The 115,343-nt window shown below is 71.4% G+C and carries 93 protein-coding genes, 2 tRNA genes and 1 pseudogene (2 of these 96 running past the window's edge); 68 read left to right on the forward strand and 28 right to left on the reverse strand.

Annotated elements, in window-relative coordinates; all coding sequences use genetic code 11:
• The 3 genes from NQO67_RS27650 to NQO67_RS27660 all read left to right on the forward strand — a co-directional run.
• Nucleotides 1–2,178: the 3' portion of a DNA-directed RNA polymerase subunit beta' gene (locus NQO67_RS27650; RefSeq protein ID WP_255953007.1), read on the forward strand. It extends 1,743 nt beyond the left edge of the window; 2,178 of the gene's 3,921 nt are visible here — the last part of the coding sequence; its start codon lies beyond the left edge, outside the window; the stop codon is at nt 2,176–2,178.
• A gap of 200 nt (nt 2,179–2,378) precedes the next feature.
• On the forward strand, nt 2,379–3,659 hold the full coding sequence (locus NQO67_RS27655) for an outer membrane protein assembly factor BamB family protein (RefSeq protein ID WP_255953008.1): 1,281 nt from the start codon (nt 2,379–2,381) through the stop codon (nt 3,657–3,659).
• A 255-nt stretch (nt 3,660–3,914) separates the two neighbouring features.
• The gene (locus NQO67_RS27660; RefSeq protein WP_308295704.1) at nt 3,915–4,379 is read left to right on the forward strand and encodes a DUF1707 and DUF4190 domain-containing protein; all 465 of its coding nucleotides are present in this window, start codon (nt 3,915–3,917) and stop codon (nt 4,377–4,379) included.
• 25 nt (nt 4,380–4,404) lie between these two features.
• Here the strand turns inward: NQO67_RS27660 and NQO67_RS27665 are convergent, their stop codons facing one another.
• Entirely contained in the window at nt 4,405–4,827 is a 423-nt protein-coding gene (locus tag NQO67_RS27665) for a hypothetical protein (protein WP_255953010.1), read from the reverse strand.
• Nucleotides 4,828–4,849: 22 nt separating this feature from the next.
• Nucleotides 4,850–5,296, reverse strand: a complete 447-nt coding sequence (locus tag NQO67_RS27670) for a hypothetical protein (RefSeq protein WP_255953011.1) — start codon at nt 5,294–5,296, stop codon at nt 4,850–4,852.
• A gap of 321 nt (nt 5,297–5,617) precedes the next feature.
• On the opposite strand from NQO67_RS27670, the gene NQO67_RS27675 reads away from it, so the two are divergent.
• On the forward strand, nt 5,618–6,433 hold the full coding sequence (locus NQO67_RS27675; protein WP_255953012.1) for an inositol monophosphatase family protein: 816 nt from the start codon (nt 5,618–5,620) through the stop codon (nt 6,431–6,433).
• A 219-nt stretch (nt 6,434–6,652) separates the two neighbouring features.
• On the opposite strand, the gene NQO67_RS27680 is transcribed toward NQO67_RS27675, so the two are convergent.
• The 4 genes from NQO67_RS27680 to NQO67_RS27695 are packed head-to-tail and all read right to left on the reverse strand — an operon-like array spanning nt 6,653 to nt 9,034.
• Nucleotides 6,653–7,084 carry a DUF4276 family protein gene (locus tag NQO67_RS27680; RefSeq protein ID WP_255953013.1) on the reverse strand — a complete coding sequence of 144 codons (432 nt, stop codon included), beginning with the start codon at nt 7,082–7,084 and terminating at the stop codon, nt 6,653–6,655.
• 24 nt (nt 7,085–7,108) lie between these two features.
• Nucleotides 7,109–7,240 (reverse strand): hypothetical protein, encoded by a 132-nt coding sequence (locus tag NQO67_RS27685; protein ID WP_255953014.1) that lies wholly within the window; start codon nt 7,238–7,240, stop codon nt 7,109–7,111.
• A complete protein-coding gene (locus NQO67_RS44360; RefSeq protein ID WP_255953015.1) occupies nt 7,230–8,348 on the reverse strand; it encodes an AAA family ATPase in 1,119 nt (372 codons plus the stop codon). Before NQO67_RS44360 ends, NQO67_RS27685 begins: the two co-directional genes overlap by 11 nt.
• Nucleotides 8,349–8,392: 44 nt before the next feature.
• Nucleotides 8,393–9,034, reverse strand: a complete 642-nt coding sequence (locus tag NQO67_RS27695; protein ID WP_255953016.1) for an ATP-binding protein — start codon at nt 9,032–9,034, stop codon at nt 8,393–8,395.
• Nucleotides 9,035–9,216: 182 nt separating this feature from the next.
• Here NQO67_RS27695 and NQO67_RS27700 point away from each other — a divergent pair, with 182 nt between their 5' ends.
• From NQO67_RS27700 to NQO67_RS27710, 3 genes are read left to right on the forward strand one after another with little or no spacing between them, the layout of a single operon-like run.
• Complete coding sequence (locus NQO67_RS27700) at nt 9,217–10,089, forward strand: helix-turn-helix domain-containing protein (protein WP_255953017.1); 873 nt, start codon at nt 9,217–9,219, stop codon at nt 10,087–10,089.
• Entirely contained in the window at nt 10,086–10,289 is a 204-nt protein-coding gene (locus NQO67_RS27705; protein WP_255953018.1) for a DUF397 domain-containing protein, read from the forward strand. Before NQO67_RS27700 ends, NQO67_RS27705 begins: the two co-directional genes overlap by 4 nt.
• Before the next feature lie 32 nt (nt 10,290–10,321).
• Nucleotides 10,322–10,495, forward strand: coding sequence for a DUF397 domain-containing protein (locus NQO67_RS27710; protein ID WP_308295705.1), 174 nt, complete (start codon nt 10,322–10,324; stop codon nt 10,493–10,495).
• A 33-nt stretch (nt 10,496–10,528) separates the two neighbouring features.
• Here the strand turns inward: NQO67_RS27710 and NQO67_RS27715 are convergent, their stop codons facing one another.
• A complete protein-coding gene (locus NQO67_RS27715) occupies nt 10,529–11,023 on the reverse strand; it encodes a MarR family winged helix-turn-helix transcriptional regulator (protein ID WP_255953020.1) in 495 nt (164 codons plus the stop codon).
• Between the two features lie 162 nt (nt 11,024–11,185).
• Here NQO67_RS27715 and NQO67_RS27720 point away from each other — a divergent pair, with 162 nt between their 5' ends.
• From NQO67_RS27720 to NQO67_RS27755, 8 genes are all read left to right on the forward strand, one after another.
• Nucleotides 11,186–12,388 carry an FAD-dependent monooxygenase gene (locus tag NQO67_RS27720; RefSeq protein WP_255953021.1) on the forward strand — a complete coding sequence of 401 codons (1,203 nt, stop codon included), beginning with the start codon at nt 11,186–11,188 and terminating at the stop codon, nt 12,386–12,388.
• Between the two features lie 511 nt (nt 12,389–12,899).
• Nucleotides 12,900–13,271, forward strand: a complete 372-nt coding sequence (rpsL, locus tag NQO67_RS27725; protein WP_003948652.1) for a 30S ribosomal protein S12 — start codon at nt 12,900–12,902, stop codon at nt 13,269–13,271.
• A gap of 2 nt (nt 13,272–13,273) precedes the next feature.
• Complete coding sequence (gene rpsG / locus NQO67_RS27730; protein ID WP_007384059.1) at nt 13,274–13,744, forward strand: 30S ribosomal protein S7; 471 nt, start codon at nt 13,274–13,276, stop codon at nt 13,742–13,744.
• 39 nt (nt 13,745–13,783) lie between these two features.
• Nucleotides 13,784–15,904 (forward strand): elongation factor G, encoded by a 2,121-nt coding sequence (fusA, locus tag NQO67_RS27735; protein ID WP_255953022.1) that lies wholly within the window; start codon nt 13,784–13,786, stop codon nt 15,902–15,904.
• A gap of 163 nt (nt 15,905–16,067) precedes the next feature.
• Complete coding sequence (tuf, locus tag NQO67_RS27740) at nt 16,068–17,261, forward strand: elongation factor Tu (protein ID WP_255953023.1); 1,194 nt, start codon at nt 16,068–16,070, stop codon at nt 17,259–17,261.
• Nucleotides 17,262–17,487: 226 nt separating this feature from the next.
• The gene (locus NQO67_RS27745; protein WP_255953024.1) at nt 17,488–18,522 is read left to right on the forward strand and encodes a zinc-dependent alcohol dehydrogenase family protein; all 1,035 of its coding nucleotides are present in this window, start codon (nt 17,488–17,490) and stop codon (nt 18,520–18,522) included.
• A gap of 231 nt (nt 18,523–18,753) precedes the next feature.
• On the forward strand, nt 18,754–21,969 hold the full coding sequence (locus tag NQO67_RS27750; protein WP_255953025.1) for a glycosyl hydrolase 115 family protein: 3,216 nt from the start codon (nt 18,754–18,756) through the stop codon (nt 21,967–21,969).
• 343 nt (nt 21,970–22,312) lie between these two features.
• Nucleotides 22,313–23,410: an endo-1,4-beta-xylanase gene (locus NQO67_RS27755; protein WP_374119172.1), complete on the forward strand. Its 1,098-nt coding sequence runs from the start codon at nt 22,313–22,315 to the stop codon at nt 23,408–23,410.
• A gap of 122 nt (nt 23,411–23,532) precedes the next feature.
• On the opposite strand, the gene NQO67_RS27760 is transcribed toward NQO67_RS27755, so the two are convergent.
• Nucleotides 23,533–24,021 carry a GNAT family N-acetyltransferase gene (locus NQO67_RS27760; RefSeq protein ID WP_255953026.1) on the reverse strand — a complete coding sequence of 163 codons (489 nt, stop codon included), beginning with the start codon at nt 24,019–24,021 and terminating at the stop codon, nt 23,533–23,535.
• Between the two features lie 417 nt (nt 24,022–24,438).
• Here NQO67_RS27760 and NQO67_RS27765 point away from each other — a divergent pair, with 417 nt between their 5' ends.
• The gene (locus NQO67_RS27765; RefSeq protein WP_255953158.1) at nt 24,439–25,392 is read left to right on the forward strand and encodes a LysR family transcriptional regulator; all 954 of its coding nucleotides are present in this window, start codon (nt 24,439–24,441) and stop codon (nt 25,390–25,392) included.
• A 302-nt stretch (nt 25,393–25,694) separates the two neighbouring features.
• Here the strand turns inward: NQO67_RS27765 and NQO67_RS27770 are convergent, their stop codons facing one another.
• Nucleotides 25,695–26,522, reverse strand: a complete 828-nt coding sequence (locus NQO67_RS27770) for a hypothetical protein (RefSeq protein WP_255953027.1) — start codon at nt 26,520–26,522, stop codon at nt 25,695–25,697.
• A gap of 243 nt (nt 26,523–26,765) precedes the next feature.
• Here NQO67_RS27770 and NQO67_RS27775 point away from each other — a divergent pair, with 243 nt between their 5' ends.
• The 9 genes from NQO67_RS27775 to NQO67_RS27815 all read left to right on the forward strand — a co-directional run bounded on the left by NQO67_RS27775 (nt 26,766) and on the right by NQO67_RS27815 (nt 41,263).
• Nucleotides 26,766–28,154, forward strand: a complete 1,389-nt coding sequence (locus NQO67_RS27775) for a nitrate/nitrite transporter (RefSeq protein WP_255953028.1) — start codon at nt 26,766–26,768, stop codon at nt 28,152–28,154.
• Nucleotides 28,155–28,387: 233 nt separating this feature from the next.
• On the forward strand, nt 28,388–29,752 hold the full coding sequence (locus tag NQO67_RS27780) for a uroporphyrinogen-III synthase (protein ID WP_255953029.1): 1,365 nt from the start codon (nt 28,388–28,390) through the stop codon (nt 29,750–29,752).
• Between the two features lie 354 nt (nt 29,753–30,106).
• Nucleotides 30,107–30,850, forward strand: coding sequence for a CGNR zinc finger domain-containing protein (locus tag NQO67_RS27785; RefSeq protein WP_255953030.1), 744 nt, complete (start codon nt 30,107–30,109; stop codon nt 30,848–30,850).
• A 282-nt stretch (nt 30,851–31,132) separates the two neighbouring features.
• Nucleotides 31,133–31,636: a sigma-70 family RNA polymerase sigma factor gene (locus NQO67_RS27790; protein WP_255953159.1), complete on the forward strand. Its 504-nt coding sequence runs from the start codon at nt 31,133–31,135 to the stop codon at nt 31,634–31,636.
• Nucleotides 31,633–32,505 carry an anti-sigma factor family protein gene (locus NQO67_RS27795; protein WP_255953031.1) on the forward strand — a complete coding sequence of 291 codons (873 nt, stop codon included), beginning with the start codon at nt 31,633–31,635 and terminating at the stop codon, nt 32,503–32,505. The genes NQO67_RS27790 and NQO67_RS27795 overlap by 4 nt, the downstream gene beginning before the upstream one ends.
• A gap of 337 nt (nt 32,506–32,842) precedes the next feature.
• Entirely contained in the window at nt 32,843–35,437 is a 2,595-nt protein-coding gene (locus tag NQO67_RS27800) for a HelD family protein (RefSeq protein ID WP_255953160.1), read from the forward strand.
• Nucleotides 35,438–36,128: 691 nt separating this feature from the next.
• Nucleotides 36,129–37,595, forward strand: coding sequence for an NAD-dependent malic enzyme (locus tag NQO67_RS27805; protein WP_255953032.1), 1,467 nt, complete (start codon nt 36,129–36,131; stop codon nt 37,593–37,595).
• 430 nt (nt 37,596–38,025) lie between these two features.
• On the forward strand, nt 38,026–38,307 hold the full coding sequence (locus NQO67_RS27810) for an HU family DNA-binding protein (protein WP_189930775.1): 282 nt from the start codon (nt 38,026–38,028) through the stop codon (nt 38,305–38,307).
• A 244-nt stretch (nt 38,308–38,551) separates the two neighbouring features.
• Nucleotides 38,552–41,263 carry a tetratricopeptide repeat protein gene (locus NQO67_RS27815; protein WP_255953033.1) on the forward strand — a complete coding sequence of 904 codons (2,712 nt, stop codon included), beginning with the start codon at nt 38,552–38,554 and terminating at the stop codon, nt 41,261–41,263.
• 176 nt (nt 41,264–41,439) lie between these two features.
• Here the strand turns inward: NQO67_RS27815 and murA are convergent, their stop codons facing one another.
• A complete protein-coding gene (gene murA / locus NQO67_RS27820; RefSeq protein ID WP_255953034.1) occupies nt 41,440–42,768 on the reverse strand; it encodes a UDP-N-acetylglucosamine 1-carboxyvinyltransferase in 1,329 nt (442 codons plus the stop codon).
• 305 nt (nt 42,769–43,073) lie between these two features.
• Between murA and NQO67_RS27825 the strand changes: the two genes are divergently transcribed.
• From NQO67_RS27825 to NQO67_RS27865, 9 genes are all read left to right on the forward strand, one after another.
• A complete protein-coding gene (locus NQO67_RS27825) occupies nt 43,074–43,646 on the forward strand; it encodes a YqgE/AlgH family protein (protein WP_255953035.1) in 573 nt (190 codons plus the stop codon).
• 62 nt (nt 43,647–43,708) lie between these two features.
• Nucleotides 43,709–43,987: a DUF3039 domain-containing protein gene (locus tag NQO67_RS27830; protein WP_255953036.1), complete on the forward strand. Its 279-nt coding sequence runs from the start codon at nt 43,709–43,711 to the stop codon at nt 43,985–43,987.
• Nucleotides 43,988–44,435: 448 nt separating this feature from the next.
• Nucleotides 44,436–45,740, forward strand: a complete 1,305-nt coding sequence (locus tag NQO67_RS27835) for an extracellular solute-binding protein (RefSeq protein ID WP_255953037.1) — start codon at nt 44,436–44,438, stop codon at nt 45,738–45,740.
• Nucleotides 45,741–45,766: 26 nt separating this feature from the next.
• The gene (locus NQO67_RS27840; protein WP_255953161.1) at nt 45,767–46,681 is read left to right on the forward strand and encodes a carbohydrate ABC transporter permease; all 915 of its coding nucleotides are present in this window, start codon (nt 45,767–45,769) and stop codon (nt 46,679–46,681) included.
• Nucleotides 46,681–47,577, forward strand: a complete 897-nt coding sequence (locus tag NQO67_RS27845) for a carbohydrate ABC transporter permease (RefSeq protein WP_255953038.1) — start codon at nt 46,681–46,683, stop codon at nt 47,575–47,577. The genes NQO67_RS27840 and NQO67_RS27845 overlap by 1 nt, the downstream gene beginning before the upstream one ends.
• 30 nt (nt 47,578–47,607) lie before the next feature.
• Nucleotides 47,608–49,413 carry a beta-N-acetylhexosaminidase gene (locus NQO67_RS27850; protein WP_255953039.1) on the forward strand — a complete coding sequence of 602 codons (1,806 nt, stop codon included), beginning with the start codon at nt 47,608–47,610 and terminating at the stop codon, nt 49,411–49,413.
• A 293-nt stretch (nt 49,414–49,706) separates the two neighbouring features.
• Nucleotides 49,707–50,615: an FAD binding domain-containing protein gene (locus NQO67_RS27855; protein WP_255953040.1), complete on the forward strand. Its 909-nt coding sequence runs from the start codon at nt 49,707–49,709 to the stop codon at nt 50,613–50,615.
• A complete protein-coding gene (locus NQO67_RS27860; RefSeq protein ID WP_255953041.1) occupies nt 50,612–53,446 on the forward strand; it encodes a 2Fe-2S iron-sulfur cluster-binding protein in 2,835 nt (944 codons plus the stop codon). Before NQO67_RS27855 ends, NQO67_RS27860 begins: the two co-directional genes overlap by 4 nt.
• Nucleotides 53,443–55,755 carry a xanthine dehydrogenase family protein molybdopterin-binding subunit gene (locus tag NQO67_RS27865; RefSeq protein WP_255953042.1) on the forward strand — a complete coding sequence of 771 codons (2,313 nt, stop codon included), beginning with the start codon at nt 53,443–53,445 and terminating at the stop codon, nt 55,753–55,755. The genes NQO67_RS27860 and NQO67_RS27865 overlap by 4 nt, the downstream gene beginning before the upstream one ends.
• A 297-nt stretch (nt 55,756–56,052) precedes the next feature.
• Here NQO67_RS27865 and NQO67_RS27870 read toward each other — a convergent pair.
• Nucleotides 56,053–56,124: transfer RNA gene (locus NQO67_RS27870), tRNA-Cys, on the reverse strand.
• 122 nt (nt 56,125–56,246) lie between these two features.
• Complete coding sequence (locus tag NQO67_RS44365) at nt 56,247–57,701, reverse strand: serine/threonine-protein kinase (protein ID WP_308295706.1); 1,455 nt, start codon at nt 57,699–57,701, stop codon at nt 56,247–56,249.
• 162 nt (nt 57,702–57,863) lie between these two features.
• Here NQO67_RS44365 and NQO67_RS27880 point away from each other — a divergent pair, with 162 nt between their 5' ends.
• Together NQO67_RS27880 and NQO67_RS27885 are read left to right on the forward strand one after the other, a co-directional pair.
• Nucleotides 57,864–59,753, forward strand: coding sequence for an MFS transporter (locus NQO67_RS27880; protein WP_255953043.1), 1,890 nt, complete (start codon nt 57,864–57,866; stop codon nt 59,751–59,753).
• 263 nt (nt 59,754–60,016) lie between these two features.
• Complete coding sequence (locus NQO67_RS27885; protein WP_255953162.1) at nt 60,017–61,780, forward strand: DEAD/DEAH box helicase; 1,764 nt, start codon at nt 60,017–60,019, stop codon at nt 61,778–61,780.
• A gap of 126 nt (nt 61,781–61,906) precedes the next feature.
• On the opposite strand, the gene NQO67_RS27890 is transcribed toward NQO67_RS27885, so the two are convergent.
• Complete coding sequence (locus NQO67_RS27890; protein WP_255953044.1) at nt 61,907–62,572, reverse strand: hypothetical protein; 666 nt, start codon at nt 62,570–62,572, stop codon at nt 61,907–61,909.
• A 434-nt stretch (nt 62,573–63,006) separates the two neighbouring features.
• On the opposite strand from NQO67_RS27890, the gene NQO67_RS27895 reads away from it, so the two are divergent.
• Complete coding sequence (locus NQO67_RS27895; protein ID WP_255953045.1) at nt 63,007–63,648, forward strand: IclR family transcriptional regulator; 642 nt, start codon at nt 63,007–63,009, stop codon at nt 63,646–63,648.
• Nucleotides 63,649–63,775: 127 nt separating this feature from the next.
• Complete coding sequence (locus tag NQO67_RS27900; protein ID WP_255953163.1) at nt 63,776–64,570, forward strand: S16 family serine protease; 795 nt, start codon at nt 63,776–63,778, stop codon at nt 64,568–64,570.
• 26 nt (nt 64,571–64,596) lie between these two features.
• Here NQO67_RS27900 and NQO67_RS27905 read toward each other — a convergent pair whose 3' ends face one another.
• The gene (locus NQO67_RS27905) at nt 64,597–65,067 is read right to left on the reverse strand and encodes an Lrp/AsnC family transcriptional regulator (RefSeq protein ID WP_255953046.1); all 471 of its coding nucleotides are present in this window, start codon (nt 65,065–65,067) and stop codon (nt 64,597–64,599) included.
• Nucleotides 65,068–65,301: 234 nt separating this feature from the next.
• On the opposite strand from NQO67_RS27905, the gene hppD reads away from it, so the two are divergent.
• The gene (hppD, locus tag NQO67_RS27910) at nt 65,302–66,465 is read left to right on the forward strand and encodes a 4-hydroxyphenylpyruvate dioxygenase (RefSeq protein ID WP_255953047.1); all 1,164 of its coding nucleotides are present in this window, start codon (nt 65,302–65,304) and stop codon (nt 66,463–66,465) included.
• Between the two features lie 151 nt (nt 66,466–66,616).
• Complete coding sequence (locus NQO67_RS27915; RefSeq protein WP_255953048.1) at nt 66,617–67,987, forward strand: FAD-binding oxidoreductase; 1,371 nt, start codon at nt 66,617–66,619, stop codon at nt 67,985–67,987.
• An 80-nt stretch (nt 67,988–68,067) separates the two neighbouring features.
• Here the strand turns inward: NQO67_RS27915 and NQO67_RS27920 are convergent, their stop codons facing one another.
• Nucleotides 68,068–68,541: an SsgA family sporulation/cell division regulator gene (locus NQO67_RS27920; protein ID WP_255953049.1), complete on the reverse strand. Its 474-nt coding sequence runs from the start codon at nt 68,539–68,541 to the stop codon at nt 68,068–68,070.
• A 412-nt stretch (nt 68,542–68,953) separates the two neighbouring features.
• Here NQO67_RS27920 and NQO67_RS27925 point away from each other — a divergent pair, with 412 nt between their 5' ends.
• The gene (locus NQO67_RS27925; RefSeq protein ID WP_255953050.1) at nt 68,954–70,810 is read left to right on the forward strand and encodes an RDD family protein; all 1,857 of its coding nucleotides are present in this window, start codon (nt 68,954–68,956) and stop codon (nt 70,808–70,810) included.
• 140 nt (nt 70,811–70,950) lie between these two features.
• The gene (locus tag NQO67_RS27930; protein ID WP_255953052.1) at nt 70,951–71,823 is read left to right on the forward strand and encodes an RDD family protein; all 873 of its coding nucleotides are present in this window, start codon (nt 70,951–70,953) and stop codon (nt 71,821–71,823) included.
• Nucleotides 71,824–71,882: 59 nt separating this feature from the next.
• Here NQO67_RS27930 and NQO67_RS27935 read toward each other — a convergent pair whose 3' ends face one another.
• Entirely contained in the window at nt 71,883–72,230 is a 348-nt protein-coding gene (locus NQO67_RS27935; protein WP_255953053.1) for a hypothetical protein, read from the reverse strand.
• Between the two features lie 535 nt (nt 72,231–72,765).
• On the opposite strand from NQO67_RS27935, the gene NQO67_RS27940 reads away from it, so the two are divergent.
• Together NQO67_RS27940 and NQO67_RS27945 are read left to right on the forward strand one after the other, a co-directional pair.
• A complete protein-coding gene (locus NQO67_RS27940; RefSeq protein WP_255953054.1) occupies nt 72,766–75,177 on the forward strand; it encodes an immune inhibitor A domain-containing protein in 2,412 nt (803 codons plus the stop codon).
• A gap of 340 nt (nt 75,178–75,517) precedes the next feature.
• Nucleotides 75,518–75,763: pseudogene (locus tag NQO67_RS27945) on the forward strand (hypothetical protein); the annotation flags it as partial.
• Between the two features lie 434 nt (nt 75,764–76,197).
• Here the strand turns inward: NQO67_RS27945 and NQO67_RS27950 are convergent.
• Together NQO67_RS27950 and NQO67_RS27955 are read right to left on the reverse strand one after the other, a co-directional pair.
• Nucleotides 76,198–76,782: an isochorismatase family protein gene (locus NQO67_RS27950; RefSeq protein ID WP_255953055.1), complete on the reverse strand. Its 585-nt coding sequence runs from the start codon at nt 76,780–76,782 to the stop codon at nt 76,198–76,200.
• A gap of 176 nt (nt 76,783–76,958) precedes the next feature.
• Nucleotides 76,959–78,260: a nicotinate phosphoribosyltransferase gene (locus NQO67_RS27955; RefSeq protein WP_255953164.1), complete on the reverse strand. Its 1,302-nt coding sequence runs from the start codon at nt 78,258–78,260 to the stop codon at nt 76,959–76,961.
• A 327-nt stretch (nt 78,261–78,587) separates the two neighbouring features.
• Between NQO67_RS27955 and clpS the strand changes: the two genes are divergently transcribed.
• The 4 genes from clpS (at nt 78,588) to NQO67_RS27975 (ending at nt 82,122) form a co-directional block, all read left to right on the forward strand.
• On the forward strand, nt 78,588–78,896 hold the full coding sequence (gene clpS / locus NQO67_RS27960; RefSeq protein ID WP_255953056.1) for an ATP-dependent Clp protease adapter ClpS: 309 nt from the start codon (nt 78,588–78,590) through the stop codon (nt 78,894–78,896).
• 12 nt (nt 78,897–78,908) lie between these two features.
• Complete coding sequence (locus NQO67_RS27965; protein WP_255953057.1) at nt 78,909–79,514, forward strand: DUF2017 domain-containing protein; 606 nt, start codon at nt 78,909–78,911, stop codon at nt 79,512–79,514.
• A gap of 447 nt (nt 79,515–79,961) precedes the next feature.
• Complete coding sequence (locus NQO67_RS27970; RefSeq protein ID WP_255953058.1) at nt 79,962–81,497, forward strand: amino acid permease; 1,536 nt, start codon at nt 79,962–79,964, stop codon at nt 81,495–81,497.
• A 187-nt stretch (nt 81,498–81,684) separates the two neighbouring features.
• Complete coding sequence (locus NQO67_RS27975; protein WP_255953059.1) at nt 81,685–82,122, forward strand: M67 family metallopeptidase; 438 nt, start codon at nt 81,685–81,687, stop codon at nt 82,120–82,122.
• Between the two features lie 120 nt (nt 82,123–82,242).
• Here NQO67_RS27975 and NQO67_RS27980 read toward each other — a convergent pair whose 3' ends face one another.
• Complete coding sequence (locus NQO67_RS27980; RefSeq protein ID WP_255953060.1) at nt 82,243–83,226, reverse strand: PRC and DUF2382 domain-containing protein; 984 nt, start codon at nt 83,224–83,226, stop codon at nt 82,243–82,245.
• Nucleotides 83,227–83,628: 402 nt separating this feature from the next.
• Here NQO67_RS27980 and NQO67_RS44630 point away from each other — a divergent pair, with 402 nt between their 5' ends.
• The 3 genes from NQO67_RS44630 (at nt 83,629) to NQO67_RS27990 (ending at nt 85,165) form a co-directional block, all read left to right on the forward strand.
• Nucleotides 83,629–83,730 carry a putative leader peptide gene (locus NQO67_RS44630; RefSeq protein ID WP_374119173.1) on the forward strand — a complete coding sequence of 34 codons (102 nt, stop codon included), beginning with the start codon at nt 83,629–83,631 and terminating at the stop codon, nt 83,728–83,730.
• A 190-nt stretch (nt 83,731–83,920) separates the two neighbouring features.
• Nucleotides 83,921–84,208: a MoaD/ThiS family protein gene (locus tag NQO67_RS27985; RefSeq protein ID WP_255953061.1), complete on the forward strand. Its 288-nt coding sequence runs from the start codon at nt 83,921–83,923 to the stop codon at nt 84,206–84,208.
• A 6-nt stretch (nt 84,209–84,214) separates the two neighbouring features.
• Entirely contained in the window at nt 84,215–85,165 is a 951-nt protein-coding gene (locus NQO67_RS27990) for a PLP-dependent cysteine synthase family protein (protein ID WP_255953062.1), read from the forward strand.
• A gap of 449 nt (nt 85,166–85,614) precedes the next feature.
• Here NQO67_RS27990 and NQO67_RS27995 read toward each other — a convergent pair whose 3' ends face one another.
• Nucleotides 85,615–85,749, reverse strand: coding sequence for a hypothetical protein (locus NQO67_RS27995; protein ID WP_374119174.1), 135 nt, complete (start codon nt 85,747–85,749; stop codon nt 85,615–85,617).
• A 321-nt stretch (nt 85,750–86,070) separates the two neighbouring features.
• Here NQO67_RS27995 and NQO67_RS28000 point away from each other — a divergent pair, with 321 nt between their 5' ends.
• The 4 genes from NQO67_RS28000 to rdgB all read left to right on the forward strand — a co-directional run bounded on the left by NQO67_RS28000 (nt 86,071) and on the right by rdgB (nt 88,820).
• On the forward strand, nt 86,071–86,823 hold the full coding sequence (locus NQO67_RS28000) for an MBL fold metallo-hydrolase (protein ID WP_255953063.1): 753 nt from the start codon (nt 86,071–86,073) through the stop codon (nt 86,821–86,823).
• Between the two features lie 48 nt (nt 86,824–86,871).
• Nucleotides 86,872–87,612 carry a ribonuclease PH gene (gene rph / locus NQO67_RS28005; protein ID WP_255953064.1) on the forward strand — a complete coding sequence of 247 codons (741 nt, stop codon included), beginning with the start codon at nt 86,872–86,874 and terminating at the stop codon, nt 87,610–87,612.
• 157 nt (nt 87,613–87,769) lie between these two features.
• Nucleotides 87,770–88,168, forward strand: a complete 399-nt coding sequence (locus tag NQO67_RS28010) for a hypothetical protein (protein WP_255953065.1) — start codon at nt 87,770–87,772, stop codon at nt 88,166–88,168.
• Nucleotides 88,169–88,217: 49 nt separating this feature from the next.
• Nucleotides 88,218–88,820 carry an RdgB/HAM1 family non-canonical purine NTP pyrophosphatase gene (rdgB, locus tag NQO67_RS28015; protein ID WP_255953066.1) on the forward strand — a complete coding sequence of 201 codons (603 nt, stop codon included), beginning with the start codon at nt 88,218–88,220 and terminating at the stop codon, nt 88,818–88,820.
• A gap of 413 nt (nt 88,821–89,233) precedes the next feature.
• Here the strand turns inward: rdgB and NQO67_RS28020 are convergent.
• From NQO67_RS28020 to bcp, 3 genes are all read right to left on the reverse strand, one after another.
• Nucleotides 89,234–89,317: transfer RNA gene (locus tag NQO67_RS28020), tRNA-Leu, on the reverse strand.
• 118 nt (nt 89,318–89,435) lie between these two features.
• Nucleotides 89,436–90,938: an MFS transporter gene (locus NQO67_RS28025; protein WP_255953067.1), complete on the reverse strand. Its 1,503-nt coding sequence runs from the start codon at nt 90,936–90,938 to the stop codon at nt 89,436–89,438.
• 234 nt (nt 90,939–91,172) lie between these two features.
• The gene (gene bcp / locus NQO67_RS28030) at nt 91,173–91,640 is read right to left on the reverse strand and encodes a thioredoxin-dependent thiol peroxidase (protein ID WP_255953068.1); all 468 of its coding nucleotides are present in this window, start codon (nt 91,638–91,640) and stop codon (nt 91,173–91,175) included.
• A gap of 234 nt (nt 91,641–91,874) precedes the next feature.
• Between bcp and NQO67_RS28035 the strand changes: the two genes are divergently transcribed.
• Together NQO67_RS28035 and NQO67_RS28040 are read left to right on the forward strand one after the other, a co-directional pair.
• Entirely contained in the window at nt 91,875–92,255 is a 381-nt protein-coding gene (locus NQO67_RS28035; protein WP_255953069.1) for a DUF3618 domain-containing protein, read from the forward strand.
• 541 nt (nt 92,256–92,796) lie between these two features.
• Nucleotides 92,797–93,099: a GroES family chaperonin gene (locus tag NQO67_RS28040; RefSeq protein WP_255953165.1), complete on the forward strand. Its 303-nt coding sequence runs from the start codon at nt 92,797–92,799 to the stop codon at nt 93,097–93,099.
• Here NQO67_RS28040 and NQO67_RS28045 read toward each other — a convergent pair.
• Nucleotides 93,090–95,807, reverse strand: a complete 2,718-nt coding sequence (locus tag NQO67_RS28045) for a transglycosylase domain-containing protein (RefSeq protein WP_374119175.1) — start codon at nt 95,805–95,807, stop codon at nt 93,090–93,092. The two genes, NQO67_RS28040 and NQO67_RS28045, sit on opposite strands and share 10 nt — an antisense overlap.
• Nucleotides 95,808–96,071: 264 nt before the next feature.
• Between NQO67_RS28045 and NQO67_RS28050 the strand changes: the two genes are divergently transcribed.
• The 4 genes from NQO67_RS28050 (at nt 96,072) to NQO67_RS28065 (ending at nt 99,994) form a co-directional block, all read left to right on the forward strand.
• Nucleotides 96,072–96,881 carry an ABC transporter permease gene (locus NQO67_RS28050; protein WP_255953070.1) on the forward strand — a complete coding sequence of 270 codons (810 nt, stop codon included), beginning with the start codon at nt 96,072–96,074 and terminating at the stop codon, nt 96,879–96,881.
• Nucleotides 96,874–97,866 carry an ABC transporter permease gene (locus NQO67_RS28055; protein WP_255953071.1) on the forward strand — a complete coding sequence of 331 codons (993 nt, stop codon included), beginning with the start codon at nt 96,874–96,876 and terminating at the stop codon, nt 97,864–97,866. Before NQO67_RS28050 ends, NQO67_RS28055 begins: the two co-directional genes overlap by 8 nt.
• Before the next feature lie 158 nt (nt 97,867–98,024).
• Nucleotides 98,025–98,996: an ABC transporter ATP-binding protein gene (locus NQO67_RS28060; protein ID WP_255953167.1), complete on the forward strand. Its 972-nt coding sequence runs from the start codon at nt 98,025–98,027 to the stop codon at nt 98,994–98,996.
• A gap of 29 nt (nt 98,997–99,025) precedes the next feature.
• Nucleotides 99,026–99,994, forward strand: a complete 969-nt coding sequence (locus NQO67_RS28065; protein WP_255953072.1) for a DUF1707 domain-containing protein — start codon at nt 99,026–99,028, stop codon at nt 99,992–99,994.
• 166 nt (nt 99,995–100,160) lie between these two features.
• Here the strand turns inward: NQO67_RS28065 and NQO67_RS28070 are convergent, their stop codons facing one another.
• Entirely contained in the window at nt 100,161–101,516 is a 1,356-nt protein-coding gene (locus tag NQO67_RS28070; protein ID WP_255953073.1) for an SGNH/GDSL hydrolase family protein, read from the reverse strand.
• Between the two features lie 889 nt (nt 101,517–102,405).
• Here NQO67_RS28070 and NQO67_RS28075 point away from each other — a divergent pair.
• Together NQO67_RS28075 and NQO67_RS28080 are read left to right on the forward strand one after the other, a co-directional pair.
• Nucleotides 102,406–103,620 carry a DUF445 domain-containing protein gene (locus NQO67_RS28075; RefSeq protein ID WP_374119176.1) on the forward strand — a complete coding sequence of 405 codons (1,215 nt, stop codon included), beginning with the start codon at nt 102,406–102,408 and terminating at the stop codon, nt 103,618–103,620.
• Between the two features lie 216 nt (nt 103,621–103,836).
• Nucleotides 103,837–105,366 (forward strand): MFS transporter, encoded by a 1,530-nt coding sequence (locus tag NQO67_RS28080; protein WP_255953075.1) that lies wholly within the window; start codon nt 103,837–103,839, stop codon nt 105,364–105,366.
• Here the strand turns inward: NQO67_RS28080 and NQO67_RS28085 are convergent.
• On the reverse strand, nt 105,308–106,534 hold the full coding sequence (locus NQO67_RS28085) for an MFS transporter (protein WP_305126341.1): 1,227 nt from the start codon (nt 106,532–106,534) through the stop codon (nt 105,308–105,310). The two genes, NQO67_RS28080 and NQO67_RS28085, sit on opposite strands and share 59 nt — an antisense overlap.
• 326 nt (nt 106,535–106,860) lie before the next feature.
• Between NQO67_RS28085 and NQO67_RS28090 the strand changes: the two genes are divergently transcribed.
• Nucleotides 106,861–107,994, forward strand: coding sequence for a GlxA family transcriptional regulator (locus NQO67_RS28090; RefSeq protein ID WP_255953076.1), 1,134 nt, complete (start codon nt 106,861–106,863; stop codon nt 107,992–107,994).
• A gap of 119 nt (nt 107,995–108,113) precedes the next feature.
• Complete coding sequence (locus tag NQO67_RS28095; protein ID WP_255953077.1) at nt 108,114–109,067, forward strand: endonuclease/exonuclease/phosphatase family protein; 954 nt, start codon at nt 108,114–108,116, stop codon at nt 109,065–109,067.
• Nucleotides 109,068–109,101: 34 nt separating this feature from the next.
• On the opposite strand, the gene NQO67_RS28100 is transcribed toward NQO67_RS28095, so the two are convergent.
• Both NQO67_RS28100 and NQO67_RS28105 read right to left on the reverse strand, forming a co-directional pair.
• Entirely contained in the window at nt 109,102–109,734 is a 633-nt protein-coding gene (locus NQO67_RS28100; RefSeq protein WP_255953169.1) for an AAA family ATPase, read from the reverse strand.
• 14 nt (nt 109,735–109,748) lie between these two features.
• Nucleotides 109,749–110,099 carry a hypothetical protein gene (locus NQO67_RS28105; protein ID WP_255953078.1) on the reverse strand — a complete coding sequence of 117 codons (351 nt, stop codon included), beginning with the start codon at nt 110,097–110,099 and terminating at the stop codon, nt 109,749–109,751.
• A 288-nt stretch (nt 110,100–110,387) separates the two neighbouring features.
• Here NQO67_RS28105 and NQO67_RS28110 point away from each other — a divergent pair, with 288 nt between their 5' ends.
• The 3 genes from NQO67_RS28110 to NQO67_RS28120 all read left to right on the forward strand — a co-directional run.
• Entirely contained in the window at nt 110,388–112,472 is a 2,085-nt protein-coding gene (locus tag NQO67_RS28110; RefSeq protein WP_255953079.1) for a HelD family protein, read from the forward strand.
• A 281-nt stretch (nt 112,473–112,753) separates the two neighbouring features.
• Entirely contained in the window at nt 112,754–113,437 is a 684-nt protein-coding gene (locus tag NQO67_RS28115; RefSeq protein ID WP_255953080.1) for a hypothetical protein, read from the forward strand.
• Nucleotides 113,437–115,343, forward strand: partial view of a putative T7SS-secreted protein gene (locus NQO67_RS28120; protein WP_255953081.1) — the start only. The gene runs 3,106 nt beyond the window's last position; only the first 1,907 of its 5,013 coding nucleotides appear in the window; the start codon lies at nt 113,437–113,439; its stop codon lies off the right edge, out of view. The genes NQO67_RS28115 and NQO67_RS28120 overlap by 1 nt, the downstream gene beginning before the upstream one ends.

A 115,343-nucleotide genomic window follows, 5' to 3' on the forward strand; every position in this document is an offset into this window, starting at 1 on the left:
GTCCTCGGTCTGTTCTTCCTCACCACCGACGGCGAGGCCCGCGAGGTCAAGGGCGAGGAGCGGTCCTTCGCCTCCGTCGCCGAGGCGATCATGGCCTTCGACGCGGGCGACCTGTCGCTCCAGTCGAAGGTGGACATCCGCTTCCCGGTGGGCACCATCCCGCCGCGCGGCTGGACCCCGCAGGCGCCCGAGGACACCTCGTTCGAGGGCGACGCCGGCATCGGCGAGTGGCAGCCGGGCGACCCGTTCCGGCTGCGGACCACCCTGGGCCGTGCGCTCTTCAACGAGCTGCTGCCCGAGGACTACCCGTTCGTCGACTACGAGGTCGGCAAGAAGCAGCTCTCCGAGATCGTCAACGACCTCGCCGAGCGCTACCCGAAGGTCATCGTGGCGGCGACGCTCGACAACCTGAAGGCGGCCGGCTTCTTCTGGGCCACCCGTTCCGGCGTCACCGTGGCCATCTCCGACGTCGTCGTCCCCGAGGCGAAGAGGGAGATCGTCCGCGGCTACGAGGCGCAGGACGAGAAGGTCCAGAAGCAGTACGAGCGCGGTCTGATCACCAAGGACGAGCGTTCGCAGGAGCTCATCGCGCTGTGGACCAAGGCGACCAACGAGGTCGCCGAGGCGATGAACGAGAACTTCCCGAAGACCAACCCGATCTTCATGATGGTGAACTCGGGCGCCCGAGGGAACATGATGCAGATGCGTCAGATCGCCGGTATGCGTGGTCTGGTGTCCAACGCCAAGAACGAGACGATTCCGCGTCCCATCAAGGCGTCGTTCCGCGAGGGCCTGTCCGTGCTGGAGTACTTCATCTCCACGCACGGTGCCCGTAAGGGTCTCGCCGACACCGCCCTGCGTACCGCCGACTCCGGCTACCTCACCCGTCGTCTGGTCGACGTCTCCCAGGACGTCATCATTCGCGAGGAGGACTGCGGCACCGACCGCGGCCTGCGGCTGGCCATCGCCGAGGTGGGCGCCGACGGCGTCCTGCGCAAGGCGGAGAACGTCGAGACCAGCGTGTACGCGCGCGCGCTCGCCGAGGACATCGTCGCCGACGGCAAGGTGCTGGCCCCGGCCAACACCGACCTGGGCGACGTGCTCATCGACGAGCTGGTCCGGCACGGCGTCTCGGAGGTCAAGACCCGTTCGGTCCTGACCTGTGAGTCCGCCGTCGGCACCTGCGCCATGTGCTACGGCCGCTCGCTGGCCACCGGCAAGCTGGTCGACATCGGTGAGGCGGTCGGCATCATCGCCGCGCAGTCCATCGGTGAGCCCGGCACCCAGCTGACGATGCGTACCTTCCACACCGGTGGTGTGGCAGGTGAGGACATCACGCAGGGTCTGCCGCGTGTCGTCGAGCTCTTCGAGGCCCGTACCCCGAAGGGTGTCGCCCCGATCTCCGAGGCCTCCGGCCGCGTCCGGATCGAGGAGACCGAGAAGACCAAGAAGATCATCGTCACCCCGGACGACGGCAGCGACGAGACGGCTTTCCCGATCTCGAAGCGTGCCCGCATGCTGGTGGGCGAGGGCGATCACGTCGAGGTGGGCCAGAAGCTCACCGTGGGTGCCACCAACCCGCACGACGTGCTGCGCATCCTCGGCCAGCGCGCGGTCCAGGTGCACCTGGTCGGCGAGGTCCAGAAGGTCTACAACTCGCAGGGTGTGTCGATCCACGACAAGCACATCGAGATCATCATCCGGCAGATGCTGCGCCGTGTGACGATCATCGAGTCCGGCGACGCGGAGCTGCTGCCGGGTGAGCTCGTGGAGCGCTCGAAGTTCGAGACCGAGAACCGCCGTGTGGTCCAGGAGGGCGGTCACCCGGCCTCCGGTCGTCCGCAGCTGATGGGTATCACCAAGGCCTCGCTGGCCACCGAGTCGTGGCTGTCGGCGGCGTCCTTCCAGGAGACGACGAGGGTCCTCACCGACGCGGCGATCAACGCCAAGTCGGACTCCCTCATCGGCCTCAAGGAGAACGTCATCATCGGTAAGCTCATCCCGGCCGGTACGGGCCTGTCCCGCTACCGCAACATCCGGGTCGAGCCGACCGAGGAGGCCAAGGCCGCGATGTACTCGGCCGTCGGCTACGACGACATCGACTACAGCCCGTTCGGCACGGGCTCCGGTCAGGCGGTGCCGCTGGAGGACTACGACTACGGGCCTTACAACCAGTAGGCGTGGTGTGTGGTTCGCGGTGAGTCCGCAGGCGTAAAGAGGGCGGTCACCCCCGTGGGGGTGGCCGCCCTCTGGGCGTGCGTGCCTGTCGCGCCCATCCAACGTTCGTTGACAAACGAACTGTTTGCTTGGGCTCGCTCTCTGGGAGGGGCGGGCCGTCGGGGGGCATGGTGGCACAGGAGAAAGAACCTACGAGACTGGTGAACCTGGCGGACGCGGCGGGCCGCGTCCGGGCGCTGGGCCTGCTCGTCGTACTCACCAGCGTCGTGTGCGCCCTGTTGCTGGTGTTCGAGCCTGGTGACCGGCATCAGCCACAGGACGTGATCACCGGAGCTCAGGGCCCCTTCCCGGCGGCGTTCGCCGACCGGCCCCCGAGCAGGCCGGACCATGTCATCGACCGGAAGTTGGATGGCGGAGCCTCACTGCCGTCCGATTCGGGTGTGGCGCACGGCCTGGCCGTGGAGCGGACGGACGCCGGTGTGCAGGCGGTGAACCTGCGTACGGGAAAGGTGTACTGGCGCTACGGGCGCGGGGGCGATGAGCAGGTCCTGCAACTCGCGGTGACGGAGCGCACCGTGGTGATCGGATACTGGAGCCACGGGGCGGAGCTGGTCGGCGTCGACCTGCGTCAGGGCAGGCCGCTGTGGCGCGCGAACGTCTGGAACAAGCATGGTGCCCAGCTGATGAGGCTCGAAGACGGCCAGGTCGTCGTCCCGGTGTCCGCGGGCACGCTGGGCGCTTTCGGCGAGCGTGACGGCCGGAGACTGTGGACGGTGAAGGTGCCGGGTTCCTGTCCCGATCTGCACGTCACCACCGTGTACGTCCTGCCGCGGCATCTCAGCGCTGTCCATCTGGAGTGCGGCACGGGGAACGACGAGGAGAGCGGTCTGGTGCTCGGAATCGACAACCAGACCGGCGACGTGCTCTGGCACCAGGAAACCGAGGGCCCGGGATCGCTGGTCAGAGCGGGTGCACATGAGCTGATCGCCCCCGACCCGGACAGCCCGGCGACCGTCCGCGTGCTCGACGTCAACCGCCAAGGCATCTCCACGCGCGCCACCTTCTCCCCGGACAGCTGGGAGCCGGTCGCCTCGGGAAGCGGCATCGCGGTGTCAGCCACCGACTCCCGGAGCCAGGACGACGACCACGACCACGATGATCTCCTGCGCGCCTACGACGCGCGGAACGGACACCTCGCCTGGCGCCTGTCGGCTCCGCACGGCCAGGTGTACGGGCTGCCGGCGGTCGCCGACGGCCGGATGTACGTCGTACGCCAGCCGAGCTCCGCGGACGTCGACGACCGGGTCCAGGCCGACCTGCTTGTGCTGGACGCGAAAACCGGACACCTGCTCCACACCACGCACTTGCGGCTGCCGGCCGGGACCCGGCCGGACGGCGGTGATCTCACGGTCGACAGCGTCGCCGACGGCGCTGTCATCATCAGCCGGCAGCATCGTGAGCTGCTGATCGCCACGGACTGATGCTCCCGACCGGCGACATCGCTGACAGCGGGAACGTCCGGAGGGCGGCTAACCGGTTGGGGTGGCCGCCCTTCGGCGTGTGCGCGGGGTGCGTGCGCCGTCTGTTCCCGGCTGATTTCCTATGGAACCGGTGCCTTCCCTGTGACGTGAAGGATGATGGAAGGGCCAGCCGAGTGGGGGGAGGCGCCCATGCGGTATCCACCGCCGTCACCGTGGCAGCCGGGGCAGTCGTGGCAGGTACCCGGAAACCCGTCCATGCTCGCCTCGCAGGCCGAGCGCGAGCGCGCCGTGGACGTGCTCCGGGCGGCTTTCGGCGAGGGCCGGCTCCAGCAGCGCGAATTCGAGCAACGGGTCGCGCGGGCGTACGCGGCCCGCACCATCGGCGAGCTGTCCGTCCTGGTCGCCGACGTTCCGCAAGGCCCGGCACCGATGCCACCCACGCCCGTGGCCATGCCCCCCGCCGTGCCCCAGCCGTACCTGCCGGTGCTGTCCCGTCCGGTCAACGGCAAGGCGGTCGCGTCCCTCGTGCTGGGCCTGATGACCATGGTGACGTTCGGCGTCACCGGCCTGCCCGCGGTGATCACGGGCCATATGGCCCTGAGCGAACTCCGCAGCAGCGGGGAGAGCGGTGACGCGCAGGCCGTGATCGGGTTGATCATGGGGTGGCTGTCGATCGCGGCGTGGATGGTGTTCTTCGTCTTCCTGGTGATAGCGGTGTGAGCCCCGGGTACCCAGCACCGCCGGGTCACCCGGCCGGGCTGCTCAGGGCGGTCCGTCGGGTGCGCCGAGCCGTGACCATGCTGAGGACCCCGGCGACGAAGGCGAGTGCGAGGCCGGCGGCCATGATGAGGTTCCCGGCGACCGTACCGGCGTTGTGGGAGGTCAGGTTGGGCGTCAGCTGGCCGGCCAGGGTGCCGACGCCGACGATCCAGAACGCGATGAGCACCCCGAAGACGGCGTGCCACCACCAGCGGGCGGTGCACAGCACCAGCAGACCTGACGCGACGATGAACAGGATGCCGGGCGGGAAGGCGACGCCGAAGCTGGATTGGGCATCGGAGAATTTGGACGGCTCGGCCACCCACTGGACGACCAGACCGACGACGCCGACGAGCAGACCGGCGAACGAGACGAGGGTGCTACGGCTCAGCCGACGCAGACGGAGCATGACAGTTTCCTTCGTGGTGGGGTCAACGGGATGCACGGCGGACGAGGCCGGTCGAGGCCACCGCGAAGAGGGCGGCGGCGACGAGGCTGAGCATCTGTAGCCAGCCGGCGGTGAAGTCCAGTGCGGCTTCCGGCCGGATCAGCCGGGACGTGAACTCGGGCGTGGCGAGTCCTCCGACGAGGAGGAAGACGCTCATGGCGACGACGAGCAGCGGCACGAACCGCCACCGGACCAGCGCCACCATCGCGGCGAACGCGAGGGCGATGAAAGGGCCGGGCCCGTCATAGCCGGGCGCCTCGTCACCGATGGCGGCCAGCACCAGGGCGACGCAGGTGGCGACCAGGAGCGTCCGGTGCCGGCCGTGGGCACGGCCGATCGCGGTCCGGGCCGCGGGGTCGCGCCGCGGTGGGTTCCCGGTAACTGCCAACCGCCGGTCGCCGGGGTCGCCGGGCGGCGTCTGCGCTGTCACGAGACGGCCTCCTTTGCTGTGGTGGTGTCGGTCGTCGGTCGCCTCGCGGATCGACGTCGTCCGCGACGGCGGACGCAGCACCATCCTCCGAGCGGTCACGGCCGGCGTCGTCGTATCGCGGGAGGCCTCCCGCGTACCCTCCGGGGCGTACCGGGAGGGCTCGTAGGGCTACGACAGGCGGACGTGGGGCGCCTGTCCGGTCCGGTCCGTATGGCCGGCGGCGCGGCCGGAGGCCTTCAGCCCGGCGCACACCCCGTCGCACACCGTCTTCCGGATTTCGTGGGCGCGGTCCCGCGCACCCCAGCGGTTATCCTGCGCCGCGTGATCGACTCACCCGGAATCCTCGACGACGTCGGCGTTGCGACAGCCGCGGTTCGCGCCGGCGCGGACGTGGTGCGCGAGCTGTACGGCCAGCGGCTCGACCGCATCGACAAGGGCGGCGGGGACTTCGCGACCACCGCCGACGTGGCGGCCGAGAAGGCGATCCTGGGCGTCCTGCGCACCGCCCGGCCCGATGACGCGGTGCTCGGTGAGGAGGGCGGCCAGCAGGGCGCTGCGCGGGCCGCACGCCAGTGGCTGGTCGACCCGTTGTGCGGCACGCTGAACTACGCGGTGGGCAACCTCCTGGTCGCCGTCAACGTGGCGCTGCGCGGTGGTGCGGCGGCGGTGGCCGACCCGTTCAGCGGCGAGGTCTTCTGCACGGACGGCGAGGCCGCCTGGGCCCGGCAGGACGACGTGGACACCCGCCTGGCGCCCACGCCCGCCACCCACCTCGTGGACGTCAACCTGGACCCGCCGTTCCCCAGCGCCCCCGGGTTCCGGGCGGTGGACCTGCTGGCCCATCCCGATTTCATGGCCCGGTTCCGGCCCCGGGTCGTCTCCACGTCGCTGGCGCTGGCGTGGGTCGCCGCCGGCAAGCGGGCCGCGTACGTCACCGACGGCGGTGACCTGTCCGGGAGCGTGCACTTCGCATCCGGTATCGCCTTGTGCCGGGCGGCGGGGTGCGTGGTGAGCGGGGTCGACGGGGCGCCGGTCGGGCAAGGGGGCCGGGGGCTCGTCGTGGCTGCGGACGGGGAGACCCATGGGGTGCTGATGGCGATGATCGGTGGCCGGGGGGCGGGGCCTAGTGACCGGTGACGACGACGTAGATCAGGCAGGCGGCCACGGCCAGGACGAGCACGCCGGTCCCGAGCAGCTTGAGCATCAAGATCGTCCGGAAGGGCTCGTCACGCCTGTCCATGCCTCCATCGTCGCTCGCCGGGCCGGTTTTCGGAGGCGTTGCGCTGCCCGAATCGTGGCCGGTGCACGGGCAGTGATTCGGCCGCGTTCATCTGTTGCGGAGGGATCCGGGCAACATCAGAGGAAGTGCAGGCGCTCCATGGCTGTGCGGAGTTCCGTGAGCCAGCGTCGGTAGGCGGAGACCTTCGCGAGCATGTCGAGTCCTGCCGTCTGGCCCAGCCGGTCGAAGAGCCTCTCGACGTCCTGCCGGCCCCCGAGGACCGCCTTCAGCAGGGCCTTCGGATCTGTGACCTTCTCCACGTCGTGGGGCACTTCCCACGTGGTGTCGTTGGCAGGTGACGCCGCACGCAGCGCGGTCGTGTCCGCGAGCATCCAGGCTTCCGTCTCACGTACGGGGACGAGTCCGACGATGCGCGGGGCATCATTGGCCAACTGTTCCCGTAAGGCGTCGACCTTGCCGCGCTCGTTGTGGTCATGGTGGATCAGGACCACGTCGAAGTAGTGGAGCAGCTCGGCCACCTCGCGCTGCACCCGGTCCCGGGGCGCCACGGTGAAGCAGTCACCGGTGACGACTCACGAGTAGTCGAAGCCGACGGAGGTCTCCTGCGCCAGCTCGGTGATCTGCCGGTCGATGAGTGGCCCGAGGAACCACTGATCGCTCGCCCCCTCAGTGAGGAGAGCGAGAGTGAAATACCTACGCCCCACGACTGAACCGCCCCACCGGGTCAAGGTACTTACGCACTTCGAGCGGTGTGACGAACGTCCCCCGCTCTCCCTCGTCGGCGACCTTTCTGACTCGCGTCAGCCGACGGGGCGGCTGCCCGTCGTCGAACCGGGTCACCGTGTCCAGGAAGACGACCGACTCCGGGGCCATGTCCAAGGCGGCGGCGAGTGTCACCGGCGAATGCGAGGTGATGAGCGTCTGACGGCCGTTGCCCGAGGTGAGCGTCGCGCGATCACTGGTCCTGCCGCGCAGCCTTTGCAGTAGCTGCGGGATGCGACTCGGATGGAGGTGGTTCTCCGGCTCCTCAAGCATCAGCACCCCCTCGTGGTCGGGATCATGCGCCGCGGCGAGCAGCGCCAGGACGCGCAGGGTGCCTGCGGACGCCGTGTTCGTGGTCATGCGGTGCTCATGCTTGTGCTGGAGCCAGACGTCCCACTGGGCCCATTCGGTGTTGGCCTCCACTGTGACGTCCACCAGGTCGGGGAGCAGCGCCGCGACATCGGCCTGGAAGTCACGCCAGCCCTCGGGGCTTCGTGCGATACGGCCCAGAACGGCTCCCAGGTTTTTGCCGTCTTCAGCGAGGGGGGCGGTGTCATAGGTGGAGGAGACGACACGCATGGCGCGGGGGGTGGGTTCCAGGATTCGCCAGTCCTTGGTGGCGGTGACCAGGTGTTCGGCGACGTCGACGGTGTGGAGCGGCATATCCCGCATGGCCTGGTTGGGAACGTCGCTGACTAGGACACTGACGCAGAGGGGATCAGGCGGATCCGCGTACCGGATTTCGGCCTCCACCCTGGGAAGGCAGTAACCCTCAGGACCGTTCACGAGCACGTGGGCCGCGATCCGCATAGCCTCGACAGGACGATTGTCCGGACCACGCCGGAACAGCTCCTTCGGGCCGCCCCGGCGGGCGTGATCGACTAGGGCCTGCCCCGTCGGCTCCCGGATCAGCTGGCCGAGAAGATCCACGGCTTCGAGCAGATTGGACTTGCCGGACGCGTTGGCCCCTACCAGGACGGCAAACGGGGGCAGGTGGAGGGAGAAGCCCTCGAAGGACTTGTACCCGTCGATCTCGATCCGGGTGATCACCGCGGCTCCTCCTCTCCGTACGTGTTCATGCGCACCGCGCCAGACTAGCCACGTCCGCCCCCGTCCCGTACGGTCAGCGGCTCGGCCGCGTCCACCCGTTGCCGGGGGCCGGAGTCGAGTTCCAGCACGATGGCAATTCCGCCGGATGTGGATTGGTCGGCACGGACGCCGAGGACGGTGTGCCATCGTCCGTGCAGCCTGACCTGCTGTCCGGGCTGGATGATCACCGCGGCGATCCGCCGCTCGGCGGGGACGGCCACGATGTCCGGGGCCTTCAGTTCGGCCCACACCGTCTTGCCGATGCCGTAGGGGCGGTCGCGCACGCCCCAGCGGTGCGCCAGGGCCTCGACGAGCAGCAGCCCGCGCCCGCCGGTTTCGTCCTCGCCCGGGTTCCGGACCTCGGGCCGGCCGGCTCCGGCGTCGCTCACCTCCAGCCGCAGTAACCCGTCTGCTTCTGACCGCGCGATCAGGATGCCCACCTGCCGGTCGCGTGGGGCGGGCACGCGCAGGGCGTTGGTGACCAGCTCGGAGAGGACCAGTTCGGCGGTTTCGGTGACGTCTTGGTCGATACCCCAGTCGCTGAGCACCGCGCAGAGCAGCGCCCGTGCTCTTGGAACGGTGCTGGCGCGGCGAGGTAGGCGGCACGTGACCTTGCGAACGGCTGCATTCTCGGTCTGCTCGTTCAAGGCGACCCCTGGAGTTTGTGGCTGGCTCAGGCTGCCCTGGGCGTGGTGCGGATGGAGCGCGCAGCACGTCCGGTTTGTGTAGCGTAGGGCTCGTGCAAAATTACTTGGAGTCCTAGCGACCTCTTTCACTCATTCGAGTGGGTGGGCATCCGTGTGGCCCTGTGGCTGATAGGGAGTTGTTCATGCCTTCTGTGAAACCGTCCACCGTGTTGGGCAGGCAACTCGGCGATGAACTCAAGAGACTTCGTGAAGCCGCTGGTGTGTCCATGGCCGAGGCCGCCGAGGTGCTGGAGTGCACGCGAGCAAAGATCAGCCGCATGGAGAACGGGCACGTACCTGTCCGTGCGCCAGACCTGAGTGCCCTTATGAGCTCCTACAGAATCGAAGACCGGGAAACGCGTGAGCGGCTCAGCGCCCTGGCGCGGAAGGCCAACCGGCGTCGACGCGATGGTTGGTGGCATCAGTACGGCAGTGTGCTTGGTGACGCCTACCGGGATCAGATCGAGATGGAGGCCATCTGCGATCGCGTGCGGACGTACGAAGCGCAGCTGATTCCTGGGCTCTTGCAAACCCCTGAGTATGGTCGCGCGGTGACGGTAGCCTCACGCGCTTGGCAGACACCGGAGGAGATTGAGCAGTTCGTCGAGGTGCGGCTCTCCCGCCAAAAGCGCCTTACTGATGAGTCTCCGCTCGAACTCTGGGTGGTCCTCGCGGAGGGTGTCCTGCGTCAGCAGGTCGGAGGTGCATCGGTGATGCGCGACCAGCTTGAGCATGTGTTGACGATGGCGGATTTGCCCAACGTCACCGTCCAGATCATGCCGTTCTCACGTGGCGCGCACGCGGGTATGTTCGGCCCATACGTGCTGATGAGTTTTCCGCAGGCGTCCTCGCTCGACCTCGTGCTGACCGAGATTCCGTCGGGCAATATGTGGGTGGAGAGGGAACCTGAAGTCGCCTATTATCGCGCTCTCTTTGACGACGCACGCAAATCCGCGTTGCCGCCCACAGAGTCACTCGCGCTGATCCAGCGCACTGTAGAGGGGTACCGTTCATGAGTCGTGATCACCGTATATCGGCTGTTCTTGGGGAATCGGCATGGCGGGCGAGCAGCTACAGCGGAGGCCAGGGGAACTGCCTCGAAGTCGCCGACAGCATCCCTGGCGTAGTCCCTGTCCGCGATAGCAAGCGTCCTGCCAGCCCGGTCCTGGCCTTTGGTCCTGCGGCGTGGTCGGCGTTCGTCGACCACCTGCGTTGAGCGGTTCTCAGGAAGCGAGGGCGACCGCATCGGTGTCAGACGCGGAGTGGCGCAGCGGTACGTACAGCGGCGCCCAAGGCGACTGCCTTGAAGTCGCTGACGGCGTCCCGCACGTCGTCCCCGTCCGCGACAGCAAGCGCCCCACCGCCCCCGTGATCCACTTCACCCGCCCGGCCTGGGCCGCCTTCGTTCGCCACCTGCGCTGACGTAGTCCCCCGTGGAGGGGCGCCGCCTGAGCCTCAAGGCGGCGTCCCGTCGTCCTCGAACGACGTCAGCCAGACCGTGAGGTCATCGACAAAGCGCCGCATCAGCCGGCCGAAGTCGTCGCGGTCCTGCTCCGGCCAGTGGGCGATGGCCTGGTTGAACCAGCCCAGCAGCGTGGTCGTGTAGCGGTCGGCAGCCGCCGCGCCCGTCTCCGTCGGCTCGATGAGACTGGCGCGGCGGTCGTGCGGGTCGGCGACGCGGCGCACCAGGCCGCGGCGCTCCAGCTCCTGCACCTGCCGGGTGACGTGCGGGCCCACGACCTGCATGCGTTCCGCGATCTCTCCGATGCGCAGGGGGTGGTCCGCCAGGTGCACGGACACCAGGACGGACATCGCCGGCCGGTCCAGGGACAGGCCGGCGCTGTCCATGGCCCGTTCCGCCAGGCTTCCCCGGCTGAAGGCGTTGCTCAGCTGCGCGATGTGCGGCAGGACGCCCATGACGTCCGTGTCGGGCGGCGTGTCGTCTGGCATGTAGTTGCTTACCTAACTTAGGTATCTATATGCTCGTGTCCGGCGTTCCGGGGCCCGGGGTGGCCCTGGTCGCAAAAAGGATAACTAAAGTACGTATCTATTGCGTGTGTGCGTGCCTACCGCGTATTGCGTACCGCGCGCTGCCGCGCGAAGGGGGCCATCATGACCCACACCCGTTCCGCCTCACCCACCGTCCTCGTCTCCGGCGCCAGCATCGCAGGCCCGGCGCTGGCCTACTGGCTCGACCACCACGGTTTCGACGTCACCGTCGTGGAGAAGGCCTCCCGCATCCGCGGCGGGGGATACGCCATCGACATCCGCGGAACCGCCCTGGGCGTCGTCGAGCGCATGGGGGTCCTCCCGGAGCTGCGCCGGGCTCACGTCGACACGCGTCAGCTCTCGTTCCTCGACGCCGACGGCTCGACGATCGCCGCGACCCGACCCGAATACGTGCTCGGGGACGAGGGGCACGACATCGAGGTGCGCCGCGGCGACCTGGCCGACAGCCTGTACCGGCTCACCCGCGACTCGGTGGAGTATGTGTTCGGCGACTCCATTGCCGGGCTCGACGACCGCGGCGACCACGTGGACGTCACCTTCCAGGGGGGCGGGCGCCGACGGTTCGATCTCGTCGTCGGCGCCGACGGGCTGCACTCGAACACGCGGGGCCTGGTCTTCGGGCCCGAGGAGCAGTACCACCGCTACCTCGGCCGCGCCTTCGCCGGCTTCACGTTGCCCAATGACTTCGGTCTTGAGCGCGAGGCCGTCATCTGGAACGTGCCGGGCCGCGGTGCGGCGATCTACGCGTACGGGGCACGCGAGACGGTGCACGGGTTCCTCGTCTTCAAGATGGACGAGCCGCCCTTCGGTGCCTTTCGCGACCCCGAGGCGCAGCGCGACCTGGTCGCCGCCACGTTCCCCGACCGGCAGTGGGAGGTCCCCCGGCTGGTCGCCGCCATGCGTGAAGCGGACGATCTGTTCTTCGACATCGTCAGCCAGATACACATGCCCACCTGGTCGAAGGGGCGCGTCGCACTCGTGGGCGACGCGGCGTACGCGCCCTCCTTCCTCTCCGGGCAGGGCTCGAGCGTCGCCCTCGTCGGCGCCTACGTGCTGGCCGGCGAGCTGGCCACCCGTGCCGATCACGCCGCGGCGTTCGCGGCCTACGAGGACGTCATGCGCGAGTTCGTCACCGTCAACCAGGCCATCGCCACCACCGGCAGCACCGTCGTCACCCCGCACACCCAGGAAGAGGTGGACGCCCGGAACCAAGCGCTCCGCAGCAGGACCGACCTGCCCACGAACGGACAGGGGCGCGCCGCTTACAACGCGCTGCGGTTGCCCGAGTACGGGCGCGTGCGCTGAAACTCACGGGGCGGACCCGAAGGGCGCGTTTCGCGCGTGGATCGACAGGGGGTCGCTGGCCGGCTCCGGCTCGACCTCCGTCGAATTCACGCCGCGCCCGGGCCGTACGCCGTACGGAGCAGTGCCGGCGCGGCTCCGACGTACGCCCTGACGGGCGGCGGGCCGGCGGTGGGTCGTGGCGCGTCGCGGCTCGGAGAGGGGAATGAACCGGTGAACCCCGGCGTTACCACTGCGGTCGGCGGGTCCGGGTGCCGGCCCCCGACGTGCCCCCATCAGCGCAGCGTATTCGTTTTGACCCAGCTCGACGACCTGGGTACGCTCAGACCTTGTGCCTGGGGTGTGCCCTGGCCCTCGCGCGTGCCTTCAAACCGCGTGGGGAGCCTGATTCGGCCGCCGCAATCTGTGCCCTTCCCGCCTTGCTGGGGAAGTATGCAGCATTCGACACACCCGACCGCGTGGGTCGGCGAAGTTCCAGGTTAGCTTTACTCGGCACACAGAAACCGGAGAAGTAGTGCCTACGATCCAGCAGCTGGTCCGCAAGGGCCGGCAGGACAAGGTCGAGAAGAACAAGACGCCCGCACTGGAGGGTTCCCCCCAGCGTCGCGGCGTCTGCACGCGTGTGTTCACGACCACCCCGAAGAAGCCGAACTCGGCCCTGCGTAAGGTCGCGCGTGTGCGTCTGACCAGCGGGATCGAGGTCACGGCCTACATTCCAGGTGAGGGGCACAACCTGCAGGAGCACTCCATCGTGCTCGTGCGCGGCGGCCGTGTGAAGGACCTGCCGGGTGTTCGCTACAAGATCATCCGAGGTTCGCTTGACACCCAGGGTGTGAAGAACCGCAAGCAGGCTCGCAGCCGCTACGGCGCCAAGAAGGAGAAGTAAGAATGCCTCGTAAGGGCCCCGCCCCGAAGCGCCCGGTCATCATCGACCCGGTCTACGGCTCTCCTCTGGTGACCTCCCTCATCAACAAGGTGCTGCTGAACGGCAAGCGCTCCACCGCAGAGCGCATCGTCTACGGCGCCATGGAAGGGCTGCGCGAGAAGACCAGCAACGACCCGGTCATCACTCTCAAGCGCGCCCTGGAGAACATCAAGCCGACCCTCGAGGTCAAGTCCCGCCGAGTCGGTGGCGCGACCTACCAGGTCCCGGTCGAGGTCAAGCCGGGCCGCGCCAACACGCTGGCGCTGCGCTGGCTGGTCGGCTACTCGCGCGCTCGCCGTGAGAAGACCATGACCGAGCGCCTGCTGAACGAGCTGCTCGACGCCTCCAACGGCCTCGGTGCAGCCGTGAAGAAGCGCGAGGACACGCACAAGATGGCCGAGTCCAACAAGGCCTTCGCGCACTACCGCTGGTAGTCGCAGACCCCATCGAGAACCGAGAGAAGACTGAGCCTTATGGCCACCACTTCGCTTGACCTGGCCAAGGTCCGCAACATTGGGATCATGGCCCACATCGACGCGGGCAAGACGACGACCACCGAGCGGATTCTGTACTACACCGGCGTTTCCTACAAGATCGGCGAAGTCCACGATGGCGCTGCCACCATGGACTGGATGGAGCAGGAGCAGGAGCGTGGCATCACGATCACGTCTGCTGCCACCACCTGTCACTGGCCGCTCGAAGACGTCGACAACACCATCAACATCATCGACACCCCGGGCCACGTCGACTTCACGGTCGAGGTGGAGCGCTCGCTGCGCGTCCTCGACGGTGCGGTGACGGTGTTCGACGGCGTCGCCGGTGTCGAACCGCAGTCCGAGACCGTGTGGCGTCAGGCGGACCGCTACGGCGTGCCGCGTATCTGCTTCGTCAACAAGCTGGACCGCACCGGTGCCGAGTTCCACCGTTGCGTCGACATGATCAGCGACCGCCTCGGTGCGGTGCCCCTGGTCATGCAGCTGCCGATCGGCGCCGAGGCCGACTTCAAGGGTGTCGTGGACCTGGTCCGCATGAAGGCGCTCGTGTGGTCCGCCGAGACCGCGCTCGGTGAGGCGTACGACATCGTCGACATCCCGGACACGCACCAGGAGGCCGCCGAGGAGTACCGCGGCAAGCTCCTGGAGTCCGTCGCCGAGAACGACGAAGAGATGATGGAGCTGTACCTGGAGGGCCAGGAGCCCACCGAGGAGCAGCTGTACGCGGCGATCCGCCGCGTCACCATCGAGTCGGGCAAGAGCGACGGCATCACGGTCACGCCCGTGTTCTGCGGCACCGCGTTCAAGAACAAGGGTGTCCAGCCGCTGCTCGACGCCGTGGTGCGCTACCTTCCCTCGCCGCTCGACATCGAGGCCATCGAGGGCCACGCGGTGAACGACCCCGAGGCGATCGTCCGCCGCAAGCCGTCCGATGACGAGCCGCTCTCCGCGCTCGCCTTCAAGATCGCGAGCGACCCGCACCTCGGCAAGCTCACCTTCGTCCGGGTCTACTCCGGCCGGCTCACCACCGGCTCCCAGGTGCAGAACCCGATCAAGGGCAAGAAGGAGCGCATCGGCAAGATCTACCGCATGCACGCGAACAAGCGTGAGGAGATCGAGTCGGTGGGCGCCGGCGACATCGTCGCCGTCATGGGCCTGAAGCAGACCACCACCGGTGAGACGCTCTCCGACCCGGCGAACCAGGTCATCCTGGAGTCGATGGACTTCCCGGCGCCGGTGATCGAGGTCGCCATCGAGCCCAAGTCCAAGAGCGACCAGGAGAAGCTGGGCATCGCGATCCAGCGCCTGGCCGAGGAGGACCCGTCCTTCCGCGTCAAGACCGACGAGGAGACCGGGCAGACGATCATCGCCGGCATGGGCGAGCTGCACCTCGACGTGCTGGTCGACCGCATGAAGCGCGAGTTCCGCGTCGAGGCGAACGTCGGCAAGCCGCAGGTCGCCTACCGCGAGACGCTGCGCCGGACGGTCGAGAAGCTGGACTACACGCACAAGAAGCAGACCGGTGGTTCCGGTCAGTTCGCGAAGGTCCAGATCTCCCTCGAACCGCTCGACGGCGACGGCTACGAGTTCGAGAACAAGGTCACCGGTGGCCGTATCCCGCGGGAGTACATCCCGTCCGTGGACGCGGGCTGCCAGGAGGCCATGGAGTTCGGCGTGCTCGCCGGCTACCCCCTGACGGGCGTCCGGGTGATCCTCCTCGACGGTGGCTACCACGAGGTCGACTCCTCCGAGATGGCCTTCAAGATCGCCGGTTCGATGGCCTTCAAGGAGGCCGCCCGCAAGGCCTCCCCGGCCCTGCTCGAGCCGATGATGAAGGTCGAGGTGACCACCCCCGAGGACTACATGGGTGACGTCATCGGCGACATCAACTCCAGGCGTGGTCAGATCCAGTCCATGGAGGACCGTGCCGGTGCCAAGCTCGTCACGGGCCTGGTCCCGCTGTCGGAGATGTTCGGCTACGTCGGCGACCTCCGCAGCAAGACGTCGGGGCGCGCAAGCTACTCGATGCAGTTCGACTCCTACGCCGAGGTTCCGCGGAACGTCGCCGAGGAGATCATCGCGAAGGCCAAGGGCGAGTAAGCAGGCCGAGACGGCCCTCTACACGTTTTAGGCTTGACTCCGGAGGTCCCGGGGCATTCCTCCGCAATAGTGGCGGAATGTCCCATGGCCCCGGGCTTTCCAGCAAAGATCACCTGGCGCCGATGAAGTAAGGCGTACAGAACCACTCCACAGGAGGACCCCAGTGGCGAAGGCGAAGTTCGAGCGGACTAAGCCGCACGTCAACATCGGCACCATCGGTCACATCGACCACGGTAAGACCACTCTTACCGCTGCGATCACCAAGGTGCTGCACGACGCGTTCCCGGACATCAACGAGGCCTCGGCCTTCGACCAGATCGACAAGGCTCCTGAAGAGCGCCAGCGCGGTATCACCATCTCCATCGCGCACGTCGAGTACCAGACCGAAGCGCGTCACTACGCCCACGTCGACTGCCCCGGTCACGCGGACTACATCAAGAACATGATCACCGGTGCCGCCCAGATGGACGGCGCGATCCTGGTGGTCGCCGCGACCGACGGCCCGATGCCGCAGACCAAGGAGCACGTGCTCCTGGCCCGCCAGGTCGGCGTGCCGTACATCGTCGTCGCCCTGAACAAGGCCGACATGGTCGACGACGAGGAGATCCTGGAGCTCGTCGAGCTCGAGGTCCGTGAGCTCCTCTCCGAGTACGAGTTCCCCGGCGACGACGTACCCGTCGTCAAGGTCTCCGCTCTGAAGGCCCTGGAGGGCGACAAGGAGTGGGGCGAGTCCGTCCTCAACCTGATGAAGGCTGTGGACGAGTCCATCCCGGAGCCGGAGCGCGACGTCGACAAGCCGTTCCTGATGCCGATCGAGGACGTCTTCACGATCACCGGTCGTGGCACCGTCGTCACCGGTCGTATCGAGCGTGGCATCCTCAAGGTCAACGAGACCGTGGACATCATCGGCATCAAGCCGGAGAAGACCACCACCACGGTCACCGGCATCGAGATGTTCCGCAAGCTGCTCGACGAGGGCCAGGCCGGTGAGAACGTCGGTCTGCTGCTCCGCGGCATCAAGCGCGAGGACGTCGAGCGCGGCCAGGTCATCATCAAGCCGAACTCGGTCACCCCGCACACGGAGTTCGAGGCGCAGGCGTACATCCTGTCGAAGGACGAGGGCGGTCGCCACACCCCGTTCTTCAACAACTACCGCCCGCAGTTCTACTTCCGTACCACGGACGTGACCGGTGTGGTGAGCCTCCCCGAGGGCACCGAGATGGTCATGCCGGGCGACAACACCGAAATGACCGTCGAGCTGATCCAGCCCGTCGCCATGGAGGAGGGCCTGAAGTTCGCCATCCGTGAGGGTGGCCGGACGGTGGGCGCCGGCCAGGTCACGAAGATCGTCAAGTAAGCACCGCTTACCTGAAGGTCATCTGACCACGGCTCGTTCCGAGAGCTGAAGGGCCCGTACGACTTCGGTCGTACGGGCCCTTTGTCGTGCGCCGGGTCGTGAGCCGGGGCGTGCGTCCCGCCGTCCGTCGGTGCCGTGGACCTGTTTCAGACGGTGGGGGATGGAACCCGCGCAGGGGGGATGTGCACGACCGCCAGACCATCGGATCCACTCTGGAAGATGTCTCATGCGAGCGACCCTGATATACGGAGCCGGCGACGTACGCGTGGAAGACGTGCCCGACCCGAAGATCCTTGAGCCCACGGACGCCCTGGTGCGCGTGGTGCGCTCCTGTGTCTGCGGCAGCGACCTGTGGCCGTACGGCGCCAGGCCCACCACCGAGCACGGTGACCGGATCGGGCACGAGTTCCTCGGCGTGGTCGAGGAGACCGGCTCGGACGTCTCCGACCTCAAGCGGGGCGACGTCGTGGTAGCCCCGTTCGTCTGGTCGGACAACACCTGCGACTTCTGCCGGGAGGGCCTGCACACCTCGTGCCGGCACGGCGGCATGTGGGGCGCCGAGGACGTCGACGGTGGTCAGGGCGAGGCGGTGCGGGTGCCGCTGGCCGAGGGCACGCTGGTGAAGCTGCCCGTCGGCGAGGACTCCGACCTGCTGCCGAGCCTGCTCACGCTGTCCGACGTGTTCCCCACGGGCTATCACGCCGCGGTCAAGGGCGGCGTCGGGCCGGGCACCGACGTCACGGTGATCGGGGACGGTGCCGTCGGCGTGTCGGCGGTGCTCTCCGCCCGACGGCTCGGGGCGGAGCGGATCGTCCTGATGGGCCGGCACCGGGACCGCACCGACCTCGGCCGGGACTTCGGTGCCACCGACGTGGTCGCCGAACGGGGTGCGGAGGGTGTCGCGAAGGTCCATGAGCTGACCGGCGGCGACGGCACGCACGTGGTGCTGGAATGCGTCGGCCTGCTGCCCGCCGTGGAAACCGCGATCGCCGTGGTCCGCGACGGCGGCACGATCAGCCGGGTCGGCGCCCCGCAGTACGAGCAGGTGCCCATGGGCTTCCCGGAGTTCTTCCGGAACCTCACCCTCACCGGTGGCGTCGCGCCGGCCCGCGCGTACATCGAGGAACTGCTGCCCGACGTCCTGGAGGGGAAGATCGAACCGGGTCGGGTCTTCGACCGGACCATCGGTCTGGAGGAGGTACCGGACGGCTACCGCGCGATGGCGGACCGGGAGGCGCTGAAGGTCATGATCCGCCCGTGAGGCGGCGGTTCGTGCGTGCGGCCACGGTCCGTTGGGGCCCTGAGGGCACGCCAGGGCCCGGGGCGAACCGTCCCGGAGGTCGGGCACGCAGGTGACGGACCCCGCGGCAGTCTGTCCCTGATCGAAATATTTTCGTTCTGAACCACCCATTGTTTCGGCGAATTTTCCGAACCAAGATATGCCACGACCGAGAGGTGACTCGCGGTCACGCACGTGAACGAAGGAGTGGTCATGGACAGGCATCTCGACCGGCGGCCCAGCCGAAGAACGGTCATCGGGGCGGGCGCAGCGGGCGCCCTGGCCCTGGGGGCCCTCGGCACGGTCCCCGGCCTGTCCGGCACCGCGCACTCCGCCCCGTACGACGGCGCGGGCGCGGGCGCGCAGCGGCCCACGGACTTCGGCTCGTACGTGTCGTTCACCCCGCGCCCCGGCGCCTTCACCCTCGCGCACGGCCGGACCACCACCCCGCTCGTCGTGAGCGACGCCGACCACGCGGGCGTGCGCCGTGCGGTGGGCGATCTACGGGACGACATCGAGCGTGTGACGGGCGCCCGACCGGTCGTCGAGCGGACGGCGAAGGGCGTCGAGGCTCCGAAAGGTTCCGCGGCGCGCGCCCGGCAGATCACGATCATCGGCACCCTCGGACAGAGCCCCCTCGTGGACGGGCTAGTGGCAGCCGGGAAGCTGGACGTCAGCGGCATCCAGGGCCGGTGGGAGACCTCGCTCCAGACCGTTGTCGAGTCCCCGATGGACGGCGTGGACCAGGCCTTCGTGATCGTGGGCAGCGACCAGCGCGGCACCATCTTCGGCATCTACGACGTCAGCCTCGGCATCGGCGTCTCCCCCTGGTACTGGTGGGACGACGTCAAGCCGGTCAGGCGCACCGCGCTCTACATCCTGCCGGGCCGGCACACCCAGGGCACCCCGGCCGTGCAGTACCGCGGCTTCTTCATCAACGACGAGGCGCCGGCGCTGGCCACCTGGGCACCCGGCTACTTCGGCCCGGGCAAGGCCGAAGGGCACGCGGACGGCTTCAACGCCGCCTTCTACGCCAAGGTCTTCGAGCTGATGCTGCGCCTGAAGGCGAACTACCTGTGGCCGGCCGTCTGGGGCCGGGCCTTCGCCGAGGACGACCCGGAGAACCACGCACGCGCCACCGAGTACGGCATCGTCATGGGCACCTCGCACGAGGCACCCATGATGCGCGGCATCGAGGAGTGGAACCGCCACGCGGTGGCCGCGGTACGCGACAAGGACGGCACCGTCGTCACCCCCGGCCACGACCCGTACGGCGGCACCGGCGAGTGGTCCTTCCGCAACAACGCCGACGCGCTCAAGCAGTACTGGCGCGACGGCATCCAGCGGATGGTCGACCAGGGCTTCGAAGGCGTCGTGACGCTCGGCATGCGCGGCAACGGCGACACCAGCCTGCCCGACGGCGACGGCATCGACCTGATGAAGGAGATCATCGCCACCCAGCGGCAGATCCTCGCCGACGTCACCGGCAAGGACCCCGCGACCATCCCCCAGGTGTGGACCCTCTACAAGGAGGTGCAGCGCTACTGGGACCGCGGCCTGCGCGCCCCGGACGACGTCACCGTCGTGCTCACCGACGACAACTGGGCCAACATCCGCAAGCACCCCGACCCCGCGGAGCCCGCCCGCTCCGGTGGCTACGGCCTGTACTACCACTTCGACTACGTCGGCGCCGGCCGCAACTACAAGTGGGTGGACACCGCGTCGCTGCCGAACGTCTGGGACGAGCTGCGCCAGGCCGTCGCCTACGGCAACCAGGGCCTGTGGGTCGTCAACGTCGGCGACCTCAAGGGCAACGAGCTGCCCACCCAGTTCTTCCTCGACTACGCCTGGAGCCCCGAACGCTGGGACGTGACGGAGCTGCCCGCCTGGGAACAGCGCTACGCGCGGCAGAACTTCGGTGAGGCACAGGCCCCGGCCATCGCCGCCGTGCTCGCCGAGTACGGCCGGCTCCAGGCGCGCCGCAAGCCCGAGCTGCTCAACCGCAAGATCACCCTGGACCCGGCCAAGGACCCCGCCACGGACCAGTCGGCGATCAGCAACGACGACCAGGCCACCCCGTTCTCGCTCACCTCGCACCGCGAGCTGGAGCGGGTCACCGAGGAGTGGCGGCACCTGGCGAAGAAGGCCGACGACATCGCCCGCCACCTGCCGCGCGACGCCCAGGACGCCTGGTACGAACTGGTCGGCTACGAGGTCCAGGCCACCGCCAACCTGTATGCGCTGCGCGAGGCGGAGTTCACCAACCTGCACTATGCCGGGCAGGGCCGGGCCGCCACCAACGACCTGGCCGCCCGGGCCGAGGCCGGCCTGCAACGCGACTTCGACCTGGCCGAACGCTTCAACACCAGGATCGCGGGCGGCAAGTGGCGCGGCTTCCAGACCCAGCCGCACATCGACTACGGCGACGTGGCCCGCTACGGCCCGGACGCGTCCTGGCAGCAGCCGCAGATCGACAACAAGGCCATTCCGGACGTGCTGTTCCCGGCGGTCAAGAAGATCGACCTGCCCGCCACGGCCGATCTCGGCGTCGCGATCGACGGCTCACCCGACTGGTGGCCGGATGCCGAGGGCCGACCGGTCCTGCCGGTCTTCAGCCCCTACCAGACACGCGCCGACCAGTACATCGAGGTCTTCAACCGGGGCAGCCGCCCGTTCGCCTACCGCATCGAGCCGTCCGTGCCGTGGATCACGGTGTCGCCCGCCCACGGCACCGTCGAGCAGCAGGTCAGGGCGATCGTCACGGTCGACTGGGCGAAGGCGCCGCAGGGCAGGACCGAGGCCGACCTCGTCGTGCACGGCCCGGACGGCGCGATCGTCACCGTCACCGCGGTCGCCGACCGGCCGAAGGCGAGCGGGCTGCGCGGCTTCGTCGAGGCCGGCGGCTACATCGCCATCGACGCCGAGCACGCCACCCGCACGGTCGGGGCGCACGGCATCATCTGGCAGCGCATCGACGGGATCGGCCGCACCGGCGCCGCCGGGCTCACCCCCGTCCCCGTCACCGCGCCGCAGCAGACCCCCGGCGGCTCCGCACCGCACCTGGAGTACGAGGTCAGCGTGCTGACCCCCGGCGAGCTCACCGTGTGGGCGTACCTGTCGCCACGCAACCCGACCCTCGGCCGTGCGGGCCTGCGGTACGCGGTCTCCTTCGACGACGACGCCCCGCAGACCGTCGACATCATCACCGCCACCGGCTCCGACGACGGCGTGATGAACCGGGGATGGGCCCGCAACACCTCGGACAACGTCAACCTGACCGCCACCCGGCACACCGTCGCCACGGCGGGCGTGCACCGGCTGACGTTCTGGATGGTCGATCCGACGGTGGTGCTGCAACGCCTCGTCGTCGACACCGGCGGCCTCGAGCCGACGTATCTCGGGCCCCTGGAAAGCCACCGGGTGCACTGAGAGAACAGGTCAGCGTCCGGACGGCCGCAGCCCGCCCCCGTCCCGGCCGACGGACGCCGCCCGGGGACCGGGCACTGCACTGCCCGGTCCCCGGGCCCCCGGACCGGGCCGGCGGAATCTCGCCCCTGACCGCCGGTCCGACCGCGGCGGCCGGTACCGACCCAGCCCCAATGGGCCGGTGCCGGCCGCAGCGGACCCCCCGCCACGGCCACGGTCGCCCAGCGCGTCCGCGGCCGGCCCGGCCGGGCACGCCCGGCCCCAGCAAGCCCCGCCCCCCACGACCCACCGGGACGTCCCCCCGACCTCCCGGTGCCCGGATCACTGACCCACCGAAAGGCCAGACATGAAACTTGGGCGCAGGGCCACCACCACACTCGCGCTGCTCGGCACGACCGTCCTGATGACGGCCGTGCAGACGGTGTCCGCGCAGGCGCATGACGCCTCGCTGCGGGACCTGGCGAAGCAGCGCGGCATCCGCATCGGCACCGCCGTGAACGTCGACGCGCTCGCCGACGACAGCCAGTACGCGTCGGTGGTGGGCGACCAGTTCAACTCGGTGACCGCCGAGAACGTCATGAAGTGGGAGACCGTCGAGCCCTCGCCGGGCACCTTCGACTTCGCCCCCGCCGACACCCTCGTCCGCTACGCCGCCCGGCACCACCAGGAGGTGCGCGGCCACACCCTGCTCTGGCACAACCAGCTCCCCGGCTGGCTCACCGACGGCGTGGCCGACGGCTCGATCACGGCCGACGACCTCCGCGACATCCTGCACCGGCACATCACGGCCGAGGTCAGCCACTTCAAGGGCAAGATCTACCAGTGGGACGTGGTCAACGAGGTACTGAACGAGGACGGCACCCTGCGCGACTCGATCTGGTCCCAGAAACTGGGCGATTCGTTCATCGCGGACGCCTTCCGCTGGGCGCACCAGGCCGACCCGCACGCCAAGCTCTTCCTGAACGACTACAACATCGAAAGCAAGGGCGCGAAGTCCGACGCCTACTACGACCTGGTGAAGCGGCTGCGCGCGCAGGGCGTGCCGATCGACGGCGTCGGCTTCCAGGGCCACCTGGACATCCAGTACGACTTCCCGTCCGACCTCGCCGACAACATGGCGCGCTTCGACGCCCTCGGCCTGGCGACCTCCGTCACCGAGGCCGACGTCCGCATCCCGCTGCCCGCCGACGAAGCCGACCTGACGCGCCAGGCGTCCGACTACTCCGGCATGCTCGCGGCCTGCCTGGCCACCGAGCACTGCACGTCGTTCACCGTCTGGGGCTTCACCGACGCCTACTCCTGGGTGCCCGGCACCTTCGAGGGCGAGGGCGCGGCGAACCTCTACGACGAGAGCTACCAGCCCAAGCCCGCGTACACCGCCGTCGCCGACACGCTGGCCAAGCAGCGCCCGGGTCACGGGCACCACGGTGGGCACCGGCACTGACCCGGGCGGGGGCGCGAGCCCCCGAACCCGTTCGGCAGCGCCGGCGGGCACTCGCCCCTGACCGCCGACCCGCCGCCGGCCGGCACCGGTCCCACGTCCTCAAGGACCGGTGCCGGCCGCTTCTACAGCACGCGGAACGAGATCCAGACGTCCGGCGGCAGCTCCGGCCGCCCCGGCACCGGGCGGCGCTCCTCGGTCCAGGCGTCCCCGGCCAGCTCGGTCGCCACCCGCCGCCAGAAGCGCACCGCGCCCTCGTTGCGGTCCTGGAAGGCCACGTCCCAGGCACCCGGATGGCGGACCAGGACCTGCTGGACCGCCCGCAGCCCGTACCCGGCCCGGCGTGCCCCGCGCACGACGAAGAAGCCGTTCAGCACGCTGACCGGGGCGGTCAGCGCCCGTAGGAAGGTGAACCCGGCCGGGTGGGGGCCCAGCATCAGCAGATACCCGGCCCAGTCGGGATCGTCGCTGAGCACGGACTCCAACCATTCGCTGCGGTAGGTGCCGTCCGGGTTCGGCAACTTGTCGTGGAACTCGGCCATGTCATGCCGGAACATCAGCCAGAGCCGCTCCAACACGGGGCGGTCGGCCGGCGTGATGCGGCGGATGGTCATGTTTCCCGGCCCGGACGTGGGTCCGGGCGCGGGCGTGGGTGCTGGTTGGGGCGCTGGCTTGGGCGCTGGCTTGGGCACGGGGTCTCCGTAAGCGGTTCAGATGGCGGACGATCAGGCACCGGGCGGGCGTCTGCGGCACCCGTCCCGGACACCCGTCCCGGACATCAAAAAAGCCTCCCGGGGCGGAAGGATCCCGCCGGGAGGCTTGACTCCGGTAAACATATCAGGTCGCCCGCACGGTGGACCGGCCGGTACCCCGTGCCGCCACGGCCGCCGCGTACCGTGGTCGTCGTGCGCGCAGACCCCGCCCCACCCGTCGAACCCGGATCCGAGGCCACCGCTGCCGGCCCCGGCCCGGAGCAGGCACGCGCCGGGGAGCAGGATCGCGGGGCGCAGCAGCGCGGCCCGGACACCCGGCTGCTGGGCGCCTTCGTCGCGGTCGCCGAGGAACTCCACTTCACCCGGGCCGCCGCCCGGCTCTACGTCGCCCAGCAGGCGCTCAGCCGGGACGTGCGGCGCCTGGAGCGCGAGCTGGGCGTGGAGCTGTTCCTGCGGACCACCCGGCAGGTGACGCTGACGCCCGACGGCGAGCGGCTGCTGCCGTATGCGCGGCGGGTGCTCCAGGCACAGGACGAACTGCTCGCCGCGTGTGCGCCGGCCGCCCGCCCGCTGCTCGTCGACCTCAACAGCCCCGGACTCATCGGCCACCGCATCCTGGACGAGGCACGCGCACGCATCCCCGACCGCGAGCTGATGGCGCGCTACGAGAGCGGCCTGACGGGCGCCGCCGCGAAGCTGCTCGACGGGCGCCTCGACGCCTCGTTCGGACGGTACGCGGGCCTGGACGCCGACCTGCGTGCCCGGTTGGCGCAGCAGCCGGTGCGCTTCGAACCGATGGCGATCCTGCTGCCCGCCGACCACCCGCTGGCCGAGCTGGAGCACGTGCCGCTCGGTGCGCTGGCGGGCGAGCGGGTGTACGCGGGCGCGGGCAACCCCGGTACCCGCGAGTGGACCGATCTCGCGCAGCGGCTCTTCGCTGGTCGCGGCGTCGCGGTCGCACCGCCGGTGCCGCTCGCCATCGGCGTCGACGAGTTCCGTCGTGTCATGGCGAAGAACCGGATGCCGGTACTGGCCGTCCGGGACTTCCCGGCCATCCCCGACACGATCCTCCGCCCGCTCGTCGACCCCGTACCCCTCTCCCCCCTGTCCCTCGTGTGGCGCCACGGCCTGAAACATCCGGCCCTCGACGCACTGCGCGCCGCGGCGACGGCGCTCGCGAACGCGGAGGGGTGGCTTTTCCTTCCGCAGGGGGCGTGGCTTCCGCCGGAGGACCGGCTTGCGATGGGGTGCGGATCGTCGGACGCACGGTGACAAGTTTGGGCACGAAGTGCCCACCTATAAGGGGCGCGGGGAACTGCGCGAGCAACCCACCACCGGCCGGTGGTCCGGACGGGACAGAAACAGCCCCTTTGGGGCGGTGGCGATCCGACGGTCTCGTCGGGGCTTGTCGCGCAGTTCCCCGCGCCCCTTATCCGTGGGCACTTCGTGCCCAGATGTGCAGGGGGAGGGGGCGGCCCGCCGCCCCCGTCGTGGTCGCCGTCGACCGCGACGGGCGCCGGCGCCGGCAGGCGCCACCGGTACCCAGGGGCACCGGCGCTGCCCCTAGGAACCGCTCACGCGCACTTGCCGGACAGCCAGTTCTTGTAGTCCGGCGTCCAGCTCGTAGCCACCCGCTTGGGGCCCTTGTCCAGGCTGGCCTGCCAACTCGCGGCGTTGCCGGACCACGAGGGCGGCGGCTCCTCCCACGGCACGGTGTCCGGCCAGTCGGGGGCGCCCCCGAGGACGTTGGGGAAGGTGCCGGCGGCCACCCGGGCCTTGAGGGCGGCCGCGATGTCCGCGTCATGGGAGTAGACGGTGATCGGCTGGCTCTGGTAGCGCTCGGTGACCGGGTCGGTGATCTCGCTCCAGGCCTTGGCCCGCACCGCGGCCGAGCCGTCGATCAGGAACTTGTGGGTCTCCTTCTTGATCTCCAGTTCGGCGTAGGCGCCCTTGGACTTGACGTGGTCCAGCCACTGCCGCAGCGAGTACACGCCCTCACCCTTGTAGGGGCCCCACTGGAGGGTGCGGCCGAGGAGCTTGTCGGTGCCGCCGTCCCAGTAGATGTCCGTGATGTTCTTGCTGGTGCCGCTGAGGCCGTGGGTGGTGGTGTTGTGCCACATCACGGCCTTGCCGCTGACACTGCCGTCGCTGCCCACCGCGACCTTGGTCAGCTGGACGTCCGCCTCGAAGCCGCCGGAGCCCTGGGCGACCAGGCTGTCGATGGCCTTGTAGTTGTTCGGCGCCCGCAACTGGTCGCGGTCCCACGGGTTCGCGCCGGTCGGATAACCGCCGTGACTGACGATGACGGGACACGCGGGGAGCGCCGCCGCGTCACCGGCGGGAACCGTCACCAGCGCGCCGGCCGCCAGGGCTCCGGCGGCCAGGTATCTGCCGAATTTCATGGGTGTCAGCCCTTCTGGACGGGAGAAAAGCCGTGGCGCGCGGAACGCTACGCGCGTCAAGTCGCGGAGGGAAGGGCGGAGTTCGTGGCGGTGTCCCGGGTGGCCGGGGGCCGTCCTCACCCACCGTGCGGCCCGCACGTGAGAGCAACGTTCCGCGCCGGTCACCGCGCGCCACAGGGCCGAAATCCGCCGTCCCTACCGTCGGTACCCACCACCCGAAGATCGTGGAGGCGGAGGCGGGAGATGAGTTCGACGAAAACCCACATCACAGGCCGTTGGATCGACGTGTGGGATCCGGAGGACGACGGGTTCTGGAAGGCGTCCGGGGAGCGGATCGCACGGCGCAACCTGTGGTTCTCCGTGCTCTGCGAGCACATCGGCTTCTCCGTGTGGAGCATGTGGTCGGTCCTGGTGCTCTTCATGGGCCCCGAGTACGGCATCGATCCGGCCGGGAAGTTCTTCCTGGCGTCCATGGCGACGCTGGTCGGCGCCGTCGTACGGGTGCCGTACGCGTTCGCCGTGGCACGGTTCGGCGGGCGGAACTGGACGGTGTTCTCGGCGTCCCTGCTGCTGGTTCCGGCGATCGTCGCGTTCTGGGCGATGCGGCCCGGCACGCCGTACGGGGTGTTCCTGCTGTGCGCGATGCTCTCCGGCGTCGGCGGCGGGAACTTCGCCTCGTCGATGACGAACATCAACTCCTTCTTCCCGCTGCGCAAGAAGGGCTGGGCGCTGGGCCTGAACGCGGGCGGCGGCAACGTGGGCGTGGCCGTGGTCCAGCTCGCCGGGCTCGCCGTGATCGGCGCGGCGGGCGGGCCGCGGGTGCTGATCGGGGTCTACCTGCCCGCCATCGTGCTCGCCACCGGCTGCGCCGTGCTGTTCATGGACAACCTCACCACGGTGCAGGACGACACGGGCGCGGCGAAGGAGGCGGCACGCGACCGGCACACCTGGATCATGTCGCTGCTGTACATCGGCACCTTCGGCTCGTTCATCGGATACAGCTTCGCCTTCGGCCTGGTGCTCCAGACGCAGTTCGGGCGCACCCCGTTGCAGGCCGCCTCGATCACCTTCCTCGGGCCGCTGCTCGGCTCCCTGATCCGGCCGGTCGGCGGCCGGCTCGCCGACCGGTACGGCGGGGCCCGCATCACGCTGTGGAACTTCGTCGCGATGGCCGCCGCCACCGGTGTCGTGGCGCTGGCGTCCGTGACGGCGTCGCTGGCGCTGTTCACCGTGGCGTTCCTCGTGCTGTTCGTGCTGTCGGGGCTCGGCAACGGCTCCACGTACAAGATGATCCCCGGCATCTTCCAGGCGAAGGCCCAGGCCCGCGGCCTGACCGGGCAGGAGGCGGCGGCCTACGGGCGGCGGCTGTCGGGGGCGGCCATGGGGTTGATCGGTGCGGTCGGCGCGCTCGGCGGTCTCGGCATCAACCTCACCTTCCGGCAGTCCTTCCAGACCGCGGGCACCGGCACCGCCGCGTTCTTCGGCTTCCTCGCCTACTACGCCGTCTGCTACGTCACGACCTGGGCCGTGTACCTGCGCCGGCCGGCCGCTGCCGGCGCCGGTGCGGCGCACCCGGCTGAGCAGGGCGATCCTGCCGGGCAGGAGCCACGGCTGGACTACGCGGAGGTGTGAGACACCGCGTCGTACGCACACCCCTGCGACGGGTGACGTAACACGGCGGACATCATGGTGATCCGAGCCTGTCACGGCACATTGGCAGGCTCGGCCTCCACAACGGCTGGGGGCACTCCCCACTGCCCTGGACAGACGTGGGAGGGGCCCCCTCCCACGCCCCCGGACAGATGGGGGAGGGCAGGGTGGGGACGAGCTTGCAGCCGACGAGACCACGGGACGCGGGACGAGCCATGAAAGACCTGAAGCGGACCGGCCGACCGGGGGAGAGCGAAGAGAGCGAGGAGGGCGCACCGGACACATCGGCGGGCACGTCGGCGGACACATCGGCCGGCACGTCGGCCAGCACGTCGGCGGGCACGGCCCGCACGCCGGAGCAGTCGTCGGCGGACATGCCGCGCACGCCCGAGCAGTCGCCCGCGGGCGCGCCGGCGGAGGCGTCGACGAACGGCACCGCCGGAGCGACGGGAGCGCACGCGCCGCTCGCCGGGTTCACCGTCGGCGTGACCGCGGCACGCCGCGCGGAAGAACTCGGGGCGCTGCTGGAACGGCGCGGCGCCGCCGTGCTGCACGCCCCCGCACTGCGCATCGTGCCGCTCGCCGATGACAGCGAACTGCTCGCCGCGACCGAGGAACTGCTCGACCGCCCGCCCGACGTGGTGGTCGCCACCACGGCGATCGGCTTCCGCGGCTGGATCGAGGCCGCCGACGGCTGGGGCCTGGGCGAGGCCCTGCTCGCCCGGCTGCGCGGTGTGGAACTGCTGGCCCGCGGGCCCAAGGTCAAGGGCGCGGTGCGGGCCGCCGGCCTGACGGAGGAGTGGTCACCCTCGTCGGAGTCGATGGCCGAGCTGCTCGACCGGCTGCTGACCCAGGGCGTCGACGGGCGGCGCGTCGCCGTCCAACTGCACGGCGAACCGCTGCCCGGCTTCGTCGAGTCACTGCGTGCCGGGGGAGCCGATGTCATCGGGGTACCGGTGTACCGGTGGATGCCGCCGGCCGACCTCGGGCCTGTCGACCGGCTGCTGGACGCGACGCTGGCCCGCGGTGTCGACGCGTTGACGTTCACCAGCGCGCCCGCCGCGACCTCGCTGCTGCGCCGCGCCGAGGAGCGCCGCCAACTGCCCGAACTGCTCGCCGCCCTCCAGCACGAGGTGCTGGCCGTCTGCGTCGGCCCGGTCACCGCGACCCCGTTGCAGGAACACGGCGTCGAGACCGTGCAGCCGGAGCGCTTCCGGCTCGGCCCGCTCGTCCAGCTGCTCTGCCAGGAGCTGCCGGCCCGCGCCAAGACGCTGCCGCTCGCCGGCCACCGGGTCGAGATCCGCGGCCACGCGGTCCTCGTCGACGACGTGCTGCGGCCCGTGCCGCCCGCGGGCATGGCCCTGTTGCGGGCCCTGGCGCGCCGCCCCGGCTGGGTGGTGGCACGCGCCGACCTGCTGCGTGCGTTGCCCGGCGCGGGGCGCGACGAGCATGCCGTGGAAACCGCCATGGCGCGGCTTCGCACCGCCCTCGGTGCGCCCAAGCTCATCCAGACGGTGGTCAAACGGGGGTATCGGCTGGCGCTGGACACGGCCACGGACGACAAGTACGCGGACGCGTAGCGGCTGCGCGCCGGTCCGGCGCCCTTCACCTGCCGGTGAGGGAGGCGACAGGGGGTGCCCCCTGGGGGCGGTGACGGCCTGACCCGTCTCGTCGTGGCTGGTCGCGCAGTTCCCCGCGCCCCTGAAAAGGGCGCGGGGCTGTGTCGATATGCGCCTCCGCCGCGTGGGCGCGACCAGCCCCCACCGGGCAGGTGATCCGGACACAAACAGCAGCAACCCCTTCGGGGCGGCGGCGCGGCGGGCGGCCAACAAACAACGCGTCAGGGCCGCCCGGCGGGTTCCGAGGAGGGGGTCGGGCGGGCACTGTAGAGGGAGGGCAGACACACCGAGCACCCACAAGGCGGTGACAGGCTCATGTCCACGGGCGCCCTTGGTACCACCTCGGCCTCCCACGACCTCCGATTCGACTCCGGACGCATCTGTCTGGATCTGTTGGCCACTTCGCACCCCGAGGAGCGGCTGGATTCGGTGGTGCGGCTGCGCGCCTGGTGCAGAGGGGAGGGGCTGGTCCCGCCACCGGCCGGCGTCGCGGCCTCGGGGGACCCGGGCCGGCCTGGCGTGAGCTCCGGTTCGGGACAGGGCGGTGCACGCGCGAACGGTCGTGGCGCGCGGCAGGCGCGACCGGGAGGGGGCGCGCGGGGTCCGGTCGGGTCCCGTCCGGTGCCGCTCGTGCTGCCCGCCGCCACCACCCTCTGGGTCGTCGCCTTCCGAGCGCTGCGGGGGAACATCGGGCAGCTGGTACGCGGTGAGCTGGACGGCCGGCCGGCGACGGCGGCCCTGGAGTACGTCAACGCGCTGGCCCGCCAGGCGCCGCCGGCGCTCTGCGCGGTGCGCGCCGGTGACGGCACCCTGGTCCGCGCCCTGCAAGCCGACCCCGGCTGCGCCGAACTGCTCGCCCTGCTCGCCCGGGACACCGTCGACCTGCTCACCGACCCGGAGGAACGCGGGCGGCTGCGCCGTTGCGAGGGCGACAACTGCCCGTTGATCTACATCGACACCTCACGCGGTCGCAGACGCCGCTGGTGCTCCAGCGGAGCCTGCGGCAACCGCGAACGGGTGGCCCGCCACCGCCGCCGCGCGGCCCTCGCCAGGGCCTAGGCGTATTGGAACCCGTTCGTTCGGATCACCCGCCAGAATTTCTGCTCGGCGAAGTGAACGCCCACGCCCGGCGCTGCGTACCCCCCGTCGTACCGGAGACGACCCCGGGGCGGAAGGACGCCGGTGGTGGGCGTGCGCAAGAATGCGGCCGTGGCCGATGAACGCCCGTCCAGTCCGCCGGTCCCGCCGCAGGTGGGCCCGGCGGGAGCCGGCCTGCCGACCGTCCCCGCCCAGTCTCCGGGCCGCCCATCCCCCACCCGACCGCCGGAGCAGGAGTCAGAGCTGGACGAGGAGCTGGTGCGTGCCCTGTACGAGGAGCACGCGGGACCCCTGTTCGCCTTTGTGCTGAGACTGGTCGCCGGAGACCGCCAGCGCGCCGAGGACGTCGTGCAGGAAACGCTGATCCGCGCGTGGAAGAACGCGGATCAGCTGCACCGTGCGACCGGTTCCGTACGGCCCTGGCTGGTGACCGTCGCCCGGCGCATCGTCATCGACGGGCACCGTCGCAGCCAGGCCCGGCCGCAGGAGGTCGACTCGGCGCCGCTGGAGGCAGTCGCGGCTCCCGACGAGATCGACAAGGCGCTGTGGCTGATGACGCTCTCCGACGCGCTCGACGCGCTCACCCCTGCGCACCGTGACGTCCTCGTCGAGACCTTCTTCAAAGGGCGTACGGTCAACGAGGCGGCGGAAAAGCTCGGCATCCCCAGCGGAACGGCCCGGTCACGGGTGTTCTATGCGCTGCGGTCGATGAAGCTCGTGCTGGAGGAACGGGGGGTGACGTCATGACGACGTATGGACCGGATGAACCGGGCGTCGCCCACTCCCTGGACGCTCCCACGGACGACAGCATCCACGAGGCGGTCGGCGCCTACGCCATCGGCGTGCTGGAGCCCGCCGACGCGACCGCGTTCGAAGAGCACCTGGCGGGCTGCGAGCGGTGCGCCGACCAGCTGGAGGAGCTGGTCGGGATGGGGCCGCTGCTGGCCGCCATGGCCGATCTGCCGGTGGCGGAGGATACGCCGGCCAACGCGCCGGCGGACGCCGCATCCGACGCCCCCCGTTCCCGTGACCATGTCGCCGAGCTTGTCGCCCGGCCCGCGCCCCGGCTCGCCGAGCGCCTGATGGTGGACCTGGCCGCGCACCGCAGACGGCGGCGCAGGCGTGCGCGCTACGTGCTGGCAGCGGTGGCGGCGCTGATCATCGCTGGCCCGCTGACCACTCTGGCCGTCGAGGGCGGCGCCGGCACGTCGACCCCGGCCACGGCCGACAGCGTCGCCTTGCAGCACATGCCGCACAAGGTGAGCGCCACCAACGCGGAGACGAAGGTCAGCGCGACCATCGGCTTCGAGCACGAGACATGGGGCACCGACACCGTGCTGGAGCTGACGCACGTGCGGGGCCCGCTGAAGTGCGAGCTGATCGCCGTGGGCACGGACGGCTCCCGCGAGACCATGTCCAGCTGGTCCGTGTCCCAGTGGGGCTACGGCATCCCGGACAGCACCTGGCCCGGCTCCAAGGACCCGCTCTACGTGCACGGGTCCACCGCCCTGGACGGCAAGCACCTGGACCATTTCGAGGTGCGGACGTTCGACGGCAAGGAGCTGGTGTCGGTGGACGCACAGCGGGCCGGCGCGCATCGGTCGGACGCGCAGTGAGGCCGTGCCGGGTCCGTGACCCAGGTCGGTGACCGCGTGCCGGCCACGGCCGGACGCGCCGCGCGTGGCGGCCCGTGCGCGCCGCTTGGGGGATGTTCCGGAGGTCGGTGCGCATATGCGCGCACCATCGCGTACGGTGGACGGCTGCCCAAGCACGTAGAAGGGGGTCTCGGTGGCCGCGCAGGAAGCCGTCGATCCAAACGCTCCGGTCGGTCCGTCCGGTCCGCCCGGTACGTCCCGCCCGTCCGTCGTGGCCGGGGCGTCCCACGCGTCCCCCGCCGCCGCGCCCACCGCCGCCGCCGGGTCCGGTGACGCGGCCGGTACCGGTGCGACGGCCGTGGCGACGGACTCCGTGCGGGACCGCGAGATCGCCGCCGAGCAGCGGCACCTGGACCGTGTCTACCACCGCCTCGAGGAGAAGATCCACGAGGCGGAGTTCCTGATGCGGGACGCCGCACAGCGCGGCCACGTCGGCACGCCCGGCGCGCTCGCCGAGCGCGATGCGCAGGTCTTCCGCGCCGGCGTCCACCTGAACCGGCTCAACAACGAGTTCGAGGACTTCCTGTTCGGCCGCATCGACCTGCTGGCCGGCAAGGACGGCAGCAAGGGCGCGGACGGCGCCTACACCGCCGTCGAACCGGCCGACGGCGCGGTGCGCACCGAGACCGGCGCCGACGGAACCGAACGCGCCCACGCGGACATCGCCGAAACACTCCACATCGGCCGCATCGGCGTGCTCGACGCCGACTACGCGCCGCTCGTCATCGACTGGCGTGCGCCCGCCGCCGCGCCCTTCTACCGCTCCACGCCGGTCGACCCCGGCCGGGTGGTGCGCCGCCGTGTCATCCGCTCCAAGGGCCGCCGGGTGCTCGGTGTGGAGGACGACCTCATGCGGCCGGAGCTGACCGCGCACGACGCGGACGGCCACGAGCTGCCGGTGGTCGGCGACGGTGCGCTGATGGCCGCGCTCGGACGGGCACGCGGGCACACCATGCACGACATCGTCGCCTCGATCCAGGCCGAGCAGGACCGGGTGATCCGGGCGCCCGCCGCGTCCATCACCCATGTCGAGGGCGGCCCCGGCACCGGCAAGACCGCGGTGGCCCTGCACCGCGCCGCGTACCTCCTCTACCAGGACCGCCGTCGCTACTCCGGCGGCATCCTGATCGTCTCCCCGACGCCGCTGCTGGTCGCCTACACCGAAGGCGTGCTGCCGTCCCTCGGCGAGGAGGGCCAGGTCGCCATCCGCGCGGTCGGCTCGCTCCACGAGGGCGTCGAGGCCACGCTCTACGACACCCCGGCGGTGGCCCGCGTCAAGGGCTCGGCCCGCATGGTGAAGGTGCTGCGCAAGGCGGCACGCGGCGCCCTGGACCTCCCCCCGGCCGGGAGCCCCCGGGCCGCCCTCACGACCGCGTCCGCCGCCCGGCAGCCGGTCACCGTCGGCGGGCACGCCCCCGAAGGCGACGAGCAGCCGTCACAGCCGCGTATCCCCAGCCGCCTCCGCGTGGTCGCCTTCGGCCGCCGCCTGGAGCTCGAAGCGGACGAGCTGGCCCGGATCCGCCGCACCGCCCTGAACGGCACCGCCCCGGTCAACCTGCTGCGCCCGCGCGCCCGCCGGCTCCTGCTGGACGCGCTGTGGGCGAAGTCCGGCGCCGCCGGGCGGCACGACGACCCGGAGCTCGCCGCCGAGCTGCGCTCCTCCTTCGACGAGGACATCTCCTTCGAGGACGATTTCCTCGCCTTCCTGGACGCCTGGTGGCCCGAGCTGACCCCGGCCGCCGTGCTCGCCGCGATGGCCGACGAGAAGCGCCTCGGCCGCTGGTCCCGGCGCGTGCTGAACCCGGGCGAGGTCCGCAGGGTCGCCCGCTCCCTGACCCGCGAGGGACACACCGTCCACGACGTGGCCCTGCTGGACGAGCTCCAGGCGGTGCTCGGCACCCCGGCACGCCCCGCCAGGCAACGCGAGGCCGACCCGCTCGACCAGCTCACCGGCCTGGACGAGTTGATGCCGACCGGCTGGTCGAACGGCGAGAGCAGCCGCGAGCGCGCCGAGCGCCTCGCACGCGAACGCACCGAGTACGCCCACGTCATCGTCGACGAGGCGCAGGACGTCACCCCGATGCAGTGGCGCATGATCGGCCGCCGCGGCCGGCACGCGACCTGGACCGTGGTCGGCGACCCGGCCCAGTCGTCCTGGTCCGACCCGGAGGAGGCGGCCCAGGCACGTGACGAGGCCCTGGGGAGCCGTCCGCGTCGCTCGTTCACCCTCACCGTCAACTACCGCAACCCGGCCGAGATCGCCGAGCTGGCGGCGAAGGTGCTGGCCCGGGCCATGCCGGGCGCCACGGCGCCGTCCGCGGTACGCACGACGGGCGTGCACCCGCGGTTCGCGGTGGCCGGGCGGACGGTGCCGGACGCCGCCGTGACCGAAGTCACCGTGACGGACGCTCCGGTGGCCGACGCTCCGGTGGCCGGTGCGACGGCGCGGGGTGCGGCCGAGGGCAGGGCCGCACGCGGTGACCGCCGGCTCGCGGCCACCGTGCGGGCCGAGGCGGCGCGGCTGCTCGACGAGGTGGACGGCACGGTCGGCGTGGTGGTCGCCATGCACCGCCGAGAGCAGGCGGCCCGCTGGCTGGCCGGCCTCGGTGACCGCGTGGTCCCGCTGGGCAGCCTGGAGGCCAAGGGCCTCGAGTACGACGCGGCGATCGTGGTCTCGCCCGCGGAGCTCGCCGGCGAGGGGCCCTGGGACGTCGCGGCTGCCCGCAAGTCCCCGGCCGCCGGCGACGGGAGCCGTGCGGGCCTGCGGGGGCTCTACGTGGCGCTGACCCGCGCGACGCAGCGGCTCACGGTGATCGCCACGGACCGCGACGAACCGGACGCGGACGGCGTGCCGGAACTGCTCAGGGCCCGACCGGAGCCGCTCGGGGACTGAACCGGAGCTGCTCGGGGGCCGAAGCGGAGCCGCTCGGCCGACGTTGATCAGGACATGTTCGCGACATGCCCCTCTATGGCGTTCGTATGGTGTTTCCCGCGCGGGAAGTGCCGTACCCCGATCGTTTGTTACCGTGGACGTGGCACCGGCCCGATCCAAGCCCCCGGGCCCAACCATCGTCGCTACGAGCGACCACTTGCCGCGAGGCGAGCATGGCGGGTCGGTGTCGCCAAACGTTCGAGCGGTGCGGCGGATGCCGCGTCCGCACGGAGAAGAGGCCCGCGCCAGTGGCTGGCGCGGGCCTCTTCTGCCCCTCGCGGGTCTGTACGGGCCCTTCGGACGGTGCCCAGTCTCTGCGCGAACAAGCCTTCCAGGTGATCAAGCGCCGGGTGGCGTCTTGGTCCTTCTCTGTTTCCACACGGCGTTTCACCGGATACCTTGCGGTGCACACCCGGTTTCCGCCGGAGACTCTGCTTCTCGCCCGCCAGCCTCTCGTATGGTGGAAGTCACATTCCGATGAAGCGCAACTCTACGGGAACACCATGTGCACCCTCCAGGGGCGGGTATCTCAAACCCACCGGAAGGTGCGACTATCGGATGACGCTCCCCGTGACGGCAGGCCTCCGTCGTCCAGAGTCCCCCCTCACGGGCCGCGTGCACGCTAGACAAGGGAAAGCAGAGGAAGTCGGTCATGGCAACGGCGCCCAGCGTCTCGTATTCGATGACGGTCCGGCTGGAAGTACCCGCAAGCGGAACGGCGGTCTCCCAGCTCACCACGGCGGTGGAGTCCTCAGGGGGCTCGGTCACCGGCCTGGACGTCACGGCATCCGGCCATGAGAAGCTGCGCATCGACGTCACCATCGCCGCCAGCTCCACCGCGCACGCCGACGAGATCGTCGGCAAGCTGCGCACCATCGAGGGCGTCGTCCTGGGCAAGGTCTCGGACCGTACGTTCCTCATGCACCTCGGTGGCAAGATCGAGATGGCGTCCAAGCACCCGATCCGCAACCGCGACGACCTCTCCATGGTCTACACCCCGGGCGTGGCGCGGGTCTGCATGGCGATCGCCGAGAACCCCGAGGACGCCCGCCGTCTCACCATCAAACGCAACTCGGTCGCCGTGGTCACGGACGGCTCCGCCGTGCTCGGGCTCGGCAACATCGGCCCCAAGGCCGCGCTGCCCGTGATGGAGGGCAAGGCCGCCCTGTTCAAGCGGTTCGCCGGCATCGACGCCTGGCCGATCTGCCTGGACACCCAGGACAGCGACGAGATCGTCGCCATCGTCAAGGCCATCGCCCCCGGCTTCGCCGGGATCAACCTGGAGGACATCTCCGCGCCGCGCTGCTTCGAGATCGAGGCACGGCTGCGCGAGGCCCTGGACGTGCCCGTCTTCCACGACGACCAGCACGGCACGGCCATCGTGGTGCTCGCGGCGCTCACCAACGCGCTCCGCGTGGTCGGTAAGAACGTCGGGGACGTCCGGGTGGTCATGTCGGGCGCCGGCGCCGCCGGTACGGCGATCCTGAAGCTGCTGCTCGCCGCGGGCGTCAAGCACGCCGTCGTCGCCGACATCCACGGCGTGGTGCACGCCGGCCGTGACGACCTCAACGGCGGAGCCGAGAGCGGCGAGCAGGCCGCTGCGCTGCGCTGGATCGCCGACAACACCAACCCCGAGGGCATCACCGGCACCCTGGGGGACGCGGTGCGCGGCGCCGACGTGTTCATCGGGGTCTCCGCGCCGAACGTGCTGGGCGCCGACGACGTGGCCGCCATGGCCGACGGCGCGATCGTCTTCGCGCTGGCCAACCCGGACCCGGAGGTCGACCCGGCCATCGCCCGCCAGACCGCGGCGGTCGTCGCCACCGGCCGCTCCGACTTCCCCAACCAGATCAACAACGTACTGGTGTTCCCGGGCGTGTTCCGCGGCCTGCTCGACGCCCAGTCGCGTACCGTCAACACGGAGATGATGCTGGCCGCGGCCACCGCGCTCGCCGACGTCGTCCGCGAGGACGAGCTGAACCCGAACTACATCATCCCCAGCGTTTTCAACGACAAGGTGGCGGGCGCCGTAGCCGGCGCCGTGAGCAGCGCCGCCAAGGCAGCCGGGGTGACCGCCACGGCATCGTCTTCGGCCGCCACGGGTGGCGACGCCGCGTGACCGACCGGCCACCGCCGGGAGGGCAACGTTCGTGACCGATGTCACCCACGGCGCGTCGTGGAACACCTGACCGGGTGCGCCCTTTAGGGTGGCGAAAGCGAGGCACCGCGCCTGCGGTTCTGCCCTCGATGCCGGGAGTCCTCCCAGGTCCTCGGGGGTGCGGAAAGGCCGTCCGGCGGGTACCACCGCCGGGAGTCGACGGAGCGTCACCGTTTACGTGCAGTGGCGCTTTTCGTGTGACTCCCAGGGGTGCCGGATTGGCGTTCCCGCCGCAGGTGGGGGCAGGATGCCTTTCTGGGCGCGAGGGTCTGGCTACGGACCCGGGTCCGGGGACCGACCGAGGAACCTGGCAGCATCGGCTTCGCTGTGCCCAACATGCGGCTTGGCCGCGTGGCACGCCTCAAGGCAAGAAGAACACGGGAGTACAAACATGAACCGCAGTGAGCTGGTGGCCGCGCTGGCCGACCGCGCCGAGGTGACCCGCAAGGACGCCGACGCCGTGCTGGCCGCGTTCGCCGAGACCGTCGGCGAGATCGTCTCCAAGGGAGACGAGAAGGTCACCATCCCTGGCTTCCTCACGTTCGAGCGGACCCACCGCGCCGCCCGGACCGCCCGCAACCCGCAGACCGGCGAGCCGATCGAGATCCCCGCCGGATTCAGCGTCAAGGTCTCTGCCGGGTCCAAGCTCAAGGAAGCGGCCAAGGGCAAGTAACGCCCACACCGCAGCCAAGGGCCGAGCCCGCGGCAGGTGAGCACATACTCAAGCCGATGGGGCGGCCACTCTCACACCGAGGGTGGCCGCCCCATTCGTGTACCCCGTACGCGTCACGCGCGGTTCACGCCTGCGGACTTCAGGGCGCGGCACCCGGAACCTAGGATGGCGCCGGCGACGTCGTCATTGCCGCACGCGTTCGAACTGCCGCACGTGCTTGCCGTCGGCCGTGGTGGGAGCAGGGATGCCCGGTACCTTCAACCAGCACAGCGGCCCGGTGCACGGGTCGCTCATCCAGGCGGACCGGATCGACGCGGTCCACCACCTCGACGTCCATATCGCCGCCGCCGGCTCGGGCGACGGCCCCGGGGTCTGGTCCGTCGAACCTCCCTGGGGCCGCTCGGAGCACCCCGTACGCGGCCGGGACGAGCTGCTCGGGGCACTGGCCGAACTGGTCACCGGGCCGTCGGGCCGGGTCGTGGTGGTGCACGGCGCCGGCGGCTACGGCAAGAGCGCGGTGGCCCTGCACACCGCCCGCGGTGCGGCCGACCGGGGCGTGACGGTGTGGTGGGTGTCCGCCGCCGACGAGACCGCCCTCGTCGGCGGGCTACGGGAGGTCGCCCTCCAGGCCGGGGCTGCGCCCGCACTGACGGCGATGGCATGGGCCGGACACGCGTCGGCGCCCGACCTGCTCTGGCGGACCCTGCGCCGGCTGCCGGAGCGCTGGCTGCTGGTCATCGACAACGCCGACCGGCCGGAGCTGCTGACCGCCGCAACGAGGTCGGCCGGTGCCGGGACGGGCTGGTTACGCCCGCCGATGACGGACCACGGCACGGTCCTGGTCACCAGCAGGGACGGCAGCCGCGAGTCCTGGGGCCGGCACTGCCGGCTGGAACGGGTGGGCGCGCTGTCCGTCGACGACGGCACGCAGGTGCTCAGGGACCTCACCGGGGACGGCGCCGGGACCGTGCAGGAGGCCGCTGCACTGGCCGCTCGACTCGGCGGGCTGCCCCTCGCCCTGCAAGCCGCCGGAAGCTATCTGGCGGCCACGGCGACGGGTCCGCGGCTGCCCGGCCTGGCGGCGCCCACCAGCTTCGTGCAGTACCTGGCCCACGTCGACGAAGGGCTCGGCGACGCGCTCGACGCCGAACCGCCCGGCCGCTCGTCGGCGCGCTCGGACCGGGAACTGCTGACCCGGACCTGGGAACTCTCCCTGGACCTCCTCGACGCCCGGGGCCTCGCAGCGGCCCGCCCGCTGCTCGGGCTGCTGGCGGGCCTGGGCCCCGCGCCGGTGGTGGACGACATGCTCCACACCCCGACGCTCCGACGGTTTCCCCCGCTGGCCGACCTGACCCCGGAAACCCTCCTGGCCGCCGTGCACGGGCTGTTGGACCTCGGCCTGCTCGACCGGGTCACCGGCCCGGGCGGCGACGGCGTCGAGCTGCACCCCGTGGTCCGCGAGGTCATCGCAGCGGGCGCCCGGCCGGGCGGTCGGGAAGTCGCCGGTCATGTGCTGCTCGCCCTGCTGGAGGAGGCCTCCGCCGACTTCGACCCGGAGAAACCGGAGACCTGGCGGCGTTACCAGGCGCTGCTGCCGCACTGCACGGCCGTCGTCCCGGACGATCCCACCGAACTCCCTCGCCGAGCCGAACCGTCCGAACCGTCCGAACCGCCCGAACCGGCTGAACCGGCTGAATCATCCGAACTGTCCGGGCCCACGATCCTGTCCGCAGGGCTGACGCCCCTGTGGCAGGCCACCGCGCTGGTCGGCCGCGTCGCCCGCTACTCCCTGGCGACCGGGCAGTACCGCCAGGCCGTACCGCTGTTCCGCACCGCGGTGCGCGCGTGCCGTGCGCTGTTCGGCGAACACCACGCGGACACCTTCAAGGCGCATGAATTCCTTGCGGAGGCCCTGCTGGAGCAGGGCGCCCGGGACGAGGCACTACGTGAGTTCCGGGCCCTGTACGAGACCGTGTGCGGCTCCTTCGGGGACCTCCATTTGCGTGCCCTGACGGCCCGGTACAACATCGCCCAGTTGACGTGGGACCGGGCTGACTTCACCGCGGTGATCGACGGGCAGCGCGCGGCGTGCCGGCGATGGCTGTCCTTGGGCCTCCCCGCCCACACGCCGGAGGTGTTGGACGCGCGGCTGATGCTGGCCAGGGCGCTGGGCGACAGCGGTGCGCTGCGGGAGGCGGAGGAGGAGTACCGCGCGCAATTGGCCCTGTGGACGCGGCTCGGCGGGCCGCACCATCCCCGCACCCTGGTCACCCGTGCCAACCTGGCCGGGGTGTTGCTGGACAAGGGCGACATGCGCGCAGCGGAGGCCGAGTTCCGCGCCGTCTACCGCATCCGCAGGGAAAAGCTCGGCGAGCGCCATCTGGCGACCAGGAACACCCGGGCCTCGTTGAGCACGGTGTACTACGCCATGGACGACTTCACCGCGGCGCTGGCCGAGGCCGACGCCGTGCTCGACCAGGAGCGGGAGGTGCTGGGCGCCGAGCATCCGCGCACCCTGCGCACGCGTGCCAGGCGTGCCCTGATCCTGGCGAAGGCCGGCGACCGGGAAACCGCCGAGCGGGAGTTCCAGGAGGTGCTCGGGCCGCTGACCAGGGCGCTGGGCGAGCATCATCGGGACGTGCTGATCGTCCGCGACTACCGGGCAGCGGCCCTGGTCACCTGGGGCGACCTGGCGGCGGCAGAGACCGAGTACCGGGTCCTGATCCGCCGGTTCGGGGCGGGCGCCGGTATGAACGCGGCGGACATCCTGCCGCCCCGCCGGGGTCTCGCCGACGTCCTGCACAGGAAGGGCGACCTGGCCGGCGCCCGCAACGAGTACCGGTCCCTGCTCCTCGGCCAGCGCAGACTCCTGGGCGAGGAGCGGTGGGAGACCCGGAGGACGCGGGAGCGACTCGACCAGCTCGACGAACCCGTCCGGGATCCCCGGGACCGCTAGGTCCTCGGGGATGACCCCCGGACCCCCAGCCGGGCGCCGGGCGTCAGCGGGTCGCCCGCCTCAGCGAGGCAGCTCCGCCTTCGCGCCCAGCTCCGCCAGCTTCTCCATGCTGTGTTGTCCCGGGGGATGACCCCCGGACCCCCAGCCGGGCGCCGGGCGTCAGCGGGCCGCCCGCCTCAACGAGGCAGCTCCGCCTTCGCCCCCAGCTCCGCCAATTTCTCCATGAAGTTCTCGTAGCCGCGGTTGATGAGGCCGATGCCGTGGACACGGGAGGTGCCCTGGGCGGCGAGTGCGGCGATCAGGTAGGAGAAGCCGCCGCGCAGGTCGGGGATGACCAGGTCGGAGCCCTGCAACTTGGTGGGTCCCGAGACCACCGCCGAGTGCAGGAAGTTGCGCTGGCCGAAGCGGCAGTCGGAGCCGCCCAGGCACTCGCGGTACAGCTGGATGTGGGCGCCCATCTGGTTCAGCGCCGACGTGAAGCCCAGACGTGACTCGTACACCGTCTCGTGGATGATCGACAGGCCGGTGGCCTGCGTCAGCGCGACGACGAGCGGCTGCTGCCAGTCGGTCTGGAAACCGGGGTGCACATCGGTCTCGAGCGCGATCGACTTCAGCGTGCCGCCGGGGTGCCAGAAGCGGATCCCCTCGTCGTCGATGTTGAAGGCGCCGCCGACCTTCCGGTAGGTGTTGAGGAAGGTCATCATCGACCGCTGCTGGGCCCCGCGGACATAGATGTTGCCCTCCGTGGCCAGCGCCGCCGAGGCCCAGGAGGCGGCCTCCAGGCGGTCCGGGAGCGCGCGGTGGTCGTAGCCTTCGAGACGGTCCACACCGGTGATGCGGATCGTCCGGTCGGTGTCCATCGCGATGATCGCGCCCATCTTCTGAAGGACGCAGATCAGGTCCTCGATCTCCGGCTCCACCGCCGCGTTGGAGAGTTCCGTCACACCCTCGGCGAGCACCGCGGTCAGCAGCACCTGCTCGGTGGTGCCGACCGACGGGTACGGCAGCCGGATCTTGGTGCCGCGCAGCCGCTGCGGGGCCTCCAGGTACTGCCCGTCGGCCCGCTTGTCGATCCGCGCGCCGAACTGTCGCAGCACGTCGAAGTGGAAGTCGATCGGCCGGCCGCCGATGTCGCAGCCGCCGAGCCCCGGGATGAACGCATGCCCGAGGCGGTGCAGCAGCGGGCCGCAGAACAGGATCGGGATGCGGGACGAGCCGGCGTGCGCGTCGATGTCGGCGACGTTGGCGCTCTCCACGTGCGTCGGGTCCAGCACCAGCTCACCCGGCTCCTCGCCGGGGCCCACCGTCACCCCGTGCAGTTCGAGCAGGCCGCGGACGACGCGGACGTCACGGATGTCCGGGACGTTGCGCAGCCGGCTGGGGCCGCTGCCGAGCAGCGCGGCGACCATGGCCTTGGGCACGAGGTTCTTCGCGCCGCGGACACGGATCTCGCCTTCCAGCGGGGTGCCGCCGTGGACGAGCAGGACATCATCGGTGACGGTCATGAATCTCGCGTTCCGAGGAGAGGGGCAGGACCGGACAGACAGCAAGACTAATGGCCGTACCCGCCGGTGGCGTAAGACCGCTGGTGCGCCGCCCGGCGGCGCGCCCGCAGTGGCCCATGTGCCGGTCGGGGCGGCCGCCGGCGCCACGAAACGCGTCCGTGCGGGCACGTGGAGTCATCGTCGCTCGTTACGATGGAACGATCCGGCGGTGCGGGGAGCGGCCTGTCGGCCGGGCGCGGTTCGCATTCGGCCGGTTGCCCACGTGGGGTGCCCGGATCGGGGGAAGATGCGGGATCATGGCTGCCATGACCGAGGTGTCCTCGCTCACAGGGCGGCTGCTCGTGGCCACCCCCGCCCTGGCGGACCCGAACTTCGACCGCGCAGTCGTGCTGCTTCTCGACCACGACGAGGAGGGCTCCTTGGGTGTGGTCCTCAACCGCCCCACCCCGGTGGATGTCGGCGACATCCTGGAGGGCTGGGGTGATCTGACCGGCGAACCCGGCGTCGTCTTCCAAGGCGGCCCCGTCTCGCTCGACTCGGCGCTGGGGGTGGCGGTCATCCCGGGCGACGCGTCGGGCGACGCCCTGCCGCTTGGCTGGCGGCGGGTGCACGGGGCCATCGGCCTCGTCGACCTGGAGGCGCCGCCGGAGCTGCTGGCCTCGGCGCTCGGCTCGCTGCGGATCTTCGCCGGCTACGCCGGCTGGGGTCCGGGGCAACTGGAGGACGAGCTGGCGGAAGGCGCCTGGTACGTGGTCGAGTCGGAGCCGGGTGACGTGTCGTCGCCGTCGCCCGAGCGGCTCTGGCGCGAGGTGCTGCGCCGCCAGCGCAGCGAGCTGGCGATGGTGGCCACCTATCCGGATGACCCGTCTCTCAACTGATCCCTTGATCCCCGCCCGTCGCGCACGTGGTCAACGCAGAACTCTTCAGTACCCTGGGGGCCATGAGCACTCTTGAGCCCGAGCGCGGGGCAGGTACGGGAACCCTCGTAGAGCCGACGCCGCAGACGTCGCACGGCGACGGCGACCACGAGCGCTTCGCCCACTACGTCCAGAAGGACAAGATCATGGCGAGCGCACTCGACGGCACGCCCGTCGTGGCGCTCTGCGGCAAGGTGTGGGTACCCGGCCGCGACCCGAAGAAGTACCCGGTATGCCCCATGTGCAAGGAGATCTACGAGTCCATGGGCGCGAGCGGCGACAAGGACAAGGACAAGAAGTAGTCCTCTCCCGTCCGGACTGACTCGCGTCGGTCCCGCGCCGGACTCACGCCGGACTCACGTCTCGAATCTCGCGTCGGGCTCTCGGCGGATCATCCCGTACCGCCGGATCGCCGGATCGTGTCGTACCGTGTGAGCTGGGCCCCAGAGGTGCGTTGTCGCGCGCTTCTGGGGCCTTTGTGCTGCCCGGGGAGGGCTCTCGGGGAGGGATCTGGAGGGTCTGAAGAGGGCCTGATTGGAATAGACCAGGGTCACAAGGTGGTAGAGACCTTTGAGTGGGCCTTGTGGGCATGTACACGTCCTTCTAGCCTCCTGACTGTTGTGTGATACGGAACGGCCGTTGCATATGTTGCAACGGTCGTGTGGCCGCGGCGGCGGCAGGCCCGGCGTGGCACCCCGTGCACGTCCCCGCCGTACAGCGAAGACACCGTCAGACACGGAGGTCCGCCCGATGAAGCTCGCCGCCCGCCTGTCCGTCCCCCTCGCGGCACTCGTCCTCGCCTCGTTGACCGTCACCGGGTGCGCCCCCGGAACCTCCGGGGGCGGCGCCGCTGAGGACGACAAGAGCGGCACCCTGCGCGTCTGGCTGTTCCGGGAGGTCGACAACGCCCCCAAGGAGCAGGTCGTGGACCGCACCGTGGCCGCCTTCGAAAAGGCCCACGCGGGCACCGACGTCCACGTCGAGTACATCCCCGTGGACACCCGCGCGGAACGGATCAAGGCGGCGTTCAACGACCCGAAGAGCGCCCCCGACGTCATCGAGTACGGCAACACGGACACCGCCGGCTACGTGCACGACGGCGGACTCCTCGACGTCGGCAAGGAGTTCGCGGCCTGGGCCGACGCCAAGGACACCGACCCGGCGGCCAAGGCGTCCGTCACCGTCGGCGGGAAGGTCTACGGGGCGCCGTACTACGTCGGCGTACGGGCGCTGTACTACCGCACCGACGTCTTCAAGGAGCTCCACCTCAAGCCTCCGGCGACGCAGGCCGAGTTGGCCGCCGACGCCAGGACGATCCACCGCAAGCGGCCCGAGCTGTACGGGATCGCGGTCGGCGGCGCGTACACCTACGGGGCGATGCCGTTCATCTGGTCGGCGGGTGCCGAGCTCGCCGAGCCCGAGGGCGACGGCTACACCGCCACCATCAACAGCGTCGACGCGCTCAAAGGCATCACCGCCTACACCTCGCTGTTCGGCGACAACAACTGCCCGGCCGCCAAGTGCGCGGCCTGGGGCGGCAACGACACGGTGACGGCCTTCGCCGCAGGCAAGGCCGCGATGGCCATCGGCGGCGACTTCAACCACCAGGCCGTCGAGGACGGCAAGGTCAAGGGCAAGTACGCGGTGGTGCCGCTGCCGGGCCTGAAGAAGGGCACCATCGCACCGGCGTTCGCGGGCGGCAACAACATCGGTGTCCTCAAGAGCACCGCGCACCGCACCCGCGCCGTACAACTCATGGAGGCGCTCGCCTCCAAGCACACCCAGGCCGCGCTCTTCGACAGCATGGGATTCCTGCCGACGTACACCGACGTGCGTGCCACGGCGGCGAAGAAGGAGCCGTTCGTGGCGCCCTTCATCGCCACCCTCAACGCGGGCGCCAAGTTCGTGCCCGCCTCGCCCGGCTGGGGGCAGATCGACTCGTCGCTGGTGCTGCCGACCATGTTCCAGCAGGTCATCAGCGGCCGTAAGGACGTGGCAGCGGCGGCCGGCGAGGCCGCGAAGAAGATGAACGACGCGTTCGCCGAGGCCTCGTGACCACGCCTGACGGCATACGGGAGCGGGTGAGCGGCACCTGGGGGCGGCGGAGCAGTCCCCGGGTGCGGCAGGGCGGATGGACGCCCTGGCTGTATCTCGCGCCCGCGCTGGTGGTGCTCGCCGGACTGCTCGTCTACCCCGTCTACGAACTCGGCCTGATCTCGTTCCTCCAGTACACCCAGGCCCAGGTCAGCGGCGGGCAGCCGGTCACGTTCCAGGGCCTCGGGAACTACACGAAGCTGTTCGAAGATGGCCAGTTCTGGCAGGTGCTGGGGGCCACGGTGGTGTTCGCCGCGGCCTGCGTCGTCTCGACGCTGCTGGTCGGCTGCGCGCTCGCGGTGCTCCTCACCCGGGTGCGGGCGGTGCCGCGCACGGCGCTGATGCTGGCCTCGCTGGGCGCCTGGGCGACCCCCGCTATCACCGGGTCCACGGTGTGGGTCTTCCTTTTCGACCCCGATTTCGGGCCGGTGAACAAGGTGCTCGGACTGGGCGACTTCTCCTGGACCTACGGGCGGTACAGCGCTTTTGCGCTGGTGCTGCTGGAAGTCGTCTGGTGTTCCTTTCCCTTTGTGATGGTGACCGTGTACGCCGGCATCAGGGCGGTCGATACGGAGATCCTCCAGGCCGCCGCGCTCGACGGCGCCTCGCAGTGGCGCATCTGGCGCTCCGTGCTCGCCCCGCTGCTGCGGCCGATTCTCGTGGTGGTCACCATTCAGTCGGTCATCTGGGACTTCAAGGTGTTCACCCAGATCTATGTGATGACGCACGGCGGCGGAATAGCGGGACAGAATCTCGTTCTGAACGTGTACGCCTATCAAAAGGCCTTCGCCTCGTCCCAGTACGGCCTCGGATCGGCGATCGGCGTCGTCATGCTGCTGATCCTGCTCGTGATCACCCTCGGATATCTGCGGTTGCTGCGGCGGCAGGGGGAGGAGCTGTGATGCGCGGCCGGACGCAGTCGCCGGGGCCCGGACGTGTCGGGCGGTCCGGATCGTTCGCGCGGTCCCGGTGGTTCGCGCGGCCCGGACGGCTGGCGGCCGAGGCGGTGACCCTGCTGATCGCCGTCGTGGTGGCCTTCCCGCTCTACTGGATGGTGCTGTCCGCGCTCAAGCCGGTGAACGAGATCGCGTCGACCCGGCCACGGCCCTGGACGCTCGCCCCGTCGCTGGACTCCTTCCACCGTGTCTTCGGCCAGCAGGACTTCGGCCGGTATTTCCTCAACAGCTGTGCGGTGGCCGGCAGCGTGGTGGTGCTGTCGGCGGTGATCGCCTTTCTGGCGGCCACCGCAGTGGCACGTTTCCGGTTCCGTTTCCGTACCACCCTGCTGGTGATGTTCCTCGTCGCCCAGATGGTGCCGGTGGAGGCCCTGACGATTCCGCTTTTCTTCCTCATGCGGGACGCCGGTCTGCTGAACACGCTGGGCTCGCTGATCCTGCCGCACCTGGCCTTCTCGCTGCCCTTCGCGATATGGCTGCTGCGGGGATTCGTCAAGGCCGTTCCCGAGGCGTTGGAGGAGGCCGCCTACCTCGACGGGGCGAGCCGGGCGCGCTTTGTGTGGCGGATCCTCTTTCCGCTGGTGCTGCCGGGTCTCGTGGCGACGAGCGTGTTCTCGTTCATCTCCGCCTGGAACGACTTCCTGTTCGCCAAGTCCTTCATCATCAGCGACACCACGCAGTCGACCCTGCCGATGGCGCTGCTGGTGTTCTTCCGGCCGGACGACAACGACTGGGGCGGCATCATGGCCGCCTCCACGGTGATGACCGTTCCGGTCCTGGTCTTCTTCGTCCTCGTGCAGCGGCGGCTCGTAAGCGGCCTCGGGGGCGCGGTGAAAGATTGAATCCGGCCGAGTGTGAACCGAGGAGCATGCATGACCTTCGACGACCTGATCCCGGCTCCCCGGCGGGCCCTGCCGGCACCCTCGAGCGGCCGTCTGGCACTCGGCGCCCAGGCGGTGCTGACGGCGGCCCCCGGCACCGAGGACACCGCCCGCTGGCTGCGCGGCACCGTCGGTGCCGCCACCGGGCTGCCGCTGCCCGACGGCACCTCCGGCGGCGGCACCGCGCCCGGCGTCACCCGTGACCAAGGAGCCGTCGTACTCGGCCTCGACCCGGGACTCGGGCGCGAGGCGTACCGCCTCGTGGTGGACGGCGCCGGGGTCCGCATCGACGGCGGCGACCCGGCGGGCGTCTTCTGGGGCGCCCAGACCCTGCGCCAACTCCTCGGGCCCGAGGCGTTCCGGAGGGCACCCGTCGATGCCGGGCGCACGTGGTCGGTGCCCCTGGGCGTCGTCGAGGACGAGCCGCGGTTCGCCTGGCGCGGCATGCTGCTCGACGTGGCCCGCCACTTCCTGCCCAAGGACGCGGTGCTGCGCTACATCGACCTGCTCGCCGCCCACAAGCTGAACGTCCTGCACTTCCACCTCACCGACGACCAGGGCTGGCGCATCGAGATCAAACGCCACCCGAAGCTGACCGAAAACGGCTCCTGGCGTTCCCGTACGAAATTCGGCCACCGGGCCTCCCCGTTGTGGGACGAGCGCCCGCACGGCGGCTACTACACGCACGACGACATCCGCGAGATCGTCGCCTACGCCGCCCAGCGGTACGTCACGGTGGTCCCCGAGATCGACCTGCCCGGCCATGCGCAGGCCGCCATCGCCGCCTACCCGCACCTCGGGAACGCCGACGTCGTCGACACGGCCGCGCTGACGGTCTGGGACACCTGGGGCATCAACCCGAACGTGCTGGCCCCCACCGAGGCCACCCTGCGCTTCTACGAGGGCGTCCTCGAGGAGGTCCTGGAACTCTTCCCGACCGACCCGGCGGGCTTCCGCTCGCCCATCTCCCGGTTCGTGCACATCGGCGGCGACGAGTGCCCCAAGGACCAGTGGCGGCGCTCGCCCGGCGCGCAGGCCCGCATGCGGGAGCTGGGCCTCGCCGACGAGGACGCGGTGCAGTTCTGGTTCATCCGGCACTTCGACCGCTGGCTGGCCGACCGCGGCCGCCGCCTGATCGGCTGGGACGAGATCCTCCCGGGAACCGGCGACCCCCGTACGGGCAGCGCCCCGGAAGCCGGCACGGAGCGGACGGGCACGGAGCGGACGGGCACGGAGCCGACGGGAACGGAGCCGGCCGGCATAGGGCTCACGCCCGGTGCCGCCGTGTCCTCGTGGCGCGGCTACGCCGGCGGAATCGCCGCCGCCCGGGCCGGCCACGACGTCGTCATGTGCCCCGAACAGCACTTCTACCTGGACCACCGGCAGGCCGACGGCGACGACGAACCCATGCCCATCGGCTACGTGCGCACCCTCGAGGACGTCTACCGTTGCGAGCCGGTGCCGCCGCAGCTCACTCCCGAAGAGGCACGGCACGTCCTGGGCGCGCAGGTCAACGTGTGGACCGAGGTCATGGAGAGCCAGGCACGCGTCGACTACCAGGCCTTCCCGCGACTGACCGCCTTCGCCGAGGTCGCGTGGAGCCCACTGCCCGCCCCCGAGAAGCGCGACATGGCCGACTTCGAACGGCGCATGGAAGCGCACTACCGGCGCCTTGATGCGCTGGGCGTCGCCTACCGACCCCCCACGGGTCCGCTCCCCTGGCAGCGCCGGCCCGTCCCCGAAGGGATGACGGGCAGCCTCGGACGCCCGATCGAGGGGGCGCCCCCGAACGTGTGAGGTGTCCTCAGGAAGCCGCCGCACCACCGCCACCCCTGAGACCGTGGCGGTGTGGCACGCAACCGAAAAGTCACCACACATCCGTCGCAGTCCGGTATTACGCCCTGAGCGCCGAGGAGGTGGGAAAACGGTCCATCTCGCCACTTAGCGGAGGAACGCCTCCTAGCGGACCCATGCATCGGCGACCCGGGAACATGTGCCAGAGTTTGGCTCGTCCGGCCTGTCGGCACGTACCGTACGGCGTGCACCCCCAGCAGGCAGAGCAGGCGGGACAGCGGGAAGGGGCAGCCGGTTTGACCACGCACGCACCGCAGGCGGCGCAGACAGCATCGACACCGACGGTGAGTCTGCCTGTCACGCTGGACGAGGCCGTGGCGGCGCTCGCCGCCGTGCCCGCCGCCGTGCCCGTCGCAGGCGGTACGGACCTCATGGCGGCGGTCAACGCGGGCCTGTTGCGGCCCGCAGCGCTCGTCGGCCTCGGCAGGATCAGCGAGATCCGCGGCTGGCAGTACCTGGACGGGGACGCCCTGCTGGGCGCCGGCCTCACGCACGCCCGCATCGGCCGTCCCGACTTCGCCGCGCTGATCCCCGCACTGGCCGCCGCCGCGCGCGCCGCCGGACCGCCCCAGATCCGCAACGCCGGCACGCTCGGCGGGAACATCGTCACCTCCGCGCCGACCGGCGACACCCTGCCGGTGCTCGCCGCACTCGAAGCCACCCTGATCATCGCCGGCCCCGAAGGCGGGCGGCGCGAGATCCCCGTCTCCCATCTGCTCGCCGGCATGGACCTGCTGCGCGGGGGCGAGCTCATCGGCCATGTACGCGTCCCCCTGCTGCACGCCCCCCAGGTCTTCCTCAAGGCGACAGGGCGAACCGGCCCCGGCCGCGCGATCGCCTCGGTGGCGCTGGTGCTCGACCCCGCACGGCGCGCCGTGCGCTGTGCCGTCGGCGCCGTCGCCCCGATGCCGCTGCGGCCCCTGGAGGCCGAACAGTGGATCGCCTCGCTCATCGACTGGGACAACGGCCGTACGGTGGTGCCCGAGGCACTGCACGCCTTCGGTGAATACGTCGCCGCGGCCTGCATCCCCGACCCGGCACCCGCCGAGGACGGCACGCCCCAGCAACTGCCGCCCGGCGTACTGCACCGGCGGCGCACCGTCGCCGCGCTGGCCCGACGAGCACTGGGGAGGGCGCTGTCATGACCGACGACCAGCACCGCGGCGCACCGGGCACTCCGGGCGCCTGGGAGCCCATCGCACCCGGCGAGTACGAGGACGCCACCGGCTTCGTCGAGCTCCCCGACGAGCTCACGGGCGGCTACCCGGACGCCGAGTCCCCGCTCGCCGCGCCCGGGCACGGGTACGTACCGCCGCCCATCACCGTCAACCCGGCCGCCGGCGACTCCGCCGACCCGGCCGGCACCGGCGTGTGGGGGATGTCCGGCGGGCCGGGCGTACCGGCCGGCGGCCACCCCGGCGCCGAGCACGCCGACCCGACCCGGCAGGGCGCCGTGCACTGGCCCGACCCGAACGGGCACCCGTCGCACGACACCTCCCCGAACCCCGGGGACCCCGGCGCCGGCCCGTCCTTCCAGGACCCCTACGGCTACGACCCGGGCATGACGCAGACCCCTGGCCCGGCCGGCGCCCACGGCACCGGCTCCGAGGGCACCGGGGGACCTTGGCACTTCGACGACGCACCCGGGGACCCCGGGGTGGCGCCCGCCGGCCACGGCGACGGCACCGGAGCGGATCCGGAGGGCGGCGCTGCCGACACCCAAGGGGGCTGGTCCATCCCCCTCGCGCAGGGCGACCTGCCCGACGAGACCGGAGAGTTCACCACCTCGGTACTGGCCGCGCAGTGGGGCGGCGTGCCGCCCGCGACCCTGCCCGGCGGCGCGACGGCGCCCTGGGCGACCGGCTCCCAGGCGGGGCCCTGGGACCCCGCCCAGCCGTCCCACGACGAACCGACCCCGCAGGAGCCCACCCAGGCCCACCGCATGCAGCAGGGCGTACGCGTGCAGCGCGCGGGCCGGCCCGGGCCGGATTACCCGGCGGAGTACCGGGACGAATCCGGCGAGCAGGCCGCGTACCACGACGAGTCCGGGCAGCACCCCGTGCACTCCTACCCCGAGCAGGCCGCGGGCCCGCACCAGGCGGCGCCGGGGCAGGTCGAGGAGGAGCAGTTCTCGGAAGAACGGTTCCAGGGGTCCGCCTTCCAGGAACAGCACGGCCAGGACCAGGCCTTCCATGACCAGCCCTTCCGGGAAGGGCCGTTCCCGGAGCCGTCGTTCCAGGACCAGCCGTTCCCCCCGGAGCACGCTGCGTACCCGCCGGAGCAGTTCTCGGAGCAGGAGGGCCTGCCCGACGAGGGTGCGCCGGGGGCGGCCCCGGATGCGTCCCAGGGGCAGTTCGCGGACGACGGCGGCCAGGCGCCGTTCGGCGAGCAGCCGGGCGCCCAGGACGGCGACGACGAGGACATCTACCTGGGCCCGCCGCCCGCCGCACCGCACGCCGACACCGGATCACCCGGTGACGCCGGACCGCACGCCGCGCAGGCCGCGGCCGGAAACGCCCCGTTCGAGGCCGCGCCGCCCCGAGCGCCGCGCAAGCGCCGCCCGACCCGCCGCCCGCTCCAGGACACCCGCGTCCAGGAGCCGCTTCCCGAAGAGTTGCCCAAGGGCCACGTACCGGAGACGGCAGGCCGGAGGCGGCCGGCGCGTGACGGCCGGCAGCCGTCCCCGGCGAACCAGCAGGACCGGCCCGCCCAGGAAGGACCGGGCACCGACACGGACGCCCCCGAGGCGACCCCGCAGCCGGGCGCTCCGCACGCTTCCCAGGAAGCCGCTGCCGGCGGCGGCCTCGCCGACGGCGACGGCCGGCCGCTGTCCGCAGGGCCCGACGAGACCTTCCCGGAGCCGTCCGAGGCGGCGCCCGACGAGCCCGGCTCCGTCCCGCCCCTCGAGGACGTCGACCCCGGCTCCGGCGCACCCCAGGACGCTTCCGGCGACGCCGTCGCCGAAGCCACCGCCCCCGACGAACTCGCTCAGGCGCACTCCGAGGAGCCCGCCGGGTTCCCGGAACAGCGCTCGGAACAGCGCCTGGAGGCCGCTGCCGGGGCCCAGGACGACCCGGCCGGGCAGGAGGCGGCGCAGTACGCCCCGGACGGGCTCGACGGCGGCCGGGGCGACGAGGAGAGCACCGGGCCGCACCGCGGGCAGGACGACCGGCCCGACGGTGCGCACGACGACGGGCAGGGCGAGCGGCCCGGCGGCGGCCAGGTCACCGGGAGCGACGCCGACGACCTGGGCGAGGAGGTCGTGTTCGTCGGTGACGAACACCCCCTCGGCTCCTACGTCCTGCGGGTCAACGGCACCGACCGGCCCGTCACGGACGCCTGGGTCGGAGAGTCGCTGCTCTACGTGCTGCGCGAGCGGCTCGGCCTGGCGGGCGCCAAGGACGGCTGCTCGCAGGGCGAGTGCGGCGCCTGCAACGTCCAGGTGGACGGCCGCCTGGTGGCGTCCTGCCTGGTTCCCGCGGCCATCACCGCGGGCAGCGACGTCCGTACGGTGGAGGGCCTGGCCGCGGACGGGCAGCCGTCCGACGTGCAGCGCGCACTCGCCGAATGCGGCGCCGTGCAGTGCGGCTTCTGCGTCCCCGGCATGGCGATGACCGTGCACCACCTCCTTGACGGCAACCCCGACCCCACCGACCTGGAGACCCGCCATGCGCTCGCCGGCAACCTGTGCCGCTGCTCCGGGTACCGTGGCGTCCTGGACGCCGTCCGCAGGGTCGTCGGCGAGCGACGGGCCACCGACTCGGACGGGGCGGACCCGGAGGACGACGAGGACACCGACACCTCCGGGGCCCGGATTCCCCACCAGGCGAGCCCCGGCGCGGGCGGCGTGAGTTCCTCCGTGGCGTACGCGGCGCGCACCACCCAGGCTCCCTACCGGGACGCCGCTCCCTACGCGGCTCCCTATGACCAGGTTTCGTACGAGGACGACGGATACGACGACGGAGGCCGGGCGTGAGCAACGAAGGCGGCGCCACCGCGACCCCCACACCGCCGCCCGCACGCCCCGAGCCGATACCGCACGGCCTCGGCGCCTCCCTGCCGCCTTCGGACGCGCAGGCCAAGACCGAGGGCACCTTCCCGTACGCGGCCGACCTGTGGGCGGAAGGGCTGCTCTGGGCGGCCCTGCTGCGCTCACCGCACCCGCACGCCCGGATCGTGTCCATCGACACCTCGCAGGCGCGCACGATGCCCGGCGTACGCGCCGTCGTCACCCATGAGGACGTGCCGGGAGCGTCCTCCTACGGGCGTGGTCCCGCGGACCGCCCCGTGTTCGCCTCCGAAGTCGTGCGCCACCACGGCGAACCCATCGCAGCGGTCGCCGCCGACCACCCGGACACCGCCCGGATGGCGGCGGCGGCGATCATCGTCGAGTACGAGCTGCTCGACCCGGTGACCGACCCCGAGCAGGCCTTCGAGGCCGAGCCGCTGCACCCGGACGGCAACCTCATCCGCCACATCCCGCTCCAGCACGGCGACGCCGAAGCCGCCGGCGAGATCGTCGTGGAGGGCCTGTACCGCATCGGCCGCCAGGACCCCGCACCGATCGGCGCCGAGGCCGGTCTCGCGGTGCCGCGCCCCGACGGCGGCGTGGAGCTGTACGTGGCCTCCACCGACCCGCACGGCGACCGCGACCGTGCCGCCGCCTGCTACGGCCTCGACACCGAGCAGGTCAAGGTCGTCGTCACCGGCGTGCCCGGCGCCACCGCCGACCGCGAGGACCCCGGGTTCCAGCTCCCCCTCGGCCTGCTGGCCCTCAAGACGGACCGCCCGGTCAAGCTCACCGCCACCCGCGAGGAGTCCTTCCTCGGCCATGCCCACCGCCACCCGACCCTGCTGCGTTACCGCCACCACGCGGACGCCGAGGGCCGCCTGGTGAAGATCGAGGCGCAGATCCTGCTGGACGCCGGCGCCTACGCCGACACCTCCTCCGAAGCGCTCGCCGCCGCCGTCTCCTTCGCCTGCGGCCCGTACGTCGTCCCGAACGCGTTCATCGAAGGCTGGGCGGTCCGCACGAACAACCCGCCGTCCGGCCATGTACGCGGCGAGGGCGCCATGCAGGTGTGCGCCGCGTACGAGGCCCAGATGGACAAGCTCGCCCGGAAACTGGGCATGGACCCGACCGAGCTGCGCTTGCGCAACGTGATGGCCACCGGTGACCTGCTGCCCACCGGCCAGACGGTCACCTGCCCCGCACCGGTGGCCGACCTGCTCACCGCCGTGCGCGAGGAGCCCCTGCCGCCGCTCCCCAGGGACACGCCCGAAGACGAGTGGCTGCTGCCGGGCGGCCCCGAGGGCGCCGGCGATCCCGGCGCCGTACGGCGCGGCGTCGGCTACGGCCTGGGGATGGTGCACATGCTCGGCGCCGAGGGCGCCGACGAGGTCTCCACGGCCACCGTGAAGGTCCAGGACGGCGTCGCCACGGTCATCTGCGCCGCCGTCGAGACCGGTCAGGGCTTCGCCACCCTCGCCCGCCAGATCGTCCAGGAGACCCTCGGCGTCGACGAGGTGCACGTGGCCCCCGTCGACACCGACCAGCCTCCGGCGGGTCCCAGTTGCCGCGGCCGGCACACCTGGGTGTCGGGTGGCGCCGTGGAGCGCGCGGCGAAGATGGTCCGCACCCAGCTCCTGCAACCCCTGGCCCACAAGTTCGGCATGTCGACCGAGCTGCTCCAGATCGCCGACGGCAAGATCACCTCATATGACGGTGTGCTCTCCACCACCGTCGCCGAGGCGCTGGACGGCCGTGAGCTGTGGGCCACCGCCCAGTGCCGCCCGCACCCCACCGAACCCCTGGACTCCGCCGGCCAGGGAGACGCCTTCGTGGGCCTCGCGTTCTGCGCCATCCGCGCGGTCGTCGACGTCGACATAGAGCTCGGCGCCGTACGCGTCGTGGAACTCGCGGTCGCCCAGGACGTCGGCCGGGTGCTCAACCCGGCACGGCTACGGGCCCGCATCGAGGCGGGCGTCACCCAGGGCATCGGCGCGGCCCTCACCGAGAACCTGCGCACCCCGCGCGGCTTCGTGCGCCGCCCCGACCTGACCGGCTACGCCCTGCCGACCGCGCTCGACGCGCCCGCCATCCGCATCGTCAGGCTCATCGAGGAACGCGACGTGGTCGCCCCGTTCGGCGCCAAGGCGGCCAGCGCGGTCCCGGTCGTCACGGCCCCGGCAGCAGTCGCCGCCGCGGTACGAGCGGCCACCGGACGCCCGGTCAACCGGCTCCCCATCCGCCCCCAGGCGGCGGTGGTGCAGACGGGCGGGTGAGGCGGGCGCCGCTGTCGTTCGCCGCACCGACGGGCGCCCGTGGTCGAACGCCCGGGGTTGAGCGCCCGTGGTTGAACGCCCGTGGTTGAAAAGAGAAAGCGCAGATTTGCTGAATCGGGGAAATCCTTCGGACGGGACCGTCACGAACTCCGGGAACTCCTACTTCCCGGTTGCGTTCGTTGCCCCGGTTGACACCGGGAAGCTCTCCGACCGACACGGAAACCGGGAGTCACAGCCGAAAGGGCGACACCCTTCAGGGGTGCCGCCCTTTTTCGTTTCGCCCGGTAAAGGCGTAAGAGGCCGCGGCGGGGATCGAACCCGCGTAACTCGCTTTGCAGACGAGTCCCTAAGCCACTCGGGCACACGGCCAACGTGCTTTCGTTCATCGAGAGTACGGGGGCTCTCACCCGCCCTCAAGACCGCGGAAGTGGCTGCAACATGACTGCCATACTCCGTTCATGGGCGCTACGGCAGCAGTGGCCGTGGGGTCCTCAGTCGTCGTCGTAGCCCCGGTGGGTGAGGCTGGCGGCCACGCCTGCGATCTTGACGTCGACGATCACCTTCCCCCGCGTCCAGCGGGTCGACTTGTTGTCGGGTGCGCCGAATGTCTCCAGTGCGGCCACCGGGAGGCGTTCGCGGTCCTCGACCTCGGGATAGAAGACGACCAGGTAGAGGCGGCCACGGGAGTTGAAGCCGTACTGGGTGTCCATGGTGAGGCCGCAGAAGGGCTCGGGGCCGCGGCCGGTGACCCACCACTCGCCGTTCTGTTGTGCGGCGTCCGGGAACCGCGCCTGGAAGTCGGCGGTGGTCGCGCCCCACGGGAGGCCGTTCCAGCCCTGCTCGACGGACTGGGGGCGGGTGCTCGGGACGGATGGGGCCGGGGGCTTGCGGCGGCGCGTGGGGATCAGCCAGGCGAGGCCGCGGCGGCGTTGGGGAGCGGGGGGAGACCCGCCGGCCGCACCGGTGCGGTCGGTCTCAGGCTCCGTGGCCGTCGGGGACTCCCTGGTGTCCACGGTCGTGTCCACGGTCTCCGTCGGCTCCGCCGGCTGCGTCGACTCCATGAGGGTCCGGCCCTCCCATTCACCGACGAATCCCGACCCGTCCTCGCCCCCGTCCCGTCCGACGTCCGTGAACGCGGCGAAGTCGTCCACGAGCGTGTTCATGGTCGGACGGGCCGACGGGTCCTTGGCCAGGCAGGCGGTGACCAGGCGGCACAACTCGGTGTCGACGTGGGAGAGGGACGACAGGTCGGGGTCCTGCTCGACGATGCGGTACAGCACGGCGGCCGGCTGGCCGGTACCGAACGGGGCGGCGCCGGTCGCGGCGAAGGCCAGTACGGAGCCGAGCGCGAACACATCGCTGGCGGGGGTGATGTCGGTGCCGCCGCGTGCCTGCTCGGGCGACATGAACGCCGGGGTCCCGGCGACGAACCCGGACACCGTCAGCGTGGTGGCCTCCAGGGCACGGACGATGCCGAAGTCGATGATCCGCGGTCCGTCGGAGGCCATGATGACGTTGCTCGGCTTCAGGTCGCGATGTACCAGGCCGCAGGCGTGGATGGCGGCCAGGCCCTCGGCCAGTCCGGCCGCCAGCACGCGGAGTGCGGCGGGGGGCAGCGGGCCGTGCTCGGCGACCGAGGTCTGTAACGAGGGGCCCGGAACGTAGGCGCTGACCAGCCAGGGGCGATCGGCGAGCGGGTCGGCGTCCACGACCTGGGCGGTGAAGAAGCCGCCCACCCGCCGGGCCGCCTCCACCTCCCGGGCGAACCTGTCACGGAACGCCCGGTCGGCCCCGTACTCCGCGTGGACCAGCTTCACCGCCACCGGCCGGCCGCCCGCGGAACGGCCGAGGAAGACCTGACCCATGCCGCCAGCACCGAGCCGGCCGAGCAGCCGGTAGCGGCCCACCCGATCCGGGTCCCCTGGTCGCAGTGGCTCCGTCGCCATACCCTCATGCCCCCGTTCAGTATGTGTGTCGTTGTCTGTCGTCGTCTGTCGTCGTCTGGATCGTTGTCCGTCGTTGCGGCGAGGACGTAGGACCGAAGTCCCAACCGGTCTGGCCCCTGGGACAGGGGCCATCCGGCTGGACGCCCCTTACGCTGGGCCTTTATGAGCCTCCCCGAACCAGCCGGCGCCGACGCCAGCACCGTAGACGTCTCCCGCGCCGTCGAGGGTTCCGGGGAGCATCCCGGTGGGACCGCCGCACGTCCTCGTTCCGGTGGCCCGGACGCATCCGATGCCCCCGCCGCGGGGGACGCGGACCCGGCGATAGGCGTCCTGAGCAGCCCCTACCTCGCCCTCAGCCTCGGGGTCGTCTCCGTCATCCTGGTGATCGCCTTCGAGGCGACCGCCGTGGGGACCGCGATGCCGGTCGCGGCGCGTGAGCTGCACGGCGTGTCGCTGTATGCGTTCGCGTTCTCCGGGTTCTTCACCACCAGCCTGTTCGGCATGGTCTACGCGGGCCAGTGGGCCGATCGACGGGGTCCGCTGGTGCCGCTGGGGGTAGGGATCGGGGGGTTCGCCGCCGGTCTCGTGGTGGCCGGGACGGCGGGCACGATGTGGGTGTTCGTGGCGGGCAGGGCGGTGCAAGGGCTCGGCGCCGGGCTGGTCATCGTCTCGCTGTACGTGGTGGTGGGGCGCGCATATCCGGAACGGCTGCGTCCAGCGATCATGGCGGGGTTCGCGGCGGGGTGGGTGGTGCCGTCCATCGTGGGCCCGCTGATCGCCGGAACGGTGACCGAACAGCTGGGCTGGCGCTGGGTCTTCCTCGGCATACCCGTCCTGGTGGTGCTTCCGCTGGCGCTTGCGCTGCCGCAGATCAGGCGGCGTGCCGCCGGGCCGGCAGAGGCGGCGGAAGAGGAGAACCGGCAGGAAGCGGCACAGGAAGACCGGCCGGAAGCGGAAGACAGGCCGGCCGGCAAGGGGGTGCCCGACGAGAGGCCGGTGGACGAGAGGCCGGCCGACGAAGGGCGACGGGCCGTCGAGGGGCGACGGGCCGTCGAGAGGCCGGTGGACGAGAGGCCGGCCGACGAAGGGCGACAGGCTGACGAGGGGCGAGAGGCCGTCGAGGGGCGAGAGGCCGTCGAGGGGCGGCGGGCCGACAAGGGGTGGCAGGCCGGTGAAGGGCGGTCGGCGGGCCGGGCGCGGCGGGCCGGAAAGAGCGGTGACCGTCGTCGCATCCGTCTCGCGCTCGCCGTCTCGCTGGGCGCCGGCACGGTGCAGTACGCCGCCCAGGACCTGAGTTGGCGTTCCGTGCCGCCGCTGGTCGTCGGTGCGGCGCTGCTGGTGCCTGCCGTGCTCGGGCTGCTGCCGCGCGGCACCTACCGGGCGGCGCGCGGGCTGCCCAGCGTCGTCCTGCTGCGGGGGCTCGCCGCCGGGTCGTTCACCGCCGCGGAGTCCTTCGTGCCGTTGATGCTGGTCACCCAGCGCGGGCTGTCGCCGACGCTGGCCGGTCTCTCGCTGGCCGTGGGCGGGGCGACCTGGTATCTGGGCAGCTTCCTCCAGTCCAGGCCCCGTACCGAACCGCACCGGGAACGGCTCATGACGGCGGGCATGATCCTCGTCGCCCTCGCCATCGTGGTGGTGCCGGGGGTGCTGCTGGACGCCGTGCCGGTGTGGATCGTGGCCGTCGCCTGGGCCTTCGGCTGCTTCGGGATGGGCCTGGTCATCTCGTCCACGAGCGTGTTGCTGCTCAGGCTGTCGCCGCGGCGGGAGGCGGGGGCGAACTCGGCGGCGTTGCAGATCTCCGACGGCCTGTCCAACACGCTGCTGCTGGCCGCGGGCGGCGCCGCGTTCGCCGCGCTCGGCGGTGGCTCGGTGGCGGGCACCGGCGGCGCGGGGGACGGTGGAGGCGCCGACACCGCGGCCGACCAGGCCGGGGCGGCTGCCACGGCCGCCGCGACCAGCTCCCACCCGGCCGCCTTCCTCGCCGTCTTCCTGCCGATGGCAGCGGTCGCGGTGGTGGGGGCGTGGGTGGCCACCCGGCTGCGGGGTCGATGAACGCGCGGCCATCGGAGCCCGGATGGCCAGTGCCCCGGACAGTGACGTGCGTCTCGTCCCACCCAAGCGATGCGTCGTCCACCGAGTGGCCGACGGCCCGCCCGATAAAGTGACCGGGTCGCCCCAGTGGCGTACCTGGCCGTGGCCGTGTCGAGCGATCCGAACCGGAGACCGTGAGTATCAGTACCTCCTCCCCGTCCTCCCCTGCGTCCCCTTCGGGGCACTCCCCGTCCGCTTCGGGGCAGTCCTCGCATTCGCACCACCTGTCGCCCGCCTTTCCCGGTCGTGCTCCCTGGGGCACCGCCGGCAAGCTGCGGGCCTGGCAGCAGGGTGCGATGGACCGGTACATCCAGACGCAGCCGCGTGACTACCTGGCGGTGGCGACGCCGGGCGCCGGCAAGACGACGTTCGCGCTGACGCTCGCCTCCTGGCTGCTGCACCACCACGTGGTCCAGCAGGTGACGGTCGTCGCGCCGACCGAGCACCTGAAGAAGCAGTGGGCCGAGGCCGCCGCCCGGATCGGGATCAAGCTGGACCCGGAGTACAGCGCCGGGCCGCTCGCGCGGGACTACCACGGGGTGGCCGTGACGTACGCCGGCGTCGGAGTGCGGCCGATGCTGCACCGCAACCGCGTCGAGCAGCGCAAGACCCTCGTGATCCTGGACGAGATCCACCACGCCGGTGACTCCAAGTCGTGGGGCGAGGCCTGCCTGGAGGCGTTCGAACCCGCCACCCGGCGGCTCGCGCTCACCGGTACGCCGTTCCGCTCCGACACCAACCCGATCCCGTTCGTCGCGTACGAGGAGGGCCAGGACGGCATCCGGCGGTCCGCGGCCGACTACACCTACGGGTACGGCAGCGCGCTGCACGACGGCGTCGTGCGGCCGGTGATCTTCCTCAGCTACAGCGGCAACATGCGCTGGCGCACCAAGGCGGGCGACGAGATCGCCGCACGGCTCGGCGAGCCGATGACCAAGGACGCCGTCTCGCAGGCCTGGCGCACCGCACTCGACCCGGCCGGCGACTGGATGCCGAACGTGCTGTCGGCGGCCGACCGCCGGCTGACCGAGGTGCGCAAGGGGATCCCGGACGCGGGCGGCCTCGTCATCGCCTCCGACCAGGACTCGGCACGTGCGTACGCGAAGCTGCTGCGCGAGGTGACCGGGCAGAAGGCGACCGTCGTGCTCTCCGACGACTCCGGGGCGTCCCACCGGATCGACGAGTTCAGCGAGGGCGACGACCGGTGGATGGTGGCCGTGCGGATGGTGTCGGAAGGCGTCGACGTGCCGCGGCTCGCGGTCGGGGTGTACGCCACGACGATCTCCACGCCGCTGTTCTTCGCCCAGGCGGTGGGCCGTTTCGTGCGGTCGCGGCGGCGCGGCGAGACCGCGTCCGTGTTCCTGCCGACCATCCCCGACCTGCTGGGGTTCGCCAACGAGATGGAGGTCGAGCGGGACCACGTCCTGGACAAGCCCAAGAAGGAGGGCGCCGACGAGGACCCGTACGTCGAGTCCGAGAAGGAGCTCGCCGAGGCCAACAGGGAGCAGGACGAGCCCGACGGCGAGCAGGACATGCTGCCCTTCGAGGCGCTGGAGTCCGACGCGGTCTTCGACCGGGTGCTGTACGACGGTGCCGAGTTCGGCATGCAGGCGCACCCCGGGAGCGACGAGGAGCAGGACTACCTGGGCATTCCGGGACTGCTGGAGCCGGACCAGGTGCAGATGCTGCTCCAGAAGCGGCAGGCCCGGCAGATCGCGCACAGCCGCAAGCGGCCCGCCGAGGAGGCCGATCTGCTCGAACTGCCCGCCGAGCGGCGCCCCGTGGTCAGCCACAAGGAGCTGATGGAGCTCAGGAAAGAGCTGAACACGCTGGTCAGCGCCTACGTTCACCAGAGCGGCAAGCCGCATGGCGTGATCCACACGGAGCTGCGCCGGGTGTGCGGTGGCCCGCCGAGCGCGGAGGCGACGCCGGGCCAGATCCGGCAGCGGATGGCCAAGGTGCGGGAGTGGGCCACGCGGATGAAGTGAGGGCCTCGGCGCCCCCGCGTCCGGCCGGCGCCGTCGCGTCCGTCCGGGTTCGTCGCCCGCGGGCCCGCCGCCGTGGCGCCGTTACCGCTCGTGCTGCCCCTGCCGTCCCTACCGCCCTTGCCGTCCCTACCGCCCCGCCTCCAGCGCCGCCAGGTCCTCGCGGTAGGACTCCGCTATGTCCTCGGGCATATGGGGGATCAGCCAGCGCAGGAAACGCGCGCCGTACGCGTCCTCGGCCGCCTCCGTGACGGGGTCGGGCGACTCGGGTGCGGTGAGGCCGAAGGTCCGCTCCAGCCAGGCCAGATAGGCCTCATGGCCACCGCAGTGCTCCTCCACCTGGTCGGCGTCGAGATACCACTCGCTGTCCAGCGCCAGCAGCCGGAAGAGGTCCCGCAGGCCGCAGGCGACCACGTCGAGGTCGCCCTCGTCGCCCCACCGCACGACGGGCAGCGTCGCCAGGTCGGCGCGGTCGTCGCACCGCCACAGCGTGTAGAACGAGCCGGAGCCGGTGGCCTGGGCGAACGGGATGAGGTCGGAGAGGAACCGGAGCCGCTCCGGATCCCGGTCGCGCAGCTTCGAAAGGCCCAGCCATTCCACGAGACCGGCGTCCTGCCAGTCGTACGCGTAGAACTCGAACCCCTCCGAGAACCCGGCGCCCTGGAGGCCGTCGTCGAACTCCTTGAGCAAGTTCAACTCCGGGATGGGGGAGTAGGCGTCGGCGCCGGGGCCGGTGCCGTCCGCGTACGGGTCGGTCGCCATCACGTCGATTCCGTCCAGCTCGTCTATGCCCATGGACGGCACCGTAGGGCCCGGCACTGACAACGCCCGGTCGGCACGGGGCAGTTCGATCCGGCGAAGTCGGCGGGGAGCGCCGCTCGGGGGCGGGTCGCGCGCCGGCTCCGGGTATCGGTGGACCGGGCGTCGTTCGACGTTCCATCGACGCGCATTCCGGGGCAATCACCGGCAGTGCACCCGGTGTCGTGCCCGGATTCTGGACGGAGTCTTCCGCTGAGCGAACCGGGTCGCTACTGTCCCCGCTACGTACACGCCCCGTGGCAGGGTCGCCGCGGAGCGCAGCCGGTGCTAAGCGACTGGGGCAGGGCAGCTCTGGCAGGGCCCGGGTCGTTGACCTTCCGGCGGCCTCACGACGCGCGTCGCCGACGGGACCGGCGCCGCGCATCCCACCCGGGGGGCCGCTGACCCTCACCATCGAAGGAGTGGGAGTCGTGACCGCGGAGACCTCCCAGACGCTCGATCGGGGCCTGCGGGTCCTCAAGCTGCTCGCCGACACCGACCACGGGCTGACCGTCACCGAGCTGTCGACCAAGCTCGGTGTGAACCGCACCGTGGTCTACCGACTGCTGGCCACCCTCGAACAGCACGCCCTGGTACGCCGTGACCTCGGTGGCCGCGCCCGGGTCGGGCTCGGCGTGCTGCGGCTCGGCCGCCAGGTGCATCCGCTGGTCCGCGAGGCCGCGTTGCCCGCGCTGCGGTCGCTGGCCGAGGACATAGGCGCCACCGCCCACCTGACGCTGGTGGACGGCACGGAAGCGCTCGCCGTCGCCGTCGTGGAGCCGACCTGGACGGACTACCACGTCGCCTACCGCACCGGCTTCCGGCATCCGCTCGACCGGGGCGCCGCCGGGCGCGCCATCCTCGCCGCCCGGCAGGGCCTGCTGACGGACCCCGGCTACACGCTGACCTACGGCGAGCTGGAGGCCGGCGCCAGCGGTGCGGCGGCGCCCCTGGTCGGGGTGAGCGGGATAGAGGGCAGCGTGGGCGTCGTGATGCTGTCGGACGCGGTGCCCGAGCGGGTCGGCGCCCGCGTGGTCGACGCGGCACGGGAAGTCGCGGACGCGCTGCGCTGACGGCGCCCGGCGCCCGGTACCGCGGAGGCGCTCCCGGGGTGCCGCCGGCGCGGGGCTGAGCGTGCGCCGGCGCACCCGCCGGCCGGCCACGAGGCCCGTGGACGGGCGGCACCGCGGTCCGGGATAGATTGGGGCGGTGTTCAGGCTTGGTCGGATCAAGGGGCTCGCCCTTTGCGCACTGCCCGTCGTCGGGCTACTGGGTTCCGCCGTCTTCGCGCCGTTGCCGTTCTCCGTGGCACAGCCGGGGCTGACGGCGAACGTGCTGGGGAAGTACCACGGGCAGCCGGTCGTGACGATCGGTGGTGCCCCGGTGCGCCATACCAGCGGGCAACTGCGGATGACGACGATCGTCGCCACGGGGCCCGACCAGGACGTGTTCCTGGGCGACGTGCTGGACGGCTGGTTCCGCACGGACCGTGCCGTGATGCCCCACGACTCGGTGTATCCCGGCGGCGGGAACACCAGGCAGATCGAGCAGCACAACGCTCGCGAGATGAAGCAGTCGCAGGACTCCGCCACCTCGGCCGCCCTCGGATACCTGGGCAAGTCCGCCAAGGACGTGCAGGTGAAGCTGCGGCTCGCCGACGTCGGTGGGCCCAGCGCCGGGCTGCTGTTCGCCCTCGGCATCGTCGACAAGGTGGCCGGTGACGGCGGCGGCGGCGACCTCACCGGCGGTCGGGTCATCGCGGGCACCGGCACGATCACGTCCGGCGGCAAGGTCGGTGCCGTCGGTGGGGTGGCCCTGAAGACGCAGGCGGCCCGGCGTGACGGCGCCACCGTGTTCCTGGTCCCGAAGGACGAGTGCTCCGAGGCCCGGGCGGAGCTGCCGAAGGGGCTGCGGCTGGTCTCCGTGACCAGTCTGAAGGGCGCCGTCGAGGCGTTGCGGAACCTGAAGAAGGGCGCGGCGGTACCGGGCTGCTGAGCCCCGTACCGGGCCGTCCGCGGCTCTCAGTCGTCCTCCGCCGCCTGCTCCACCAGCGGGATGATCCGCAACGGCACCGGGTTCTCCATGACGATCGCGGTGGAGGCCCGCACGATCCCGTCGAACCCCACGACACGGTCGATCACGCGCTGGAGGTCGGCGTTCGAGCGGGCCACCAGACGGCACAGCATGTCGCCGCTGCCGGTGGTGGTGTGCAGCTCCAGCACCTCCGGAACGGTCGCCAGGTGGGCGCGCACGGACGGGCCCCGGCCCTGCCGGATCTGGAGGGTGGCGAAGGCCGTGACGGGGTAGCCCAGCGCGGCCGGGTCGACCTGCGGCCCGAAACCGCGGATGACGCCGTTGGCCTGCATCCGGTCCAGGCGTGCCTGCACGGTGCCGCGCGCCACGCCGAGCCGACGGGACGCCTCCAGGACGCCGATGCGCGGCTCACGGGCGAGCAGCACGAGAAGCTGGCCGTCGAGACGGTCGATCGCCAAGGGGGCCTCCGGGGAGACGGGGGGACGGGGGACGGGGACGGGGACGGGGGACGGGAGAAAGGGGATCGGGGACCAGGGGGACAGGCGGTGCGGCTGGCGGCTATGTGGCCGGGGTCATACGCTCAATGGTCATCCTGTACAGATCGCCCGATCATAGTGCCGTACGGCTGAACAGATTGACCAGTGAATCAGCGATCTGTTGCGCACCTTGTGGAGTGGCGAGAACCTGCCCTTATGGCAACCAGCTCAGCGCACACACAGGCGCACCCCCAGACCCCCGACACCGCCCGGCAGGCCGATCCCTTCCCGGTGAAGGGCATGGACGCGGTCGTCTTCGCCGTGGGCAACGCCAAGCAGGCGGCGCACTACTACTCGTCCGCCTTCGGCATGCGGCTCGTGGCGTACGCAGGACCGGAGACCGGCAGCCGGGAGACCGCCTCCTACGTCCTGGAGAACGGCTCCGCGCGGTTCGTCCTCACCTCCGTCATCAAGCCGGCCTCCGACTGGGGCCGCTTCCTCGCGGACCACGTCGCCGAGCACGGTGACGGGGTCGTCGACCTCGCCATCGAGGTGCCCGACGCGCGGGCCGCGTACGCCTACGCCACCGCGCACGGCGCCCGCGGGCTGACCGAGCCGCACGAGGTCGAGGACGAGCACGGCACCGTGGTGCTCGCCACCGTCGCCACTTACGGCAACACCCGCCACACCCTCGTCGAGCGGTCCGGCTACGAGGGCCCGTACCTGCCCGGGTTCACCGCCGCCGACCCCATCGTCGAGCCGCCGCGCCGCCGTACCTTCCAGGCCATCGACCACTGCGTCGGCAACGTGGAACTCGGCCGGATGAACGAGTGGGTGGACTTCTACAACAAGGTCATGGGCTTCACGAACATGAAGGAGTTCGTGGGCGACGACATCGCGACCGAGTACAGCGCCCTGATGTCGAAGGTGGTCGCCGACGGCACCCGCAAGGTCAAGTTCCCCATCAACGAGCCCGCCGTCGGCAAGAAGAAGTCGCAGATCGACGAGTACCTGGAGTTCTACGGCGGCGCTGGCGTCCAGCACATCGCGCTCAGCACGCCGGACATCGTCGAGACGGTCCGTGCGATGCGCGCCGCCGGGGTGCGGTTCCTCGACACCCCCGACTCGTACTACGACACCCTGGGCGAGTGGGTGGGCGACACCCGGGTGCCGATCGAGACGCTGCGGGAGCTGAAGATCCTGGCCGACCGGGACGAGGACGGCTATCTGTTGCAGATCTTCACCAAGCCGGTCCAGGACCGTCCGACGGTGTTCTTCGAACTGATCGAGCGGCACGGCTCCATGGGCTTCGGCAAGGGCAACTTCAAGGCCCTCTTCGAGGCGATCGAGCGGGAGCAGGCCATCCGCGGGAACCTGTGACGCCGGGTCCCGCACGGCGCGCGGCGAGGGTCACCGGGGTGCCGGCGGTCGATTCGGGGGAGCCCACCGAGTCAGCGCCTCCTGCATCCCCGGGCCCGGCCGTGCCGCCGGAAGAGTTCCCACCGTTGGCCCTGGGTGTCACGCTGTGATCATGAGTCCCACTCTCGTCGAACGTCTCCGCTCCGGTCTCCCCGAGGAAGCCGTCCTCACCGACCCGGACGTGGTGGCCTCCTACGCACACGACATGGCGAGTTTCTGCGACGCCGGCGCGCCCGCCGCCGTGGTGCTGGCCCGCACCGTCGAACACGTCCAGCACACCCTGCGCACCGCCCACGAACTGCGCGTCCCCGTCGTGCCGCAGGGCGCCCGCACCGGCCTGTCCGGCGCCGCCAACGCCAGCGACGGCTGCATCGTGCTCTCCCTGGTCAAGATGGACCGCATCCTGGAGATCAACCCGGTCGACCGGATCGCCGTCGTCGAGCCGGGCGTCGTGAACGCCGCGCTGTCGCGTGCGGTGAACGAGCACGACCTGTACTACCCGCCGGACCCGTCCAGCTGGGAGACGTGCACCATCGGCGGCAACATCGGCACCGCGTCCGGCGGCCTGTGCTGCGTCAAGTACGGGGTCACCGCCGAGTACGTCCTCGGCCTCGACGTCGTCCTCGCCGACGGGCGCCTGATGAGCACCGGGCGGCGCACCGCCAAGGGCGTCGCCGGATACGACCTCACCCGGCTGTTCGTCGGCTCCGAGGGCACCCTCGGCGTCGTCGTGCGCGCCGTGCTCGCGCTCAAGCCGCAGCCGCCCGTCCAGCTGGTGCTGGCCGCCGAGTTCGGCTCGGCCAAGGAGGCCAGCGACGCGGTGTGCCGGATCATGGCGAGCGGCCATGTGCCGTCGCTGCTGGAGCTGATGGACCGCACCACCCTGCGCGCCGTCAACGCCATGGCGCAGATGGGCCTGCCGGAGACCACCGAGTCGCTGCTGCTCGCCGGCTTCGACACCGCCGATCCGGCCGCGGACCTCGCCGCACTCGGCGAGCTGTGCCGGGAGGCGGGCGCCACGGAGGTCGTGCCGGCCGACGACCCGGCCGAATCGGAACTGCTGCTCCAGGCCCGGCGGCTGGCGCTCCCCGCCCTGGAGGCCGCCACGGGCACCACGATGATCGACGACGTGTGCGTGCCGCGGTCCCGGCTGGGCGAGCTGATCGAGGGCGTCGAACGCATCGCCGACAAGCACCGGCTGACCATCGGCGTCATCGCGCACGCCGGCGACGGAAACACCCACCCCACCGTCTGCTTCGACGCGTCCGACCCCGACGAGTCCCGGCGGGCCCACGCGTCCTTCGACGAGATCATGGCGCTCGGCCTGGAGCTCGGCGGCACCATCACGGGCGAGCACGGGGTGGGGCTGCTCAAGAAGGAGTGGCTGGCGCGCGAGATCGGCCCGGTCGGCGTCGAGATGCAGCGCGCCGTCAAGCAGACCTTCGACCCGCACGGCATCCTCAACCCCGGGAAGCTGTTCTGAGCGTGCCCGGCGCGGGACACGGACGTGCCCGGGACGCGTGATCTCACCGCGTCCCGGACACCGCTTCCCCCCTCGCGGTCTCACTCACCGCCCGGTGTCTCGTCGGACGGCGACCGCTCGGTCAGCCGCAGATCGTCGGGCGCCGTGGGCGCCAGCAGTTCGGCGAGACCGCTGTCCATGCCGAGCCGCTCGGTCTCGGTGCCGGGCGGAACCGCCCGCAGGGTGCGCTCCAGCCAGGCGGTCACGGCGATCGCCGGCGCCTCCAGGAGCGCACTGCCCTTGGGCGAGCTGAGCGCCAGCAGGACGACGCTGCGGCCGTCCGTCTTCGACGGCCACACCCGCACGTCACCGTGCCCGCACGGCCGGAACACGCCCTCCACCAGCAACTCCCGCGCGAACGACCAGTGCACCGCGTGATCCGAGCCGATGTGGAAGGTGACGTGGACGGCGTACGGATCGTCGGAGCGGTAGGCGAACCGCGCCGGCACGGGGATGCTGCGTTCGGGCGACAGAACCAGGTTCAACTCCAACTCGCGTTCCACCACGTTGTGCATGCAGTGCCCTTTCTCTCGGTCCTGAGGTCGGGCCAGCGCCTCGCGGTGGTGTCCACGAGACGGCCCCCCATGGACAGAGCGCGCGAAGGGCCGAGCATTACGCGGGTTGGGGGGAAAAATTTGCCGCAGCATGAGCAGCGGCGGGCCCGGACGGTCACCCGGAGAGGTGCGGCGGGCGCGCGGAGGGCCGGCCAGGCGGCGGTCTCCAGGCGCCGACGCGCGCGCCACGGCCGGGAAGCCACGGCGGGAATCGGTAACGGAATACCAGGACACGGCGGACGGACGGGGGTCGGCCGGGAGACCGGGGGTAACCGGAAAGGGGTCCGTGCGCGCACACCGGCCCAGGGGCGTGCGCGGGTCTGATAGATGTGGACCCTCAACAGCATCCCCGAGCAGATACGGGACGACGGACATGAGCGCCCCAACCCCGGCACCAGGCGACGACAGGCCCCGCGAAGGCTATTACCCCGACCCGTCCATTCCCGGATACGTCCGGTACTGGAACGGTGCCGCCTGGGTGCCCGGGACGAGCCGTCCGGCACCCGCCGCAGGAGAGACCCTGCCGCCCCCGCCCGGCGTGAGCCCGGCCGCGCCGGTCGCAGAGGAGACGGGCCCCGTCTTCTTCGACGAGGAGTCGTCCCGGTCCGCCGTCCCGCACCAGAGCCCCGGCACCCCGGACCACGTGGACATCCCGGAACAGGCCGGACCCGACCAGCCCGACACCGCCGACCACCCGGCCCCCGACCACTACTCCGGCATCCCCGAGCAGCAGGGCCTGGCCACGCACCAGCCCGACCCCGACCGCCAGGAGCAGTACGGCGGATCGGAGTACGCGGCATCGTCCGTCCACGACAGCGGGGCGCAGCCGGTGCACGGCGAGCCGACGGGATGGGAGGCCCGGCACGAGGAGCCGGCGTGGCGGGACCCCCGCGACCCCCGGGATCCGCGGGAGTCCGCAGGAGGCGCCGCCCCCCTGGACTCCGGCGACACGTCCGATTCGGGTGCGCTCGGCCGGCCGTCGGAGCGCTCCCGGCACGCGGGCCGCCCGGAGCCCGCGTCCTCGTGGGGCGCCGACGCCTCCCAGCAGTCCGGCTTCGGCGACCAGGGCCGCAAGGTGACCTGGGGCACCGCGGCCGCGGGCATCGACCCCCGGCTGCCGCACGCCGAATGGCCGGACGCCGGCGAGGAGTCGCCCGACGCGGCGCGCCTCCCGGACGGCACGATGCCGCTGCGCGCCGCCGAGCAGGGCCCCGCGTCCCAGGGCACGTCCGGTGCCGCACCGTCCGAGGAACGGGGCTCCAGCGCGGGCACGGGCGGCACGGGGCGCCCCGACGGCGCCGGCGAGGGCACCGTGACCTTCCGCCGTCCCGGCCTCGGCAAGGACTCCTCCGGCGACCCGGCCGAGGCCCCGCCGCGGCACCCCGCCGACGGCGGCGACGGCGGCACGGTGACGATCCGTGCGGTGCGCCCCGGAGCGCAGCCGCAGGTGCCACCGCAGCACGGACCGCAGGTGCCGCCGCAGCCGGGGGCCCAGCACGGCCAGTTCGGTGGCCCGCAGGGCCCGCAGACCGCGCCCCCCGTACCTCCGAACCCGGCGACCATGCCGTACTTCCCGCACCAGCCGGCCGGCCCGGCCGCCGGGCATCCGGGAGAGGCGGCCGCCGCACCGTGGCGACCGGAGCCCGCGCCGCCCGCGCAGGACGCCGGGCGCGGCGCCGACGAGCCGGTCGTGCCGTGGAAGCCACCGGTCAACGATCCGTTCCTGGCCGCCGCGCAGGAGCAGGCGGCGGCCCGGCCCGCGCCGCTCGGCAAGCGGTTCGCCGCCCGGCTGCTCGACACCGTCGTCGTCGGTGGCGTCACCGCGGCGGCCGCCGTGCCGCTCGGCAGCAAGGCGGTCGACCACGTCAACGACAAGATCGACGCCGCCAAGCTCTCCGGCCAGACCGTCACCGTCTGGCTGCTCGACGGCACCACGGGCGCCAGCCTGGGCATCGTGCTCGCCGTGCTGCTGGTCTTCGGCCTGCTCTACGAGGCTCTGCCGACCGCCAAGTGGGGCCGCACCCTGGGCAAGAAGCTCTGCGGCCTCCAGGTGCGCGACATCGAGGGGCACGACGTGCCCGGCTTCGGCGCCGCCCTGCGCCGCTGGCTGGTCTACAGCGTGCCCGGCCTGCTGGCGATCGGCATCGTGGGCGTGCTGTGGTGCCTGTTCGACCGCCCGTGGCGCCAGTGCTGGCACGACAAGGCGGCCCACACCTTCGTGGCGTCCTGACGCTCCGGCGGCCTTCCACCGACGCCCTGACGCTGCGACCCCGCACCTGAGCCCCGCCCCGGGTGGCGGGGCCGCGCGGCGGTCGCCCGGACGGGCGCCCGCCGAGTGCGGAGCCGGGGCGTTCGGGGTCGACTCGGGCCATGAGCAACGAACCGCCGTCCCCGGGCCCCGGCCGGCCACCCGAAGACGACGAGCCCTTCCGGAAGCCGCCCCCACCCGACCGCCCCGCCCCGCAGCCCACCGCCGACACACCCCGCGGCTCCCCCCGGTCCGACGCCTCCGGAACCGACGCCTCCGGAACCGGCCCCTCTCAGGAGAACGGTCCCGGATCCGAGGGCGGTGCCTGGGGCCGGCCCGGTGGTGCCGGCACCGAAGGAGGTGGCCCGTCGGGTGGCGGCGGCTACGGAGGCGGTACCCCGTACGGCGGAGCGCCCGGAGGTGGCGGCCCACCGCCGGGCGGGCCCTTCGGCGGGGGCCCCTTCGGGGGCGGACCCCAGGGGGGTGGGCCGCACGGTGGCGGCCCGTACGGTGGCGGGCCCTACGACTCACCCGATCCGCTCGCCGGGATGGCGCCCCTCGCGCCCAGCGGCAAGCGTGTCCTCGCCCGCATCATCGACATGATCATCGTGGGCATCGTCGCCGGCGTGCTGTCCTTCGCGTTCGGCCTGATCAGGTACCACACCAACTCGGGGCAGGTGGAGTTCGGCAGGTCCATCGGGGAGTCGGTGCTGGTCGCCGTGCTCTACATGGCGTACGACACCTACCTGATCTCCAGGAACGGGCAGACCTTCGGCAAGCGGCTGCTCCATATGCGGGTGGCGAACCTGAACGACGGCGCCACGCCCAGCGTCCAGGTCTGCCTGACCCGGGCGGCCGTGCTGTGGCTGCCGTTCGCGTTCTGCTGCGCCTTCGTCTGGACGGTGATCGCCGGCGGCTGGTCGTTCTTCGACCGGCCCTACAAGCAGGGACTGCACGACAAGGCGGCCAAGACGGTGGTCGTCAGCACCCAGTGATCGCCGGCGACCAGCCGGAACACCACCCTGGCCAGCGGCACCCGGGACCGACCACCGCGTCAGTGCACGCGGACCCGTCGCCCGTGGCCGCGGCGCGCGTGCGCCGTGTGGCGTACGCCGTCGGCCGGCCGCGTGGATCCGCCGCCGTCCACCGGTCCGCTCGTCCGGGCCTGCGGATCCGCGCCGGGAGCGGTCTTTGCCGCCCTGGGGTCCGGCTGGGCGGAGTCGTCCGAGCCCTGCGCCGAGGGGGCCGTCAGCGCCACCAGGAGGCCGAGGCCGAGCGCGACGACGGCGATCACCGCCACGCCCACACCGGACGTGGTCTGGGAGAGCAGCAGCATCGCCAGGGTGCAGAGGACGACGGTGAGGGATCCGTAGGCGAACTGGGTGGCGGTCGGACGAGGCATGACGTCATCCGTTCGAGGAAGCGGACATGGGGATGCGCATACCGAACGGTGCACGCACGGGGCTACACGGGGCAGGGTGCGCACACGGGCATGCGGCTATGCAGATATACGGCTCGCATGCCCGGGTGGCACACCGATGAAGCGTGTGCAGGGCCGGGGCGCCGTTGCACAGGGGGCGCACGGAATCACCGGGTCCAGGAAGTGGACGGTTCGGCGCGCCTGTTGGATGATCCGACAGGCCGGGTATCTGATGATCGGCGACATCGGCCGGAAGCGCTCGGGTGCCACGGACCGCCGGTGCGCCGCGGAGCGAAGACGGGCCCGTGTGCTGCCGAAGCGTCAGCGCAGCGCCGCGGTGGCTGCGGTGGCTGTGCTGGACGCGAGTAGACAAGTTCAAGTCAAGGTCTGTTTTTTCTTCGGTAACTCCGGTCGAATGTCGTCTCGAATGTCGTCACTCGTGACGCGGATACCGCGGCGCAGTCGACCGGAGACCCTGGCCGCACGCACCCGCGTATGCCGGGGGAGGAGTACCCATATGAAAAGCAGACGACGGACCTTCAGAGCCGGCGCGGTGGTCGCAGCCTTCGCGGCGGCCACCGCGACCTTCGCCGCCTATGCCCCTGCTGGGGCCGATGCGGGCGCCCCTGGGGCGACGGCCGCGAACGGTGCGCATCCGGCAGTGTCCGGAAAGAACCACGGGGACAACCTGGACGGTCCCTTCACCAAACGCCAGGAGCAGCTGAAGAAGGAAGCGCTCAACCAGGTCCTGGCCGGCCGCAAGTCGGTCAAGATGGACAAGGGCTCCGAGGTCGTCAAGCTCGGGGACAAGAAGTACGTCGAGCTGGGACGGGAGAAGACCGACAAGATCTTCACCATCCTGGCCGAGTTCGGCGACCAGGTCGACGACACCACGATGTACGACCCGGACGGTCCCGACGGACCCGAGGCGCCGGTCGTGAAGTACGGCGGCGACCCCGGCCCGGCGCACAACCAGATCGCCGAGCCCGACCGCGGCCAGGACAACAGCACCGACTGGCAGGCGGACTACAACCAGGCGCACTTCCAGGACATGTACTTCGGCACCGGCAAGGACGCCGACGGCAAGCCGAAGCACTCGATGAAGACCTACTACGAGAAGACCTCCTCCGGCCGCTACTCGGTCGACGGCGAGGTCTCCGACTGGGTGAAGGTCCCCTACAACGAGGCGCGCTACGGCTCCGACTACTGCGGCTCCACCACCTGCGCCAGCGTCTGGGACCTGATCCGCGACGGCGTCACCGCCTGGGTCGCCGACCAGCAGGCGCAGGGCAAGAGCGACGCCGACATCAAGGCCGACCTCGCCCAGTACGACACCTGGGACCGCTACGACTACGACGGCGACGGCAACTTCAACGAGCCGGACGGCTACATCGACCACTTCCAGATCGTGCACGCCGGCGAGGACGAGTCCGCGGGCGGCGGCGACCAGGGCGAGAACGCCATCTGGGCGCACCGCTGGTACGCGTACGGCGACCAGGCCGGCATGACCGGCCCGGCGGACAACGAGGCGGGCGGCACCCAGATCGGTGACACCGGCATCTGGGTCGGCGACTACACGATGCAGCCGGAGAACGGCGGCCTCGGCGTCTTCGCCCACGAGTACGGCCACGACCTCGGCCTGCCCGACCTGTACGACACCACGGGCGCCGACGACAACTCGGTGGGCTTCTGGTCGCTGATGTCGTCCGGTTCCTGGCTCGGCACCGGCAAGGACGCCATCGGCAACCTGCCGGGTGACATGACCGCCTGGGACAAGCTCCAGTTGGGCTGGTTGAGCTACTCCGAGGGCAAGGCCGCCACGAAGTCCACGCACACGCTGGGCGTCTCGGAGTACAACACCAAGAACCCCCAGGCGCTCGTCGTCGACCTGCCGAAGAAGTCCGTCACCACCACGATCGTCAAGCCCGCACAGGGCGAGTCGCAGTGGTGGAGCGGCATGGGCGACAACCTCAAGAACACCCTGACCCGCTCCGTCGACCTCACCGGCAAGTCGTCCGCCGACCTGTCCCTGGACGGCTGGTGGGACATCGAGGAGAACTACGACTACCTCTACGCCGAGGTCTCCACGGACGGCGGCGCCAACTGGACCCCGCTGGACGGCACCGCCGACGGCAAGGCCATCCCGCGCGACGGCGGTGACCGCCCTGCGCTGACCGGTACCTCGGGCGCCTACGAGAAGCTCGACTTCCCGTTGGACGAGTACGCCGGCAAGAAGATCGACCTGCGCTTCCGGTACAGCACCGACGGTGGCGTGGCGCAGAAGGGCTTCGCGGCCGACGACCTCGCCATCACGGCGGACGGCACACCGATCTTCACCGACGACGCCGAGGCCGACGCCGGCGGTTGGACGGCCGACGGGTTCTCCCGCATCGGCGAGTCCTTCACCAAGGACTACGACGAGTACTACATCGCCGAGAACCGCGAGTACGTGTCGTACGACAAGACCCTCGAGGTCGGCCCGTACAACTTCGGCTTCGCCTCCAAGCCCGACTGGGTCGAGCACTTCCCGTACCAGAACGGCCTGGTGATCTGGCTCTGGGACACCTCCCAGGTGGACAACAACACCAGCGCCCACCCGGGTGAGGGCCTGATCCTGCCGATCGACGCCCACCCGGCGGCGCTGAAGTGGTCGGACGGCACGGTGCTGCGCAACCGGATCCAGCCGTACGACGCGGCCTTCAGCACCCATCGGACGCCCGCGCTCAAGCTGCACAAGGCCGACGAGCCGCTGAGGATCCCGTCGCTGCGGGGCGTGTCCGTCTTCGACGATCACAACGGTGCGTACTGGACGGACGAGAACCCGACCGGAAGCGTGAAGGTTCCTGACACCGGCACCCAGATCAAGATCGTCCAGCAGCCCGGAAACGGCGAGACGATCACCGTCAAGGTGGCGCCTGCATCTAAGTAAAATTACATATTCGCAGGTCAAAGCATGATCGGCCGTTGCCCACTAGCGGGGCGGCGGCCGATCGTGTTTAGGTGCGTCGTGCGATTTCCTTATTGACACGACGGCTCACGGGGGTGTGACCGGAATGGCCCGAGGAGGGTTCTGCAAACTGCCGAACGGCACCGTGGTGGTGGCCCTGACCCTGCCCGCACCCATGCCGGACGGCCCGAAGGAAGGCACCGTGGCGCCCGGACCAGCGCGCGCCACGGAGCCCGGACCGGCGCGGCCCGCGGCTCCGCCGGGGTCAGCGAAGGGCGTGCCCCGTGCCCGCGGCGCGACGAACGCGCAGGGTGGCGACGGCGGCACGGTGCGTGTCGTGGTGCATGCCGTGAACCGTTCACGGGCGCTGACCAGGCTGCGCAATCTCGGCCTGCGCTCGGTGTACCTCCGCGGCAACACCCATCCGCCCACCCCGGACGAGATCACGGCGGTGCTGCACCATCCGGACGGCCTGATCTGGCGCACGGCGCCGTTGCGGGCGGATGAGCTGTGGCACCCGATCAGATCCCTCTTCAAGGGCCAGGGCCCGGAGCGACGGCCGGCCGCCGACCCGTCCTACCGAGCCAGCCCCGGCTTCAGCGGCTCCGGCTCCGGCGTCCCCGCCAGCCTCCCGGCCTACTTGGTCCCGAAGCCGTTGACCGTGCCGGAGGCTTGGACGGCCAGCGGCGGCGCCCTGTAAGGGGCGCGGGGCTGTGTCACTTTGCGGCTCCGCCGCGTGGGCGCGCCCGGCGCGCTTAGAGGGGCCCGGGGGAACTGCGCGACCAGCCCCGACGAGACCGTCGGGGCGTCACCGTCCCGAAGGGGCTGTCTCTGTCGTGTCCGGACCACCGGGCCGGTGGTGGGCTGGTCGCGCCCACGCCGCGGAGCGGCATATTTATACAGCCCCGCGCCCCTTATCAGGCGCCTTCGGCGCCATCCGTGGGCGCCGTGGGCCGCAACGCCACCGCCGTGGGCCGGGGCCGCGACCGGCGAGGGCGCGAGTCAGACCACCGGTTTGCCGATGAGTTCCACGCCCGCGAGCCGCATCTCCTCCTGCGCCTGCTCGGTGGTCGCCTCGGCGACCCCCGCCGTCAGGTCCAGCAGGACATGCGTGGCGAAGCCCTCGCGCGCCGCGTCCAGCGCGGTCGCGCGCACGCAGTGGTCGGTGGCGATGCCCACCACGTCGACGTCGGTGATCCCGCGGTCGCGCAGCCACTCGGCGAGCGGGGTGCCGTTCTCGTCGACGCCTTCGAATCCGCTGTAGGCGGCGGCGTACGCCCCCTTGTCGAAGACGGTGTCGATGGCGCCGGAGGCGACGGCCGGGGCGAAGTTCGGATGGAAGCCGACGCCCTCGGTGCCCGCGACGCAGTGCGCCGGCCAGGACGTACGGAAGTCCGGGCGGTCGGAGAAGTGGCCACCTGGCGCGATGTGGCAGTCACGGGTGGCGACGACGTGCCGGTAACCCTTCTCGGACTGCGCGATCAGATCGGTGATGGCGGCGGCCACGTCCGCGCCGCCGGCGACCGCGAGGCTGCCTCCTTCGCAGAAGTCGTTCTGCACATCTACGACGATCAGTGCGCGGCGCATGGTCGGTGTCCTTTGAAAGTGTGAGGCGCTGACCGGGACGGGTGGCGTCGCAGCGCGTCCCCGTCCAGGCGAGCCGGAGGTCGGTCAGACGAACTCGGCCGGTACGTACGAGCCTAGAGACTGCGGGGGCGTTTCCGCGAGGGTGCCGGGGCCGCCGGTCCGGCGCGGAACCGCCGTCACACGTACTCCGTCGGGAGCACCGGCTCCCCGCGGGACAGCTGGGTCGCCGACAGCGGCAGGTTGGCACGGGCGGCGGCATGCCGGGCGCGTGCCATGTCCAGGGGTTCCCGGGCGACCACCGCACCGCCCTTGACCAGCTGCACGAGCAGCTGCCGGTCGGCCAGCGAGTCCGGCACCGGGCCGGTGCCGACCACCTCGGCCTCCGCGACGCCGTCCGCGTCGAGCCGGCGCGCGGCCCACTTGCGACCGCCGATGGAGGTCTTGCCGCCCGTCGCACGCTTGGCGACCGGCACCAGCGGAGCCTCGGGGTCCGTGGCCGCCGCACGGGCGACCAGCTTGTACACCATGGAGGCGGTGGGCTGCCCGGAGCCGGTCACCAGCTGGGTGCCCACCCCGTAGGCGTCCACGGGGGCCGCGGCCAGCGACGCGATCGCGTACTCGTCGAGGTCGGAGGTGACCGTGATCCGGGTGCCGGTGGCGCCCATCTCGTCCAGCTGCTGGCGCACCCGGTGCGCGACGAGCAGCAGGTCGCCGGAGTCGATGCGCACCGCACCCAGCTCGGGCCCGGCCACCTCCACCGCCCTGCGGACCGCCTCGGCGACGTCGTAGGTGTCCACCAGCAGGGTGGTGCCGCGGCCGAGCGAGTCGACCTGGGCGCGGAAGGCGTCGGTCTCGCTGTCGTGCAGCAGCGTGAAGGCGTGCGCTGCCGTGCCCACCGTCGGGATGTCGTACCGGAAACCCGCGGCGAGGTCGGAGGTGGAGGCGAAGCCGCCGATGTAGGCGGCCCGGGAGGCGGCGACCGCGCCCAGCTCGTGGGTGCGCCGGGCGCCCATCTCGATCAGCGGCCGGTCGCCCGCCGCGGAGGCCATCCGGGAGGCGGCGGCAGCGATCGCCGAGTCGTGGTTGAGGATGGACAGGATCACCGTCTCCAGCAGGACGCATTCGGCGAAGGTGCCCTCCACCCGCAGCAGCGGCGAGCCCGGGAAGTACACCTCGCCCTCCGGGTAGCCCCAGATGTCGCCGCCGAAGTGGTAGTCGGCCAGCCAGTCCAGGGTCGGCCGGTCGACGATGCGGCGCTCGCCCAGGAACGTCAGCACCTGCTCGTCGAAGCGGAAGTTCTCGACCGCGTCCAGGACGCGTCCGGTGCCCGCCACGACGCCGTAGCGGCGGCCCGGCGGGAGCCGGCGGGTGAAGACCTCGAAGACCGAGCGGCGCTCGGCGGTGCCCGCGGCGAGCGCGGCCTGGAGCATGGTCAGCTCGTAGTGGTCGGTGAACAGGGCGGTCGACGGCACGCCCACCCGGTGACCGAAGCCGCCGGCGCTCAGCAGAGCTTCGGGGGTCGCGCGGGGGAGGGTGGCGCGCCGTGCTCTCTCGTTCGGCACACCGGAGTCCGCTTCGTTCCCTATGTCGGGGTTGCCGGGGTTGCCGAGGTCCGCAGTGTTCATGGGGGAGATCGTACCCCTAATTTCGTCACTCTGACGATTTCAGGATCGGGGTTCCTCGGGACCGCCTCCGTCGCTGTGCGCTGCGGTGTTGCGGCGTCTGGCGGCCGGCCGCCGGAAACGCTGCGTCCGTGGACGGGAGCCGTTTGTGCATGGGGGCGCCTGTGGTGGCAGCATGGGCGTGTGACGGCTCCCGCTCCGCTAGAGATCGAAAAGCCCGAGTCGGCTCAGGAGGAATCACCCGTACCTGAGCCCGATCTTCCTTGGGTCACCATCGTGCACAACGACCCGGTCAACCTGATGAGCTATGTGACGTACGTCTTCCAGTCGTACTTCGGCTATTCGAAGGACAAGGCCACCAAGCTGATGATGGACGTGCACCACAAGGGGCGGGCCGTCGTCTCCAGTGGAACACGCGAGGAGATGGAGCGCGACGTGCAGGCGATGCATGGGTACGGTCTGTGGGCCACCCTCCAGCAGGACCGGAAGTAGCGGCTGAGCCTCATGTCAGGACACTTCGAACCGACCCCCGAGGGTGGCGCCGCCATCGCGCTCGACGAGGTCGAGATCTCCATCATCCGCTCGCTCGCCGTCCAGCTCCTGGAGCTCGTCGGGCCGGGGCCGGCCGAGGACGACGACGCCGACCCGCTCGCCGAGCTGTTCACCGAGGGCCCCAGCGAGCCGCCCTCCGACCCGGTGCTCCAGCGGCTCTTCCCGAACGCGTACGGCGACCCGGACAAGCCGGACGACGGCAGCGACGAGGCGGCGCAGCAGCGTGCCCTGTCGGCCGAGTTCCGCCGCTTCACCGAGAACGACCTGCGGGCCCGCAAGCGTGAAGACGCCCTCGCCGTGGTCCGTTCCCTGGACGCGCTCACTCCCGCCGGCGACCAGGCGGCCGTGCTGCGGCTGGCCGCGGACGAGTCCCGCCGCTGGCTGGGCGCGCTGAACGACCTGCGGTTGGCCATAGGGGCGCGCCTCGAAGTCCAGGACGACGACGAGGCGGACGACCTGTACCGGCTGCCGGACTCCGACCCGCGCAAGCCGATGGTGATGGCGTACCTGTGGCTCGGGGCGCTCCAGGAGACCCTGGTCGCCACCCTGATGGACTGACGCGGCCGGCCCTGGCGCGACCGGGGCCCCGCACGCGTTCGTGACGGGCTCGTTTGTGACGGGCCTCGTTCGTGGCGGGCCCCGTCACCTCGTCGAACCCCGACCCGGCAGCACCGTCTGGCCGAATGTTCGATAAACGGGCGCCCATGTCCGTATAACGATCACGTCACCATGATGAACCCGAATGGCCGAATGAAATGGCGTTTGGCCCACTTTGGGCGTGATCTGGACCACATACAGACATGTGACCACCTCATAGGCCGTTGATACATCTTCACGACCGGCAAAGGCAGCCTTCCTCGGGTTGCCCCTGCCCTTCAGGGCAGCGCAATCCTCCCGGGGGCGCCCCGGCCCGCCGGCTATCGGCAGGCGCACTCCAGTACCTCGGGGGATCGGGAACCCGGCCCGCCGCCAGCGGTGACCGGCACGGAGAAAGGCTCGACGACCATGACCTCGGCCCAGGTGGATCACCACGAGGGCGACGGCGAAGGACCTCCAGCCGTCGGCTCCACCGCCGTGCCTCGCGGCGGCAACGAGGGGTACCAGCGCGGACTCGGTGCCCGACAGATCCAGATGATCGCGATCGGCGGGGCCATCGGAACCGGCCTCTTCCTCGGCGCCGGCAAGGCGATATCCAAGGCGGGACCCAGCCTGATCCTCGCCTACGCCGTCGCCGGCCTGGTGATCTTCTGCATCATGCGGGCGCTCGGCGAACTGCTCATGTACCGCCCCGTCTCCGGCTCGTTCTCGGAGTACGCACGCGAGTTCATCGGCCCCTTCGCCGGCTTCGTGACCGGCTGGACGTACTGGCTGTTCTGGGTGGTCACCGGGATCACCGAGGTCACGGCGGCGGCCACCTACATGACGTTCTGGTGGAACATCCCGCAGTGGGCCTCGGCCCTGTTCTTCACGATCGTCCTGTACGGCGTGAACCTGATCTCCGTGAAGCTCTTCGGCGAGCTGGAGTTCTGGTTCTCCATGGTCAAGGTCACCGCCATCGTCGGCATGATCCTGATCTGTCTCGGCATCCTCACGCTCGGCTTCTCCGACGCCGGCAAGTCCGCCTCCGTCAGCTACCTGTGGTCGAACGGCGGCTTCTTCCCCAAGGGCATCGGGGGCACGCTGATGACCTTGCAGATCGTGATGTTCGCCTTCCTCGCCGTGGAACTCGTCGGCGTCACGGCGGGCGAGTCCAAGGACCCGAAGAAGACCCTGCCGAAGGCGATCAACACCGTGCCGTGGCGTATCGCCGTCTTCTACGTCGGCTCCCTGATCATGATCCTTTCGGTGGTGCCCTGGACCAGCTTCCAGCCCGGGGTCTCCCCGTTCGTCGCGGCCTTCCAGAAGATGGGCCTGGCGGCCGGCGCCGGCATCGTCAACTTCGTCGTGCTGACCGCCGCCCTGTCGTCCTGCAACTCCGGCATGTACTCCACCGGCCGGATGCTGCGCGACCTCGCGCTCAACGGGCAGGGCCCGCGCGTCTTCACCAACCTCACCAGGAGCGGCACCCCGCTGCTCGGCACCACCTTCTCCGCCGCGCTGATGCTCGTCGGCGTCTGGATCAACTACCAGTGGCCCGGGGACGCCTTCACCTACGTGGTGTCCTTCGCCACCATCTCCGGCATGTGGGCCTGGATCGTGATCCTGATCTCCCACGTCCGCTACCGCACCGCGGCCGACCGCGGTGCGCTGCCCGTCTCGACCTTCCGCGCCCCCGGAGCCCCGCTCACCAGCTGGCTCTCGCTGGCCTTCATAGGGATGGTGATCGTGATGATGGGAATCGACCCGGACACCCGCATCTCGCTCTACTGCGCCCCCCTGTGGGCCGTGATCATGGTGGGCGGCTACGCCGCGATGAGGGCCCGCAATCCGGACGCCTTCACCCGCGGCACCCCGGCCGAGGCCGTCGCCGCGGCCGGAGAGGGCCCGGGCCCCGGCATCGAGGGCCCCGGATCCGGCGGGCAACCGCGCGCCGGCGAGTGAGCCGAAGGGCGCGCCGGTGTCCAGGAGCCGCCCGCGCGGAGCGCCCGACGAAGGAGGGTCGAGCACGGGCGGCTCCTGGACACCGGCTGAGGCGCCCGGAGGCGAACCGAGCCACAAAAAAGGGGCATCGGCTGAGGCGCCCGGAGGCGAACCGAGCCACGAAAAAGGCAGCCTTATCCTGACGGACATGCTGACCATCACCCAGGCCCTCTACGACCAGATCGTCGCGCACGCGCGCCAGGACCACCCGGACGAGGCCTGCGGCGCTGTCGCGGGTCCGGAGGGCTCCGACCGGCCCGAGCGGTTCATCCCGCTGCTGAACGCCGCCCGCTCACCCACGTTCTACGAGTACGACTCGGGTGACCTGCTCAAGCTCTACCGCGGCATGGACGACCGCGACGAGGAGCCGGTGATCTTCTACCACTCGCACACCGCGACCGAGGCGTACCCGTCCCGCACCGACATCTCCTACGCCAACGAGCCCGGCGCCCACTACGTCCTGGTCTCCACGGCCGACACCGATGGCCTCGGCGACTTCCAGTTCCGCTCCTTCCGGATCATCGAAGGAGAGGTCACGGAAGAGGAGGTACGGGTGGTCGAGGCGTACGACGAGGAACCCGCCTGAGCCCACGGCGTCGGCAAGGCGAACGAACGACGACGACCCGAGGACCGACTCGGACTCGGCCCGACGACGCGACCCAGGGGGGCACAGGCCGCCCCCCTGCCGCACCGGCACCCGGCGTCGTCAGCGGCCGCCACCGCCGGCGCCGCCCCGGCCCTCCGGAGACCCGGGTTCCGCCTCTTCCGGCAGCTCGACGTCGACCTTCTCCTTGCGGACCTGACCGCGCACCGTCTCCTGGTCCGTCCGCTCCTCCACGTTGAGCCGGATCCGCTCCACCGCCACGGTCTCCGTCTCGATCACCGGACGCTCCGCGTGCAGCGTCACCTCACGCTGGTCGCCCTCGGTGATCTCGGACGACATCCCGCCGCGCTCCTGCTCCGAGATCGGCTGGCGCTCGACGCGGACCTCCTCGTGCATGAGCGGCACGGTCTGCTCGGTCTGCTCGGTGACGACGTACTTGCGCAGCCGGGCGTGACCGCTCTCGGTGCGCTCGGTCGAGATGTGCATCTGCTCCTCGGACCGGGTCAGGGCGTTCTCCCACTCGCCGGCGCGCGTCTGCGGGGCCTGTTCCGCGGCGGGCATGCTCGCGGCCCGTTCCTGGACCGGCTCGCCGGCTCGTTCCGAAGCCGCCTCGGCGGGGACGCGGCCGGTGTAGGGCTCCTCGGCCGTCTCCTGGCCCTCTTCCGTGCCCGCCGCCGCGCTGCGGGGCGTGCCACCGGCGGCCGCCATGCCCGCCTCGCCGCCGGCCATACCGGCGTCACGCTGACCGGGCTGCTGCCAGGTCGTGTCCCAGTCGACGCCGTAGTACTCGTACAGGCGGTGTTCTTCTTCGGCGGAGAGGTGGCCCCCTGCATCGACCTGGACGTTCGGCGCGTCCTTGACCATGGCCTTGTCGAAGGGGACCTCCAAGTGGTCCTCGATCAGGCTGGCGTCCCGGATCGGTACGAAGGACTCTCGGGCGCCGAACATGCCGGTGCGCACGCTGGCCCACTCCGGACGGCCGCTGACGTCGTCGAGGAAGATGTGCTTGGCGTCACCGATCTTGTTGCCCTGGGTGTCGTAGACAGCGTGGTCCAGCACGCTGGGTATCTGCTCTCGGGTGATCACTGTCTGCTCCCTCTTCTCGCCGATGTCTCGCTCGTCGGGTCACCTGAGCAAACCGGGTAAAACAGGCAAAGCGAATTAAATGTGTATGTGTGGTGGTGGGGTGGGGGTTGGGCCGGGCCAGGCCGGCGAGGGGCGCCGCGCGGCCCGTGAATGCGGTCACAGTGCGGCCCGGGGAGTCGCGGGATGGGCGGTCGCGGATGCCGGGCGGTCCGGCTCGGGTCGCGGTCCGACGGGTGCGCGGATGTGGCCGGTGGTGCCCGTGACACCGGAGGTGCAGCAGGGGACGCGGCACGGAGTGCGGCCGTGCGTTGCGGCGCCGTTCATCTCACCCAGTAGACCGTTTCAGTTCGCATCATGAGATCACATGAGTGACGCAGGAACGGGAATCGATACGATGACGGCATGGTTTGCTACGACGTGAGCTATCCGACGCCAGGCACGGTGCTGGTGGCGCGGCTGCACGTCGATTTGTGCAGGCTGGCAAGCGCCATCTGTCCGTGCTGACCCCACCGTCACGTCACGCCATGCCCCGCGGCGGCGTGACGGCCGTAGATGCACCGCCCGCCCCGCCCTCAGCATCCTCAGCCCGCGATCGTGCCTGGTCACTCGCCGACGGACGTCCGACGGACAGCCGTTCTGCACCGGCTCGGCTCACTCCGTGCCACCCGCCCGTACTCCCAAGGAGCCCCCAGTCATGGCCATCGAGGTCCGCATCCCGACCATCCTCCGCCAGTACACCGACGGTGCGAAGGCCGTCGAGGGCAGTGGGGAGACCCTCGCCGAGCTCTTCGCCGACCTGGAGACCCGGCACGCCGGCATCCGGGCCCGCCTCATCGACGCGGACAAGGGCGACCAGCTCCGCCGCTTCGTGAACGTGTACCTGAACGACGAGGACGTCCGCTTCCTCGACGGCATCAACACCAAGGTCTCCGACGGGGACAGCGTCACGATCCTGCCGGCGGTGGCCGGCGGTCGGGTCTGATCGAAGATGCGCTACGACTCCCCGCTCGCCGCGGTAGGCAACACCCCGCTCGTCCGCCTGCCGCGGCTGTCGCCCTCCGAGGATGTTCGGATCTGGGCCAAGCTGGAGGACCGCAACCCGACCGGCTCCATCAAGGACCGCCCGGCCCTGCACATGATCGAGCAGGCCGAGAAGGACGGCCGGCTCACCCCCGGCTGCACCATCCTGGAGCCCACCTCCGGCAACACCGGCATCTCGCTCGCCATGGCGGCCCGCCTCAAGGGCTACCGGATCGTGTGCGTGATGCCCGAGAACACCTCGCAGGAGCGCCGGGAGCTGCTCGCCATGTGGGGCGCGGAGATCATCTCCAGCCCGGCGGCCGGCGGGTCCAACACCGCCGTGCGCGTCGCCAAGGAGCTGTCCGCCGAGCACCCCGACTGGATCATGCTCTACCAGTACGGCAACCCGGACAACACGGGCGCGCACTACGCCACCACCGGCCCCGAGATCCTGGCCGACCTGCCCTCCGTCACCCACTTCGTGGCGGGCCTCGGCACCACCGGCACCCTCATGGGCGCCGGTCGCTTCCTGCGCGAGCACCGGCCCGACATCCAGATCGTCGCCGCCGAGCCGCGCTACGACGACCTGGTGTACGGCCTGCGCAACCTCGACGAGGGCTTCGTGCCCGAGCTCTACGACGCCTCCGTGCTCACCAGCCGCTTCTCGGTGGGTAGCGCGGATGCGGTGACGCGTACGCGGGAGCTGCTCCAGCAGGAAGGAATCTTCGCCGGCATCTCCACGGGTGCGGCGCTGCACGCCGCGATCGGTGTCGGCCGCAAGGCCGTCAAGGCCGGCGAGTCCGCCGACATCGTCTTCGTCGTCGCCGACGGTGGCTGGAAGTACCTGTCCACCGGTGTCTACACCGCGGCCTCCACGGAAGAGGCCATCGAGACGCTTCAGGGCCAGCTCTGGGCGTAGCCCCTACGGGGTGCCCCGTAGGGGCGGGGCTGTGTCACTTTGCGGCTCCGCCGCGTGGGCGCGCCCGGCGCGCTTAAAGGGGCGCGGGGAACTGCGCGATCAGCCACGGCGTGACCCTGTGGGTCGTCACCGTCCCGAGGGGGCTGTTTCTGTCGTGTGTCGGCCACCGGCCGGTGGGGGCTGGTCGCGCAGTTCCCCGAGCCCCCTTTTTTTGGCGCCTTCGGCGCCGTCCTGGGGCGGGGGTGGTGCCCTGGCCCACCCAGTAGGGGCGCGGGGAACTGCGCGACCAGCCACGACGAGGCTGTTCGGTCGTCACCGGCCGGCGGGGGCTGTTGCTGTCGTGTCCGGGCCGTCGGGCCGCCGGGCCGGCGGGGGCTGGGCGCTCAGTTCCCCGCGCCCCTTGAGTGGCGCCTTCGGCGCCGTCCCGGGGTGGCGCCGGCCGGGACCTTTCAGGAGCGTGGGGGGCGCCGTCGCCAGCGACGGCGCCGCCTGGGGCGACGTCCGCGCCCCCAGCCGTCCACCACCGTTGCGATCAGCGCGAGCACCGCGACGCCGACGAGCAGGGGCCACCACGACGCATCCATGACCGGGACCGTACCGGCACCCGCCGGGACGGTCGAGGCCGCCGAACCGGTGACGCCGCAGGTGAGTTCCCCCACAACGACCCGCGACGGAGGAGCGACCGGCGCTTTTGCGCCTTACGCTCTCCCCCAGCCCCTTATGGTCCGCGACCGGCTCGGGGGCGCGGGAGACACCGCGAGGAAACGGGTGCTCCCAGACCGTACGACCTCGTCCGATCTGTCAGCTCAGGCCGCTCTGCCAGTTCGTCTCAGAGACTCTCGCCCGCTTGGGATTCTCTGAGTTCCTTCCTCAGAGTTTCTCGCCCGCGCGGAGGTTCCAGCTTCATGAAGCTCACCGTCGTCGGCTGCTCCGGGTCGTTCCCGTCCGCGGATTCGGCCTGTTCGAGCTACCTCGTCGAGGCCGACGGCTTCCGGCTGCTTCTCGACATGGGCAACGGTGCCCTTGGCGAGTTGCAGCGCCACTGCGGTCTCTACGACCTCGACGCCGTCTTCCTCAGCCATCTGCACGCCGACCACTGCGTCGACATGTGCGGTTACTTCGTCGCCCGCTACTACCGGCACGACGGGGGGCGCTGCGCGTCCATCCCCGTCTACGGGCCGGAGGGCACCGAGGCGCGGCTGACGACGGCCTACGGTGACACGCCGTCCGCGTCGTCGATGAGCGAGGTCTTCGACTTCCACACGGTCAAGCCGGGCAGCTTCGACATCGGCCCCTTCACCGTCCGCACGGAGCGGGTGCGGCACCCGGTCGAGGCGTACGCCATCCGGATCGAGCACGGTGGGCGGTCGCTGACGTACTCCGGGGACACCGGGCCCGCCGACGAGTTGGTCGAACTGGCCATGGGCACCGACCTGTTCCTGTGCGAGGCCGCCTTCACGACCGGCAAGGAGAACATCCCCGACCTGCACATGAACGGGCGGCAGGCCGGGGAGCACGCACGCCGTGCACGCGTGCGGCGGCTGGTGTTGACGCACATCGCGCCGTGGACGGACCCGCAGGCCAACCTGGTCGCCGCGCAGAGCGAGTACGACGGGCCCACGACGCTCGCTGCACCGCGGGACGTCTACGAGGTGTGATCCCCCCGGCGGCCGCGAGCAGGGGAAGCGGACCGATACCCTCAGCGCATGTCACGCATCGACGGCCGCACGCCCGACACCCTTCGACCCGTCACCATCGAGCGGGGGTGGAGCAAGCACGCGGAGGGATCCGTACTGGTGTCCTTCGGGGACACCAAGGTGCTGTGCACCGCGTCCGTGACGGAGGGCGTGCCCCGTTGGCGCAAGGGCAGCGGGGAGGGCTGGGTCACCGCCGAGTACGCCATGCTGCCGCGTTCCACCAACACCCGGGGCGACCGCGAGTCCGTGCGCGGCCGGATCGGTGGCCGCACCCACGAGATCTCCCGGCTCATCGGGCGCTCCCTGCGTGCCGTCATCGACTACAAGGCCCTCGGCGAGAACACCGTCGTGCTGGACTGCGACGTCCTCCAGGCCGACGGCGGCACCCGTACCGCCGCCATCACCGGCTCCTACGTGGCGCTCGCCGACGCCGTCGCCTGGGCGCAGCGCAAGAAGCTGGTGAAGGCCGGGCGCAACCCGCTCACCGGCACCGTCTCCGCCGTCTCGGTGGGCATCGTCGGCGGGGTGCCGCTGCTCGACCTGTGCTACGAGGAAGACGTACGCGCCGAGACCGACATGAACGTGGTGTGCACCGGCGACGGCCGCTTCGTCGAGGTCCAGGGCACCGCGGAGGCCGAGCCGTTCGCGCGGGACGAGCTGAACAGCCTGCTGGACCTGGCCGTCGCGGGCTGCACCGAACTCGCGGGTGCCCAACGCGCGGCCCTGGAAGGCGATCAGGCCCGGAAGTAACGACGATCGGGCCCGGAAGTGACAAGACGGGGACGGGACCGGGACGGTAAAAAAGCAACCAAGGCGCACACGGTCGGCGTTCTCACGGGTACGGGGCGTGCGGCAAGTGCCGTGTGCCCGGCCGTGACACCAGGGGATCTTGGGGAGGACCGCCGCCATGGCTCCGCGCCGTCGCCGCACCATGACCGTCGCCGTAGCCGCCCTCGCGGGCGTGCTGTTCGCCACGCCGTTGATGACGGGTTGTGACGCCGTCGACAAGGCCATCGACTGTCTGCATACCGCGGACACGATCGCCGACAGCGTCACCGACCTCCAACAGGCAGTGGAAAGCGCTTCGAACGACCCGACCAAGGCGGACGACGCCCTCGACACCATCGAGAAGGACCTGAACAAGATCGGCGACAAGACCGACGACACCGACGTCAACAAGGCCGTCGACGACCTCCGTACCGCCGTGCACAACGTCCGCACGGCCATGAAGGACGGCGACCACACCCCCGACCTCACCCCCGTCACCGACGCCGCCGGCGAACTGACGAAGGTGTGCACGCCGTGACACCCGGGCCTGCCGGCGCCCCCGGCGGGGCGGCCGCGATACTGAGCACATGACGCGCCTGATCCTCGCCACCCGAAACGCCGCCAAGGTCATCGAACTGAGGGCGATCCTCGCCGACGCCGGGCTCACCCACGAACTGGTGGGCACCGACGCCTACCCGGACGTGCCCGACGTCAAGGAGACCGGCGTCACGTTCGCCGAGAACGCGCTGCTCAAGGCCCATGCCATGGCGCGTGCCACCGGGCTGCCCGCCATCGCCGACGACTCCGGCATCTGCGTCGACGTGCTGGGCGGTGCACCCGGGATCTTTTCGGCCCGCTGGGCCGGCCGGCACGGCGACGACCAGGCCAACCTCGACCTGCTGCTCGGCCAGCTCGCCGACATCGCCGAGGAGCACCGCGGGGCGCACTTCGCGTGCGCGGCGGCGCTGGCGCTCCCGGACGGCACCGAGCGGGTGGTCGAAGGCCGGCTGCGCGGCGTCCTGCGGTACGCGCCGGTGGGCGACGGCGGCTTCGGCTACGACCCCATCCTCCAGCCGGACGGGGAGGGTCGTACCTGTGCGGAGCTGACCGCGTCGGAGAAGAACGCGATCAGCCATCGGGGGCAGGCGTTCCGGGGGCTGGTATCGGCAGTCCGTGACCTCATCGACTGACGTCGACCAGGACACCCCCATGGGGGGCACGAAGTGCCCTTTCAGGGGCGCGGGGAACTGCGCGACCAGCCACGATGCGACCCTGCGGGTCGTCACCGGCCGGGTGGGGCTGTTTCTGTCGTGTCCGGACCACCGGCCGGTGGGGGCTTGTCGCGCCCGCGCGGCGGAGCCGCATATCGTCACAGTCCCGCGCCCCTTATAGGCGCGTAGCGCCTTCCGGCCGGGTGGGGTGGTTTCTGTGGTGTGTGGACAACCGGGCCGGTGGGGGCTTGTCGCGCAGTTCCCCGCGCCCCTATCCCTATAGGCGCGTAGCGCCCTCCCTGGGGGCATGCAATGCCGTAAGGGTGCCGCGGGCCGCGGGAATGGGGCGCCGCACCAAAAATCCCCGCGCCCCCGATGGGGCGCGGGGTTCGTGCGGCCGGAGGGATTTGAACCCTCACGGGGGTTAGCCCACTGGGACCTAAACCCAGCGTGTCTGCCAGTTCCACCACGGCCGCGTGCCATCCCATCGTATCGGGCGCGTCACTGTGGTCGCGCCCATTTTCCCTGCTGGGGCCTCGGGTATCGAGGCCCGTATCGAGGGTCGTATCGAGTGCCGCCCCGAGGGCCGGGCGGTCAGAACCGGGGTTCTGGAGCCTGGGATTCCACCAGCTCGGCGGCTTCCTCGGGGGTGCCCACGGCAGGCGGGGAGCCCTCCAGCGGCTGCTGGGCGGTCTCCGTCATGCACGCCACCGCTATGACGCCGACGAGGGCCGCAGCGGTCACGTAGTAGGCCGGCATCATGGTGCTGCCCGTGACGCTGATCAGCGCGGTGATCACCAGCGGTGTCGTACCACCGAACAGCGACGTCGAGACGTTGTAGGCGATCGACAGGGAGCCGTAGCGCACCTGCGTCGGGAACATCGCGGGCAGCGCCGCCGACATGGTGCCCAGCAGGCACACCAGCGAGAATCCGAGCATCAGCATGCCCGCCACGACGCCCCACGCGCTGCCCGTCCGCTCCAGCAGGAGCGCCGGCACGGAGAGCACGAAGAAGCCCAGCATCCCGGCCATCAGCACCGGCTTGCGGCCGATCTGGTCGTTCAGCTTCCCGACCCGGTTGATGACCAGCATCAGCACGACCATCACGATGATCGGGATCAGCAGCCCCATCGTGGCGCTGTAGTGCAGCTCGTCGGTCAGGTACGTCGGCATGTACGTCAGCAGCATGTAGTCGGTGATGTTGTACGCGAGCACCAGGGCGATGCACAGCAGCAGGGCCCGCCAGTGGTCACGGAAGATGCGCAGCAGGTCACCGCGGTTGGTGGTCTCGATGACGTTGGCGGCCTCCGAGGCGCGGTGCTGCTTCGAGGCGTCCTCCAGGTTCTGGAAGGCGGGCGTCTCGTCGAGCTTCAACCGCAGGTACAGACCGACGAAGCCGATCGGCCCCGCGACGAGGAACGGCACCCGCCACGCCCAGGCCTCCATCTGGTCCGAGCTGAGCAGCAGCGTCAGGACCAGCACGATGCCCGACGCGCCCACGTATCCGGCGAGCGTGCCGAACTCCAGGAAGCTGCCGTACCAGCCGCGCTTCCTGTCCGGGGCGTACTCGGCGATGAAGGTGGACGCACCGCCGTACTCGCCGCCCGTCGAGAAGCCCTGGATCAGCCGGAACAGGATCAGCAGGGCCGGCGAGAAGAAGCCGATCGACTCGTAGGACGGGATCAGGCCGATCGCGAAGGTGCCGATCGCCATCATGATCATGGTGAGTGCGAGCACCTTCTTGCGGCCGATCCGGTCACCCATCGGGCCGAAGACCATCCCGCCGATCGGCCGTACCAGGAAGGAGACCGCGAAGGTGGCGAAGGACGACAGCAACTGCACCGTGCCGTTCCCGGACGGGAAGAAGACATGGCCGATGGTCACGGCCAGGTAGCTGTAGATCCCGAAGTCGAACCACTCCATCGCGTTGCCGAGCGCGGCGGCCTTGACCGCCCTGCGCACCGCCGCCTCGTCGGTGACGGTGATGTCCGTACGACGGAGCGGAGGATTCTTGCGGCGCTTGATCGCGCGAAAGAGCGCACGGTGCCGTTTGAGCGCTGCGGGATCGCCCTCGAAATCGTGACCGTTGACCGCCATGGAGCGGATCCTTCCTCTGCCTACGTGCCGTCCACCACTGATCGATCATGTGGACCTGGTGGTCCGGGTGCGGGACACATGTCTGTGGCATCGGTTGCTCGAAACTCGCGGATGCAAACGAAATCCCCCGTTGAGGGGGACCTTTGTCACAGTTGTACGAGGGTTCGGGCGGGGTACCCGGCGGCGGCTCAAACCTGGTGCACTGCCGCCGCCGGAGGTGTCCGTCCCGGCCGGTCAGAGACCCAGATCCTTGATGATCTTGGCTACGTGGCCGGTCGCCTTCACGTTGTACAGGGCGCGCTCGACCTTGCCCTCCTCGTCGACGACGACCGTGGAGCGGATGACGCCGGTCACCGTCTTGCCGTACAGCTTCTTCTCGCCGAAGGCGCCGTACTGCTCCAGGACCTTCTTGTCCGGGTCGGCGAGCAGGGTGACCCGGAGCTGCTCCTTGTCGCGGAACTTGGCGAGCTTCTCGGGCTTGTCGGGGGAGATGCCGAGCACGTCGTAGCCGGCGCCGGCCAGCAGCTCGAGGTTGTCGGTGAAGTCGCAGGCCTGCTTGGTGCAGCCCGGAGTGAGGGCGGCCGGGTAGAAGTAGACGATGACCTTGCGGCCCCGGCGGTCGGCGAGGGAGACCTCGGTGCCGTCGGCGTCGGGGAGGGTGAAGGTGGGGGCGGTGTCGCCGGGCTGTAGTCGCTCGCTCATGAAGCGTGTCTCTCCTGTGCTCTTGCTCGTACGGCCGTGACCGGTTCCGTATACGAGCCGTGATCGGCCGGGTGGGACGGGTGACCGCCCCGGGCGCACGACCGGCCGAGATGACTTCCGACGAGCGTAACGAGCGACGCGGGGGGTGCCGTGCGGCCCGGGACTTCCCGAGCTGACAGACTGTCCGCCTGACCCTTCCCGAGCTCAGCGAGCGGGGACCCCCACCAGTCCGGTGTGCGCACACCGGATGAACACACGGAGGCGGCAGCGGTGGCGGAAGCGGACGAGGCGGACACCAGGAGCCCCGGACAGATCGAGGCGGACATCGTGCGCCGGCGCGAGAGGCTGGCCGAGACGCTCGACGAGATCGCGGTGCGGGTGCATCCGAAGACGATCGCCGAGGACACCAAGGCCAAGGTGGTCGAGGGCGTGGACCAGACGCTCGGCCGCGTCTACGAGGGCGCGGGGCGGGTGGTGCTCGGCGTGAAGCGCCAGTTCGTCACGGAGGAGGGCGCGCCGCGGCTCAGTCGCGTGGTGCCGGCGGCGTTGCTGGTCGTGGGCGTCGTGGGGCTCCTGACGTTCGGCTCGCAACGGCGTGGTGGGCGTCGCGGGTGACCACACCCGCCTAGGACGCGCTTGGTCGCGCGGGAACCCCGCCGCCGGGTGCGGGGCCCGGTTTTCGGGCGACCCTGCGGGTCGGCGCCGCCCCGGTGGGGTTGTTTCCGTCGTGTCCGGGCCGCCGGCCGGTGGGGGTTTGTCGCGCAGTTCCTCGCGCCCCTTGGTGGGTGCTGCGCGTCCAGGGTTTCCTGCGCCCCTTAGTTGGGGCGTGCGTGCGTCGCAGGGGGCCCTATGTGCCCATTCGCAGGGGCACCCGCGTCGTACGGTGACCACGGGCTGTGCCAAGGGGCGCGGGGAACTGCGCGACCAGCCACGATGAGACCGTGAGGTGGTCACCGGACCCAGGGGAATGTTGCTGCCGGCGCCCGGCCACCGGGGGGCAAGGGGCAGGGGGTGCCCGCGTCTCGAGGGCACCGACCCGCCGGCGCGGCGCCTCGTGGGGGACGGGTAGGTTCGTCGTGTGAGCGCGAAGAGTGAGAAGCATGCGGGCGGCGAGACGGACCGTACCCGTACCCAACACGACAAGCTGCCTATTCGGATGCTGCACGACCGGGTGCTCGTCCGGCAGGACACCTCGGAGGGCGAGCGGCGCTCCGGTGGCGGGATCCTGATTCCCGCGACCGCCGCGGTGGGCAGGCGACTGGCCTGGGCCGAGGTCGTCGCCGTCGGGCAGAACGTGCGCACCGTGGAGCCCGGCGACCGGGTGCTCTACGACCCGGAGGACCGCGCCGAGGTCGAGGTGCGCGGCGTGGCGTACGTGCTGATGCGCGAGCGCGATCTGCACGCGGTGGCCGCCGACCGCTTCGAGGGGTCGCAGGACTCCACCGGGCTCTATCTGTGAACCGTCGGGGGCGCCGCGGCCGGATGGACCTCGGCCGCGGCGCGGCCCGGCGGCGCTGAGCCGCCCGGCGCCCCGGCACCGTTCACCCCGGCGCCCGGCCGCTCCGGTACCGGAAGCCGCTGCTTGCTGTCGGCCGTAGTCGACGGGAGTGCGCCGCCCGGCCCGTCGTCAGCCGTCTGGTCGCCGCCTGGTGCCTGGTGGTCCGGTGGGCGGTGCGGGTGCTGTTCGTCCTGGTGCGACCCCCCGTGGGGCCGCACCTTTCCGTCGTCGCCGGTAGGGAAGTCCTCAGGACGGGGGTAGGGCGCACCGCCGGCACCCAGGCCGTCCGGTCCTTCGCCGGGTACGGGGCTGTCCGTGGCACCGCCGGTGTCGCCGGTGTCCGCCCCGGTCCCGTCGTCGGACGGTGAGTCACCCGGCGACGGGGTGGCGGACTCCTCCGCCTCCGGCTGGAGCTGCAACTCGAAGCTGCGGGCCGCCGGGCCGAGCGCCCTGCCGGTGTAGGCGGCCCAGATCCGCGCGGGGTAGTCACCGCCGTTCATGCGTTCCTCCCCGAGCGCCCCGTACAGCGAGGTGTGCGCGCCGGTGCGCGGGTTCTGGCCCATCACGGCGACGACCGTGGCGAGATCGGGCGTGTAGCCGGCGAACCAGGCCGCCATGTCGTCCTCCGCCGTCCCCGTCTTGCCGGCCGCCGGCCGATCCACGACCTGCGCTTCGGTGCCGGTGCCGCCCTCCACCACGCCTTCGAGGACGGACGTGGTGGTGTCGGCGGCCTCCCGGCTCACCGCGTGCTGGGCCATCCGGCGCGGCAGCGACACGTTCCGGCCGTCCTTGGTGATCTTCTCCACCAGCGTGTACGGCAGGCGGATGCCGTGGTTGGCGAGGGTGGCGTACGCCTGGGCCATGTCGAGCGGGCTGGCGGTGGCGGTGCCGAGCGCGATGGCCGGGCCCTCGGGCATGTCACGGGTGTTCGCCGGCAGCCCGAGCGCGATCGCGGTCCCCTTCACCTTGGTCGGTCCGATGTCCACCGCCATCTGGGCGTAGACCGCGTTGACGGACTTGTCGGTGGCCTCGCTGACGTCGATGTCGCCGTAGGAGTGGTTGTCCTCGTTCTGCGGCGCGTACCGGGCTCCTGACCAGCCCACGACGGGGCGCCGGTCGCTGCCGTCGTACCTGGTGTTCGGACTGATGGGGTCGCCGGACTGGGTGACGGCGCCGTGCTGTACGGCCGCGGCGAACACGAAGGGCTTGAAGGCCGAGCCGACCTGGTAGTCGCGCCGGGTGGCGTTGTTCACGAACTGCTTCGTGTAGTCGACGCCCCCGTACATGGCGATGACCTTGCCGCTCGCCGGGTCGATCGCTGCGCCACCCGCGCGTACGTTGCGGTCCGCCGGGCGGGCCTTCGGGTCCAGGTGGGACAGCAACTCGCGGTCGACGGCGGCGACGAAGGCGTCCTGCTGGTGCTTGCGCAGGGTGGTGGTGATCCGGTAGCCGTGCGCGTGCCGGCCGATGATGTGGTTCTCCGTGAGGTACTGCTTCACGGCCTGCACCACGTAGCCGCGCTGCCCGGACAGGCCCGCCTGCGCCTTGGCGGGCCGCGGCGTGGGGAAGGTCATCCTGGCGCGCTCGGCGCGGCTGAGCCAGTGCTCCTTGACCATGCCGTCCAGGACGTAGTTCCAGCGGGCCATCGCCCGGGGCCGCATCTCGGGGTGTGCCACGACGTCGAAGGCGCTCGGCGCGTTCAGCAACGAGGCGAGGTAGGCGCCCTGAGCCGTGGTCAGGTCGGAGGCGTCGATGCCGTAGTACGCCTGCGCCGCGGCCTGGATGCCGTAGGTGCTCCGGCCGTAGTAACTGCTGTTCAGATAGCCCTGGAAGATGTCACGCTTGCTCTCCTCGCGGTCCAGCTTGATCGCGATGAAGAACTCCTTCACCTTGCGGGTGACGGTCTGTTTCTGGTCCAGGTAGTAGTTCTTCACGTACTGCTGGGTGATGGTCGAGCCGGACTGCCGGCCCTTGCCGTTGACCGTGTTCCACAGGCCGCGGATCATCGCCATCGGGTCGACACCGGGTTCGGAGTAGTAGTCGCGGTCCTCGGCGGCCAGCACGGCGCGCTGCACGGACTTCGGGATGCGGGACAGGGAGGCGTTCTCGCGGTTGATGTCGCCGTCGCGGGCGAACTGGGTCCCGTCGGCGTAGAGGTAGACGTTGCTCTGCGCGGTCGCCGCCGCGTTGGCCGGAGGGATGGCGACGAGCAGGTATCCGGCGATGAACCCGCCGACGACCAGCAGGAGCAGCCCGCCGATGCTCCCGAACAGCATCCGCCAGGTGGGGACGAGCCGGCGCAGGCCGGTGCGTTTGGGGCGCTTGGCCTTCTTCCGCCGCGCCGCCGGCTCACCGGCCGCTCGGCCCACCGACCGGGCGGCCGACACCTCGGACGGCTGTTCCAGGGGCCGGTCCTGGCGGGACCCGCGGGTGGCGCCGAGTCGGGTCGCGCCACCGGGGCGCCCCGGGCCGCCGCGGGCGCCCGGCGCGCCACCAGGGCCCGGGCGCCGGCCGGGTGCGCCGGTACCGCCGGAACGACCGGCGGCCGAACCCCGGCGGCTGCCGCGGCCGCGCGGCCAGCCCCGGCCGCTCCTGCCGCCCCGTCCGGTGTGATCACCGCGTCCCCCATGCCCGGCTGCCCCGCCCCTGTGCTGCGGCTCGTCGTTCATGTCTCGCGGAACTCCCGATTCCAGGCCCGCGCCGCCACCTCGCTGCGCCTGCCAGGCCGTTGCCTGTCCCTTATATGTCATATGTGATGCATGTGCCGTTTATAGCTACGTGCACACTGTCACATCTGAAGATCCGTGCCGGGAGCGTGGCGCGCGGACGGCCGGAAAATCTGTGGCGGGGCTGCGGAACGCCTCCTAAGCTCCTGCATTCGGCCCGAACGGGGGTCGGTGGCGGGGTCGAGGAGCATCGGAGGAGGCGCAGTCGTGCACAGGGGGCGGCTGTATGCGGCGGTCGCGGTGAACGGCTTCCGGCGTTACGCGACCTATCGGGTGGCCACCGCTGCGGGCGTGTTCACCAACTCGGTCTTCGGCTTGATCCTTGCGTACACCTACACGGCGCTCTGGCACGAGCGGCCCCACCTCGGCGGCTACGACCTGACGCAGGCCCTGACCTACGTCTGGCTCGGCCAGGCGATGCTCTCGGTGATGGCGGCGATGGGCGGCGGCTTCGAGAACGAGCTGATCGCACGGATCCGCAACGGCGACATCGCCATCGACCTCTACCGGCCCGTCGACCTCCAGACCTGGTGGCTGGCGAGCGACGCGGGCCGGGCGGTCTTCCAGCTACTGGGCCGCGGGGTGGTGCCGATGGCCTTCGGGGCGCTCGTCTTCCACCTGTCGTTGCCCACCGACCCGATGCGCTGGCTGGCGTTCCTGCTCGCCGTCGGGCTCGGCGTGCTCGTCAGCTTCGCCGTGCGCTACCTGGTCGCCATGTCGGCCTTCTGGCTGATGGACGGGGCGGGCGTGGCGCAGATCGCCGGCCTCGCCGGGCTGTTCTTCTCCGGAATGGTGCTGCCGCTGAACGTCTTCCCCGGCGCCCTGGGCGAACTCGCACGGGTCCTGCCCTGGTCGGCGTTGCTCCAGACCCCGGCGGACGTGTTCCTCGGCGAGCGGACCGGTACCGCGCTGCTCAGGACGTACCTCTTCGAGGGCGCCTGGGTCGTGGCCCTGCTCGCGCTCGGCCGGCTGCTCCAGTCGACGGCCACCCGGCGGGTGGTGGTGCAAGGTGGGTGAGGAGGCGCCGGAGACGCGCCGGGAGAGCGACCAGTACGCCGGAGGCCACGGTGACGGCGGTGACAGTGCCCCCGGCGCGCCGCAGGAGCGTGGGGCTGCGGCGTCCGCGCCCCAGCAGCGTGCGGCGCAGGGGAGTGCGGCGCAGTGGCGTGAGGCGGACGACGATCGGCCGGCCGCCCGGGTCGCGCACGGCCTGCGCTGCTACCGGCTGATCGCCGCCATGTGGATCCGCTCCACCATGGCCTACCGGCTGTCGTTCGCGATGACCACCTTCGGCAACTTCGCCGTCACCGTGCTCGACTACGTGGCCATCCTGCTGATGTTCTCCCAGATCGACGTCCTGGGCGGCTACACGCTGCCCGAGGTGGCCCTGCTCTACGGCAGCGCGGGCACCGCGTTCGGCCTCGCCGACGTGCTGATCGGCTCGATGAACCGGCTGGGGGAACGGATCCGGGACGGCACGCTCGACACCCTGCTGGTGCGCCCCGTGCCGGTGCTCGCGCAGATCGCCGCCGACCGGTTCGCGCTGCGCCGCCTCGGCCGCGTCACCCAGGGCGTGCTGGTGCTCGGCTACGCCCTGGTCGCCGTCCCCGTCCACTGGACCTGGCTCAAGGTGCTGACGGTGCCGATGATGCTGCTCAGCGGCTGCGTCATCTTCCTCTCCGTGCTGGTGGCGGGCGCCGCCTTCCAGTTCGTCGCGCAGGACGCCACCGAGGTGGAGAACTCCTTCACCTACGGCGGCAACGCGCTGTTGCAGTATCCGCCGACCGTGTTCGCCAAGGACCTGCTGCGCGGCGTCACCTTCATCGTGCCGCTCGCCTTCGTCAACTGGCTGCCCGCGCTCTACGTGCTGGGCCGCCCCTACCCGCTCGACCTGCCCCGCTGGCTGGCCGCCGCCCCGCCGCTGGTCGCCCTGGCCGGCTGCGTGCTGGCCGGCCTGGCGTGGCGGGCCGGGCTCCGCTCGTACCGCAGCACCGGGAGCTGACCGTGGACAGCGAACAGACCCTCACACCGGACCCGGCCGAACCGCGGCCGACGGTGGCCTCCGCCGCCCCCGCCGCCCCCGACGCCGCCGCGGCCCCGCGGCTCACGGCCCGCACCCTCGGCCGCGCGGACGCGGACGCCGCCGCCCCCGAACCGCTCATCGCCCTGGACGCCGTGGAGAAGGTCTTCGAGGTGCGCCGCAAGGCCGGGCGGCTACGGCGCGAGAAGCACCGGGTGCGGGCGGTGGACTCGCTGTCGTTCACCGTGCAACGCGGCGAGATGGTCGGCTACATCGGCCCGAACGGCGCCGGCAAGTCCACCACCATCAAGATGCTCACCGGCATCCTCACCCCGAGCGGTGGCCGGCTACGGGTGGCCGGTATCAACCCGGCGCGCGAGCGCACCCGTCTCGCGCGCCACATCGGCGTGGTCTTCGGGCAGCGCACCACCCTCTGGTGGGACCTGCCGCTCATCGACTCCTACCGCCTGATGCACCGCATGTACCGCATCCCCGACGCCCGCTACCGCGCCAACCTGGAGCGCTGCGTCGAACTGCTGGAACTCGCCGACCTGCTGGACGTACCGGTACGGCAGCTCTCGCTCGGCCAGCGGATGCGCGGCGACATCGCCGCCGCCCTGCTGCACGACCCCGAGGTGCTCTACCTGGACGAGCCCACCATCGGCCTGGACGTGATCTCCAAGGCCCGGGTGCGCGGCTTCCTGCGCGACCTCAACGCCGAGCAGGGCACGACCGTGCTGCTCACCACCCACGACCTGACCGACATCGAGCAGCTCTGCCAGCGCGTCATGGTCATCGACCACGGCCGGCTGATGTACGACGGACCGCTGAGCGGGCTGCACGAGACCGGCGCGAGCGAACGGATCCTGGTGGTCGACCTGGAGCGCGAGCTGCCGCCCATCGACACCGAAGGCGCCGCGCGGGTGGTGCGCACCGAGGGGCCGCGCCAGTGGCTGGCGTTCCCCGCCGAACAGTCGGCAGCGCCGCTCGTGGCGCGGATCGCCGCCGCCTACCCCCTCGTTGACCTCTCCGTACGGGAACCGGACATCGAGGCCGTGATCGCGAAAATGTACGGCGGTCGGGCGGATGACATGGGCGGGGCGGGCGACTGACCGGTCCCGCACCTCGTAGGCTTGCCGGTATGACGGATGCCGTTCCGCCCGGGGGAGCACCCGGGGAGATACCGCAGGGTTCCCCGGCAGCGAGCGAGGGCCACTCCGGCGCGTCGGGCCACGACCACCTGCGCGCCTCCGACGCCGACCGCGAGCGGGTCGCCGAGCGCCTCAGGGACGCCATGGCCGAGGGCCGTCTCGACATGGCGGAGTTCGAGGAGCGGCTGGACGCCGCCTACCGCGCCCGGACCTACGGCGAGCTGGTGCCGATCACCCGCGACCTGCCCGAGACGGGCGGCGCCGCGGCCGGTGCGACACCGGTGCCCCTGACCAAGCCCGCCGCCCCGGCCGGCAGCGAGGCCAACTGGCCCGCCCGCATCGGCGCGGCGCCCACCTCGTCCTGGGCGTTCGCGTTCTGGAGCGGCTTCCAGCGCAAGGGCCGGTGGACCATCTCGCGGCTCTTCTCCGCGTTCGCGATCTGGGGCGGCGGCGAGATCGACCTGCGGGAGGCCTCCTTCGAGGACCGCGAGGTCACCATCCGGTGCTTCGCGCTCATGGGCGGCATGCAGGTGACGGTGCCGCCGGAGCTGAACGTGCACATCTCCGGCATCGGCATCCTCGGCGGCTTCGGCGCCCACCACGGCTTCGACGAGGTCGGCCACCCGGACGCGCCCGTGGTGCACATCACCGGCTTCGCGCTGCTCGGCGGCGTGGGCGTGGAGCGCAAGCTGGCCCGCGCCGAGAAGCAGCGCCTGAAGGAGGAACGCAGGCGCTTCAAGGAGGACCAGAAGCGTCTGAAGGGCGAGCGCCGCGCGGAACTCGACGACGACGACCGCTCCCAGCGGGAGCTGGAGGGCCGCCGAGAGGATCGCTGGGATCGTCGCGCGGATCGCTGGGAACGCCGGGCGGACCACTGGGGGCGGCGCGAGGCGCATCGGGAGCGGCGGCGTGATGCGCGGGCGCAGCGGCGGTTCGGGCACCGCCGCTGGGACGATTAGGGGATTTCGGCCTGGCGGCCGGCCCCCTCTCCAGGGTGCCCCATTGGGGCGGTGGCGAACTGCTGGTTCGTTGTGGCTGGTCGCGCGGTTGCCCGCGCCCCTATCCGGCGCGGCTCCTGCGGAGCGCGCCCTTTGGCGGGCGCGGTTCCTCTGGCGGTATCCGACTTCAGAGCGTTGCCGACGCCGAACCCTTCAGGGTGCTGAGGTTGAAGACGTCGGCCATCTTGAAGTAGCCGGCGTCGCTGGGGTGCAGGTGGTCGCCGGAGTCGTACTGGGGGCGCAGCTTGCGCGGGTTGTACGGGTCGCGCAGGGCGCGGTCGAAGTCGACGAACGCGTCGAAGACGCGGCCCGTGCGGATCTGCTGGTTCACCGCCTCCCGGACCGATTCGAGCCGGTTGGTGTAGCCCAGGTGGCCGCCGAACGGCATCAGCGTGGCGCCGACCACGCGCAGCCCGTGCGCATGCGAGCGGCGGGTCAGCTCGCGCAGCCCTTCGACGATCCGGTCGGCGTTGGGACCCTGCGGGGAGTGCAGGACGTCGTTGACGCCGACCGCGACGACGACCGCCTTCACGCCGGTGCGGTCCAGCACGTCCCGCCGGAAGCGGGTGAGCGCGTTCAGGTTCGCGGGCGGGCGGCCGGTGCCGTCGGTGAGGATCCGGTTGCCGCTGATGCCCTCGTTGGCGACGCTGTAGCGGGGGGCGCCGTTCTCCTCGCGCAGCCGGGCGGCGAGGTGGTCGGTCCAGCGGTGGTTGGCGCCGGCCGTGGACGTGATGCCGTCGGTGAGCGAGTCGCCGAGCACCACCACCGTGCCGTCCGCTTCGTTGCTGAGCACGTCCAGCGCGGTCAGATAGCGCCAGGACTCGATGCGCTGCGTGTACGCGTAGGAGTTGGGGTCCTCGGTGTGGTCGCCGACGGCGGCGTAGGAGACCTGGCGGGCGTGCGCGTGGAAGGTGACCGCGCCGGACCCTCCGGACGAGTACGTGCTGATCAGCAGGTCCGACTCGGACGGTATCCGCAGCGGCAGGGCGTCGCTCACTTCCTGTTGCCCGGCCGGTATCACCACGGACCGCCCCCCGTTGAAGGTGAGCTGGTGCAGCGTGCCGGGTGCCGTCGCGGGGCTGTTGGGCGCGGCGGCCAGGGCGAGCGTGGCGTGCGTGATGGTCAGCGGCTGCTGGCCGTACAGGTTCGACAGGGTGACTCGGGCGCCGGTGCCGCCGGCGGTGCAGTGCACCACGTTCCGTACCGTGCGGTTGGTCAGGCCGGTGAGCTCGGTGCCGGGCTCGGGCCCGGTGGGCGACGCGGACCAGGACGTGACCCAGGTGCCCGCGGACGCGGGGGCCGCCGTGTTGTGGTGGGTGGGGTGCGGTTCCGCCATGGTGTTCCGTGCATTGTCTCCCGCGCCGGAGACGCCGTAATAGATGGCCGACGAGACCCCGACGACCACGGCGAGCACCGCGGCGAGCATCGCCCCGTTTCTCACCCGCGGCTCCCGCCCCGGTCTCCCGGCGTGACGCTTGGTCATGCGGCGTGTGTCTCCTCGGACAAGGGGAGCCCGAGGCTCCGGCTGTCGTGAGTCCCCATGATGCGGCATGGGGAGTCAAGGGGAACGGACCGCCCCCGCCAAGAAGGACGACGAGAACTCGGCACGCGTTCCGTAAGTGTGACGACGACTAGGCCCGGTGGCACGTCGCGTGCGTCACATCAGGCGGCAGGCCCCCCGAAAGGGCGTCGGATGCGTCTTGAGGGGCGGGGGTAGGGCGGCGCAGGAGCGACCGTCCGACCGGGCGGCGCCGCTGGGCGGGTTCCGGGGAATCCCGGGTGGTCGGGTGGGGGATTGGGGGAACGCCGGGCGGGTGAATCGGGGGAGGGGGCACCTGGGGAAGGGACAATACGGTGAAGCCCGCGGGGGCCGAGTGAACTCGTGGGACGCGTGGGAGTAGTCGACGGGAGCGTAACGCGGGGATATGAAACGGGACGGGAGCGGTCCGGGGCCGAACGCCGGCGCGGAGCCCAACGCCGACGAGGAGCCGAACGCCGGCGGCAAGCGGGGTGCCGATGGCGAGCCGGGTGCCGATCGGCGGACGGGCGGAGCCGCAGGGCGACCAGGCGGGGCCGAAGGGGCGGGCACGGGGGCAGATCGTGGGGCCGGTGGCGGCCGGGAGGCTGGGGCCGGCGGTGCCGCGGGCGTCCCCGCAGTCCGGGGAGCCGCGGGCCCGAGCGGCACCGGGGAGCGTGGCGGTGGCCTGCCCGCCGGCGCCACCGCTCCGGGTCCACGGGACGGCGCGATGGCGCCCGGACGGGGCGTGGGGACGCCCGGCCGGGGCGCGGGGACGCCCGGACGGGGCGCGGGGACGCCCGGACGGTTCGCCTCCGGCGTCGCGGACGAGGAACGCCGGCGCGGTGTGCGGCGGATGAAGACCACCGCGACCGGCATGCTGCTGCTCGTCGCGCTCGGCTATGTGCTGGCCACCTGGGCCAAGCACACCGGCGCCGGCACGTGGGCCGCCTATCTGGCCGCGGCCTGCGAGGCGGGCATGGTCGGTGCCCTCGCCGACTGGTTCGCGGTCACCGCGCTGTTCCGCCACCCGCTCGGCCTGCCCATCCCGCACACCGCGATCATCCCCAACAAGAAGGACCAGCTGGGCGTCTCGCTGGGCGAGTTCGTCGGCGAGAACTTCCTCTCCTCCGAGGTGGTGCGGGCCCGGCTGCGTGCCGTCGGCATCGGTGCGCGGCTCGGCGACTGGCTGGCCGCGCCCGCGCACGCCGACCGGGTCACCGCGGAGCTCGCTGCCGCCCTGCGCGGCGCGCTCACCGTGCTGCGCGACGCCGATGTGCAGGCCGTCGTGGGCGAGGCGATCAACCGGCGGGCCGCCGCCCAGGAAGTCGCCCCCGGCATAGGCAAGCTGCTGGAGCGGATCGTCGCTGACGGAGGCCACAAGCGCGTCGTCGACCTCGTGGTGGCGCGCGCCCACGACTGGCTGGTGGTGCACGCCGACTCCGTGACGGACGCCGTGCAGGGCGGCGCGCCCGGCTGGACCCCGCGCTTCGTCGACCGGCGCGTCGGCGACCGGGTCTACCGTGAGCTGCTCCGCTTCGTCACCGAGATGCGTGAGATGCCCGAACACCCGGCGCGCGAAGCCGTGGACCGCTTCCTCGGCGACTTCGCCGCCGATCTCCAGGCCGACACGGACACCCGGGACCGGGTGGAGCGGCTCAAGGGCGAGGTCCTGGCCCGTTCCGAGGTGCAGGACCTCATCGCCTCCGCCTGGAGCGCGCTGCGTTCGATGCTCGTCGCCGCGGCCGAGGACGAGCGCAGTGAGCTGCGGATGCGGGTGCGGACCTCGTTGCTCTCGCTGGGCTCCCGGATGTCCACGGACGGGCGGCTGCGGAGCAAGGTCGACGACTGGGTGGAGGACGCGGCGGTCTATGTGGTGACCACCTACCAGAAGGAGATCACCGCTCTCATCACGGACACGGTGGCCGGCTGGGACGCCGTGCAGACCTCTCGGAAGATCGAGGCCCATATCGGCCGTGACCTCCAGTTCATCCGGATCAACGGCACGGTGGTCGGCTCCCTGGCGGGCCTTGCCATCTACGCGGTCTCGCGGGCACTGGGCGCCCCCTAGGGACGTGCGGGTGGTGTGGCGGTGGTGTGCGGGCGTGCCCGGTTGGAAGAACACGCCCGGTGACGGACAGCGCACCCCGGATAAAGGCGCCGGACCCGGGGCACCCGCATCCACACGCAGATCACCGCCAAGATCACCGACAAGATTTCCGCCAAGATCACTGACAAGATTTTCGCCTGGATCACCGCTCAGAAGGGGTCACCCCAAGGAGGAACCGTGTCCGCTTCTCCTGCCTCGTCCGCCTCCCCTGCCTCACCCGACTCCGACGCAGGGCTCCGGACCGTCACCACCGCCGTCCCCTGCCGCCTGGACCGGCTCCCCTGGTCCCGCTGGCACTGGATGATCGTCATCGGGCTCGGCACCGTGTGGATCCTCGACGGTCTGGAGGTGACCGTCGTCGGCAACATCGCGGGTCGCCTCTCGGAGCCCGGCAGCGGCCTGCACATCACCTCCGGGCAGATCACCGGCATAGCCGCCGCCCTCTACGTGGCGGGCGCCTGCGTCGGTGCGCTGTTCTTCGGGCATCTGACCGACCGGCTCGGCCGCAAGAAGCTGTTCATGGTCACGCTCGCGGTGTACCTGTCGGCGACCGCGCTGACCGCGGTCTCGTTCCAGTCCTGGTGGTTCTTCGCCTTCCGGTTCCTCACCGGCCTCGGCATCGGAGGCGAGTACGCGGCGATCAACTCCGCCATCGACGAGCTGATCCCCTCGCACTACCGCGGCCGCACCGACCTGATCATCAACGGCAGCTTCTGGCTGGGCGCCATCGGCGGTTCTCTGCTGTCCATCGTCATGCTCGACACCGACTTCTTCGCGAAGAACGTCGGCTGGCGGCTCACGTTCGCGCTCGGCGTCGTCCTCGGCCTGGTCATCCTCCTGGTGCGCCGCGACGTCCCCGAGAGCCCCCGCTGGCTGATCATCCACGGCCGGGAGCAGGAGGCCGAGCGGCTGGTGGACGACGTGGAGCGGCGCGTGACCGCCCAGACCGGCCGTTCGCTGCCGCCCGCCGAGCGTGAGATCACCATCCGGCAGCGCAAGGGCATCACCTTCCTGGAGATCGCCCGCACCCTTTTCTCCGCCTACCGCACCCGCAGCACGCTCGGCTTCGCCCTCTTCATCGGCCAGGCGTTCCTCTACAACGCCATCACCTTCGGCTTCGGCGCGATCCTCACCACGTTCTTCGACGTGCCCACCGGCCGGACCGGCTACTACTTCGCGGTGATCGCGGCCGGCAACTTCCTCGGCCCGCTGCTGCTCGGCAAGCTCTTCGACACCGTCGGGCGGCGGGTGATGATCTCCTCCACCTATCTGCTCTCCGGTCTGCTGCTGTTCGGCACGGCGGCGCTCTTCGACCAGGGCGTGCTGAACGCGGTGTCGCTGACGGCGTGCTGGTGCGTGGTGCTGTTCTTCGCCTCCGCGGGGGCCAGCAGCGCCTATCTGACGGTGTCCGAGATCTTCCCGATGGAGACCCGGGCCCTGGCCATCGCCTTCTTCTACGCCATCGGCACGGCGGCCGGCGGCATCACAGGGCCGCTGGTCTTCGCAGACCTGACCAGCTCCGGAGTGGTCGGCGACACCGTGCTCGCGTTCCAGATCGGCGCCGGCCTGATGTGCGCGGCCGGCCTGGTCGCCGCGTTCACCGCGGTGCGCGCCGAGCGCCGTTCCCTGGAGGACATCGCGACCCCGCTCACCGAGGTCCCGGCACCCGACCCGGGGACGCCGCACTCGGGGACGTCGCGCGCGTGACCGTCATGGCCAGCAGCGCGGCCCCGGCGCACAGCACGCCCACCGCCGCCCACACCGCGTCGTACGACCCGAGGGAGTCCCGCAGCAGTCCCCCCGCGAAGGCCACCGCCCCGGCACCCACCTGGTGCCCGGCGCTCACCCAGCCGAAGACCACCGCCGCGTCACCCCCGTAGAACCGCCGGCACAGCGCGATCGTCGGCGGCACCGTGGCCACGTCCAGCAGCCCGAACACCACGGCGAACGTCACGAGCGGCGCCCCGGCCCGGTCCGACAGCAGCAGCGGGAGCAGCAGCAGCGACAGCCCCCGGGCGGCGTAGTAGCCGGCGAGCAGCCGGCGCGCGTCGAACCGGTCGGTGAGCCAGCCGGAGCCGACCGTGCCCGCCACGTTGAAGATCCCGACGAGCGAGAGCAACGAGGCGGCGACGGTCACCGGCATGCCGTGGTCGTGCGCGGCCGGCTCGAAGTGCGTCCACATCACGCCGTTCGTCGACGCCCCGCACACCGCGAAGGTGCCCGTGAGCAGCCAGAACGGCGCCGTGCCCGCCGCGCGCCGCAGCGTGCGCAGCGCCCGTCGCGCACTACCCGGCGCCGCCACGGGCCGCGGCACGAACCGCTGCGCCCCGTACGGCCGTCCGCCCAGGTCGGCCGGGTGATCACGCAGCAGCAGCATCACGAGCAGCAGCGCACCACCGGCCGCCACCATCAGCCCCAGCGCCGCGGTACGCCACCCGAACCCCTCGATGACCTGCGACAACACCGGCAGGAACGCAAACTGTCCCAGGACGCTCGCGGCCGTCAGCAGCCCCGTCACCAGACCGCGCCGGGCCACGAACCACCGCTCGGTCACGCTCGCCGCGAACGCCATCGCGCACGCGCCCGTACCGAGCCCGACCAGCACGCCCCAGTACAGGACGAACTGCCACGGCCGCGTCATCGTCGCGGTGAGCCCGGCGCCCGCCCCGACCAGCAGCAACGCGCCGCCGGCCACCAGTCGCAGCCCGAACCGGTCCATCAGCGCGGCGGCGAACGGCGCCGTGCCGCCGTAGACGACCATGGCGACCAGGGTCCCGACCCCGATCGTGGACCGCGACCAGCCGAACTCCTCGTGCAGCGGCCCCACCAGCAGCCCCGCCAGCGTCATGAACGCCCCCGCGGTGACGATCGCCAACGCGGCGACGGTGGCGACGATCCAGGGGCGCCGGGTGTGGGAGCGGGAGCGGGAGCGGGGGCGGGAGTTGGAGCGGGAGTGGGAGTGGGGACGGGGATGCGGGTGTGGGCGCGGGTGCGCGGGGGGCTTCGCGCCCTGGGCGCGTTCCTCGGTGCGCGGTGCATCGGACAGGTGTGCTGCATCGGATATGCGTGGCGCATCGGATGTGCGCGATGCATCGGATGCGCATGGTGTGCGGGCCTCATACGACAACATGCCTCGACCCTGCGCCCTGGGCCGTCGGCCGGGTCAGTGGCCAGATGGCCAAGCTGTGAAAGAATTACGCCATGCGCGCCACGCACACCACGCACGCCACGCATCCGCCCTCGCCGTCCCCAACGGCGCCCGCACCCCGCCGGCACCGGGTCGCCGTCCTGATCCGTGACGGTGTGCTGCCACTGGAGCTCGGCCTGGTGCACCAACTCTTCGGCAGCGCCCGGGCCACGCCCCCGTTTCCGCACGGCAACGGCCACCACGAAGGTCCTGCCGACGGTCAGGACGACGGCCATGACGACGGCCATGACGACCGCCTGTACGAGGTCCTGACCTGCGCCACCGCCCCCGGCGCCGTCCGCACCGACACCGACTTCCTCGTCCATGCCCCGCACGGCAGCGAGGTGCTCGCGGACGCGGACACGGTGATCGTGCCCGCCTCGCACGAGCAGGACGAGTCGCTGGCCGCTGACGAGGGCCTGCCGGAGCCGCTTGCCGCCGTGCTCGCCGGCATACCGCGCACCGCGCGCATCGCCTCCATCTGCACCGGCGCTTTCGTGCTGGCCGCCGCGGGGCTGCTGGACGGGCGGCGGGCCACGACGCACTGGATGTCGGCGGGCCTGTTCGCGCGCGCCTTCCCGTCGGTGGCGGTCGACCCGGACGTGCTCTTCGTGGACGAGGGCCGGGTCATGACCTCGGCGGGCGAGGCCGCCGGTATCGATCTGTGCCTGCACATGATCCGCCGGGACCACGGTGCCGCGGTCGCCGCCGACGTGGCACGGCGTACAGTCGTGCCGCCGCACCGGGAGGGCGGCCAGGCCCAGTACATCCGGCGTCCGGTGCCCCAGGACCGCACCGCGTCGACCGCGGGGTCCAGGTCCTGGGCGCTCGATCACCTGTCCGAACCGGTCACGCTGGCCGACCTCGCGGCACGCGACGCGATGAGCGTGCGCACCTACAGCCGCCGCTTCCGTCAGGAGACCGGCCTGACCCCGGTCCAGTGGCTGACCCAGCGCCGCGTCGACCGGGCCAGGCAACTGCTGGAGGAGATGGACCACACCGTCGACCGCATCGCCGCGCAGGCCGGCTTCGGCACCGGCGCGTCGCTGCGGCAGCACTTCCACGCGGCGCTCGGGGTGTCACCGGGGGCGTACCGGTCGACGTTCCGGGGCACCCGGACGGTCCGGGCCCGGGACGTCGAGACCTGACGGCGGGCGTCCGGCGGTGGCGTGCCTGCGTGCCACTCGCGAGCGGGCCGTGCGGCTGCCGTGGACGCCCCCCGGGCCGGTGCCGGCACCGCATCCGTCTGCGAGGGGGTGAGTCGCTCGTGACCGCGAACGCCGGACACGAGCCGTCCGCCGAGACCACCGGCTCCGCCGAAGCCGTGGGGTCGTCCGCCGAGCCTGTCGACTCCCTGCGGGTGCTCACGATGAACGTCCTGGCGCCGGAGTACGCAGACGGCGCCGGTCGGCGCGCCGCGCTGGCCCGGGTGGTCCGGGAACTCGCCCCGGACGTCCTGGCACTTCAGGAGGTCACGCACGCGGAGACGGCGGCGCTGCGTGCGGCGGGTTGGCATGTCGTCGCGCATCCGCACTGGTCCGGGCTGCCCCCGCAGGGCGTCGGCGCGGTGCTGGCGGCCCGTCGTCCGTTCGGGCGGGTCGTACAGGACCCGCTGCGGGTGACCGAGCGGGTCGCGGCCATGACCCCGTGGTGCGGCGTGGTCGTCGCCGAACTGCCGTTGCCCGAACCGCTCGGCGGTGTCCTCGTGGTCCACCACAAGCCGAGCTGGCCGTACGGCTTCGAGCGGGAACGCGAGCTCCAGGCGGTGGCCGCGGCACGCTGCGTGGCGGACGTCGTGCGGCGGGTACCGGTCCGGCACGCCATCCTGCTCGGGGACTTCGACGCGCCGCCCGACGCGGCCAGCGTCCGCTTCTGGCGCGGGGTGCAGTCGCTGGAGGGGGTGAGCGTGTGTTACCAGGACGCCTGGACGAGCCGGGGCGCACGCGACGCGGACGACGCCGGCGCCGCGCGGCCGACGGCGGGCCACACCTTCACCCCCGAGAACCCGCTGGTCCGCCGCGGTGACATGCCGGAGGAGGCGGGACGCCGGATCGACTACGTGATGGTGGGCTGCGGCCCGCACGGTCCCACCCTGCGGGTGACGCGCTGCGCACGCGTCGGGACCGTGCCCGAGCCGGTCTCGGGCCTGCACCTCAGCGATCACTACGGCGTCCTGGCCGATGTGACGGTGCCGGACCACGAGCCGGGGCGGTGGGCGTGAACGGGTGACCGGCGCCCCTGGCGGCGGCGTACGGTCAGTCGAACCGGATGTGCCGCACGCTCGTCACCGTCCGGCGCAGCCGTCCCCGCAGCGCGGAGTCGGTGTTCGGGGCGAGGGTGAGGCCGCAGGCGGCGGCGATGTGGTCGGCGACCTGGGGAACCGTGCGCCGGTCGGTCCACACGTGCTCGGCGAAGTGCGGCTCCCGCAGCCGCTCCAGGCACAGGTCGAGCCTGGCCACGGCCCAGCTCTCGCGGCGCAGCGGCGCGTCCTTGCCGAACACCCACTGCGTGAGATGCCCGAACCCGCGCTCCCGCAGCCTCCGCAGCACGGTCTCGCGCTCGGCCAGCAGGGCGAAGTGCCGTACGTCGTGGCCGCGTTCGCGCAGCCGGCCCACGATCTCGTCGTGGTAGCCGGGCTCGACGACGGTCATCGGCGCGATGACCGTGCCGTCCTGGCGGCTGAGGGCGAGGTCCAGGACGTCGTACACGCCGCGCCGCCAGGCCGGCAGGTCCTGGAAGTCGCCGCGCAGCGCCGGCGGCAGCATCCTGCTCAGCCCGAACCCGACGTGCTCCGGATCGCACACCACGCTGCCCGGCAACCGCCGATGCATCTCGTAGGCGGTCTGCGTCTTGCCGCCGCCGAACGGGCCGTTGATCCACACCAGCACGGGCTGCCCGGCACTCATCGGGCGCGCCGGTCGGCCAGCGCCCACGAGGCCAGGGCGACCCCGCCGGCTGCGGAGAACACCGCGGGCCAGGCGCCCGTCTTCTTCGCCAGCGGGTGCGCCCCGGCGAAGGCCCCGAGGTAGGCGACGCCCAGCGCCCCGGCCGTCCGCCCGCCGGCCCGCCGCCACCACTGCCACCCGGCAAGACCGCCCGCCGCCGCCAGCACCACCCCGCCGAGCTGCCGCTGCCCGGTCCACCGCGCGACCGCGTACCCGCCGACGAGCCCGGTGGCGGCGACGGGCGCGCTCGGGATGTCGGCGAGGCGGGAGAGGCGCGTGGTGCGCGGGGGACGTGGGTTGGCTGCCATGGTCGACCTCCGGGAAGACACGCTGCGGTCGGATGTCGCGGTGCGACATGATCCGTTCCCCGACCGTACCGCCGGGCCACGGACCCCGGAGGCACCACCCGGCCGCCGGAGCCGGCTGACGCGTCGGGCCGGTGATCGCCCGTCAGCCCGCGTCGCCCATCCGCACGATCGGTCATCCGCGCAAACGGTCATCCGGCACATGGCCATCACGAGCGAGGTAAGTCAAGACTTACTTTTCCAGGGACGCCACTCCATAGTTGGGGGCCCGCACCGAGAGGAGGGCCCGCCTTGCCGCAGGTCAACGAGGAAGCCGTGCGCCAGGTGGGCGTGCAGCAGGTTCATGTCGACACCGTGTACGCGCGGTTCGACGAGCGGCTTGCGCAGGCGCGGGCGGAGCTGGCGAAGGTGCTCAGATCGCGCGCCGGCACCCCTGGTGAGGCGTACGAGCGCGAGGTCGCCGCCGAGCGTCTGGGGAGGGAGGCCCGTCGGCTGGAGGGCGCCGAGGACGGACTCGTCTTCGGCCGGATCGACGCCGTGGACGGAACCGCCCTGCACGTCGGACGGCTCGGCCTGCACCCGGACGACGGCGACCTGCCGTTGCTCGTCGACTGGCGTGCCCAGGCGGCCCGGCCCTTCTACGAGGCGACACCGGTTCACCCGATGGGCCTGCGACGCCGCCGTCACCTGCGGGTGACGGGCCGTACGCTGCGCGCGCTGAGCGACGAGCTGCTGGACGGCTCCGCCCCCACCGCCGACGACGTGCTGGGGGACGGGCCGTTGACGGAGGCGCTCTCGGCACCGCGAACGGGGCGGATGAGCGCGGCGGTCGCGACGCTCCAGGCGGAACAGGACGCCGTCGTCCGGTCCCCGCACCGCGGGGTGACGGTGGTGCAGGGCGGCCCGGGCACCGGGAAGACGGTGGTCGCGCTGCACCGGGCGGCGTATGTGCTGTACGCGTTTCCTCGGGTGGCCGAGCGCGGCGTGCTGGTGCTCGGTCCGAACGCGCGCTTCCTGGACTACGTCTCCCAGGTGCTGCCCTCGCTCGGCGAGAACGACGTCGTCGTGGCGACGTGCGAGGAGCTGGCCGGCGTCGCGCCCGACGCGGTGGCACCGTTCGACGTGGCACGCCTCAAGGGCGGTGCGGTGCTGGCGGGCGCGCTCGCGGAACTGGTGCGCGCACGGCAGGCACCGACCGGGACCTTCAGCGTACGGGTAGGCCAGGAGGTGGTCAGCCTGGCGGAGGCGGAGGTCGCCCGCGCCCGTGACGCGGCCGTGGCGACCGGCCTGTGCCACAACCGCGCCCGGGAGACGTTCAAGGAACTGCTGGTCGACGCGGTCACGGAAGCGTTGGAACGCGGGATGTACGAGGCCCTGGAGCGCATCGACGCCGAGGTCGCCCAGCTCACCGGCCTCGATCTGGACCGGGTCGGCGCCGCCGACCTGCGCCGCCTCGGCTCCGACGACGCACCGGCCGCGGACCTGGCCGACGAGTTCGACGCGGACGCCGTCCGGACGAGCCTCCTGGACGACGCCGGGGTCGACCGCACCGTGGAAACCCTGTGGCCGCGGCTCACCCCGGACGACGTCGTCCGGGCCCTCCTGGCGGACCCCCACGCGATGGCCGAGCACCTGCCGCAGCTGACGGACGAGGAACGCGCCCTGCTGCCGGGCCACACCGGCGGGCCGTGGACCGATGCGGACGTGCCGCTGCTGGACGAGGCGGCGAGCCTGGTCGACGGCCCGCCGCGGCAGAACTTCGGACACATCGTCGTCGACGAGGCGCAGGAACTCACCCCCATGCAATGGCGGATGGTGCTGCGCCGGTGCCCCGCCGCCTCGATGACCCTGGTCGGTGACTTCGCCCAGGCGGGCCCGGCATCGACCGCACGCGACTGGTCCGAGGCGCTGGCCCCGCACGTCGGTTCCCGCTTCCGCCTGCACACCCTGACCGTCAGCTACCGCACCACTCAGGAGATCCTCGACAGCACCCGGGGCCTGCTCAAGCGGATCGCCCCGGGACAGACCCCCAGCCGATCGATCCGCCACGGCGAGGAACCTCGCACCCTGACCGCACATCCCCGCACGCTCGTCACCACCCTGCACGGCGAACTTCGGAGGCAGGCAGCGGCGTACCCCGACGAACTGTGTGCAGCGATATGCGCCGACACCCGAGTCGACGAGCTGACGTCGGCCGGGATCACCCGATGGGCGCGTCTCATCCCGTCGTCCGAGGCCCGTGGCCTGGAATTCGACGCGGCCGTGGTCGTCGATCCGGAGGAGATCGCCGAGGCGCGCCCCAGTGGCGAGCGGGACCTGTACGTGGCGCTCACCCGGGCCACGAAGAGGCAGTGCGTCATCGCCGTTCGGCCCTGAACCGGGCGTGCGCGGCATGCGCGGCACGGCCGAGCCCTGGTCGCACCGGTGATCGTCCGTCGCGGTCATCCGTCGTGATCATCCGCAGGGTTCAGGCCATCCCTGGCCGACACGCCGAACTCGTTCATAACTCAGTGCGAAGAGTCGTAGCTCTGTGCGACGATGTCGATCGTGTATGCGAACGGGGAGTCGGCAGCCGTATCAGTTCAGACGTCCTGGTTGGTTCAGACGTCGTGGTTGGTTCAGACGTCGTGGCTGGTTTGGGTTCGGGCAGGTGAGCGGTGACCACCGAAGGACCGGACCTCCAGGCGGGGCATGAGAGCCTGGCCAAGATCACCAAGGGGCTCACCGACGCGCTCGGGGAGCTGAAGGAGCTCGGTACGGCAGGTTCGGCGGGCACCGGGCGCGGTTTCGAGATACTGAGCCTGTCGCAGCTGGCGGTGGGATACGGCGAGTTGGCGGACGTCTTCGAGTCGTTCTGCGAGCGTTGGGAGTGGGGCGTCCGCTCGCTGATCGGCGAGGCGAACACGTTCGCACGAGGTGTCGGCCTCGCGGCGGGCACCTTCCACGAGACCGACGAGTACGTGGAGGGCGCGGCGAAGATCGCCGTGAACGCGGCCATCGGCGACCCGCACCTGAGCGAGGACCAGGTCACCGACCGCTCCTGGGGCGAGGTCTGGGGAGACAACCCGTTCTCGCAGGTACAGCACGCGGACTACAGCGCCGAGTCCGCCGAGCGTGCCCAGGACGCCATCAGGCAGGGCTGGAACACCGCGGGAGAGACCCCCGGGGTGGAGCGTTCGTTCACCGCGCAGGACCCCGCGGACCAGCCGCCCCCGGCACACCAGCCCACGGAGCCGCTCGGCCCCGTCCAGCGTTCCTTCCACCCCCGGCAGGACCCGGGCGGGGACGGGACGGACGCCGCGGGCGGGGCGGGCGCGGCGAGCGACGGCGGTGACCGCTGATGAGCGTCTTCGGCGAAATCGGCGGCCACATCGCCCATGGGGTCAACAAGGGCCTGGGCGCGGTCGAACACGGCGTCGACGTGGTCAAGAAGGGCGTCGGCGAGGGCGTCGACTGGACGACGGACGAGATCGGCGCCGGCCTGGACCGGGTCGGCGCGCACGGCCTGGCCGACACCGTCGAGGACATCGGTGACGAGCTGGCCTCCGACCTGGGCGCGACACCGGGCGAGAAGCAGCTCGGCGAGACCGACGACCCCAATGAGCTGATCCACGGATATCCGAAGAACCTACGGATCGTCGCGGGCCATCTGAAGGACTTCCACAAGGCGTTCGACCGCGTCGGGCAGGGCATGCGCGGCCTGGACTCCTCGCACTGGCGGGGCGAGGCAGCGGACACCTTCCGCGAGAAGTTCGCCATGCACCCCACGAAGTGGCTGCACGCTGCCGACGCCTGCGAGGCGGCGGGCAAGGCCCTGGACTCCTACGCGGACACCGTCGCCTGGGCCCTGACCCAGGCCGCCGAGGCCATCGCGACGTACGCGAAGGGCAAGGGCGCGTCCGACCTCGCGCATGAGAACTTCCGCAAGGAGTGCGACGCCTACCGCAAGAAGATGGAAAGGGAGAAGGACCCGGGCCCCGGCCCGGCGCCGTTCACCGACCCGGGCCAGGCCGAGATACGGCGCGCCCGCGAGATCCTGGCCACCGCCCGCCGCCAGCGCAACAAGGCCGGCCAGGACGCCGCCGACGCGGTCAGGTCCGCCCTGAAGCACGCCCCGGCAGAGCCCCCGCCGCTGTCCCGGCTGGGCGCGGACTTCGCCGACGCCGGCGTCGGCACCGGCATCGAGCTGGCCCACTTCACCGGCGGCGTCGTCAAGGGCACCGCAGGCCTCGTCAACCTCGTCCGCGGCATCAACCCGCTCGACACGTACAACGCCACACACCCCGCCGAATACGTACAGGACCTGAACCTGGCGGCGGCCGGCCTGGTGTCGACGGCCGCCCATCCGAACCAAGCGGTGGGGATGGCTCTGGACGACTTCCGCAAGGACCCGTCGGAGTTCGCGGGGCGTGCACTGCCGAACCTGTTCACGGGGGACGGGGCGGGCGCGGTTGCTCGGGGCGGGGCCGAGGCGGGCGTGCGTGCCGCGGCCGAGGCGGGGGCCCGGGCGGGGTTCGAGGACGCGGCCAAGGCGGGGGCGCGGGGGGCGGTCCGCCGGGACGCGGCGGCGGTTTCCCGTGACGAGGGCGTCGTCTCCCACGGCACCGACCCGATCGACCTGGCCACGGGCCGGATGTACCTCCCGCAGACCGACGTGGAGCTGCCGGGTGCGCTGCCGCTCGCCTTCCGGCGGCGCGTGGAGTCCGGCTACCGGTTGGGCCACTGGTTCGGCCCGTCCTGGTCGAGCACCGTCGACCAGCGCCTGGAGATCGATGCGGAGGGGGTCGTCTTCGTCCAGGAGGACGGCCTGCTGCTGGCGTACCCGCACCCGCAGCCCGGCACCCCGGTCCTGCCGGGCCACGGCCCGCGCTGGCCCCTGGAACGGGCGCCCGACGACGCCGGGTACGTCATCCGGGACCCTGAGACGGGCCGCGCGTGGCACTTCGCCGACGAGGGAGAGGGTTTGGCGAACCCCGGCGAGTCTGCTGGCAGCCAGGGGGTTCGGCGGGCCGTCCTGGAGCAGATCGACGACCGCAACGGCCACTGGATCTCCTTCTCCTACGCCCCGGAGAGCGGCGCCCCGACCGCCATCACCCACAGCGCCGGCTACCGCCTTGGGGTGGTGACGACCGCCGACCGCATCACCGCCCTCCACCTGGCCGGCGCCGCCCCCGACGGCACCGACCAGGTGCTGGTCCGCTACGGCTACGACGCCGACGGCAACCTGACGGAGGTCGTGAACTCGTC

This window comes from Streptomyces odontomachi (genome assembly GCF_024435355.1).
GTDB lineage: Bacteria > Actinomycetota > Actinomycetes > Streptomycetales > Streptomycetaceae > Streptomyces > Streptomyces odontomachi.

What these genes read in the sequence shown, in the direction of transcription:
- NQO67_RS27750 (WP_255953025.1), top strand. Translation starts at nt 18,754, where the DNA reads ATGGACAGGCATCTCGACCGGCGGCCCAGCCGAAGAACGGTCATCGGG.
- NQO67_RS27700 (WP_255953017.1), top strand. Translation starts at nt 9,217, where the DNA reads ATGCCTTCTGTGAAACCGTCCACCGTGTTGGGCAGGCAACTCGGCGAT.
- NQO67_RS27705 (WP_255953018.1), top strand. Translation starts at nt 10,086, where the DNA reads ATGAGTCGTGATCACCGTATATCGGCTGTTCTTGGGGAATCGGCATGG.
- NQO67_RS27890 (WP_255953044.1), bottom strand. Translation starts at nt 62,572, where the DNA reads ATGGGCATAGACGAGCTGGACGGAATCGACGTGATGGCGACCGACCCG.
- NQO67_RS27965 (WP_255953057.1), top strand. Translation starts at nt 78,909, where the DNA reads ATGTCAGGACACTTCGAACCGACCCCCGAGGGTGGCGCCGCCATCGCG.
- hppD (WP_255953047.1), top strand. Translation starts at nt 65,302, where the DNA reads ATGGCAACCAGCTCAGCGCACACACAGGCGCACCCCCAGACCCCCGAC.
- NQO67_RS28090 (WP_255953076.1), top strand. Translation starts at nt 106,861, where the DNA reads ATGCGCGCCACGCACACCACGCACGCCACGCATCCGCCCTCGCCGTCC.
- NQO67_RS27975 (WP_255953059.1), top strand. Translation starts at nt 81,685, where the DNA reads ATGCTGACCATCACCCAGGCCCTCTACGACCAGATCGTCGCGCACGCG.
- NQO67_RS27745 (WP_255953024.1), top strand. Translation starts at nt 17,488, where the DNA reads ATGCGAGCGACCCTGATATACGGAGCCGGCGACGTACGCGTGGAAGAC.
- NQO67_RS27660 (WP_308295704.1), top strand. Translation starts at nt 3,915, where the DNA reads ATGCTCGCCTCGCAGGCCGAGCGCGAGCGCGCCGTGGACGTGCTCCGG.
- rph (WP_255953064.1), top strand. Translation starts at nt 86,872, where the DNA reads ATGTCACGCATCGACGGCCGCACGCCCGACACCCTTCGACCCGTCACC.
- NQO67_RS27950 (WP_255953055.1), bottom strand. Translation starts at nt 76,782, where the DNA reads ATGCGCCGCGCACTGATCGTCGTAGATGTGCAGAACGACTTCTGCGAA.
- NQO67_RS27985 (WP_255953061.1), top strand. Translation starts at nt 83,921, where the DNA reads ATGGCCATCGAGGTCCGCATCCCGACCATCCTCCGCCAGTACACCGAC.
- NQO67_RS27925 (WP_255953050.1), top strand. Translation starts at nt 68,954, where the DNA reads ATGAGCGCCCCAACCCCGGCACCAGGCGACGACAGGCCCCGCGAAGGC.
- NQO67_RS27825 (WP_255953035.1), top strand. Translation starts at nt 43,074, where the DNA reads ATGACCGAGGTGTCCTCGCTCACAGGGCGGCTGCTCGTGGCCACCCCC.
- NQO67_RS27935 (WP_255953053.1), bottom strand. Translation starts at nt 72,230, where the DNA reads ATGCCTCGTCCGACCGCCACCCAGTTCGCCTACGGATCCCTCACCGTC.
- NQO67_RS27880 (WP_255953043.1), top strand. Translation starts at nt 57,864, where the DNA reads ATGAGCCTCCCCGAACCAGCCGGCGCCGACGCCAGCACCGTAGACGTC.
- NQO67_RS27830 (WP_255953036.1), top strand. Translation starts at nt 43,709, where the DNA reads ATGAGCACTCTTGAGCCCGAGCGCGGGGCAGGTACGGGAACCCTCGTA.
- NQO67_RS28000 (WP_255953063.1), top strand. Translation starts at nt 86,071, where the DNA reads ATGAAGCTCACCGTCGTCGGCTGCTCCGGGTCGTTCCCGTCCGCGGAT.
- NQO67_RS27775 (WP_255953028.1), top strand. Translation starts at nt 26,766, where the DNA reads ATGAGTTCGACGAAAACCCACATCACAGGCCGTTGGATCGACGTGTGG.
- NQO67_RS27665 (WP_255953010.1), bottom strand. Translation starts at nt 4,827, where the DNA reads ATGCTCCGTCTGCGTCGGCTGAGCCGTAGCACCCTCGTCTCGTTCGCC.
- NQO67_RS27720 (WP_255953021.1), top strand. Translation starts at nt 11,186, where the DNA reads ATGACCCACACCCGTTCCGCCTCACCCACCGTCCTCGTCTCCGGCGCC.
- NQO67_RS27715 (WP_255953020.1), bottom strand. Translation starts at nt 11,023, where the DNA reads ATGCCAGACGACACGCCGCCCGACACGGACGTCATGGGCGTCCTGCCG.
- NQO67_RS27940 (WP_255953054.1), top strand. Translation starts at nt 72,766, where the DNA reads ATGAAAAGCAGACGACGGACCTTCAGAGCCGGCGCGGTGGTCGCAGCC.
- NQO67_RS27755 (WP_374119172.1), top strand. Translation starts at nt 22,313, where the DNA reads ATGAAACTTGGGCGCAGGGCCACCACCACACTCGCGCTGCTCGGCACG.
- NQO67_RS27860 (WP_255953041.1), top strand. Translation starts at nt 50,612, where the DNA reads ATGACCGACGACCAGCACCGCGGCGCACCGGGCACTCCGGGCGCCTGG.
- rpsG (WP_007384059.1), top strand. Translation starts at nt 13,274, where the DNA reads ATGCCTCGTAAGGGCCCCGCCCCGAAGCGCCCGGTCATCATCGACCCG.
- NQO67_RS27850 (WP_255953039.1), top strand. Translation starts at nt 47,608, where the DNA reads ATGACCTTCGACGACCTGATCCCGGCTCCCCGGCGGGCCCTGCCGGCA.
- fusA (WP_255953022.1), top strand. Translation starts at nt 13,784, where the DNA reads ATGGCCACCACTTCGCTTGACCTGGCCAAGGTCCGCAACATTGGGATC.
- NQO67_RS44365 (WP_308295706.1), bottom strand. Translation starts at nt 57,701, where the DNA reads ATGGCGACGGAGCCACTGCGACCAGGGGACCCGGATCGGGTGGGCCGC.
- NQO67_RS27780 (WP_255953029.1), top strand. Translation starts at nt 28,388, where the DNA reads ATGAAAGACCTGAAGCGGACCGGCCGACCGGGGGAGAGCGAAGAGAGC.
- NQO67_RS27845 (WP_255953038.1), top strand. Translation starts at nt 46,681, where the DNA reads ATGCGCGGCCGGACGCAGTCGCCGGGGCCCGGACGTGTCGGGCGGTCC.
- NQO67_RS28045 (WP_374119175.1), bottom strand. Translation starts at nt 95,807, where the DNA reads ATGAACGACGAGCCGCAGCACAGGGGCGGGGCAGCCGGGCATGGGGGA.
- NQO67_RS27995 (WP_374119174.1), bottom strand. Translation starts at nt 85,749, where the DNA reads ATGGATGCGTCGTGGTGGCCCCTGCTCGTCGGCGTCGCGGTGCTCGCG.
- NQO67_RS27805 (WP_255953032.1), top strand. Translation starts at nt 36,129, where the DNA reads ATGGCAACGGCGCCCAGCGTCTCGTATTCGATGACGGTCCGGCTGGAA.
- NQO67_RS27970 (WP_255953058.1), top strand. Translation starts at nt 79,962, where the DNA reads ATGACCTCGGCCCAGGTGGATCACCACGAGGGCGACGGCGAAGGACCT.
- NQO67_RS27810 (WP_189930775.1), top strand. Translation starts at nt 38,026, where the DNA reads ATGAACCGCAGTGAGCTGGTGGCCGCGCTGGCCGACCGCGCCGAGGTG.
- NQO67_RS28075 (WP_374119176.1), top strand. Translation starts at nt 102,406, where the DNA reads ATGAAGACCACCGCGACCGGCATGCTGCTGCTCGTCGCGCTCGGCTAT.
- NQO67_RS27990 (WP_255953062.1), top strand. Translation starts at nt 84,215, where the DNA reads ATGCGCTACGACTCCCCGCTCGCCGCGGTAGGCAACACCCCGCTCGTC.
- NQO67_RS27920 (WP_255953049.1), bottom strand. Translation starts at nt 68,541, where the DNA reads ATGCACAACGTGGTGGAACGCGAGTTGGAGTTGAACCTGGTTCTGTCG.
- NQO67_RS28065 (WP_255953072.1), top strand. Translation starts at nt 99,026, where the DNA reads ATGACGGATGCCGTTCCGCCCGGGGGAGCACCCGGGGAGATACCGCAG.
- NQO67_RS27930 (WP_255953052.1), top strand. Translation starts at nt 70,951, where the DNA reads ATGAGCAACGAACCGCCGTCCCCGGGCCCCGGCCGGCCACCCGAAGAC.
- NQO67_RS27815 (WP_255953033.1), top strand. Translation starts at nt 38,552, where the DNA reads ATGCCCGGTACCTTCAACCAGCACAGCGGCCCGGTGCACGGGTCGCTC.
- rdgB (WP_255953066.1), top strand. Translation starts at nt 88,218, where the DNA reads ATGACGCGCCTGATCCTCGCCACCCGAAACGCCGCCAAGGTCATCGAA.
- NQO67_RS27915 (WP_255953048.1), top strand. Translation starts at nt 66,617, where the DNA reads ATGAGTCCCACTCTCGTCGAACGTCTCCGCTCCGGTCTCCCCGAGGAA.
- NQO67_RS27770 (WP_255953027.1), bottom strand. Translation starts at nt 26,522, where the DNA reads ATGAAATTCGGCAGATACCTGGCCGCCGGAGCCCTGGCGGCCGGCGCG.
- NQO67_RS28010 (WP_255953065.1), top strand. Translation starts at nt 87,770, where the DNA reads ATGGCTCCGCGCCGTCGCCGCACCATGACCGTCGCCGTAGCCGCCCTC.
- NQO67_RS28070 (WP_255953073.1), bottom strand. Translation starts at nt 101,516, where the DNA reads ATGACCAAGCGTCACGCCGGGAGACCGGGGCGGGAGCCGCGGGTGAGA.
- NQO67_RS27785 (WP_255953030.1), top strand. Translation starts at nt 30,107, where the DNA reads ATGTCCACGGGCGCCCTTGGTACCACCTCGGCCTCCCACGACCTCCGA.
- NQO67_RS44630 (WP_374119173.1), top strand. Translation starts at nt 83,629, where the DNA reads ATGGTTTGCTACGACGTGAGCTATCCGACGCCAGGCACGGTGCTGGTG.
- bcp (WP_255953068.1), bottom strand. Translation starts at nt 91,640, where the DNA reads ATGAGCGAGCGACTACAGCCCGGCGACACCGCCCCCACCTTCACCCTC.
- murA (WP_255953034.1), bottom strand. Translation starts at nt 42,768, where the DNA reads ATGACCGTCACCGATGATGTCCTGCTCGTCCACGGCGGCACCCCGCTG.
- NQO67_RS27795 (WP_255953031.1), top strand. Translation starts at nt 31,633, where the DNA reads ATGACGACGTATGGACCGGATGAACCGGGCGTCGCCCACTCCCTGGAC.
- NQO67_RS27760 (WP_255953026.1), bottom strand. Translation starts at nt 24,021, where the DNA reads ATGACCATCCGCCGCATCACGCCGGCCGACCGCCCCGTGTTGGAGCGG.
- NQO67_RS28040 (WP_255953165.1), top strand. Translation starts at nt 92,797, where the DNA reads ATGCTGCACGACCGGGTGCTCGTCCGGCAGGACACCTCGGAGGGCGAG.
- NQO67_RS28105 (WP_255953078.1), bottom strand. Translation starts at nt 110,099, where the DNA reads ATGGCAGCCAACCCACGTCCCCCGCGCACCACGCGCCTCTCCCGCCTC.
- NQO67_RS28025 (WP_255953067.1), bottom strand. Translation starts at nt 90,938, where the DNA reads ATGGCGGTCAACGGTCACGATTTCGAGGGCGATCCCGCAGCGCTCAAA.
- NQO67_RS27835 (WP_255953037.1), top strand. Translation starts at nt 44,436, where the DNA reads ATGAAGCTCGCCGCCCGCCTGTCCGTCCCCCTCGCGGCACTCGTCCTC.